Here is a 115343-nt window from a genome sequence, read left to right as displayed (position 1 = left end):
CAATCGATCTGTAAGTTGGTTTCCTTCATTCTTTTCTACAAAGTCTTCTTCAATCGTTAATATTTCATCGATCCGTTCAGAAGAAGCTCTCATTCTTGAAAATGCACTAATAATAAATGAAAAAACAGTAAATGATGAAGTAATACGAGAAATATAATTTACGATTGCAACAATATCTCCAATATTTGTTTCATGTGAATGTACTTTACTATTTCCAAACCACAATACAATCAAAACCGCAGCATTCATAAATAGAAGCATGACTGGCATCGTAATTTCCATTGTTCGTAAAGCAACTGAGGTTTTTTGTTTTAAATTTTGATTTATATGTTGAAATCGATTATTTTCATAGTCATTTCGTACGAATGCCTTAATTAATTTCATTCCAACTAAATTTTCTCTTAGCACACTATTTACAATATCCACATTATCTTGAACATTCTTAAATAGCCTTCTACCTTTTTTAACCATCCAATTTAGGAAGATAAATAAAAAAGGTAAAATTAAAAATAGAATAAATGAAAGCTTCCAATTCAAAATTAATGCCATTACGACACTACCAGTTACGATTAATGGTGCTCTCAAAATAATTCTTAAGCTCATAAATACGGCACTTTGTAATTGTGAAACGTCATTTGTCAATCTAGTAATGATTGATGAAGTTGGTAAATAACTAAACGTCGTAAATGAAAAAGTTTGTACTTTCTCAAATAATGTTTTCCTTAACGTATATGAATAGCTTTGAGCAATATGAGTTGCATAAAAAGTATTTAATACTCCTCCAATAAAAGCAACGATCGATAACACGATCATGACGATTCCCCATTTTGTAACATAAGCCATGTCTTTGTGAACTATTCCATTGTTAATGATATTAGATAAAATATATGGTTGAAATAATTCAACGACTAATTCTAATAGTAAAAAGACTATGCTTGCGAAAATTGTTATTTTATATGGTTTTAAAAATTTAAAACTATTCACTTTAGTCACTCCCCTACTAAAGAGGTAATGATTAAAAACCCCTCCGTATTTTCTTATCTCTTTTTAATAAATCTACAAAAATGTTAATAAAGGCATTTAAAACATGAAAAGAACTCGTAATTAAACGAGTCCTCCTCATAGAAAGTTATCATTCAGTGATTGATAAAAATTCTTCAACGTCTTTAAGAGATAGTTTTACTGCCTTCTCCCAAAAATCACGTTTTGTTAAATCTACACCTAAATGTTTTTGAGCTAATTCTTCAACTGTCATAGAAGCTGTATCTTTTAAAAGAGCAATATATTTCTGTTCATAGCTCTTTCCTTCTTCCAATGCTTTTGCATAAATTCCTAATGAGAATAAGTATCCAAATGTGTATGGGAAGTTATAGAACGGTACACCTGTAATATAAAAGTGTAGTTTTGATGCCCAGAAATGTGGATGATACTCTTCTAAAGCCCCACAATACGCTTCTTTTTGAGCTTCTTCCATCAGTTCATTTATTTTATTTTTACTTACAACACCATTTTTACGCTCTTCATAAAAACGCGTTTCAAACAAGAAGCGAGCATGAATATTCATATAAAATGCTACACTTCGTTGAATTTTGTCTTCTAAAAGAGCTAAACGTTCCTGATCGGAACTCGCATTTTTAACAGCTGCATCAGCTACAATCATTTCTGCAAATGTAGAAGCTGTTTCAGCAACATTCATCGCATAATATTTATTAAGTGTATGAACATCTTTCATCGCAAATGAATGGAAAGCATGACCTAATTCATGTGCTAATGTTGAAACATTCGAAGGTGTACCTGAATATGTCATGAAAATACGTGATTGGCTGCTTTCAGGAAATCCTGTACAGAAACCTCCTGGACGTTTACCTGCACGATCCTCCGCTTCAATCCAAGAATCTTCGAAAGCCATCTTTGTAAAACTAGTTAACTCTTCACCAAATTTACCAAATTGATCTAATATAAATTCTGCACCTTCAGAATATGAAACGGTAGAATCAATATCAGCCACAGGCGCATCTAAATCATACCAACTTAATTTATCTACGCCTAGTAATTTAGCTTTTCTTTCTAAATATTCAACAAATGGCGCTTTATTGTCGATTATCGCACCCCACATTGAATCAAGTGTTTCTTGACTCATACGATTGATTGATAATGGTTCTTTTAATACATTATTCCATCCACGTTGTCCATATACACTTAAACGGAAACCTGCAAGGTGGTTTAATATTTTAGCGAAATAATCTGACTCTTCTCCCCATGTTTCTTCCCATTTTTCAAAAATCTCTTTACGCACATTGCGTTCCTTAGAAGAAAATAGATTTGATGCTTGACCAACAGATAAAAGTTTATCATCATGTTCGATCTGCATTTTTCCAACAACAGTATCGTACATTTGGCCCCAACCATGATATCCGTCAACTGAAAGGGCAGTAATTAATGCCTCTTGTTCAACTGATAATAATTCACTAGCATTTTGACGACGCTCATTTAATGCGAAAGAAATTCCCTTAAACTCATCAGTTTCTAAAATATCTTTCCAAACAGAATCTTCAATTTTCGTTAGTTGACTATGGAATTTTGTTAAAGACGTAGAAAATGTTGCATATAGCTGCGTTAACTTTCCTCTTAATAAATTAGCTTTTTGATCAGCCATATTTTGAGCTTGTAAACAGCTAACAAACCCACTAGCTTGCGATAATTTCTTACCTATTACTTCAATATTACCTATGATATCAGCTAATTCCTCAACTTCATCACTACTTTTAGGAGCAGAAAACAAAGAAACTTGTTTTTCAATTCTTTCTACTAAATTGGTAATTTCTATTATGTATGATGCGAATTCAGGAGATTCACTGCCTCCTTTAAAGAAAACATCTAAATCCCATGTAAGTGAATATGTATTTGTTGACATACGACCCCACCTTTTGGTTTTTTAAGTACATTTGTTATTATACATTATTCAAAATATTTAGTCTAATCATACTACTTTTACCAATTTTAAATCCTACACAAGCTTGTTAAATTTTGCTGTAATCGTACATTTTGTCTATTTATAATAGAAAGAAATGTTTAGCACGATTCAGTTTGAGTTAGTTTTTAGTAAAATTTAGAAGTTTTTAGAACTAAAATTCAGTTTCTGTTTAGCCTTAAATTAAAAGCAAATATTACAAAACATCACTAAATGTTACATAGTTTTTAATTCTAAATTAATAAAACCCATCTCAATTGTCCTAAAAAAGTATGTTTTTCTAGACTATTTATTACCTGATTGAACAGTTTTTACTGATTAACTATCTTCCTATTCACTTTTCAATTCACCTCTTTTAGCCCTTTAAAATCAAGGATCTTTGCTCATAAATCAGGGATGAACATTCTTAAATTGGAACTATGTCGAAATGAACTGTAGTTATTATGCAGAATTTATAGAAAATTATAAAAAAAGGTAATATATTTGTAATATAAAATAAAACTACTGAAATCTTACTGTCACATTCCCATGGTAAAGTATTATACATAGAAGATGGACAGGAGCGGGAAATATGAAAAAATTAATGACATGTTTTGTTACTACTGTTATTCTAACAATGGGATTTACGACAAATACATACGCAGCAACATACAAAGTTAAATCTGGTGATACTTTATCTGCTATCGCAAAAAAACAAAAGGTAACAGTTTCTCAGATTAAATCTTGGAACCATTTAAAATCAGACCTAATTAAAGTAAATCAAGTATTACAAATTAAACCGGCAACTAAGAAAAAAACAACAACAACTAAAAAAACAACAGCTAAAGCTGCTACACCTTATAAAGTAATTAAAATGAAAGCTACAGCTTACACTGGTAGCTGTAAAGGATGTAGTGGTAAAACAGCTACTGGCATAGATTTAAAAAAGAATCCAAAAGCAAAAGTTATTTCTGTTGATCCAAAAGTAATTCCTTTAGGTTCTAAAGTATATGTAGAAGGCTATGGCTATGCAATTGCTGGAGATACTGGTGGTTCTCTAAAAGGAAATAAAATTGATGTATTTATCCCAAGTCAGAAAAATGCCCAAAAATGGGGAGTTAAAACAGTTACTGTAAAAGTTTATAAAAAATAAGAAAACGAGCCTTTAATCTAGGCTCGTTTTTCTATTTCTACTTCCATTTGGATTTAGGTCAAATAATCGCCGATCTAATTCAGTTAAGAATTCATTTCTCTTTTCAACAATAGATATAATTTCATGCATATTTGCTTTTAAAATTAACCTTTGAATACTCTTTCTTTGTGATATTTCTAGTAAATACATTTCATATGGTTTAAACCACTCTTCTTTTTTCAATATAGTAATTCTCTTTTCAATCAATTCCACATCTTTCTCATAAAACGAATAACCAAAAAATTTTTTTGGCAAATAATCAAAGAAAAATTGAGCGATTATTTCGATAACAAACCAAGATATTAAGCGAAATATGAAACCTAATAACCCAAAGAAAATCTCATGCATGGTTTTATCTCCTACTCTATTTATCTTTATAATTTTAACATATCTTACTAATTAATTTAATTGCTCTTTTAATCAATCCTTTTGGATATTTTCCATTTAACTAATAAATAATAAGATTATATAATTTTGTTTTGGAGATGAAACCAAATGAAAGATAAACGTTTTACGATAACTGGAACTGACATAAACGAAGTGAAAAGAAAAAATGCAAATTCTGGTTTGACATATAATCAAGTTAAACAATTACTTGCGGAAAAATATATGAAAGAACGAGAAAAATAAAGAATTATTGATTCCTTATTCTTATTTATTGTTTATTCCCGTGATTTTCGCTTAGTTTATTCATAATTCATGCTCCTATTTGCAGTTTTAGTGATTTTATTTGCAGTCTCGATTTTTTTAATTGCAGTTTGACAATTTTTATTTGCAGTTTTAGCTTTTTTAATTGCATCTTGACAGATTTAATTGCAGTTTCCGCTATTTTATTTGCAGCTCCACAGATTTTAATTGCAGTTTCACCTTTTTTATTTGCAGTTTCACTGATTTTATTTGCAGCTCTACCTTGTTTATTTGCACTTCAGATTTAATCTTAAAAATAAAAAAGCACTCAACTCTCCATAGTTGAGTGCCTTTCTTTTAATTCGAGTGGATTGAATGTTTTACTTTTGCACCTTTGTTTTCTATTTTTATTTCACTTACATCACAATTTGGAAATAAACGTGTAAAATAGTCAATTGCTTCAGTACAACCTTCGATCGAAACAAATGCTAGTACTGTCGGACCGGCGCCACTTAATACGAATCCATGTACATATTCAGGTAATTCGATTTGTTTTAGGGTTTCTAGCTCTTTTACAATTTTGCATCGATATGGTTCGTGAAACAGATCTCGTTTCATCATATCGCCTGCTAATGCCCAATTTTCCGTTAATAGTGCTGATACTAACAGATTACTAAAGCTGCTAGATTGTATAGCATCTTTATAAGGAATCGTTGAAGGTAATATATTTCTTGCATGAACAGTTTCTAATTCGTATTTTGGTATAATTGCTACTACTGACACTTTATTTAATGTCGAGTGTTGGATATATGCTTTTCCATCTATAAAAGTCCCAATAACTAAGCCACCATAAAGTGAAGCTCCGACATTATCCATATGACCTTCAATTGCAGTTGCGATTCTAAGCTGTTCTTCTAGAGATAATTGAAGATTACAAAGTTCATTCGCTAGTATAATGCCACCTACTATTGCTGAGGCACTACTTCCTAAACCTCTTGTTAAGGGAATATTACTTTCAAGCTTTAAATGACATGTTGGCAAAGTTTTATGATTTGCTTTTGCGACATCAATTGCTGTTTTTAAGATTAAATTTGTATGATCAAGTGGAATATCTTTTAAATATTCACTAAATCCCTCACAGCTATATTGATCGTGATCATAAACCTCAATTGTTAAGTATCGATCTAACGCGATACCGATCGAATCAAAACCAGGTCCTACATTTGCAGTGCTTGCAGGAACTGTTATTTGTAAAAGTTTTTTCATATCGAAACCACACCTTGTAAATGTTCTAATACAATTTTTTCTTCATTCGGTAACAGGATTGGCTCAATTTTACTTGATTGAATTGCGATATCTGGATCCTTTAATCCATTACCTGTTAAGATGGCTACTACTTTTGAGCCTTTTTTGATGACACCAGATTGTACTTGTTTATATACTCCAGCAATACTTGCACATGAACCTGGTTCTGCAAATACGCCTTCTTTTGATGCAATCCATTTATACGCTTGTAGGATTTCCTCATCTGATACACTATCGATTGCACCGTTTGATTGCCCAATTGCATTTACCGCGTGATCCCAGCTTGCTGGGTTACCAATTCGAATTGCTGTTGCAATTGTTTCGGGATTATCAATCTTTTTATTATTAACAATTGGTGCTGCACCTTCTGCTTGAAAACCATGCATTTTAGGTAATTGATAACCTTTTGATAAATTGTATTCATTAAATCCTTTCCAATAAGCTGTAATATTCCCTGCATTTCCAACTGGAATTGCTAATATATCTGGAGCTTCTTCCAATTGCTCACAAATTTCGAATGCAGCTGTTTTCTGGCCCTCGATTCGATATGGGTTTACAGAATTTACTAGTGTAATTGGTTCAGACTCACTAATTTTTCTTACCATTTGTAATGCGTGATCAAAATTTCCATCGATGCTAATGATATGTGCTCCATACATGACAGCTTGCGCAAGTTTACCGTATGCAATTTTGCCATTAGGAATAATAACAAAACATTTCATACCAGCTCTTGCAGCATAAGCAGCAGCGGCAGCAGATGTATTACCTGTCGATGCACAAATAATTGCTGAACTTCCTGCTTCCTTTGCCTTAGCAACTGCCATTACCATCCCACGATCTTTAAATGAACCTGTTGGGTTTAGCCCTTCTAACTTAACATATAATTCAATTCCCCACTCCTCTGATAAGTGAGGTAAAAATAGTAATGGCGTATTCCCTTCATTTAAAGTTAATTTTGGTGTTTCTTCATTTATTGGTAATAAATTTGAATATTTTTCGATTAATCCTTTATACATCAAGATCTTCACCTGCAATTCGATAATAGCTTCGTACTTCATCGACAACATCAGATGTTTCTAAATTTTCCAATACTTTTTTGTATGCTGAATATGACGCATGGTGTGTTACTAAGATGATTTCAGCAAGACCTTTATGCTTTAATGGAACTTGAATAATTTTTTCAAAGCTTATATCAGATTCTGTAAAAATTGAAGTAATTTCAGCGAACGAACCTAATTGATCTTTTACTGTAAAGCGGAAGAAAGATTTAAAATAGATTTCATGATCTTCTTTAATTTCTTTTGGATATTGTGGTAACACAGCACTTGTACCGTTTACACCAAGTCGCATATTTTTCATTACCGCAACTAAGTCTGATACGATTGCAGTTGCAGTTGGTAAACTACCCGCACCTGGTCCATAGAACATTGTTTCTCCTACAGCTTCACCATATACATAAACTGCATTAAATTCATTGCTAACAGATGCTAATGGATGATTATGCGCTATTAAAGTTGGCCCAACACTAACCTCAATTCGATTATCGTTTCTCTTTGCATAACCGATTAATTTCATTGTATAACCAAAGTATTTAGCAAAATCGATGTCTTCTGAAGATACTGAACTAATTCCACGTACTTGCACATCTTCTAGTTCAACATCCATTGAAAAACCTAATTTAGCTAAGATTGTCATTTTTCTCGCAGCATCTAATCCTTCAACATCTGATGTTGGATCTGCTTCTGCAAAGCCGAGTTCCTGTGCTTCTTTTAAGACATCCTCATATGCTTTTCCTTCATTGCTCATCTTTGTAAGTATAAAGTTTGTCGTTCCATTTACAATTCCCATTAATTTAGTTACACGGTCTGCAGCTAAACCATCTACTAGACTACGAATAATAGGGATACCACCAGCAACACTAGCTTCATAGAATAAATCGCATTTATTCTCATTTGCTACACGGAGTAATTCAGTACCATATAAAGCCATTAAATCTTTATTAGCTGTGACTACATGTTTTTTATTACGAAGGGCATGGAGTATGTACTTTCTAGCATCTTCAATTCCACCCATTACCTCTACTACAACATCTACTTCTGCATCATCTAAAATTTCATATGCATCAGTCGTTAATAAATCTTTTTGAATTGAAATTGAGCGTTCCTTTTCAAGGTCCTTAACAAGAATCTTTTTTACTTGAACAGAACAACCGATTTGATGGGCTAATCTGTCCTGATGATCTTCAACAATTTTTACAACACCACTTCCAACAGTTCCAAGTCCTAATAGGCCGATAGATATACAGTCCTTCATATGATCTCCTCCGTTAAAATTTGATAATATTACCATTATGGGAATGTTTTATGAAAATAGCAAACACTTTTTTAAATTTTCCAATTTTTTTTTTAGTAATTGACAAAATTATGAAATTGAAAATATAAAACTATAAATTGTAAGGGGTTTCTTGATAAACGTAATAATTTAACCAATTTGAGAAAAGGAGATTAGCATGACTTCTCCAACGTACAATCGGTTGTTTTTTGGGATTATCATTTCGGAAATAGTTTTTTGGAATAGCAATTCCCGCTCCTCTTTGTACATCTCTTTCATATTCTAATTTTAAAGTATTAATACAATATTCATGATGTCCAGTTGCAAAAATTTGCTTTCCATCCTCACTAGTGACAAGATGGACACCAGCATCATCTGATAGACTTAAAATCTTCAATTCCCCTATTTGATCGATGTCTTCCTTCTTAACCTCCGTGTGTCTTGAATGTGGTACATAATACTCGTCATCAAAGCCACGTACTAGTTTCACAAAGCGATCCTCTACCGAGTGTGCGAAAACACCAAACATTTTTTTATCTAATGTGTATTTAGGTACTCCAAAGTGATGATAGAGACCTGCTTGTGCACCCCAACATATATGCAATGTAGAAGTTACATTTTCTTTTGTGAAATCCATGATTTCTTTAAGTTCCGACCAATATTCAACTTCTTCAAAGTCCAATGTCTCTACTGGAGCACCGGTAATAATAAAGCCATCATATTTTGTATTTTGAATTTGTGTAATTGTTTTATAAAAGCTTGAAACATGCTCTTCTGAAACGTTTTTGGGCTTGTATGATTCAGTACCTATTAAATCGATATCTACTTGTAAAGGTGAATTTGCAATTAAACGTAATAATTGCGTCTCAGTTTCAATTTTAGTTGGCATTAAGTTTAAAATGCCTATTTGAAGCGGTCTTATATCTTGTGATTCCGCTCGCTCTTTCGTCATATAGAATACATTTTCTTTCGTTAGTATTTCCGTTGCAGGTAGATCTTTGTTGATAATTATAGGCATTTTTTCCACTCCTCTTTTTTCTTAAGAAAAAGGTAGTAGATTGATGCATGAACTATTTCTACTACCTATTTGAAATATCTAAACTAAATTTTGGTTTTATTGAATCAATTGAATAATTATTCTCAGATATTAAACTGAAAAATATCTTCCATCTTTATGCGAGAATACCATTGCAGTTACAGATGCTTCTGGTAGCATCATAAATCCTTCTGTCAAATTAATCCCAATTTCATTTGGGTTAATTAACTTAAATAGCTTTTCTTGATCCTCTAGGTTTGGACAAGCAGGGTAACCAAATGAAACCCTAATTCCTTGATATCTTGCTTTAAAACGCTCAGACATTGTGAAATCTGGACGGTCTGGGAATCCCCATTTTTCTCTCATCAGCATATGAGTTTTTTCGGCTAATCCTTCTGCTAATTCTAAAGCTAATGAGAATAAAACGTGACTCTTTAAATACTCCCCTTCTTGTTTCAATCTTTCGGCGATATTTCTTACTCGTGGACCCGATGTAACAGAGAAGAATCCAACATAATCCATCTCTTCACCAACAGGATTTAAAAAGTCGCTGATACAAAGATTTGGTTCTTTTCTTTGTCTCGGAAATTGAAAACGTTCAATCGGTTTTTTCGTTTCAGAGTCATAGATAATGACATCATTGCCATCACTTTGAGCAGGGAAAAATTGATAGATTACTTGGCAGTCAAAATATTCATTTCCATCTTTTAAGAATTCTTGCACTAACTCATATAACTCTTGGCCACGCTCTTGATTTTCCCATTTACCTTTAACACCTAAGTGATGACCTATAAGCATTTGATAATTAATAAATGGTGCCACTTGAGCTACCGGAATATTTTTTATGACTGTTTTACTTAATGATGAAGGAACTAAGCAATCTGACTTCTGTATTGCTGATCTTGTTGTATTAATTTCAGGAACAGGTAATTCAATAACATTGTCTATTTTTTTAATTGCCTTTTTCTTTTCTTCTAATGCTTTTAATTCATTAGGATTAACAATTTTATTTGCTAAGTCTAAACCAGTCATCGCGTCATTTGAGTAAACAACTAATCCATCGTAAATTGGCTGAATACGGTTTTCAGTAAATTTTCTAGTTAATGCAGCCCCACCTACTAATATTGGTGTGTCAATCCCTGCACTTTTTAAGTCCCCAGCAGTAATAACCATTTGTTGAGCTGACTTTACTAATAAGCCTGATAATCCAATAATGTCTGGTTTGTTTTCACGAATCTTTGTAATTAAATCATCTGGACGAATATTAATACCTAAATTGACAACATCAAATCCGTTATTCGTCAAGATAATATCAACTAGGTTCTTTCCGATATCATGAACATCACCTTTAACTGTAGCTAAAATAACCTTCCCTTTTCTAGAGCTTTCCGTTTTCTCCATAAATTGCTCTAAGAAGTTTACAGATGCTTTCATTACTTCTGCACTTTGTAATACTTCAGCTACGATTAGCTCATTATTATTGAAAAGTCTTCCAACTTCATCCATCCCAGTCATTAGTGGACCATTAATAATATTTAACGGTGTGTCACCACGGTCGAGACAAGCTTGAAGATCTTCTATTAATCCTTGTTTTGAACCTTCAATTACACATGCAGCTAATCTTTCTTCAATTGGAAGCTGTTCTTTCGGTTTTTCTTCTTTCTTCACTGAATTTCTAAAATGCTCAACAAATTTATCTAATGTTTCTTGAGACGTATGGAATAATAAATTCTCAGCAAGCTCACGTTCTTCTGCAGGAATTGAAGCGAATCGTTCTAGTTTCTCAGTATTTACAATCGCATAATCAAGACCAGCCTTTGTAGAATGATATAAGAAAACGGCATTTAACACTTCTCGACCAGCATTTGGTAATCCGAATGAAATATTACTTAAACCTAAAATCGTTAAACACTCTGGAAATTCATCTTTAATTAATTTAATTCCATCAACTGTCGCTTTTGCAGAACCGATATATTGCGTATCACCTGTTCCAACAGGGAAAACAAGTGGATCAAATATGATATCTGTCGCACGAATTTTATATTTTTCAGTTAATAGTTGATAACTTCTTTTTGCAATTTCCAATTTTCTTTCTGCTGATACAGCCATTCCATCTTCATCAATCGTACCAACTACAACTGCAGCACCATATTTATGAATGAAAGGTAAAATCTTCTCAAATCGCTCTTCCCCATCTTCAAGATTAATCGAATTAATAATCGCTTTACCTTGAATATAAGTTAGTGCTAATTCAATTACGTTTTCATCAGTTGAATCAATCATGATGGGTACTTTTACTTTATTAACTAATTGCTTAATGAAATTTTCCATATCTTCAACTTCATCACGATCTGGATCTGCCATACAGACGTCGATGACATGGGCACCTTTTTTCACCTGAGCTCTAGCAATCTCTGAAGCTTCTTCAAATTTTCCGTCTGCAATTAAATTTTTAAATTTACGTGATCCAATAACGTTTGTTCTTTCGCCGACGAAAAGTGGTCTCATACTATCGTCATATCGAAGTGATTCTAAACCACTAACAGCATGATCCTCTCTTTTTTTAGGTTGACGAGGAGTTATTCCATTTACCGCATCTTTCATTGCCCTAATATGTTCAGGAGTTGTTCCACAACAACCACCGATAATATTAATCCAACCTTGTTCAGCAAAATCGCGTACTTTGTGTGCTAAAGATTCTGGTGACTCATGATAATGTCCATCTTCATCTGGTAAACCAGCATTTGGATAACATGAAACAAAAGTTTCAGATAGTTCTGACAATGAACGAACATGATCTCTCATAAACTCTGGTCCTGTTGCACAGTTTAATCCAATTGAAATAGGAGAAATATGTTCAATGGCTAAATAAAAAGCATCAATTGTTTGACCTGCTAATGTTGTCCCCATTGGTTCAATCGTCCCGGAAATCATAACTGGTAATTTTTTATTTAATTCGTTAAATGCATTACTAATCCCAATACAAGCAGCTTTAACATTTCTCATATCTTGACAAGTTTCAACTAATAAAACATCTACACCACCATTTATTAATCCAGTTGCTTGTCGATTATAAGCAGTAATTAATTCATCAAAAGTCACACCACCTGTTACACTAATTGCTTTTGTCGTTGGCCCCATCGCACCTGCAACATATACATCTTTACCGGATGCCACAACAGCTTGCTTTGCAATCCTTGCTGCAATTTCATTTAGTTCAATATCTAAATGCTGTAAATTATAATCCGATAAAACAATATTTGTTGCTCCGAATGTGTTCGTTTCGATAATGTCAGAACCTGCGTTTATATACTCTTCATGGATTTCTTGTATCACATCGGGTCTAGTCACAACTAAATATTCATTACAGCCTTCGTATTCTTCCCCACCAAAGTCTTCTGCTGTTAAATCTCTTTGCTGGATCATCGTTCCCATTGCTCCATCAAGAAGTAATATTTTTTCTTTTAATGCTACGTCTAATGTTTTCATAGTTGAATCTCCTCTTTATTGCTGCTTTTAGTAAATTGAATTAAGTCCTCTGTAATTTCATACTTCAAAAATGGAGTGATAAAATAAATCCCGTTGAATTTATCCTTAACATAATCAATAAGCTCTTTTGCAATTTTTTTACCTTCATCAACTGCTCTCTCAGGTTCAACTGATGAAATTCTGTTTCTTACCTCATCGGATAATGTAATTCCTGGAACTTCATAATGGATAAAATCAGCATTTTTCTTACTAACTAGTGGCATAATCCCAATAAAAATTGGCTGTTTAATATGACGAGTTGATTCATATAACCTATCAATCGTTTCAAAATCATAAATTGGCTGAGTTAAAAAGTAATCCGCTCCCGCCTCAACCTTTTTCTCAAGCCTTTTAATTGCGGCATCAAACTTTCGAACATTCGGGTTAAAAGCAGCAGCGACAGAAAATCTCGTTCCAGTTCCTAAACTTTTACCAGAATATAACCTTCCATCGTTCATTTCCTTAATCATTCGAATAAGTTCAAGTGATGCTACATCATATACTGAAGTTGCACCTGGAAAATCGCCTACTCTTGCTGGATCACCTGTTATTGCAAGAACTTCATTTAAACCTAAAGTTGAAAGTCCCATTAAATGAGATTGAAGTCCAATCATATTACGATCTCTACAAGTTAAATGCGTCAAAACTGGTACATCCAATCTTTGAAGAAGTGATGCCATCGCCACATTCGAAATTCTAGGTGAAGCTAATGGATTATCTGCTAGCGTAATTGCATCAGCCCCTGCGCTATGTAATGCTTTCGCTCCTTCAAAAAACTTTCTTGTTTGTAATGTTTTTGGTGGATCTAGCTCTGCTATAATCGTCGTTCTCTTTTTTGCCTTTTCTGCTAATGTTTCATTCTTTTGTTCTTCTTGCTTAGGGATTGTAATTTTTATTGTTCTGTTTTTTACATCTTTTTTTGTAACAGGCTGTAAAGTATCAATCTTACTTCGTAAAGCAGCGATATGTGCTGGTGTTGTACCACAGCATCCACCGATAAGTCTTACACCTTGTTCAATAAATGGTTTTGCCATATCTTCAAAATATTCTGGATTCGATTTGTATACGTATTTTCCCTCATTGTATAGTGGTAATCCCGAATTAGGAAATGCCGATAAGTAACCATTCGTTGGTAATGAGACAGTATTTAATGACTCCAACATATGAAGTGGTCCTAGATGACAATTGATTCCAACAACATCTGCACCCAAATCGATTAAATTAGGAAGAATTTTTTCGATATATTGACCACTTTGCATGACACCAATTTCTTGTAGTGTTACTTGTGCAATGATCGGTAAATCCGTTCTTCCTCTTAATAGATTTACAGCATCATATAATTCATTTTCATCATAAAATGTTTCAAGCATGATCCCATCTACGCCTTCTTCTAGTAAAGCTGAAGCTTGCTCAAGCAACATCATTTCACGTTCTAAAGCTGTCGTAAAAGTAGAACCTACATATTTCATTCCACCTATACCGCCAATTACTAATGCTCTTCTTTTTGAAGCCGCTCTAGCATTTCTAACAGCCATTTGATTAATTTGCTTAACCAGCTTTTCTAATCCATATTGTCTCAGTTTTCCAGCATTAGCACCGTACGAATTAGTTTGAATCACTTCTGCGCCAGCATCTATATATTGTTCATGTATATGAATGATTCGATCACGCTCTGTAATATTAAGTTCTTCAAAACAGCTGTGAAGTCCGCCAGAATACAAAAGCGTTCCCATTGCACCGTCACCTAAAACAATTCCATCTTTTAACTTTTCTAATAAACCCATTCAATCACTTCCCATTTAGATAAAATAAAAAACGCCATTCCCTCAAAAAAAATGAGAGAATGACGTTTAAGTACAGATTACGCCTTATCTCTCATGTTTTAAACATGCTGGATTTAGCACTTTTTAGCTTTCGCTAAAGTTGCCGGGTTTCAAAGGGCCAGTCCCTCCACCACTCTCGATAAGGATTATTTAGTTATATTTAATATAAAAACAGTTTACTATATTTATATGATTAAGAAAAGACATTTATGGAAAGATTTCCAAAAATAAATATATTTTGTTTACATAATAGTATTATTTAACTATTTTTAAAGTGTGCTAGTGCTAATAGCGGATAAATTTCATTATAGCTATGATAGTGAATATAAAACTGACCAGGTAAACCTAATCCAGTTGGATAAGTTAATGCTTTATTAGTCAATTCACTTTGAGTAGTTAAAAATTTAATCCCTTTTCTAATTACTTCATCTTCCTTATTACGAATTGAAAGTAAAGTATCAACTGCCCATGCTGTTTGGCTAGGTGTACTATATTTTAAAGAAATATATTTATTTTTAACAGCTGAAAGACCCGATTCTCCCCAACCTCCGTCTTCATTTTGAATACTAACTAACCATTTTTCAGCTTTTTTAATCGCCTCATGATTTTTAGGAATTCCAACGGCTCTTAAGCCAGTAATCGCTGCCCAAGTTCCATAAATATAACAAATACCCCATCTACCATACCAACTACCATTTGATTTTTGGTTTTTTAAAAGCCAATTAACCGTCTTTTTCACAATCGGATCATCGTTTGAAACCGTCGTATAATTTCCAATAAATTCTAAAATACGTCCAGTTAAATCTGCAGTTGAAGGATCGATAATTGCATCTTTTGCATTTTCAATTGGTAATAATGTTAACCATTTATTTGTTACATTTTTTTCGAAAGCTCCCCAACCACCATCGTCATTTTGAAGTCCAAGTAAAAAATGAACACCCCTTAACCAACTTTCATGTAATGTGGACTGATCCAAAGCACTTCTTGTAATTGCACGTAAAGCTGCTCCAGTATCATCATTATCTGGAATAAACGAATTAACATCAGAAAAGCCCCAACCACCAGGACTTAAATTTTTAGCATGAACCTTCCAGTCACCATTCAAATTCTGTTGTTTTTTACTTAAATAACTAATTGATTTCGCAACAATCGGATCATTTATTTGGTAACCAGCTTCTTGAATTGCATATGACAATAATGCAGTATCCCAAACCTTTGATGGCGAATTTTGAATATGAAGTCCGGCTTCTGTATCGGTTGCATACGAAAGAAGTCCTTGTAGTGCATTTTGAATGACAGATGAAGCAGATTCATAGCCTAAAGCCATTAAAGCATAAATCATATAAAATGTAGAACTAGCATAGCTATAAAAAGTTCCATTTGTTTCGATACGATCCAGAATAAATCTTTCAGCCTTTTCATATCCTTTTTGGTGAAAATAGAGAGGATATGAAGCTAGATTCTTACCTTCTTCAAGTAAAAATTGATAAAAACTCCCTCGTTCTTCGTAAAACCAATCTACCTCGCTAGTTTCCAGAAGATGATCGATATTTAGATCGTCATCCAATTTCAATTTAAATCGCTTATTTATACAAAGAATCATTGGAACTAAATGAACTCTAGCATAATTACTTAAATCAAATAAACTTAACGGCATTTTATCTGGGAGCAAAAAATAACTCATTGGAAAATAAAATAATTTTGGATATTCAATCAAACCATGAGTAGCCAGAATCATTTTTAACATAAAATGTGTTTTTTTAATACCACCGTTCTCACGAATAAATTTTTCAGCTTTTTTCATACTCGAATGTTCTTTTGAATACTTTTTTGAGATTAATAAAGCTATGTAAGCTTGTACTGTTGCATTTATATTTCCATCTTTTTCATCTTCGTATAATTTCCAAGCTCCATTCGGATGCTGAAGATTAATGATTCGATCAATAATCCCATTAATTACCTTTTGATTTTTGTATTCAAGATCATTCATTAATAAAATCATAAAACTATCCGTCATTAATGAACCTTCAAAACAATATTCCCAAGAACCATCTTCATCTTGTTTCGCTCTTAGACGTTTGATCCGCTCTTCAATATTTCGTAAAACAATATTTTCGAGGTCCATTTTACCACCTCAGTTCAATTTTTTTCTGGCTGATGGTATTTTTCCATTCTTGTTGAATGCTCAATTTCAATTTCTTCAAGTTCATCAATTTCTTCTGATACTTCGACTTCTATCTTTTTACTAAAATAAACAATTGAAATAATAAATGCTAATAGACTAAAAGGTAAAACAATTATTTTAAATCCGAACCAAGTAAATGAATGTAAAATATGAAAATAGCTACCTAGTAACAAGCAATAAATAAGTAATAACAGATCGATAACAATTACACCGCAAAATGATTTCACTATTTTTATTAAAAAAGGATTCAATTAGATCACACTCCATTATTAATCTATGATTTAAATGTGAAATAATGAATTATTCTGTGTAATTAGTAACTGTTACTTGAAAAAAACAACATTTTCTAGTGGGAATTTCAGGGGAAATAAATAATTTACTTTAAACTTTTTTCTCAAAAATATTTAATATATTGACTAATCTATTAAATGTCTAATCAGAAACTATTAAAAGTGAATATAGTGAGAGTATTGATAGAAAGGAGTGTTTTACAATGGCAGCAGAATTTGAAGATTTCAAAGCTTTAAAAGAAGAAATTCAAGAGGTGCTTGCAGCAGCTAATCCAGATGGTTCAATCAATTTTAATTTTTTCAACATTGAAATTAAAGAGAATCGCATCCAGGTCGAACAAAGAGCTGAAGGCGGAGGACAAATTAATCGAAATGTTGGAATGAACGCAAATCAAGGCGGACAAAATGCTAGAGACAATAGCCAAACAGCAAATGATCGTTCACAATTTGCAGATGGAAATGGTAGAAGCGGTATTGCTGGAAGAGATAACGATGAATTAGGCGGACAGCAAGGAATTAAAATCAGAGACAGCAAAATCAAAAGAAGCAGAATCAGAACAGATTCCGAACACAACGAAGGCGCTGGAACTGAAGAAGCAAACGCTGCACAATTCCAATTGCCAAGATTAAATAGACTTAGTCAAACTGAATAAGTGACTTCCCCACTTATAGACTAATATTTTAAAAGTGTGGACAAGCTATACTAAGATTTAAATAGAAGATGCCTCATCATGATTGAGAATGTTGATATTGAACTCTATAATTTTTTGTTCACTCAATTTCATTTGACTTCTATTACAAGATTGACGACAAATGAGTAGATCGAATAAAAAACCCACGAGGAAAATTCCCTAGTGGGTTTACTTCGTTTTTTATAGGCTTTTTAGTCTTAAAACTCTGGTAAATTACTCAAATTATTCTCTGTTATACCATCCGGTTCACTTCTAATGATGTCACGACCATACTTATGGATTAAATCTACATGTGCTAAATTTCCACTTTTTGCTTCCTGCAGAGCTTGAAGATAATCTAGTTCACGATTAAAACTTGTTCTAAAACCAATTAAATCACCATCTTCATTTTTACGAACAGCAACAATATGTTCCTTGTCCTGATTTACTGATTCATCTTCCATCAATTGTTCGTCATCACTTTGATTTTTATACATTTCATATGCTTCTTCAAATCGATCTTGAGTCACTTTTACATCCTCCTTTTATCATTAGTTTTGCCACTTGATAAAGGATGTAAAACTAATTAGTCAAAGATGAAGGATAAAGTGAAATCCCCCTGATTTTCCAGTCTGTACATCTTAATTAAATTCTCTAATTTTAATAGAAGAATTGCATGCTTAGTTGGTTAGAAGCTATTTCGTTTTTTAATTTTTAATCCAAGTTAACATACGTAGGATTAGAAAAGGTTCAAACCAAGTAATCAATAAAAATATGATAAAAAACGACGATACTGCAAAAAACTTTGTGTTGCCTCTTTCTCTTTTGGAAATTGCTATAAAGCTACAGATCGCTCCGAATAATAACAATATAAAACCAATTAAAGCAATAAGTTCGTTGAAGCCTGGAACAACATAAATTATTCCAAACAATACCAATCCAATGATTAATAATATTAGTGAAATTGAACTGAAATTTTTCATTGTTTCACCTCTTCTAATAATTATTATTTTTTATGTTTGCTATTTAATATATTAACATATATTTCCATTTTTCGGTTTCTTTGTTCAGCTAAACTGTGATTATGTTTTTAAAAAAAAGAGCCACACTGGGCTACTCATGATTTTCAACGATAGCATGTTCTCTTCAATTAAATGACTTAACTAATCCATACACAACTAATGAATAAAAGTATTGAACCATATATGTAAAACTTCCTTTAGTTTTTAAAGGACGGTAATATAGAATTAGTAGATTTTAAAAATATAAGTAAAATCGTTACAAATAGAACAAACAAGGTAGTTATATAAGAACCAAGTTATTTTATGATTTCCAGCCTTCCAAATTAGAGAAAGTTTCATAATCGCAACCTGGTATATATTCAAACTCTTTCTTCATTCGCATTTCATATGCAACAGAAGCTAAGGACAGTAACATTTCAAAGGAATAATCTTTTGGCATATTGATCGGATTATTCAATGTATGGTCATAAAACTCTTTTCCTTTAGATATTACTAAGCATCTTTTGTACAAAAATAAATCTGGTGAAAAATACGATGTATCATCTTCACTGTATGAATTTTCGCCTATGTTTTTAGCGTGTTCTTTCGTATCTAGTAAATATAATTTATATGAAAGTGTTTCTTCGAATTGTTTTATATCTTTTACACTCATTTTAGTAAGCACTTCTACGGCTGGTTGAATGATTTCTTCACCATCAATTGAACTTTCTACATCCAGAAGTGAAATGATTGACCAAAATGTTTCTTCGTTCATCATTTTTTTAGGTTTTTGAGGTTTATTTAGAAATTCTTCTCTTTCTATCTTTTGACTTTCTAGAACTTCTCTTTCAAAATTTTCTCTGTCATGTAACCAGCGCCATTCATAATATACTGGATTAGCAATACTTGGATGCCACTTTCCTCCGTATGATGAACTGACTAATCTTTTTTCATAATCCGAAATAGGAGAATTCCCTATATAAATCATATCTTTGTACATCTTTCCATCTTTCCAAAGTAAAGCTTCTTCATTTTCATATAGAAATCTATTTGATCTCAAAATCTCATTTATTTCTTTGTTTTCTATGGTTGGTAAATTAATGTCAATGTACTTTGAAACAAAAATTAAATATGACTTTTCTATTCTATTTATAACTTTAATCGTTCCATATCTTCCATCTGGTAATTTACATGCATAGATATCTCCAAGTTCAATACCTTTTTTACTCATATTGTTTAGATCCTCCGTCTATTACCGTTTGTTCCTTTTAAAGCCATAATAAAATCCCCCTATAGTAGACTACCTATCCATTTTAACGGATAGGTTTTTTCGCGTGTCTACTATAAGGGGATAATATCATAATTAACAGTCTTTTTCAGTACGCAACTATCAACATTTAAGTTTAAGAGAGCCTAAAATTTCACGGTTGATTTCGTAATATAGCCGGTATACTTATTTGAATACTTTACATAAACATAATCATGTTTCAAGCCATACCCGGAGCTAATAACGTATATCTTCTTACCTTTTGGAATTGATTTTACTACCTTCCCTTTACCATCCGAAAGTGTTCTAAGAGTAGCCGCTGATTTCAAATAATAGTATTTATTAACCACTGTAGCTTTCGGTGTTATCGTAATTGTTACTTCTGGTGAGTAATGAGCATACACTGATAGTTTATCTACGTCAGACGTAGAGAATACAAAATTATAGGATTGTCCAACTACTAGATTCCCTTTATAACTATAAGTGTTTGTTCCTTTATTTAAACCAATTTCTTTTTTATTAGGTAAGATAATTCTTGTAAAACTGTAATCATGATCTACTGGTGGCGTAAATGAAACTGTAACGATCCCATTCGTTTCTTTAATTTTCACATTCGTTACAGGACCTGGTGGTAATGGATTATCCCAAATTAATGTTTTTCCTTTTGAGATGTTTCCATTATAATCTACAGTTTGAAGAATAAACTTTTGTTCCTTAAATACCGTGTCAGGTTTGTATTCATAAAAACCACCGTAATTAGGCCTTCCTGGAATGTAAATCTTTTTCCCATTAGGCAATGTTAGATAAGTTCCAACGTAATCTGCATCTGATGGGGAATCCCAAGAGAAATCCATATACTTATCGCTAGAGTCTGTTCTTGTGGCCATATTGTACATGAGATTTTTTTGTACATATTGGATCCTACCATTTTTAATTTCACCTGGAGGTCTGTTCTCATTCGTTGTTTTAACCGTTTTTTGTGAACAATCTATATATGGGACTACATTTCCTAATTTATCTTTTGGACATAATTTTAACAAATAAGTAGTATTTGCTTCTAAATTATTTGCGGTATAAACACCGCCATTTAATGCACCAGTACCCAAGTTTGTTAACAATTCTCCATTCATATAAATGTCTACAGACTCTAAATCTGGTGTGTATGTTGGGTTTCGCCATGCAAAACGAATAAAATGATTATCAATGACTGGATAATCATCAAAAATAACATTTGGTGGTGGCGTTGTATCTTTTTCAATCGTAATTGTTACAGATTTTTTATCATCAAACCCATTTGCCCAAATCGTATAAGTATATGTAATATCATCTTGCACTGAATTTGAATCTTTATATTCCCCACTACCCCAAACGTCATTATCTAAAATTTCACCGTTACGTTCAATTGTGTAACTATCACTTGCATTCCAATCCCATGTAAGTGTAACAATATGGTCTTTATGTGTAGCATTTAGGTTCGTTACGCTCCCCTTTTCACCAGTTCCCGTATCCATTGCTAATACATGTGAAGTAGTAATTAAAAATGACAAGGTGATTAGCGTGATAATGATCCTTTTTAAATCTTTCATTTCTTCCCCTCCCAAAATAAGTATACCACCTCATGTTATATGGGAATATATGTAAAATTACATTTTTGAATAGAATTGCCCTAATCCGAAAGTATGAAATCTAATGTTAAATTAAAAAAGATAATCTATCATTTAAATACATAAGGATTAAAAGTTACAAAAAAATATTAGGTTAATTATCCTTTTCTGCTGCAACTTTCCTGCCATTATGTTGAATAATAATTCTGCATAAACCATATTCAATTATCCATCTAAAAATAAAATAAAGGATGATCGATTAATGATCATCCTCCATTTGTTATCCTACTAATGCATACTTAATAATTACTTATTAGCTAGTAATGTTAATTGAACTATCAATCAATAAAACGAACTAAAAAACACCCTTTAGAGTTTTACCAAATTACCAAATAAAAGTAATTTAATCTCGACTAATGACTTAATACTATCTATTCTATGATTATGTTCTATTTCGTCATAAGACCATGAATCTCTTATAATATGAATTGCTTTCATCCCTGCATCTAAAGCAGGGACAATGTCACTTCTAAGAGAGTTACCGATCATAACTGGATTACTTAATTTTTCATTTAACTCAAGATAGGTACTTTTATCTTTTTTACTTGTTATAAATACGTTATCAAAATGATGTACTAAACCAGTATCCATTACTCGCTTTGATTGTACGTCCTTTTCACCTAAAGTCAATATAGTCATACTTGCTACATCTTTGCGATTTGATAATTCTTCTATTATAAATGTATCATTTTGCAGTGGAATATTTACTTTAAATATCGTTTTTGCTAATGATTGTAATTGATCATTGACAATACTTGAGATCTCTATATTAAAACGAGTTGCCAATAAATCTAAAGTTGATTCCCATGCATAAGGATATCGCGCTTTACTGAAACCCAATTCTTTTATTAGTTCTAGATCAATTTTATTAAAAACTTCTTTAATGTCATTTATTATTACTTTTTCATCTAGCGCTTGATGTACTAGATTCGAACACAAATCTACATTATGCCGAAATGCGGCTTGGGTTTGAATTAATGTATCGTCTAAATCAAAAACTAAATCATATTTCATAATTAATTTATCTCACTTTCCAACTGAAGCATATAGTTATAAATTTTCCAAAACGCCTATTGATTCGGCTTTACTAATTATATATGCTAATTTGCTAAGTGTCCCTAATTTCTTCTTAAAATAATATAAAAGTAAACGTAAAGTTTGTTTTGCCAATTTACTGTAAAAATTTATTTACATTCTTTTAGCTACTATTCTTTTAGCAAAAAAGAGGAAGATCCATAGATCATCCTCTTTTTTGTACCCCTATTAATGAAGTTTCAGTTACTTAAGATATCATTATCTATAAAAAAAATAATTTATTTATAAAATAAACAATGATTAACAAAGTAAAATACCTTAAAATTTCTTTAGTTTTCCATTTATCAACAAAATAAACAATGATAAAAACATAGAGAACAGACAGAATTAACATAATGAAATCGGACAAATGAAAAAAGTATTGTAAACATGAAAACACAATGACAATTAAAAATACATGAAGACCCTCGAGATCTTTTTTACATTCTTCTTTGACTTCATTACTCATAGCTTTTCACCTCATTGTAAGAGACCGGTATACTAAAAAATCAGTCATTCATACCATGCATCTCCAGTGAATTCATTCCACTCAACTTTAAAACTTTTCGCTTTAAGTTTAATGCTACAAAAATTATGTGTTTTCCAGTCAGTACCAAAAATTTCATAAATGAAATCTTTTTCAACAAGTCGCTGCTTAACCTCTAATAATTCCATTCCATCTAAATCGATCAGTTGAACTTCTTTTTCCTGTTCATCATCTAAATAGATAATTGCTTTACTTATTTTTACATTGTAAAAAGTCAGTTTACATTTATCTGTTGATTTTGCTACTTTATAAGGATTTAGAGGATGATCATTAGAGATGTAAATAAACTCAAAATATATAGTAACAATATTATTTTCTATTTTTATTTCTTCAACGATACAATCGTGAAAGTCTAAGTAATCAAAGTAATCGTTTGTTGTTTGATATTTCCATGAGTTCATGATTAATCCACCTTATCTTCTCCGCTATTTGCTTTACCTGAATAAGAACATTGTAATATAGTATATTTTACGGCTCTATAGATTAAATTTATTTTCTTATTCAACTAAATACCAAGTTAATTGAATAAAGTTTTGTAACAATTTTACCAATATTTGGGTTATAATTTAAAATATTAAGGTTTGGAGGTATAAATGAGAAAGATTATATTCACAACAATACTAATTATGTTATTTTGTTCTTTGAGTGCTTGTACTAAAATCCAAAAATCAAACAATACTATTTCTGAAGTTAAGTTGACAAAAAGAGAAAACGCAATACTTTCAACAACCTCGGATAAATCTTTTGTTTATGACTTCAATGTTGCAAGTAATTACAAGGAATTATCTGTTTGGATTGAAAAATATGAATTTGGTAAATTAGTTGGAGATAAGATCAATCATATTACTTCTGGGATTAAAGAGGACGGCACAATTATTTTTACTACTTCTAAAACACCAACTAATCAAAATCAATCTTTGTTTAATATAAGTATTAATAGTGATGGTTCAACAAGTGCAAGTAATCAGGTGGAAACGATTTTTAAAGATGGATTAGAAGGTGTTACGAGTATTTCAGGAAGTAACCAAACAGAAAACAACCCTATTCAACATAATATAGTTTTAGCTAGCATTTGTTATAAAAAAGATGGAAGTCGTATGGATTCGCTTACTGATGATTTTTATAGAGATGTTAATAAACATATCGATGAAATAAGAGACTATGATGTTGTCTACTTACTTAGAGCTGATTTTATTAAATAGGCAAAGTGTTACAATAAGCAAAGAAAAGACGGGCTAAAATTAGCTGTTCTTGTTACTACGTTTTCGAACTAACAGATTTAGAATTACATAAGCGTTTAAAGGTTGTCTTATTAGACAACCTTTTTTTAAATTCAAAAAACAACATTTTAATTTAACAGAGCCTATTTTAAAATTAGTCCCAATGATTAAATAAGACTTCACCTATTCTTTCAGGTTTCCAGTATGCTATTTGATTTAATTCTGCTTTATTCAATTCATTCTCACTTTTTAATAAGAGTGGTTCATTTAGTACCTTTGTACTCAGTACTATATAAAATGGGCTAAACTCTTCTTTTAGATGAGGAACTTCTATAAAATTAATTTCTCCAAAATTAACAGCTGAAGCAAAGGCTAAAAATGGATAATGAGCATTCAAAAGTATGGAAAAATGTTTATTGGAAATTTTCACTTCCATTGAATAAAAATTTGAAGCTATCTGTGGTTCTTGAAAGTTCAAAATAGTTCCTTTATTTTGGTTTATAATACTGAAACACAATCTTTTAAATTGTTTACCATCAGTTTTAGGAGGTTCATTTTGTTTTTCATAGAATCCAGTAATACCATTAAGAAGTATCATTATTACCCCCTTATTTAATTACATATAGCCAAATATAAATGTTGCTTTTAAACAAGGTCATTCTTCATCCAAATGATAAGTCACCTGCACAACTCCTGAAGAAAACGTTCTTGTATTCACCATGATTAAATTCTTTCTCTGTTTAATGTCAACAAACAAAGGCTTTCCTTCACCCAATATTACGGGATGAATTGATAATCTAAATTCATCTACTAGACCTAAATTTATAAATGATGTAATAAGGCTTGATCCTCCATACAACCAGATATCTTTGCCGGGATTTCCCTTCAATTTTTTTACTTCTTCAATTATATTTTCATTTATAAATGTTGCATTATTTTCATCTTTTGTTTGAGTTCTGGAAAACACATATTTTTTCTTACTATGTACTAAATCCCACATTTCTTTATCAGATTCAGCGTCATCTATATTGGGAATATAATTCCCCCACAAATCATAGCTTTTTCGACCATATAAAATCGTATCAATTTGATTTAAGAAATTTGTGAATTCCATTTCGGGATCCATTATGCACCAATCAACTTCTCCGTTTTTCCCTTCTATAAAACCATCTAAAGTAACAGCTAGATCTAAAATTATTTTTCTCTGTTTTATGTTATTTGACAAAATTGTTCCTCCTTCTTTCGTTCTTGTAGCTCACACTTATAACGAAATCGAATATTTGTTCTTATTTTAATTATAACAAGCTGGCTTGGTGCTATCAAATATGTATTTAATGGTTTAAAAGAACTAAAAACATCGTGATTTTACTATTTTAGAACGTGAATTCTAGGTTTATTTGCACTTTGATTAATTTTATTTGTATTCTTGAAATTTTTATTTGCAGCTATCACAATTTTAATTGTAGTTTTGTTATTTTTAATTGTACTTTTTCCTATTTTAATTGCAATTTCTTTATTTTTATTTGCACCTCACCATTATTTGCAGCTCGAGGGCTCTTATTTGCACTGTTACAAATTTTATTTGCAGTCACTTATCCCTTATTTGTAGTCTCACATCTTTTATTTGCACTTCGACCTTTATTTGCAGCCCGAGGGCTCTTATTTGCACTGTTACAAATTTTATTTGCAGTCACTTATCCCTTCTTATTTGTAGTCTCACATCTCTTATTTGCACTGTTACAAATTTTATTTACAGTCACTTATCCCTTATTTGCAGTCACCCATCTTTTATTTACACTTCGAGGTATATTTGCAGCCCTACCTTTATTCACACCCCTCCCCATAAAAAGCAAAAAAACTCGCAAACAACTAAGTTTACGAGTTTTACATTTTACTTATTTAATAGCTTAACCTTCTCAACAAGAAAGTTTAAGATAACATGTGCTGCGATTCTGCTTGTCATGTCACGGAAGTCAATTGTTGGGTCAAGTTCAACAATATCCATTCCACAAACTTTTGGGTGTGATGCTAGATAACAGATGCCATCTAATAGCGTTTGACTGTCCATTCCTCCAGGCCCAATCGCTGGGCAACCAGGAGCAAATGCTTGGTCTAGTACATCCATATCAAGGCTAATGTAAATTGCATCTACTTTGTCTACTAAATGGTTGATACTCTCTTTAATAATTTTTGAGATTCCTAATTCACGAACATCGCGCATTGAATAGATTGTTACTCCGTTATTAACACCGAATTCAGTGTATGGAGCACTATTTGAAAAATTTCTAATTCCAATTTGAACTAAGTGTTCACCTTTTAGAATGCCTTCATCAATTAAGCTACGGAAAGGTGTACCGTTTGAACGTCCACCATCTTCAGTGTTTCTTAGGTCATGATGAGCATCAAATTGGATTACGCCTACTGTTCCTCGTTCTTGTGCAAAAGCTGAAATGCTTGGAAAACTAATTCCGTGATCCCCACCTAAAATGATTGGCATCGTTTCTTTATATTGACCTAGCAATTCAGAGATTGTCGATCTAATACGATTTCTAGACTCTTCAAAATCAGTCACATGCATCGTAATATCGCCAAAATCAGTAACTTTGTAATCTTTTAAATCAATTTGGTCTTCAATATGATAAGTACTGTAGCTACTTAACATTTTTCGAATTGAAGCAGGTGCAAAGCTTGCGCCTGAATGACTAATTGATGTTTTAGATAATGGTACACCAATTATTGAGAAATTTGATGCTTCTGTTCCATTCCATGCAGAGATGATTTCGTTGGCTTTTGTGACTTTTGAATCAATGAAAATGGCATCTCCTGCTTTTTTAAGATGTGATAGCGACATCGTGTTCACCCCTACTTACTACTAATTTACCATTCTTAAATACTGATTCTACATGATTTACACCAAAATGGTAAGGTACATAAGTATAGTTTGGTACATTCCAAATAACGACATCTGCCCTACGACCAATTTTAAGTTTACCAGCTTGGTCCCCACGATTAATCGCGTATGATGAGTTAATCGTAACGGCATTCCAAATTTCTTCAGGCGTCATTTTTAATTTAAGCATTGCGATTGTCATGATTAATTGTAAATTTTCAGTTGGGCAGCTTCCTGGATTGAAATCAGTTGCTAATGAAACTGCTACGTTATGTTCAATCATCGCTCTTGCAGGTGCAAATTCAGGTTTATTTAAATAGAAAGTAGTTCCCGGTAAAATGACACCGATTGTATTGCTCTTACCAAGCATTTCAACGCCTTGTTCAGAAGCTCCACATAGATGATCAGCAGAAATAGCACCAATTTCAGCTGCCATTTCAGTGCCACCTAGAGGATCTATTTCATCGGCATGAATTTTAACATTAAAGCCTTGTTCTTTTGCTTTTAATAAAAATTCTCTTGATTGTTCAACTGAAAATACACCTGTTTCAGCGAATACATCTACAAATTCAGCAAGTTCTTCTTCTTTAATAACATCTAATAAAGAAAGCATTTTTTCTAAGAAAGCTTCTTCATTTCCTTTATACTCCTTTGGTACTGCATGCGCACCTAAGAAAGTTGAAACTAAATCAATATCATGCTCCGCTTGTAATTCCTTAGCAACTCGGAGTTGTTTTAATTCAGTTTCTTCATCAAGTCCATAACCACTTTTTGCTTCAACTGTTGTTACACCAAATGAAAGCATTCTGTTTAAGTGATGAATCGTTTTCTTTTTCAAATCGTCATGAGATGCTAATTTAGTTTGACTTACAGTAGAATGGATTCCGCCACCCATTTCTAATATTTCTAAATATGAAGCACCTTGTAATTTCAAACTAACTTCATGCTCACGTGATCCTCCAAAGACCACGTGAGTATGAGGGTCAACTAATCCTGGCGTGACTAGTTTTCCCTGGCAATCAATTACTTCTTTTGCATCAATTTTTTGTTCGTTCATTTGTCCGATATAAATAATTTGCCCATCTTTCCATGCGATTTCCGCATTTTCTAGAACAGGTAGATTACTCATGTCTTTTCCATGAATTGGACCATCACCATGATCCATAGTTAATAATTGACCAATATTTGTTAATAGAATATCTGCTTTCAATTCAAACACCTACTTCATCATTGGGATGTTTACGCCTTTTGCTTTCGCAGTTTCAACAGCTAAATCATAACCTGCATCAACGTGACGAACTACACCCATTCCTGGATCTGAAGTTAATACTCTTTCGATACGTTTTGCAGCTGCATCAGTACCGTCAGCAACGATTACCATACCAGCATGTAAAGAGTAACCCATACCTACTCCACCACCGTGGTGTACACTTACCCAGCTTGCGCCGTTTACACCATTAATAAGTGCATTTAGGATTGGCCAGTCAGCAACTGCATCACTACCATCTTTCATGCTTTCTGTTTCACGATTTGGAGATGCTACTGATCCACAATCTAAGTGGTCACGACCGATTACGATTGGAGCTTTTAATTCGCCATTTTTAACCATTTCGTTAATGATTTTACCGAATTTAGCACGCTCACCGTAGCCTAACCAGCAAATACGTGATGGTAAACCTTGGAATGCAACCTTTTCACGAGCCATACGAATCCAATTACATAAATGCTCGTTATCAGCAAATTCACGTAAAATTACTTCGTCTGTTTTGTAAATATCTTCTGGATCACCAGAAAGTGCTACCCAACGGAAAGGACCTTTCCCTTCACAGAATAATGGACGAATAAATGCAGGTACGAAACCAGGGAAATCAAATGCATTTTTAACGCCTTCATCTAACGCAACTTGACGAATATTATTACCGTAATCAAATGCGATTGCACCACGTTGTTGCATTGCTAAAATTGCTTCAACATGAACTGCCATACTATGTTTTGCACGTTTAATGACTTCATCTGGATTTTGGACACGAAGTTTCTTTCCTTCTTCCATTGTCATTCCGATTGGTAAATAACCATTTAATGGATCATGTGCTGAAGTTTGATCAGTAATTAAATCAGGTACAAAATTACGTTCAACTAATTGAGGTAAAATTTCAGCTGCATTGCCTACTAAGCCGATTGCTAAAGCTCTTCCTTCGTTTTTAGCTTCAGTAGCAAGTTGTAATGCTTCCTCTAAATCGTGAGTTAATACGTCACAATATCTAGTGTCGATACGACGTTGAATTCTTGTTTCATCTACATCGATACCGATTACAACTCCACCATTCATCGTTACAGCTAGCGGTTGAGCTCCACCCATACCGCCAAGACCTGCAGTAATTGTAATTGTACCTTTTAAGCTTCCACCGAAATGTTGTTTAGCAGCTTCTCCAAAAGTTTCATAAGTACCTTGTAAAATCCCTTGAGTACCGATGTAAATCCAGCTACCAGCAGTCATTTGACCGTACATCATTAAGCCTTTTTCATCTAATTCACGGAAGTGTTCCCAAGTTGCCCATTTAGGAACTAAGTTAGAGTTTGCTAATAATACTCGTGGTGCATCTTCGTGTGATTTAAAAACTGCAACTGGTTTACCTGATTGAACTAATAAAGTTTCATCGCTCTCTAATTTCTTTAGTGATTCAATAATTGCATCAAAGCTTTCCCAGTTTCTTGCAGCTTTACCGATTCCACCATATACGACTAAATCTTCTGGTCTTTCTGCTACTTCTTCGTCTAAGTTGTTTAATAACATACGAAGTGCTGCTTCTTGAATCCAACCTTTAGTGTTTAATTCAGTACCTTTTGGCGCTTTTAAAGATCCTTTTGTGATTTCCATTTTAATTCCACCTCTTCTTATATTTGTGTTTGTTTTGTATAGTTTCGTGCTAAGAAATTTTCTTTTAAATAAGTTGTTAATTTTTCAATGTCTTTTGAGAATACGCGATCTCTAGTAATTGATGGAACTGTTTTACGAGCATCTTCCATAAACTTTCTAGTTGTCTCAGACATTTTGTCAATTCCTTTATATTCAACACCTTGCATTGCACAAATACATTCGATTGCTAAAACTCTTCTAGCGTTTTGTAGAATTTGGTAAGCATGACGTGCACCGATTGTACCCATACTTACATGATCTTCTTGGTTAGCTGAAGAAGGAATTGAGTCAACACTTGCTGGATGTGCTAAAGTTTTATTTTCAGAAACTAAAGCAGCAGCCACGTATTGCATAATCATTGCACCAGATTGTAATCCTGGTTCTGGACTTAAAAATGGTGGTAAATCATTTAATTGTGGGTTAACTAAACGCTCAATACGTCTTTCAGAAATATTCGCTAACTCAGCAACACCTAATTTAAAGAAGTCCATTGCAAATGCGATTGGTTGACCATGGAAATTCCCACCAGAGAATACATCATCACCGAATAATAATGGATTATCAGTCGCAGCATTCATTTCGATTTCTAATTTCTCTTTTGCATAGTTCAGAACTTGCCAACTTGCTCCGTGAACTTGAGGGATACATCTTAATGTATAAGCGTCTTGAACTCGGATTTCACCTTGTCTAGTCGTTAATTGGCTTGTTGCTAAAATATTGCGGTAACGTTCTGCTACTTCAATTTGTTCTTTATATCCACGAGCAATATGAATTCTTTCATCAAAAACATCTGTAATACCATTTAATGCTTCAAATGTAATAGAAGAAATTAATTCACTTTGATAAGCTAATTCTTCACCTTCAAGGTAAGTAAGAATGCCCATTGCTGTCATTGCTTGCGTACCATTAATTAAAGCTAAACCTTCTTTAGCTTCTAGCGTAATTGGTAAAATTCCTTCTTTTGCTAAAGCTTCTGCTGTTTCCATACGTTTTCCTTTATAGAAAACTTCACCTTCACCAAGTAAAACTAAAGCTAAGTGAGATAAAGGAGCTAAGTCTCCGCTAGCACCTAATGATCCTTGAGATGGGATCACTGGGTGAATTTGAGCATTAATTAATGAAAGTAATTTTTCAACTACTACTAAACGCACGCCAGAGTGACCTTTTAACATTGTATTTGCACGAAGTACTAACATCGCTCTTGAAACTAATTCAGGGAACGGTTCACCAACACCACATGCATGAGAAGCGATTAAGTTATATTGAAGTGTTGAAACATTTTCTTTTTCAATTAATACATCACTAAATTTTCCGAAACCTGTTGTGATACCATATACGACTTTGCCATTATTTACGATTTCTTCTACCTTTTCTCTACAAGCTTTTACCGCAACTAAGCTCTCTTCTCCTGCTTTTACATATGCCTTATCGAATAAAATACTTTTCATTTGTTCCATTGTTAAGCTATTACCAGTTAAAGTTACCATTAAAAAACACCTCCGAATTTTGTCAAAAAAAACACAGAAAGAGGCTATGAGACGTAAATAGTAACTTACGAATCATAGCCCCCTATCATCTAATAAACTATGGGCGATTATATGTGATTAATGCCGAGTCCTGCTGATTCATGCTCCGATCCTTTAATTGGAGCACCAATCGTACCGTATAGTGCAACTGCTATCCAGTCACCCTCGTTCACGTTTTTATAAGGCTTTCCTCTAACAACAGCAAATCTAAGTCCTACTGTTCTAAGAACATCACCTAATTGAACATGACCTCTTGTTACGCCTTGAATTGCTTCAAGTGTTGCATGATATAATGAATGAACTTCTCTATATAGAGCTCCATTAATTACACCATTTTGTTTGGCAGCGGTTTCAATCGCGGCAACGACCTTTTGAGCATCCATTGTACCGACCTTACCTACACACCATACAACGTTTTCATTTTTCATTAATTCTTCTTCTTGATCGGTCAAAGCAAGCATCATAGCTGTTCGACCAATTCGTTGACTTTGCTCTGCCATATCGCTAATACCTCTTAATTACTTTCTCTAATAAACTAGTATCTGATTACATTATATGCCAACAATTAGTAAACTTCAATATATTCAGATTATTATTTTTAAAAAATATTTTTTTATTGAAACTTATGTAAATATTCAAATTATTTACCAATGATTTATTATTTAAGAAAACTTGTCTATTTGTCTACTTGTCATAATAAAAATAACTTGGTTGAATAACAAAAAAGGGATCATTCGCCGTTTGTTAAGATTTTTTTCTTAACACTAGCTGCCAAGTAACACCAAAACAATCAGTCACCCATGTAACCTTACTAAAATCATTCATTTCTACTGGCCCCATTAGTACTTTCCCATCACTCTTCAAGCCACCAAAAATTAAATCAAACTCCGCATCATCTTTGCATTCTAAATAAAAGGAAACAGCCCAAGTAAATTCAGGACAATGTTCTTTTTCCATATCCAAAACCATAAAAGACTGTCCTAAAATTTCAATGATACCATTCATAATTTTCCCTTCTACACCTCGGTCATCTTTCGTAAATCTTCGAAGAGAAACGAGTTTTGAATTCGGAAAAGTACGAACATAATAATTCATCGCTTCCTCCGCATTGCCGCTAAACGTTAGAAATGGAGTAATTCTTTGCCCTGATACAACCGGTATTACAGGCTCTTGTGTCATCTCTATAAAACCCTCCAAACAAATTTAAATTACCTAATTATAGAACTTTAAACAAACCAGTTCGAAATATCTATTTCAACTAAAGATTTAGCCCTAAAAAAATTGTGAATAGATATAGATTGTACCATATTTTTACATATCAAAAAACTTTGCAGTTAATTGAAATAAAACCGACGTTAATAAAGAATGAAAAAACTAGATTTAACGATCAACCTTTGGACTTTCTTCCATAAACAGTTTTTATGCAAGGTTTGTTAGTTCACAATTCAATAATTTCCTAATCTTAACAATTTTCTTCTTTTGTTAATTTTTTAATTATATAATTAGATTAAAAATAAATAAAAGGAGGTTTATATGAAAAAATTTTTTGGAAGATTTTTTAAAAAGAATTTAAAAAATGATAATGCATACTATAAAGATCTTTCTATTCAGTTTAATATAAACGACTTAAAGGTAAATTCTAACTTCGCTGATTTAACATTAGTTTCTAGACTAGAAAACGCATGGAAAATGGATTTCCTAGCTAATGTTAAAGAAAGAGTTATTGAAAAAGAAGGTTGGAGCAGCGAAAAGTATTCCTTTATTGAAAGGGAATTAAAGCGCTTTTTCTTAATGGCAGCAATTTTTGAAAACATTCAAATGTATAGTCAAGAAGTTGATAAAATCTGGCACGAAATGATTTTATTTACGAAAAGTTATCCTAATTTTTGCAAGACTTTTTGTGGTGAAATGATACACCATGAACCAAATGTTCATAAGGATGATGTAACGATAACCGATCGAAGCGATGCTAGGGCTGTTTTCAATTTGTTATATAATACTTTGTTTGAAACGACATCTGTAAATACCTATATGTTAGGAAATTTATTTGTTAATTATAAAAATACTAAAGTTCAAGAATATTTATCGAGCAAAACAATTCAAACAAAAAGTTTCGTTTCACATTTAAACTCACAAACTAAAAATAATTTTTTAAACGAGTTTGCTAGAATTCAAAAAAATTTAGTAGAAAAAGAAAATGAAGAAGCAAGAACTAAACACCTATCACAAAAATCGTTCCCAAGCTCGACTAATCGTTCATCTACTAGCAAAAAATCAGATGATGGTCATATTAATTCTGCATTTTTAGCTACAAATACTTTTTTTGCTTTAAATGAAAGTACAAATGATGGTTCAAACAATAGTGATAGTCAACATCATAACACGCACTCTTCATGCTCAAGTTCATCACATTCTTCATGTTCTAGTAGTTCTCATTCTTCGTGTTCTAGTTCGAGTTGCTCAAGTTCAGGTTGTTCAAGTTGATCTATGAATATTGTCATTCATGTATAATTACATTAACTCAACCTTTAGGTTGGGTTAAATTGTCTTAACTTTAGAAAATTTGACTTCTCCTATGATTAATTCAACCATTTTTCGTTTCCCCAAAAGGTAAAATGATATAACTAATTGTTAGCACTAGAATAATGATTGCTAACCAAAAATTATGTGACGATTCTCCATTATTTACAATAATAAAACGAATTGTAGCTGTAATCCCTATATATAGAAGATAGCGTATAGGAAAATGATAATTTTCTTTGAAATATTGAACAATAATTGATATAAATCCAAAATATAAGAAAAATATTAAAACTTTTCCAAAAATCTGATGAACATTTTTATTTTCCAATAAAATATCATTAAAAATATAATAAAGTTCTCTGAAAAGGAAGTAAGCAAGAATTAGGCTCAGTAATAATAATGATATATTTAATAAGGTTTGATAAAGCTTGATCAACAATTTACGATTTTTAAACCAACTCATTCCAATCATTTGTCTCCCCCAGTTTTTTATTTATGAAAAACACTTATCATTTTTGCTTCTTCTATATAATATTTCGATCGAACACAAAAACCGAAATCCCTATATTTTCTTCAACTTTCATATCTGAAAATAGATGGACTAATTTTGCGCCAACAAGTTCTTCTAAACCTTTTGGTGGGTTATTTAAATATAAATCTTGAATCATTTTTGTTCGTGCAGTATGAACCATTTCTGCCCCGTTCATTGTTCCAGAAATAAATTTTTCAGTTGGAGTCAAATTACCATATAATGTTGAAATGGCCATGTTTTCAACAAACACCGTATGAATCCGCTCTGGACCTTTTCCAAACAAATCTTTCCGAAGTTTTCTCATCAGATCATTAAATTCATGTATTTTTTTTGACATTACTTATTCGCCTCAATTTCCATTTTTTTTAAAATGTTATAGCTTATCTTTACACAGAATTCTTTAACCTATTTACTAAAGACGAGGAATATCATCTTAGTTTCTATTACATTTCTCAAAATCACTTCACTTCCCACTTTTTTCAAAAAAAAAATTCCACCAGGATGACAATTAGCCGATTCATAGGCTTACTGTCTTCTTGGTGGAATAGTTAATTAGCAAAAAAATTTACTAATATACCAATCCAATTTAAGTTAAATGAATTTAATAGATCCATAACAAATACATTATCATGTTTCCATATCATCCGGATTTATTATATCTCTATCTGTTTAAATTAACAATTATAATGTTATATTTATATATTTCTGTCTAATTCGAATTTTAACCATTTAATAACTTACATAATTAAACATTGCCTGCACTGAAGCAGTTATTTTAATTTGACCCTCTTGAATTGGCGTAGTTGGACCGCTGAATGCTGCTGCAGTCATTGTTAATGAAGACATCGGACGTACAACTTGAATTCCTTCTTCAGCCAACCAAATCGGTATGTTATTAATCGATAACCCTAGGGATTTCGCGATGTTTTCTGCATTCATTTTTGCATTTAAAGTGGCCTTTTGTAGTGCTTCTCCATAATATGGTTCGGGATTTGATACTTCGAATGTAAGATTTCGAACTTCATTTGCTCCATTTTCAACTGCAACGTCAATCACTTTCCCAACATTTGCAAGATCCTTCACGATTACTTTGAACATATGACTCACCCGATACCCCTTAAAAATTTGCTGTGAATCTTGGTAATCAACGATTCGATCAATTGTATATGAATTCGTTTCAATTTCGTCTTGTTTAATTCCTATTCCTTTTAATGCTTCTATTATTTTATTCGAAATGATTGCATTCTCTGTTTGAGCCGTTTGTACTTTCATATTTTCTACTACTGATCCTAATAGTACAAACGACTGGTCGGGCTTTACTGATACTTCACCTTTTCCTGTTGCTTTAATCGTATAATTAGTATTCAAATTGCCTGATCGGATAGCACTTTGATATTGAGGGGTTGAATAATCATATCGCATGCCTGCTAAGTTATAATGATTTAATGGATAAATCTTCCTCACATCCTTTTAAGATGAAATATTGTATTTGTGCCCATTTATTTTATGTATGGAAGGCTTTTTCTGTGATTAGTTCGACTTATTGTTATGAGGATCTAATCAAAAAAGCTTGTAAACAACGGGAAAATCCCACTGTCTACAAGCTTTTGCAATTTAAATTTACTCAATAATAAACGTTGATGCTTTCTCATCATTTATTATTGATTCATCTTCAACCAAGATATCTTCATCGTCTTTTTGTTTCCCAATCTCTATTGGTACTTCATATTCTGGTACACTGCCATTGTAATATGTAGAATTGTTTTCCATTTGAATTCCCCTTTTTAAATGATAGATTGGAAGCGTCTTAATTATGTGAAAATCAATCCACATTTTAATTAAACAAGATAATACCTTTCAATACTATTGGGGGAATTTTAACAATTTCATCTTAAAAAGAATGTTAAAAATACCAATTATTTGTTAATTACAGGTTGGAATACCTTCTAAATCCAGTAATTTAAATATTAATTGTATTGGGGGAAATTTAACATTTTTATTGAAAATTATTTATACATAAAAAAAGGAATGGATTTCTCCATCCCTTTTTAAGTTTATTAGAAACTAAACATCGGTTTAAAATCACCTTTATAAGGTTCATGCTCAACAAATACTGTTATATCCTTACCATCTTTGTCTTTGCCTGTTCTTTTGTAAGTAAATTTATTTTTATTAAGCTCAGTCAATTCAAGAACAGCACCATACTTATTTGCTCCAATTGAAACATGTGCTCTAATTTTATTTTCGTGGGCAATATCGAAATATCCATAGTCACCACGACTTTTACCTGTTTCAAGATTGAAAAACTCATATTTATTAGTGTATCCATCAAATTTTGCAAGGCTAATAAAATTCGTATTATATTTCGTTACATCATTCCCTTGTTCATCTAGAACTTTTGTACCATTCCAAAGTGTTCTACCTAAAATTTTATCACCATCAACGTTTTTTACAATCTCGCCTGTTTTAGAATCTAATTTTTTATCAGGATCTGTAAAAGAAAGCTGTTTTTCTTTATAAGGAACATGTTCAACATATACTTCTACATCATTCCCGTTTGCATCTTTCCCCATTCTTTTATAAGTAAATACGTTTTTATTTAGTTTTGTCATATCGACTACAGCTTGGTAATTCATTGATTCAGAAATTAAAATTCGTTTTTTACCATCATTTGTAATAAAGAATGTACCTTTATCCCCACGAGTTTGACCCGTTTTTGCATCAAAAAATTCGTATCTGCCCGTTTTTGCATCATATTTAGCAAGTCCAATAAAATTTGCGTTCTCTTTTGTTAAATCATGATGATTTTTATCATACACTCTTGTACCTTGCCAGTTTGTGCTACTTAAAATATTAGCCATGACCTGGCCTTTTGTTAATTTGTTCTTTACTTTTTTGGGAGCTTTGTATACTCTTTCTTGCTTTTGTTTACCTTGCTCTACTTGTGCGTCAGCAGCTGTATTGCAACCTGTTACTACTAATGTTAATCCGAGTAATATAGATGAAATTGTTTTTGTTTTATTATTCAATTTTAATTGTCTCCTCAATGTTCATTTTATCGTTTTATATATGTTCTCCATTTATTCAAAAACTTACCTTATTTAGCACCTGTTACTTGCAAAATCTCTTCGATTTCTTTAAAACCTCTTTCACGCGCATGCTGTATGGGGCTAACATTTTCACGATCAGACAAATTAACATCTGCTCCGTTCACAATAAGTAATTGTACTGTTTGCTGTTGTTTTTCACTTCCATCGTTCAAAATAATTGCTTCTAAAAGGGCCGTCCATCCTAAATTATTAACATGATTAATATCAATCTCGGTATTCGTAAGAAGTTCATTGACCACATCTACATATCCATGTTCTGAGGCGGGAATCAATGCTGTTCCACCATACCGGTTCGTAATGGCTGGATCAGCACCAGCTTTTATTGTAAGCTTTAGAATATCAATAAAGCCTTCAGCACCAGCATATAAAAAAGGATTGTTTTTCATGTGATCTCGAATATTGACATCTGCGCCTGCATCAATCAGTACTTTTGCAGTTTTGAAATCATTTTGATAAGTTGCAATCATCGTGGCAGTTTGTCCATTAGAATTCTGTGCATTAATATTTGCACCATTCTCAATCAACTTTTTAACGATATCAGTTTCTCCTCGTTTAGCTGCTTGAAATAATTGTTCGTTCACTTTTTCTTCCCCCTTAGCAAATGAGGCACATCCATTTAGCAAAAGTATGCAGCTGGTTATTACTGCAAGTAACTTCCACATAAAATATAACGTCCTCCTTTTCCATTACTAATCACTATGAAAATATCACTTTATTCCTGGGAAATTTCCCTCCAATCTTTCTAATAAGTTAGACCATTGTAGGTATGAAATCTATGTTAATCCTTAAATGAAAACTCCTTCTAAACAAATTATTAAAAAAGTATAAAATTTTTAATAATATTTCTTTATAAATTGGCCATGTTTTTTGAACTAAAAAAAGACTGCCTAATTAGACAGTCATAAGTATTAGCTATTTTCTATTGTTTTGTAAGTTCCTTCAAATGAAATTTGTGATAATTAATCACTTTATTTTTCGTATTTCATATAGTTTATCTCAAAATAAACTATAAGCATTTTATTTTTTTATGTACGCCCATTTGTAGGAGTTTTTCACCCCATACGGATGATTGTAAACATTTTTCACATACGATTTCTCTAAATAAGCCACGCCATTCTGATACATAGGTGAAATAGCTGCATCCTTTCCAAGCAATTGCTCTTCAGCATCTGCTAAAGCCTTCCATCGTTCTTTCGGATCTTGAAGGAGTGTCGTTTTTGCTTTTGTGATCAATTCATCATACTTTGGATTCGAGTACGCTATATTATTATTCGTCACCCATTTATCCAAAAATGTCATCGGATCAGGATAATCCGGTCCCCATCCTGCAAGAGAAATATCGTACTGGAGCTTATCTTCCATCGCAAATTTAGTCTGTGCAGGCTGCATTTTGATGTTCACTGTTAAACCAGGTAGATTTTTTTCAAGTTCATATTTCATATACTGGGAAATTTTCTTATTATTATCGTCCTCTGCAATTAGAAACTCTAAAGCTACACTTTGTTTTCCAAGCTCCTGCTTGGCTTTTTCCCAATATTCCTTTGCCATCGCAATATTTGTTTTATTGAAGTCCCCTGTAGTATCGTTGAAATCCTTTCCATCCGGACCATACGCCAAATGTCTGGCTACAAAATAGTAAGCTGGTGTAGACCCATTATTTAAGAGTACGTCCGTAATCCCTTTTTTGTCGTAGCCCATATCGATCGCTTTACGCGCATTCACATTTTTTAAAATAGGATTTTGGTTATTTAGCTTTAAGTAAATAAGCCTTCCTTCTTGTGCTGTTTTAAATTCTTTATCGTCTTTATACTTGTCCACATATTCGGCTGTAAGACTGACCCTATCAATTGCTCCCGTATCATATAGATTAATAGCTGTGGAGTTATCCTTCGCAATATTAAACTTGATTTCATCCAGCTTTACTTTCTTTTTATCCCAATATTCCGTGTTTTTCTCAAGCTTAAAGCTTTGTTCGTGCTTCCATTCACTCATTTTAAACGGACCGTCATAAACAACTGTGTTCGCTTCCAAACCATATTTCTTGCCCTGCTCCTTTACAACCTTTTCATTAATAGGCATGAAAGGGGCAAGTGTGGTCAAGCTTAGAAAATACGGCACTGGATTATCGAGCTGTACTTCTAACGTATGATCATCGATAGCCTTTATTCCCAATTGATCAACAGGTAGTTGCTTTTCATTTATCTTCTTTGCGTTTTTAACATCATACATTATGTAGGCATATTCTGAAGCTGTTGTCGGATCCAAAGTGCGTTTCCAAGCATATTCAAAATCATGTGCCGTCACTGGATCCCCATTAGACCATTTTGCATCACGCAGTTTAAAAAGATAAGTCTTTCTATCTTTACTCACTGTATAGGATTTTGCAATTCCAGGTACTGGCTGGCTATCTTTTCCTTGTCTGTATAGCCCCTCCATAACATTATTTAGTACACTGAGTGTTGTAGAGTCTTCTACAAGGGATGAGTCCATTGAAGAAAGCTCAGATGTTTCAACTAAACGCAGCACTTGTTTTGTGTGTTGTTTTCCCAAGCCCGCAGCTGTTGATGCCTTTTCTTTTTGGGGGGCACATCCTGGAAGTGTAATGCCCATGATTAGTAGTAAAGCGGTTAAACGTTTAGATCGTTTATTCAATGAAATCCTCCTCAATATTTAACATATATAATAGTTATAATATTCTGTATATTCATCGAATTACCTCTTTAAATGTTCAATTTATCGAACAGAAAAATAATATTAGTAGTTTTTATTCCTTACTTAAAAGATTACATGCTGCATTCAGAAACATGTTAACTCCAATAACAAGGGATTCTTCATCGATTGTAAACCTTGGATGATGGTGTGGAAACGTACTTTCACTATCCACTGATCCTGAACCAATTTTAAAAAAGCAACCGTCCGTTTTTTGTAAAAAAGCAGAAAAGTCTTCCCCTCCCATAGATGGTTTGATATACGAAATAGATTCATTGCCATATTCTTCAATTGCTGTTTGTTCTACTACTTTTGTGACATCATCATGATTAATAACTGGTCTGTACCCATAACGGTAATGACAAGAATAGCTTGCTCCATGGGCCTCGCAAATTCCTTTTACAATTTGTTCTATTCGCACCTCAGCATCATATCGCAATTTTTCGTCAAAGCAACGGACGGTTCCAACAATTTCAGCAATTTCGGGAATGATATTATCAGCCGTTCCTGCGTGAAATTGGGTAACAGACAGAACCCTTTGCGCAAATGCATCAGTTTTCCGCGAAACAATATGCTGTAAATTCGTTATAATTTGCGCCCCAATTGCAATACTGTCCACAGTATCTTCTGGATGCGCGGCATGTCCGCCTTTGCCTTTTATTGTAATATGGAATGCATCAGGGGCTGCCATCATAGGTCCGTAAACGATACCGATTTTGCCTACTTCCAAACCGGACATGAGATGCAAGCCAATCACATAGTCTACTCCATTCATAACTCCCGCTTGCACCATTTCCTCCGCTCCACCCGGATATTGTTCCTCGGCGTGCTGGAACAGGAAACGGATTTCTCCACTAATCTCATTTTTATGCTTTGCCAAGATTTCAGCCGCTCCAAGTAAAATGGCCGTATGCCCGTCATGGCCGCAAGCATGCATCACACCCGGGACTGTTGAAGCGAATTCAAATCTGTTTTCTTCAACAATCGGCAGGGCATCCATATCGGCGCGAATAGCCAGCGTTTTACCAGGCTTTCCACCAACTAGTCTTGCCATCACACTATATTTCGTCGGACGTGAGAGCTCCAGATTTCCAAATGATTGCAATGTATCAAATACAAATTGAGAAGTTTTTTCCTCTTGAAATGAAAGCTCTGGATATTTGTGTAGATGTCTTCTCCACTGCACTAGCTTTTCTTTTGAAATCTCTGCTTTAAATTCTACATTTTCTAAGGATTTCACTTAAACCACTCCCTTGCTAGTATTCAATTGTTAATTTCTCTTTCGTACAAATAATCCCTTCCTAATTTAAGTAAATATATTTTTTAAAAATACAGCCTAAGATGAGGAATTTCCTGCTAGATATAGAATATATAAAGTAAGATATTTTCAAGTGGGAGGGATCATTATGCAAAAACCGAATGCGTTAAAAACAGGAGATTCAGTGATGATAATTGCACCATCAAGTCCACCAAACATTGAAAATGTAATGAAGATGAAGCTAAAAATTGAACAAGCCGGCCTCAATGTCCTTATAGGAAAAGGTGTAACTGAAAAACGAGGCTACCTTGCAGGAAGTGATGCAAATAGAGTATCGGACTTACATGATGCCTTCTCTGACTCTGAAGTAAAGGCGGTACTGTGTGCAACCGGAGGATATGGAAGCGGAAGATTGCTACAAGACATAGACTTCGAGCTCATCAAAAACAATCCGAAAATCTTTTGGGGATACAGTGACATTACTGCTCTGCATATTGCTTTGCAACAAAAAGCAAATCTAGTAACGTTCCATGGGCCTATGATGCAAGAGTGTGGTGTAGATACTGTCCCACCAAAGACATTAGCGTCTTTCAAGCAATTATTAGAACCGCTCAGTCTGACCTTCACCGCTTCTGAAGTAGATACATACCCTGCATTTTCACATTCTGTCACTGCCCCGATGACCGGTGGCAATCTAACAGTTTTAACAAGCACTATCGGTACACCATATGAAGTGGATACAAAAGGAAAGATTTTATTTATTGAAGATATTCAAGAAGAACCCTACCGTATTGATCGCATGATTAATCAATTACGATTAGCAAATAAGCTTCAAGAATGTAAAGGGATTATCTTGGGAAATTTCAATGATTGCGGACCGAAAAAACGCCAAAACTCCCTAACTATAGCGGACATTGTAAATGATCTTATCGTCCCGCTTGGATTGCCTGTTTTAAGCGGATTTCTTATCGGTCATTGTTCACCAAATTATGGTGTTCCCTTTGGAGTCCCTGTCACGATGAACGGTGCCGATCAATCGATTTCATTTGAACCCGGAATTCAAATGAAAGAGTGTCGACCACAAAAGTGAACATTTAATATTCATGTGTTGTACTATTTTTATAGATTGTAAATCCCACCTGCTCACCCAGGTGGGATAACAAAAACAAGCTGAACGATAGGAAAGCACCAGATATCATAATTTACAAAGGACCATCTGAAACTATTTCTAACTACCCATATTAACTAGAATACTTTAAACTTCAAATACTGCTCCTATCGTAAGTATTAACAAGTGTGATAGTTTAAAAATTTCGTTATACATTAAATCGATACCCCGCACCCCAAACTGTTTCCAAAAACTTAGGGTTCGTAGGATCTCTTTCTATCTTTTCACGTAGTCTACTAATATGGACGGTTACAGTTGAAACGTCTGCAGCTGATTCGAGGCCCCAAACTTTTTCATAGAGCTGTTCTTTACTTAAAACTTGGTTTGGGTTCATTACAAAAAATACCATTAAATCAAATTCTTTAGTCGTAAATGGTACTTCTACTTCGTTAATAAAAACTTTACGAGCTGAACGATCGATTGATATTCCATGAACAAAAATTGTTTTTGAAACGGTATTGTTCCCTGCCAGCCTTTCATATCGGGATAAATGTGCCTTTACTCTTGCAACTAGTTCACTTGGGCTAAATGGCTTTGTAATGTAATCGTCCGCACCTAAACCAAGGCCTCTAATTTTATCAATATCCTCTTTTTTAGCAGATACAAATAAAATAGGAATATTTTTTACTGCACGTATTTCTTTACAGATTTCAAAACCATTTTTTCCTGGCAGCATAATATCCAATATAATTAAATCGTAATTACCTTTTAGTGCATGTCGAAGGCCCTCATCGCCATTATGTTGAATATCTACACGAAAATCATTTATTTCTAAATAATCTCTTTGTAATTCTGCAATGCTTATATCATCTTCAATCAGTAATATTTCTTTCAATTTCTCTCACCTTTCTTTAAGGAAAAGAAAATACTTGTCCCTTTATCTATCTCGCTAGCTGCCCAGATTTTCCCTCCATGCTCTTCAACAATTTGTTTTGCAATTGCTAGTCCTAAACCACTACCTCCAGTTTGCGAATTTCTTGATTGTTCTGCACGGTAAAATCGTTCAAAAATAAATGGTAAAGCTGTAGAATCAATACCTTGACCATTATCTGTTACTTCAACAATTACTTCATTTAACTGTTCATTTAATGAAAATGAAATTTTCTTTTCTTCTTTGTTCATATATTTCACACAATTGCTTACTAAGTTTGACAACACTCTTTTTAATTTTTCTCGATCCGCTGTAACATTGATTGATTCATTTGCCTGACTAAATTCTATTTTGATGCCTTGCTGCAGTAAATCCAAATAAATTTCATCTATATAGCTTCCTATATATTTATTCATTTCGATATTTTCAAAGTGAAATGGTTCCTTCTTTAAATCCAATTTAGAAAATAAGAACAATTCATCGATTAATGAATCCATATCCTTTGCTTTAGAGTAAACTGTTGATAAATATTTTTCCATTTTCTCAGGAGTATTAGCTACCCCATCTTTTATCCCTTCCACATATCCAATTATTGAAGTAATCGGTGTTTTCAAATCATGCGAAATATTGGACAATAGCTCTTTACGATTTTCCTCATATTGTATTTGGAGATTGATCGATTCTTTTAATTTGATTCTCATTTCCTCAAAAGCTTTATTTAATACACCGATTTCATCATTTGAACTTGTATCAATTTCAAAATTCAAATCTCCAACTTTAATTTTTTCTGCACCATTTTTAAGTTTTGAGATTGGCTTAATAATACTTCGGGAAACTAAATAGTTTAGCATTCCGATGATTATGATAAATAAAAAAAGCAATAAACCTAGTAAAATTGGAAAAAGATTACGAATAACCTCGGCATATGAACTTGCCTTCTTTAAGACAAAAATACTCCCTTGGCTTTGATTTGGAAAATAAAAATCAAATTTCACATACGTAAAAAACAAATCATTAATTTTAATCGTATCGCGTGTATTAATATTCGTTTCCTCAAACCCAGGTAGCGCTTTTCCCAACACTTTTTTATCTAATGACGGGGAAGCGTACTCAATATGTTTTCCATTTCGAACTACAATAAAAATATTCTTATGCTCTATACTTTTAAGTTCCTTCTTATTAAGTAACTGCTGAGGATTATGTTTAGCAAGTAGCTTCAAATCAAGAAACACACTTTCCTCTACTGTAGTCAAAGGTTTTTGTACATAAGTCTTTTTGTAAAGATTTTCTACTGACTTTACATCTCCTGTTATTGCAAAAATTATTAAAAAACCTGCTGCTAATAATAATGTGATTGAAAAAAGAATCACCCCAATATAAGACAACAGAAACCTCATTTTAATTGACATTTCTTTCACTCGCTCGGTAATAAAATTTTATTTAAATATCTTTATTCTTAGCATGCAATCTACTTTCGTAAACTACACTTCTAAAAATAAAAGATTGTTTTCAATTGAAATTAAGTGAACTATATCATATAAATCTTAAAAAAGTGTAAAATTTGTGTGAAATAAGTCTAAACAACAAATAATTCATAAAATAGTTAGAAAATCATCAAATTATTAGTTTCATTTGTATGTAAGATAGATTGAAAGGAGGTGGATTATGAAAAATCAAAAAGAACGATATGAATCAAATGATCTAAGGATTTATCAAAGATTAAATGATAGGAGCAGGCTTTCTGATGAAGATTTAGCATACTTTTCTTATCTAGAAAAAGGTTTCAAGGGTGAAAAAAAATTTGATGAATGGACTTCAAAACTATCAGATAACTGGCTTTTCCTTAACGATTTATTGTTAGAATGTAACAAATCCGAATTTCAAATTGATTCGATTGGTATAAACGGAGAAACAATCTATTTATTTGAAGTAAAAAATTTTGAAGGAGATTATTATATAGAAGGGGATCAATGGTATAAAACATCAAAAACCGAAATAAAAAATCCTTACGAACAACTTAATAGAACCGAATCCATGTTACGAAAATTACTTAATGAACACAAGATCAATTTCAAAATAAAACCTCATTTAGTTTTTGTAAACTACGATTTTTTTTTATACAATGCCCCTATGAACCTACCCATTATTTTTCCATCACAATTAAATCGCTTAATAAACGAATTAAACCTGCAACGTTTCAAATTAAATGTTAATCATTTTCATCTCGCCGAAGTATTTTTATCACTTCATAAATCAGAGTCTAAGTACAAACAATTTCCAAATTATCAATATGAACAGCTATTAAAAGGCATTATTTGTATTAACTGTAATACGTATATTACTGAAGTTAAAAAAGGGAAACTTGTATGCCAAGCCTGTGGCTATATAGAAGACCTGTCTAATGGAATATTAAGAAGTGTTGAAGAACTTAAATTTCTCTTTCCAAATAGAAAAATAACAACTAATGCGGTTTATGAGTGGTGTGGAATTTATAAATCAAAAAAAGGGATTTGGAAAGTACTTCGTGAAAATTTCACTAAGAATGGACATGGAAAATATAGTTATTTTGATTAGTGACTTTAGCTTGTACTCATTTTTATGAGTGCATTTTTTTATTTTAGCTACTTTTTATCCCTTGATGGGTGGATATTTCTTTATTTTTGTTTAATTTACTAACTCATAGCCCTTTATGAGTTAGTATCTTTGTATTTTTTGCTATTTTACTTACTCTTGAACCCCTTATGAATAACCAAATTTCAACTTTTTGCTATTTTACTTACTCATGAACTCCTTATGAGTAACCACATTTCATCTTTTTGCGTTTTTACTTACTCATGAACTCCTTATGGGTAACCATTTTTCTTATTTTTGCTATTTTACTTACTCATGAACTCCTTATGAGTAACCATTTTTCATTTTTTTGCGTTTTTACTTACTCATGAACTCCTTATGAGTAACCATTTTTCTTATTTTTGCTATTTTACTTTCTTATGAACGCCTTATGAGTAAGCATATTTCTTATTTTTGCTATTTTACTTACTCATGAACTCCTTATGAGTAACCAGATTTCATCTTTTTGCTATTTTATTTACTCATGAACTCCTTATGAGTAACCATTTTTCATCTTTTTGCTATTTTACTTACTCATGAACTCCTTATGAGTAACCACATTTCATCTTTTTGCGTTTTTACTTACTCATGAACTCCTTATGAGTAACCATTTTTCTTATTTTTGCTATTTTACTTACTCATGAACTCCTTATGAGTAACCATTTTTCATTTTTTTGCGTTTTTACTTACTCATGAGCTCCTTATGAGTAATCATTTTTCATCTTTTTGCTATTTTACTTACTCATGTACTCCTTATGAGTACAAAAAAAACCACCAGCATAAAAGCTAGTGGCCAAAATCTACAAAACTTACCCTAATGGTTTAATATAATCATCAATCGTTTTCCCTTTGTATTTTGTAACTGGTTTTATTTTTCCAGATACGTCAGGGTTTTGTATTAGATAGTTTCTCTTAACATAATCAAGATCTTTCGCATCAACTTTTCCATCAAAATTGATATCTGCATTTCGATCATTTGTATTTAGTTTGCTGGTGATATAGACTGCATCTAGTATATCAATGACGTTATCATTGTTGACATCTCCAGCTCTCATCGTAGCATAGTAGAAATACTTTAATTTTCCAGCATCCATTGCATCATATGAATCTACCATTTCATTAACATTTACATGTCTTTCGAAATGACCTGGTATTTTGATAACAATTTCGTAAGATTGATCTAGTAATGGTAGATTAGGTACTGAGAATCTAGCAGCACTGTTGATGGTTGCATCATAACGTTTCCCATCAGTTCCACCAATTACATACACTTCTGCTCCTACTTTTGAATAATCCTTTTTAGGATCTAACCAAATCGAATTACTAGGTACAAATCCATCTGGTAGGAATCCGCCTTCAAGAATTGAATAAGATGGAATGATATTAACTCCTTGTCCAAATTTATTGTTTATTGTCATTTGTGGTTGACCTAAAATATTCGCTTTAGCAGTTTGGAATCCTAATTGTTGAACCCATTTTGTATATACGCTTGGTTTATCTTTAACTTTTAACGTAATCGTAGCTACTGGCATATTTGCATTGATTCCAGTTGTAGGAGTAGGTCCATCTAAACTTGTCGTTAATTTTATCCAATTGTTTGATGTATCTGTTTTTTGATCTTGAGCTGTAAGGTTTGCAGTTAACCCTAAAGCTTTTGCTGCATTAACATATTCGCTACTTATTTCTGTGCTTTGGTATTCAAATACATCTTTTGGATAAGTAAGTGTAAACTCACCACCCATTAGATTTTTAAGATTATGTTCACTTAAAGTTACTTTAATAGTATCACCGTATTTCGCGTCAAACTTATCAGTTGTTAATTTAATGTAAGGTTGTCCCTTTTTAACCAAAGTGTATGTCTGACTAGGGTGATTTTGAATTCCGTTTGTTGCAATGTCTTGTCCTAATAATGTCATTGTTGAGAAATTTTTCTCTGCTTGGATTTTTCTTGTGTATTCAAAGTTTCCATTACGATCAACGACTAATGGTACATTACCAATAGGATTTTGTGCACCCGTTACTTTAACTGTATTTTTTGATTGGTCAATATTATCACCATTTTTGTTTATTTGATCAATACTTGAATCTGAAATATTACCTGTAATTTTTAGACCTGTATCATCTACTTCATAAACTCCACCTGGAATATTCATTTTCATCGTTGGTAGCGTATTATCAATGACAATTTGCTGAGATTTTTTAAATATTTTCCCTTCTTCGTTTGTTCCAACAATTTCAATCTCATATCTTCCTGGAGAAGCAAGTGCCTTTGTAATATGAACTGGTTGGTCAGGATTTCCTGTAAACGGGAAGTAAAGACCATTAAATCCAGCATCTAAACCATATGTCATACCTTCATTATATCCACCATCAAATGAGTCAATGATTCCCAATTGCTCGCCAGTGTCGGCATTCTTTAATATTACATCAACTGTCTCCATACGACTGTTTAGAGAGAATGCAATTCCAGTAGATCCTGAGATAGGGAATGGTAAATCTCTTCTTGTATTAAAAGCTTTTGTTGTTAAAAGAACGTCTTTTATCCCTTGTTCCATCTTATGTAGGGCGAATGGAATTTGATAAACTTCATTGCTATCTTCTTTATTTGTAAACGTAATGTATCCCTCATAAATTCCTAATTCAGCTGTTTTTGGAACAGTAAGATTTGGTTTGATTTTTGACATGCCGTGTACTTTAGCTCTAACTTCAGATGGCACGTCTAAAGAAATGCCATTTTTTACTGCGTCCTTATCATAACTTTCAACATTATTAAATTGAACTTTTACATCAAACACTTTTTCTTCATCTGAATTGTTTGTCAGTTCAATTGTCTTTTTGTCTGTATAATCCTCATCTGTCGATACAATGGCACCATAGCTTAGGTCCCCAGCTGTTTCTGGGATCATCATCTTATTGCCATTTTCATCAAGTGTTGGTGCATCATCCTTCACACCAATTTGAATTGATGAATGTACAGCCTCATCTGCATCAATTCCTCCCGATCCTTCTTCAAAAACACTATAGTTTCCGTTTAACGCATCTGCTGAATTCATTAAGGCTAACTTAACTTGCTCTGGGGTATAGTCAGGATGAGCTTGTAAAATTAAAGCAGCAGAACCAGTAACATGTGGCGCAGCCATAGAAGTACCATCAAATCTCGCATATGCATGTTCGTAGTCATCTTTATGAGCTACTCCGTTGTAATAAGCAGGGATTGAAGAAAATACTGCAACACCAGGTGCAGTGACCTCTGGCTTAATGTCATAATACCTTCTTGCTGGTCCTTTTGAACTAAAGTCAGCTAATTTATCACCATCAGTATCAAAAGATCCAAAATCATTCATCGTTACGTTAACATTACCTTTAGATAACATATTGACAAGTTTTGTACCTTGATCATTTGGAATACTAAAGGTTGGAATAAAGTCAAAATTATTTCCGAAATAATAAGGAATATACGTCTCTCCATCAATATTATTGAATATGATTACTGCCTTGGCACCATTTGCCTTTGCATTCTTAATTTTTACATTCAAAGTTAAATCGCCACGCTCAATCAGTACAATCTTGTCCTTCACGTTTTTACCATTGTAATCTGCAACTTGACCTTTACCTACGAAAACAATTGGAAGATTTGATCCCTTCAACGTATTTAGATTAGTATAATCTGAACCCATCATTCTCATATTGTCTAATTTAGCGGTTTCAGTTGCTGAAGTTGCGACTGCATTACTAGTTTGGATTGTAATAGGCGAGCTACTTGCGCCAACTGTAATACCAAGCGCAGATGAAGCTGGACTACCAATCGTATACTGGTTAGGTCCAGCATTACCAGCTGCAAGAACACAAACCGTACCTGCTAATGTAGCATTATTGATCGCAACCGCCAATGGATCAAGTGGGTTAGCAACAGGTGCCCCTAACGATAAGTTAATGACATCCATCTTATCCTCTACAGCTTTTTCAATTCCTGCAAGTATTGTATTCGATGATCCAGTACCATATGGCCCAAGAACTTTATAGCCATAAAGCTCTACTTCTGGTGCTACACCTGTTATGGCAAAATCGGATTTATTTTTACCCGTTCCCGCAATAATACCTGATACATGTGTTCCATGTGCCGTATACCAAGGTTCACCTGAAGTTGGATTTAATTCGGGTTGTCCAGATTTTTTCCAATCATCATAAGTTGACTCCATAGGATCCGAATCGTTATTTACTAAATCATATCCGCCTTTATACACATCTTTTATATCAGGATGAGTATAATCAATACCTGTATCAATGACACCTACTTTAATCCCTTTACCAGTAATACCTTCTTTATGTAGCTTTTCAGCACCGATTTGTTCCATATTATTTAATTTAATCGAAGCGTTGTTTGTTGGCTCACCATTTTGTTCTACGAAAGGTTCCACCGTAATTTCTCGATCTTCATAAACAGCATTTACTGTATCTAATGTTAAAAGTTCTTTTACCTCATTAGCAGGTAGCGTCATTGCAACACCATTGAAGATACTCTTGTATTCTCTTTTAATACCAATCGATTTTAATTTTTCATTTTCATTTAATTGTTTTTTAAATTTTTTATGAGATTCCACTACCCTATCTATTGAATCCTGCTTAGAAGCATTAAGGCCGCTCTTTTGATTGATTTTAAAATCAATTTCTGATGGAGCTTGTTTAAACTGAACAATTACATTTAAAGGAGTATCTACATTTAAATCTACGTCAGGTGAGATTTTTAGACCTTCAGCATTATTATTTTCCTGCATGCTGTGAATCATTTCTCGATCTGCATTGGAAATATTTTTGATATAACTATCAATATCCTTAATACTAGTATTTGAGCCAGAAGAGTTTGTCACTGCGAATGTTTTATGACCAGAAATTAAACTAGCTGAAAACAAGCTAGAAGTGATTACTCCAGCAGTCATTACCTTTACGATTTTTTTGTTTTTATGCTTATTCATCTGCATTCTCCTTTTTGCACTTTTCCGAAAAATCTTACAATTAATATTATAATCAGACAAATTCATAAAGTGTATTGGGGGAATTTAAGATAAAATTCACATTTATTTTTCTACAAAAATTACAAATATTCCCAATAAATCTTGTTATTTTTCTAGTGTTCATATCTATAATTTAGTAAATGAAAAACATTTACATTTTATACTTATCTATTAAGTAAAATCAGATTATTCTTTTAAATTTTTAACCTAGTTTTTATTATTTTCATTTTTAATGCTTTTTGGAAATAAAAAGGGAAAAAAATCACAAAAAGATAGTTTTTGTTGTTTTTTGTAAGGTTTTTTCGACTAAAAATTGTGGGATTTGTAGGAATTCATTTCAAAATACAGGAAATTATATTAAAACATAAAAAAAAGTTATACTCCTTGTTGAAGTATAGCTTCATAAATTTGCTCTCAATCTCTCTAAAATCTGTTTAATGCACTTTTAATTTCTTCTATTGTTGTTTCATTCGGATTTTGTTTAGACGTTTTTTCAGTTTTTTCAGTTGGACTTTTTACCTAATAGAGAGATGCGTTACATTGCATTATCATTTATTAATGAAAGAGGATTCGATCATATTTGATTTCCTTTACTAAGTGTTTCCCCATCTTTTTCAATAGGAATATAGCATATTACCATACCACCTATCGTTTTTTCATTTGGAATATTAAAATGAATCATCGTTTTTGCACTTTTCCAAACATCAATTGTTGTTGGTAATGCAACAAGATCATCCTGCCGATCGTAATTTCCTGCTATTATTCCGCTGTTTTCATTCTTTATACCATCAAACGTACACAACTCTACTCCAGTATAATCTGTTTTGAATGTTACATTGTAATAAGTATTTTTTTTATCTTTCCATCTCTCTATTCTCAAAATCATGATTTTTTGTATTCGTTAACAACATCATCCATGTGTTCAATAGTTGATTCTTTTTTTGCAATTGCTTCATTATTAATTTTGAATTTATATTCACAGATGCTTTATAACCATCCATTTCGACAATATAAATACCGCTTCTTTGTATTTTAAATGAACCTTGATATTTTGCTTTCTTTTTATTTGATGTTGTGAAAACAATATCTCTCGTTTTTTTATTATAGACAATTAAATCTACATAGCCTTTTTTGACAACAAAAGAATAATCAATATAGTACACTTCTCCTTTATGTGCACTAAATGAAGTTAATTTATCATAATCATCCAATTCAAAATAGTTGCCATTAGATGATGGAATTGCACAACTTGACAATAATACACACATTAAACTTATACACACAATAAACATCTTCATTCTCATTTTCGATCCCCTTTGTTAAATGACTAACTTAATAGTCACATAAGCACAAAGAGTTGAAAAGCATAATTCTACTAATTTAATTCCCTCACGTTTCTTCCACTAATTCAGTTACATCATCATTAATTTCTTTTTCAATTTTTATCTCCTCTTCAATTACCTTTTTTTCATCAAGACTATCTGCTTTTTTTAACATTTCAGCAAAATCATCAGATGGTCTTATATATTCTTGACTGTTTTTATCGTATTCAAATTTTGATTGATATACGGCTATAAATTCGTAAAAATCAAAGCCAGTATTAAAATAAGACTCGCTTGATAAAAAGGCAACAAATTCATCACCTTTTACCGATGGTCTATGACCGTCTGGTATTACCAAAAAAGTTTCGTCCAAATCCTTTTCAGTTAAATTTGGAAATTTATCTTTCATTCCAAGCTGTTTTGCAGAAATATATCCACCTTGCTCTAAAATTGTTATTTTCTTACCCTCTAAAGATGAATCTCCCTTTAATACATGATTAACTTTAAACGATAATTTCGTTAATGGATTACCAATATCAGTAGCTTTATCTATGTTTACATAATTCTCAGTAGACAACACTACACCCTCAACGGCCAATTCTGAGTCTTTCATTAATTGGTTAACATCATTGTACGTAACTGCAAAAGCAAGTTCAGAATTTACAACTTTTACTTTGTCCACAAATTCTTGATTGTTCTCATTAATAAGTTCATTTTCTATTGAATTATCAGTCTTAATGTCTTTTGATATTGAAGTAGTAGGTTCTTTTTTCTTACTTTGAGTTTGATTATTACATGCTGTTAAGAAGGAAATTGATAATATAATAAAAAATAATGATTTCATCTTCTTATTCATTTTTAATCCTCCGTTATTTATAAAGATAGTTGATCCCATTGAATTCATCTTTTCTAGGAAATTCGATTCCAATAGAATAAGCTAAGTCTGCACCAGGATCCATTAACTGCTTTGCAGCATGACTTAACCCAAATGCATGTCCAATTTCATGACTAATTGTTACTTGTTGATATTGAGGAAATTTTGACAATAAACTTTCGGATAATTCGATTTTTGACCAATACCAATTTTGTACAGACGGATTAACTTTTGTTTGATTTACAAAAAACATAGTTTGTCCTACAATACCTGTTCCAATTGATTTGACCTTATAAATATCAACCGTACTGGCACTTTTACTAGTTGTCTTCCTATATGAAATTGGTGTTGTAATTCCAGCATATTTTGTTGAATATATCCATCGATCAAATGAATTTGCTATTTTAGTAGAATACGTATTTGCCGATGAGTCCACCCAATAAAATTTTGTACTATTTCCGTAGTTTCCAATTCCAAAAGACATCTTGTGACCATTAAATGTGGTATAAGCTTTTGCGTTAATTGGAGTCATAAAAACAAACGTTATTCCTAATAATAAGGCTTTTTTTACAAATCTTTTCATAATACCCTCCACAAATAAATTTTTTTAACTTATTTTCCCTAGGACATCCTTTGAAATAGAGAACAGCAAAATGATTTCTATTCCTCTTAAATCTTACCAAAATTTAGCATTTATTTGTTTGGTGTATTGTGTCAAATTTACGAAATTCAGACTAGTTAAATCACTCTTTATATAGTGCTAATTACTAGTTTCTTCGGACATGAAATTATCAAAAAACTACAAAATACCTATAAAAACAAACCAATATAACGGTTTAACATGATAAAAAACCAGTTTACTAAATTATAAGAGAAAAACTTTATAGTGTTCTGAGATCTAATACCAATAAAAAAAGAAGAATTATATTTTCACTAACGATTTAAAAATTTGAAGAAAGATTAGTTAAAGAATAGAGAGCATGGATTTATTTTGAATATCTACAAAAACGCAAAAAAACCAATCAAATTGATTGGTCTCCAAAATTATCTAAGATTTCTTTTTAAAATTTTCCCGGTACTATTTTTAGGTAGTTCTTTTACAAAATAAATTTCCTTAGGAACTTTATAATAAACAAGTGCTTCTTTACAAAAATCAATGATCTCATTTTCAGAAATTGAATCATTTGAAACGACTAGATAAGCAGACACACTTTCACCTATTAATTGATTAGGTTTTCCGACTACCGCTGCTTCCAGAACATTAGGATGTTGATAAAGTCTCTCTTCTATTTCTCGAGGGTAAACATTAAATCCGTTCGTTATAATTACATCTTTTTTTCGATCTAATAAAAATAAATATCCATCTTTATCTTTTTTACCGAGATCACCGGTTTTAAACCAACCGTTAAAAAATGCTTTTTCAGTTTCTTCTATATTATTTAAATAACCACTCATCACATTCGGTCCAATCGCAACAACTTCTCCAACTTCGCCAGTTGGAACTTCTTCGCCATTTTCATTTACTATTCTTGTCTCAACACTAGGTAGATCAAGTCCAACTGATCCTGGTTTACAAATTCCACGATATGGATTAAAAGTAAGAACTGGAGCTGTTTCAGATAATCCATAGCCTTCTACAATTAGGACATTGTATTTTTCTTGAATTGACTGTAATAATTCGATTGGTATAGATGCCCCGCCAGAAATACATGCTCTTAAACTACTAAAATCGTTTGCTGTCGCACTTTTTAATTGATATAAATAATTATAAATCGTCGGTACCGCCGCAATTAAAGTAGCTTTTTCTTTTTTGATTACCTCAACCAATTCAGTTGGATTAAATTTCGGAATGATGATTGTTGATGCCCCATTTAACAAAATCATATTTACACATAATGTTAAGCAAAATGAATGAAACATTGGAAGGACGGCGATCATCTGATCATTTTCTCTTAATTCGATTAACTTGGAAAAATCATTTGCATTTTCAATTAAATTGAAATGAGACAACATTGCACCTTTCGGGTTACCAGTTGTTCCTGAAGTATATAAAATAACAGCCGTATCATCTTGTAGGATTTCAATTTCTTCTAATTGATTTTTTATTGTCACTGTCGGTTGTATTTCATCTATTAAAATAATATTTAATAATGTAGGGCACTGTTTTTTAACAATTTTAAGCTTTTTCTCCTGCTCACTAGTTGAAATTACAAGTTTAGTAGAAGAGTCTTTTAAAATATAGCTGAGTTCACTTTCCGTAAAAGCTGGATTTAATGGAATGACGATCGCACCTAGTCTTAAGATTGCTAAATAGGTTTGAACAAATTCAGGAGAATTTCCTAATAAAATCGCTATTTTATCTCCCTTTTCAATCTTATTTTCAACTAATAGTTGTGCTATGTTCTCACACGATGAAATGAGTTCTTCATAATTCGTTCTGCTTCCATCGTATCGATAAGCTATGTTTTTACCTTTATGATCCGCTACTTCTTTAATCATCCCAAATATATTCATTACTTTATCAATCCTTAGTTAATTTCATTGTGAGTATTTCATATAATTCTAGAAAAATGCAAAAGTTAGAAAGATAACTATCTAACATTTACTTAAACTCATCTATTTTGTTATATTCATCTTTAATTTTTTCTTTTTAATTCAGTAAAAGGACAGACTTTAGTCCCATTTCTTTATTATTCTATCAAACAAATAATCTTTAATGATATAATTTTTATACTACATAATCATATCATAATTAGCGAGAAGGTGAAAATGAATGGCACAACCAATGATCAATAATAAAACGAAAAAATCGTTAACAAGAATCGGTATTGTAATCGCACTAATCGGTACTAAGTTAAAGCTACTTTTACCGCTCTTAAAAGCTGCAAAATTTTTATCTTTTTTAAGCATGATATTGTATTTATTTGTATACGGATTTACTTTTGGATGGTATTTTGCTTTCGCTCTTGTTTACTTATTAATTTGTCATGAAGGCGGGCATTTAATTGCTGCGAAACAAAAGGGTCTACCAACTTCACCAGCATTTTTTATTCCATTTGTCGGAGCAGTGATTTCACTTAAAGAAATGCCAAAAGATGCTGTAACTGAATCTTATGTAGCGTTTGGTGGTCCGTTTTTAGGCTTAATTTCAGTTCTACCAGCAATTCCTCTCTATCATTACACACATAATGAATTTTTCGGATTAGTCATTGCTTTAGGCTGTATACTTAATTTGTTTAATTTAATTCCAATTTCTCCTCTAGATGGAGGGAGAATATTAAGTGTATTACCTCCAATATTTTGGTTTATCGGTATTATGATGATGCTAGTATTTTTATTTTATCAACCTAGTTTTCTCGCATTTTATATTATTATTTTAGGTATTACAACCTTCATTAAACGAATTCGAGAAGCTTACCAGTTAAAGGTAATTAAGGAAAAAATAAAACTATACGAACATACTATTAAACAATTTCAATTTGGGATCTTTAATGTCTATTCTGATCGAACGATTGTAAAACGTTTCTTTTTCCCGTTTTTTGAGGATAATAAGAAATTAGAATTAGAAATTCATAAGGAACGCCTTGAAATAAACTATCTAATTCGTTCCGTTCGTGCACGTTTACATGAACCAGACTTAGACTGGAGAATTTATATTGATGAAAAGATTCAAGAAATTAAGCATAAGAGGATTTCACCTTTACTAAAACAACAAGAAACGTTAGAAACTTACTATGTTTCTAGCAATCGTAAAAAATGGCAAATTTTTATTGCCTATATCATTTTAGCAAGTAGTTTAGCTTTACTTGGATTTTGGAGCTATGGGTTAATTGAACATGTTTTAGGTAGATAATAGAATAAAGAACCTATTTTGAAGTTAATTATTCAAGATAGGTTCTTTTATTTTAAATGCTCCCTTGATATTCGTGACTTTTTCCCATTTCCTTCGGGATTTGAAGTATTGTCTAGGGCATATAATATGCCGTTGTTATAGCTAAATGATAGTTTAGTTTTAAAAAGGAAAAGGAATTTAGTGGAAAAAAATGGAATATCTATAAAGATAGAACGATAACGAGCTTTTTAATACACATACATTTTGTGTAAATTTGAGTTTTGTCTAAATAACAATTAATAATGACAGGAGGTATGCGACTTTGTTTGGATATATAATTTTGGGATTTGTTATTTTTATGATTGCATTTGGTTTTTTTATGGAAAAGAAGTTTGGAACCGGCGCTCCAACTAAAAGTGATAATCAAACACTTAATGAAGAAATTGGGAGAAATACAACTAATCCTACTAGTCCAAATAATATTAATGGACCAAATTAAAAAGTTCTTCGCTAATAAGGAGGATACATGTTAAGGAGCAAATTAATTTCTGATTTGGTAAATAAAATTTTGTGCTTAAAAACAGATCATCCAATTCGAGTGGGAGTTAGTGGAATCACGGCATCTGGTAAGACAACAATTGCTAATGAAATCGCTGAGGAACTTAAAAACAGGAAAAAAAACGTGATTAGAACAAGTATAGATCATTTTCATAACCCGAGAGAAATTCGTTACAAACGAGGGAAGGAATCTGCTTTAGGATATTATGAGGATGCCCATGATTACGAGTCTTTTAAGCAAAAGCTTTTAAAACCTTTAGGTCCAAATGGCAACTTGCATTATCAAACAATTTCCTTTGACTTGCTCATGGATGAATATGTTAATTCAGATTTAAAAGTTGCAACAAATGATATGATTTTTATTATAGATGGAACCTTTTTATTTAAGAAGGAATTATGTAACCTGTACGATTTTAAAATATTCGTAGATACCGAATTTGATATTGCAAGAAAAAGAGGAGCTATCCGTGAAGAACAGGCATTTGGAAGCTATGATAAAGCCGAAGAAATGTTTATTAAAAGGTATCATGCAGCTTCGAAACTCTATTTGGAGCATCACTCACCTCAACTTAATGCCGATGTAATTATTAAAAATAATGATTTAAATAACCCGAGTTTTGTATATAAAAAATAAATTTTACTATGCGTTAACTAATAGAGCATTAGGAGGAGTTTTAATTGCAAATGTTTTTTAGCTATAATTGGTCGGTAAGAGAAGATTGGTATAGGTGGTGTGAAGAGTTAAGTGAAGAAGAACTACTGTTGACTCGTTCTGGTGGAATGGGAAGTATTTTACATACACTATTTCATATAGTTGATGTAGAGTGGAGCTGGATTCGTGTCTTACAAGGCAAATCTGATTTTCAGGAGAGTTTTAATGATTATAAAAGCTTAGATAAAATTCGAGAATTGGACGCGAAATTTCATATTGAAGTGAAAAATTTTGTAGACAGCTGGGATAATGAAATGGAAAATCGTTTATTTTACGATACCTTACCAGATGGAAGAACGGTGACGGATACTTGGGGGGAAATCATTAGACATACAATCGCTCATGAAATTCACCATATAGGTCAATTATCAATTTGGGCAAGGGAAATCGGGAAACAACCTGTTTCTGCAAATCTAATTGGACGGGGTCTCGTCAATTATTCGAATAAATAATTAACAAAGAATATAGTTTTAGAGTTTTAGTTTTATATATATGTTCTAGCTACCAGTGACGGTAGCTTTTTTTATAAGTTAAGTCATTCGGATTAAGTAGGACTTATTCTAACACATTGCAATAGTTGAATATCACTCAAGTGCAGATGAAATATGGCTATATAAAAATATCAAATTATCACCCCTTGAGGTATTGAACTATCATTTCAACAAGTGTTAAATCTTTGTTCGAGCAGTCTTTTCCAAGAAAAGTGGTCAGGTTCTAAAGAGAAAATCAAAAATCCAACTACCGGAATAAAAATGTTTATTAAAATCAAATTCTTCATTTTTTTCACCCACAAGAGTTACTGATACTATTAAGACAACTGAGAGGAATAAGTCCTTAGAAATTCTTATTGAACTAATCTGCCATTTTGTTGAATAAAAAACGCTACCTAAATTGGTAGCGTTTTTTATTTAACTCTAGCATGCGTTAGCTGAACAAGAAAGTACGGTACTAATTAATAAACATGAAATACATCATCAAATATTTCACCAGTTTCATATTCAAAAACCATTCTATATTCCCCTACTATTTCTTCATCATATTCAAAGCTAAGACGAATAATCACGTGATTATAATCGTCATCTGGCCAGTTAGTAAATGTAAATGAAACTGATTTAATATATGTTGAAAGTTTTTCTAGTTCAAATCCATCTTCAAAAGTTTCTTTAAATTCTTCAGGGTATTCTTCCTTCCAACTATTAAAGTTCTCCCAAAATCCTTTTATAGTTTCATCTTCTAAATCTTTCTCAGTTACCCACTTTTTGAATTTCTCGATATTAATAAAATTAGACATTAATATTCTCCTATTTGAAATAATTCATTAATTATTAAATTAAATGATTGTATTATTCATTAGCTCTCTCCAATTATTGAACTAATGCATTGTGTTAGTTGAACAAGAACTCACATTTCCAATTGGGAAATTCCTGATTATGTTCTAGAAGATACTCTTTCATAATATTCGAATCTTCAGGGAATCTTCTCTCCAATTCTGACCACCCAACAAACCTGATTTTATTTGGTAACTCAACGACACCAGAAATGATCTCCCAAAACGAGTCCCAGTCCTCATTATAATAATCTGGAAATTTCAGTTTTTTTTTCAAAAGTGAGTGCAATTCTTTGGTAGTTCGTACGGTTGATACATTAATGTACAACGTGGGTGATTCAGTTTTTTTCTTTTCAATTTTGGATAGAAATACAATAAAATAAGGCAAGACAAATAAAAAAAATAATAAAATAGAACCCAGTACAAAAATTGTCATCCTATTACCCCTTACATCTCAAAAAGTGCTTGGACAAAATTATTTTAATTAAATTAATAACAATATTTTACCATGTTTTATTCAACTAAATTGCCAGTTAGCACAAAAAAAAATCGACTTTTTAGCCGATTTTGTTGATTTTTAGTTATTATTTTTCTAGTTTACTATCTATCTCATTTAGTTTTTGAAGGATTTTATCTAGTAATAATAGTACATGTATCGGAAATCCAATAGCGATACCCACTAATGGAGCATAAGTACCCGCAAAAAAGTATGATACAAGTATTGAAGTTATATAAATAATTACAATTAATGTGCCATATAAACATCCTTTTTTGTAAATTATACTAGATCGTGATCTTCAACTAACGCACTGTATTAGTTCTAAATAGTTTTACAACGAACTAAAAGGAACTAAAATGAAAAATACACCTAAAAAGAAAATTAAACTTTTAGCGATGTACCATGGTAATAATAAAAAGAGTTCTACTGAAAAGTATGTACTCCCTCTCTTTCTTGCTTTATCATGACGGTCTTTTGTATGAAAATATGCAATTCCTATTATTCCAATACCAATCACTTGCACAAACCAAGCCCCTGATGAAATGTAACTATTCAATTTGATTCTCCCTACCAAAGCAGATTAAAGGTTGTTCAACTATTGCATGCGATAGTTGCATTATGTTATGAATTTTTAATATAGCCCATCCTTATTTAAGTTAAAATGAGCAACTCAATCTATTTCAATATTAATTTAGCAACAGTTTCCTGAGGAATAGTATCAGGGCGAAAACAGTTTCCAATGCCCTTCGGAAACAACTTCAACCTCTCCGTCGATTACTTTGATGGCGGTATGATCGTCAATCGCATACGCCGGCCCCGGCATCCCTGCTGCCCATCTCTCTGCGGCAGCACTGGTGTTTCCTGGCAGCATCTCGTGATTTAGGTGCGGAAAGATTGAAAAATCAACCAGTCCCAGTGTTTCATCATCACCGTTTGGCGGAGTCCAGCCAACGAAGTATTCCCCTATGTTAGGTCCCATCACCATGCTCCCAGCACTCATTCCCACATAGACTGAGTTCAGTGACAGTACAAGATCTGCCAGCCCAGATTGACGCATCCAGTGGTTCAGGTATAGGGCGTCACCGCCTGACACCAGCAATACATCTGTCTCCTGAAGCAGTGGTTTCCAGCGGTTTTCGTCGATGCTTGGCAGCGCTGTGAGCTCCAACACGCCGACTGATTTCCAGCCGAGGCTGACCATGGGATTTTCTTCTTTCCCACTGATGAACTCCCAAGCTTTGACGCCAGGACCAACCCAAGGGTGTCCATACATCGCAGTGGGGATGCACAGGGCGTTGGAGTCAGCAATTGGCTTGCCTAGCATATCTACCAACGCGTCGAGTATGCTTTTGTTATTGATGCCTCCAGATGTAAGCAGAAATTTCATAACTTCACTCCTTGTCCTAGTTTGGTAATTTCAATTTTGTTCATTCTTCTATAATAGCAACCCTAGCTTTATGACTGATTAGAACACTTCAATTTAATCAATGGGCGAATCGGAAAATTATTCATGTAACTTCTTTATTCAACAAACGCACTGCGTAAGTTACATTAGAATGTTACTCTATTACTTAAAAGCATCTGCTACTATATTACTGAATTCTTTTAAATAATAAAGATAATGATCTCCACCATAGTTATATCTTTTGTTATACATTTTAGCAACAACAACATTATATTTAGGTATTACTAGAATAGTTGGACCTGTTATTCCTAATATTTGATAAGATCCTTGTGGTACTCTATCACCAATCTCACTCTTTTTCCTCGGAATATCTTGAACATACCAAAACAAGCCATTTTGTGGTAAATCTTTATTTTTATTATTAAAATTTTGAACTTGAGTTGCTATTTCAATAACTTCATTGGGGACTATCTGTTTTCCATTTAGATTTCCTTTATTCAAATGAAGATTACCCCAGTATGCAAATTCTCTTGTTGAGACATGAAGGTTAGACTCGGAACCATCATTTGAATATCCTAATTTAAATGATGCTTTTTTGTCAGGATTATCAATTACTTTAACTAAACTCTCATTTTCTTTTGTTTCCCAGCTAGTTTCTTTAAATCCTAATGGTCTAAAGACCCTTTCTTTTAGAAGATATGGAAAGCTTTTGTTATACAGTTTTTTTATGAGATTTGTCATCATTAATATGTTAATCCCTCTATATGCCCATCCTTGACCTGGTTCAAATTCTCTAAAAACTGATCCATTATCTGTCTCATTCAAGCCATGTGAATGTGTAACTAAATGTCTTATTGTTGTTTTTCCAAGTATTTTTTCATCTAGTTCATCAAAATATTCGATTGCATAATCATCAAGGCTTTTAATTTTCCCTTCATATAGTGCAAACGCAACTGCTAATTCTAAATAACATTTCCTTGCTGAAGCAACATTGAACTTAGATGTTAATGTTACAGGTATAGAATTATCAGAATTACTATGAAAACCATTATAATTTTCTAGCACTATATTATTATCTTTCATGATTATTAAAGCTGAAGCAGAACTTCGATTTCGAACATTTATATTCTCTACCCAGTTTACTATTTCTTTGAATTTATCACTCATATACTTTATCCACCTATTACTTCTTTTAATTTTATAAATTCAACATTTAATTTGAATTTCCTTGTTCAACTAACCTTCCATTTTTGTTGAATTAGAAAATGCGATCTTCTATTGAAGTATCGCATTCCATTAGTTTAAGGAGTGTATGAGCAGTCACTTTTATTTTTGGCAAAATAGTTAGTGGCATCCTGCTTTTTCTGAGAAAAATAATAGGTCATATAAACAAAAGAAATTTAGCTGCATCGGAAGTGATTAAAATATAATAAGATTACTATTTAAATCATAAAAAATGACTATATCATATTCAATTAAATATTAAAAAAGACAGCAAGTAATAAATGCGGTCTTTCAGCTTGTTTTTATTTAGAAATAAATGCCTTTTTCTTTTGCAATAATCAACATTTTTAAAATTTAATAAAAGTTATTCAATATTCTTTTAAATGGTTATTACTGAAAAAATAAACCCATGATTCATATTTTTCTTTAAGTATTCTTTCGTTAGTATTTCCAATTTCCACCATTCGCTCTGTCAGATTGCTAATTTGATTAGTCGGGTTTATTACCACCTTAGACGAATTACTAATTAGAACTGGACGATTTACATCTATAGAACTCTTGGGTTTTCTAATTCTTCCCCATTTTATTTCTGAATTACTTCTTATTAATACCTCGGCAGTATAAATTGCAATATCCATCGCAAGAATTTGTGTTCCAACACTTAATTCTTGCGTCTCTATTTCAATTATGTTTCGAAGTTGTTCAGGAATATTCAATTTCTCGATCATGATTTCTTCTTGTGTCTTTTCCTTAATTTCAATTTGGTCTAAGAACCAACGCCACAATGGTATCAATGATAAGGGACTAAAATCTAGAAATTCAGTTGAATCATCGGTCGTATGTTTTATTGCTTTTTGTAATAAATCTAGACGTACAGGTATTTGACTCTCAAACCAATTTAAAAGTGCCTTCGATTCTTTAGCACTTAATTCCCTAAAAGATTTTATTTCAAATGGTGGTTCCATTATTGGATATTCCATAAATTATTTACCTCACTTATTGTTTAACTATGATGAAACTCAAGGTACTCAAGGATATTTTTTGAAGCTCCAACTTTGGATACAGGATCCTAATACAACTACCTTGGGAGTACGAAATAAACTACCATTCACTGTTGTGAATCTGAGGATTCATGGATGGCTAACGCAGTGCGTTAGTTGAGTAAGAAATAGTTCATTTACTCTTTAGAAAACTTCAATTTAAATTACACTTAATATATTTTCTATATCTACTAGATAAATATCTTTATCCTTTGTTAAGAATAATTTATTATCTCTACCTTTAGCATAATCATAGTTTAGAGATTTACCCTCTTGATCCAGAGTATAAAATAGATTCTTACTCCTATTTTGTAACGAATATAAATATACCTCACCTTTTCTACCATAATCATGACTAAACAAAGCAAAATCATTCTTGATAGCAAATGCATGGCTGCCTCGAATGGGAATATTTTTAAATATTTCATAAGTATCTTTATCTTTTTCAATTTTAACTAAAGGAAATTTCGAGTAATAGTAAATAAAAACTGTTTCATTTGAAGTAACATTTAAAGCATAGCAATCAGCAATAAAAGGAACTTCATTATTTGATTGTTTAACAAAATCTATATAATTAAAGGTTTGTGATCCTTGAGTATCAAAGCATCTTAATCCATAATCCATATTTTCATCAAAATAACTCACCCAAATATCTGAGTTTTTAGTAGTTTGCACATCTTCAATGGCATCGCCAAATGAGAAAGTTTCCAAAGCGTTGCCTTGAACGTCATAAATAGTTGCATTGTTAATTAGACATTCGTCATCGTCAGTTCGTGAACTAACCAGTAACCAATTTTCCTCAATTGGTTGTGCAAATTCAAAAGAGTAAGAAACAGAAGGGATTTCAATTATTCTTATTTCTCCATTTATAAAATGAAAAATTTTATATAGATATTTTCCCTTCTCTTGCTTTACTGTTAGCAAAACCAGATTCCCATTATAATCTATGCTAATCTTAAAAAAATCGTTTTCACCTGCGATTTCATCAACATTTTTGTAAAACGTTGGCTTAAAATTCTTCATAAATGTTATCCCCCAAGATGTTCATATAATGATAAGATATCATAAAGATTACTGTTCTTCTTATTCAACTAATCTGCCATTTATTTTAATAAAAAAGAACAGCCTTTGGCTGCTCTTAATCTTTAACTATTGCATACGTTAGTTGAATAAGATTTAGTTTTATTTTGAATTTTAAATTCCTATATGATAAATTTTATGACTATGCTTTTCGACTTCAACAATTAGTGCGATTAAAGCATCCAATTGTTGAAGAACTTCATCTTGATTAAAAGTAATTTTCTCGTACTCTCCATCTTCTTCATGATCACCTTCAACGTACATACCTGTTAAGATTAATACTTTCGGAGCACTAGCAAATATCATTCTCCACCCAAGTAGAACGTCTTTTAAAATAGTTGTTGAGTTTTCATCGAAAATCGTAATTCCGTAATAATCTAGACCCATTTCATTAAATCCCTTTGTAAAAGGTGTTCTTTTTGATGGTACCCAACTTATCGTATCATTCATATACAGAATAAGTTCATCCTGTATTTTAACGTGAGCTACTCCAAATTCTATTATAGAATCCATGTAACCAATTATATCATTTTTTAATGTTACATCCTTTGGTACTAAATAAAAATCATGGATTAATGGCATTAAATATTAATCTCCTAATTAATTTATAATAATTTTAAATTTATTTTATCATTTACACTTGAACTAAACTTCCTCTTAATATAATAAATTAAGAACTGCCGAAACAGATCTTGATCTACAACTATCGCACTGCTTTAGTTGTATAGCTTCAAACTCTTGGTTTTAAATTTAAAGGAATTAAAATTACTGCACTTTTGTCACTGATTTATTGATAGCTATAACGTGAAATATAAACCTAATAAATAATTGACCTAGAAAATATAATATAAAATAGAAAATTGGAGAAAAATTTCTTTCAATTATTTTATATGGACCATCTTCTGGTATAAAAATTTTCACTAAAATAATAGATAATAAAAGCACGAGTGCATTTACTATGAAAAAGCGACTCATTCTTAATCGAACTAGCAGTAACGCCAGAATAAGAGTTGCAAATAATAAAAAATAAGATGTATACGGAACTCTGTTCAAGTCAAACCATGTAGTAAAAAAAGGAATCGGTAAAAAATAAATTAAATAAAAAGCTTTTTTCACTAAAACTACCTCTCTCGAACTTTTAAATTAGAACATTAATTACTTCATAATAGTAACATATTTTATTATTCCTTATTCAGCTAAACTGCCATTTTGTAGAATAAAAAAAGCTAACTGAATTGATAGCTGATATTCACCTCAAGCATGCTTTAGTTCAATAAGGATTTAGATTGAAGAATTGCGCTCCAAGTCAAAAATATTGATTTGTTTCTCTTCGAATAAAGTTTCTAAAGCTTCTATTCCATATTCTTCTGCATAATTTTTTTCTTCTTTTGAAATAGGAGCAATCATTAACCAAGTAACTTTCTTTTTCTCGAAATTTAATGTTTCTAATTTATTTTCCCATAAATAAGGATTAACAAATAAAATATGCTTCATGTCACTATGAGGCAAATACATACTAACTACATTCTCAAATATTGCTCCTGGGAAACATTTATAATTAGAATTGATAATGTAAAACGCACAGGAACTCAGTAGATTTGGGAAACATTCAAATTCACTTGCTCCCACTAATTCAACTCTTAGCGGCAATTCATAATTTTCATAACCAATAGAAAAATCGGAAAGACCAAGAGTAGCAAAAGCAAATACATTATCGTCAAATTGAGTATCTTTAGAAAACAGTATGTCAATTGAACTTGCTTTATTGTCATCCCAATATTTATTAACTTTAGGCTTACCTCCAAATACTTTTAGTGCAAATTTAGCAATCTGTTTGTTTTCTGTTGATACGCTCATTTTTAATTCCCCACTCAAAGATGTTTTATTTAAAATCATTGGTACTAATAACGTAATTATATCATTCCTTATGTAACTAACCTGCCATTTTGTTAAATAAAAAAACGAGCTGCTAGCAACTCGTTTTCTTCAACTAAACCATGCGTTCGTTGAATAGGGATTTTTATGAGACTTTACTCTTGATATCGGCTATAAGTGAAGACTTCAACCCAGAAATTTTTCCAACCACTTCGCTAGAAATCCCTTCCATTAAAGCCTTCTCTGCTATTTCTATTGAATTATTGGTTGTTTCAACGAGAATTTTTATAAACCTGTTATCATCGAAATTAAGAATATCATCTTCAGATTCTCCATCCAGTGTATAAACAGATTTATATGAACCTATATTTTCGTCATTATAATAAATCCATAGAAGGACATAAATAAAATCATTATAATTAAATATATGAGTAAACTGGATTTTTTTAACCTCTAATTCAATTAATCTTTTATCCAAATCTCCAAATTCAAATTCAAAATCGGAATCCTCGTTCCTCCAGTTATCAAGGTATGTCCAAAATCCATTAATCGTTCTGTCTTCTATATTGTGTTTTTTATACCATTGTATTAACATTTCTGAATTCATAGCTTCCCCCTTTGTGTCACTTTCCTGTTATATATAAATAAAGTGCAACAAAATAGATACTTATGAGTAAAACGGAATAAATTTTGAACAACATACTTAAACAACCTTTGTCTTTCCAACAAAAAATAAGATATCCTAAACCAATTAATGAAACAATAATATATAATGGTGCAACTGCAAGATGTGAAAAGTTCATATTATTCTCCTAAATTATCTTTACCAGTCAATTCTACCAAAGCAACCGAAAGTAGTTTTAATATACCGCTCACAATAAAAACAATACCTTTTTGAACTAAATCATTGTTTTAGTAGAATAAGAAACTTATTTATATTTATAATAGTTTTCTGCCGAAAATATAGACCAATTCCAGTAATCATCACCTTGTGCCGCAATGATACGATCTAACCATAACTCAAAATTAGTATGCAACGGTATTACATCTTCTTCAGACCCGTCATCAATAAACCAATGTATATAATTCCCATCTCGATTAGGAGTTGGTTTACAAAGATCTGCGTCAATTAGTAAATATCCATCTTTACACGTTCCAATTGCAAATAAATTACGTTCAAATGCTGAGTGTTCTTTCCAGCTTTCATACAGTTCCAACGTGTATTCTATTGAAAATAATTCAATACCATCACCATATTCAGATGTATATAACAGACTTGAACCATTATGTAGTTTTAAAAAATCCTTATAATCTTGTGGTAGCGTATAGCCTGTTTGATCCTCAAATAATTTTAAAGCTTTTTCAGATGCTGATGCTTTGAAATCACAAGTAACTTCGTAAACGATTCCTTCAGTATGTTGGATATAAATTGTGTTAGCTTTTTCAAGTCTTTTTTTCAGTCCATTTAGAGTTCTATTTAATAGCTCCATTTACTTCCTCCTAAAAGGTAATGTTTAACTATATTGTACTTGATAAAAAACATTATTTGTTTCTTTTTTTAGCCTATCCATATTTCACTAATCTGCCATTTACTTTAATAAAAAAGAACAGCCTTTGGCTGTTCTTGATCTTCAACTAATGCATTGTGTTGGTTACATAAGATTGTAAATATTTATTAATATTGAATAAGATTTAAAATTCAATTCCAGTTTATTTAACAATTTCAATCTGTTGTAACGTTGCTTTTCCTTCACTGAATATAGGAGTATACATTTTACTTGATTTATAGTTTACTACCATAAAATATTCTCGTTTATTTTCAATCAAATTCCAGACATTTTCATCATTTACAATTACTTTTCCTGTTCGATCATTGTTATTAACATCTACTACCTCAATGATATATTTATCTTTTGATTGTATTTTATCTATTACTTTAGCAGAGAAAGTTGTACTATTATTTACTGGTTTGTATGTAGAAGAAAAAACTCTATATCCTGTAAATAATAAAGTCAAAGCAATTATAGTTAAAAGAATACCTCGCAATTTCATGATCGATTTACTCCTATTTTATTTGTAAGAGAAGATTCTCATTAAAATTCTTCCTATTATCTTGTTTCTATAAATCTTCTTTAAATACCTTGTTTCTTATTGAACTAGACTGCCATTTTGTTGAATAAAAATAGAGCTGCCGAGGCAACTCATTTTGATCAACTTAATTACAACAATCATAACTTATAAAATTACTAATATTAAGTAACACATACATGCTATGAATATTGAACCGCAAAAAAGCAAAATGACTACTTTCATTAAATACCATGGCAATAAATTTATCAATGATTCAAATATTGCACCTATAATTTCAGGACTATGCCCACTGAAAGTCTCATTATAATAAAACTCCTTACCTTTAAATGATAAACTTATTTGTCCTGTAAACGTTAATAATGCGGTGATGATCACGAATATAGTCATGTACTTCTCCTCTATGACTTCTATATATCATATCGTTTCTTATTTAATTAAAATGCAATTTAGTTGCAGAACCTAAAGGTTTAGATAAAGCAGCTAATAAAAAACTAATAAAATTTTTTATGTAAATCTTTAAAAACATTTATAGCCTGAAAAAAATATTCATTATACGTTCCTTCATCTTCTAAACTCCAACATGTTGATAATACAGCATGCGAAAATCCCCATAGGAGTACTCTTTCTTTATTTAGATTCAATTCTTTTACTAGTAAATCAATTCGATTTTCTAGAGTCGTAAAAATATCTTTCCCCTCTATGTTGTTCAAAAGAAACTGGATGATGTCATATTCTCTTTCGCCTATTAATCCTTTTGGATCAATCACTTTCCATGAGTTTTCTCCGGCATTTAATATATTATAATGATGTAAGTCGCCGTGAAGTAAGTATTTTGTAGATTGTGTATGATTCATTTCTTTGAAAATATCAAATGCATCTAATAGCATTTCTTTTGATATAGGGCCTAAGCCATTAGGAAATTTTTCAACGATTCTTCTTAAGCTATTTTCTCTACTTAAAATGGAAGGTATTTTAGTGTATTTAGGTGCAGCTTTCCATAAATTTTTCATCACTTTGACGGCAATACCCATTGCCTCTTGTTCATTTTCGATCGTAGCAAGAGTGTCACCAGGTAATAGTTGTTCTAAAATTAGGATTCCTTCATTAAGATCGGAATCAATAACTTTAACGAATTCATTATCTTTAAACTCTCTTAATGCTTCAACCTCACTATTAAATTCCTCATTAGGGACTGATAGTTTAATTACTGCGTTTTTTTGACCATCAATTAAAATTGGTGCTACAAAATTATATGATAATTCAAATGGTGATAATATTTTCATATTCCATCGAATTTCACATCTATTACATAAGTCTTCAAAATTCTCCAGCCAAATTTCTCCTTTTTCTTTATGGATATCTTTAATCGTTTTTATAAACTGTTCTGGAAGAGTTATCATTTAATCACCTTTTTTTATATAGAATAAATGTAAAGTTCGACTGAAGTACTCTTACTCTGGAAAAATAGAAAAGTTGAGTCCTACATTTTTTTTAAAATCACATGGAGAACTCAACTTCCATTAAATGAAAGATAGAGAGAATAATCAAGTTAATTGTTCTTTTAATTTGTACTCTTCAATTAATCGATTATTTTGATACTTACCTTTTGCATATTGAATAATTTGATCTTTAATATTTGGATATAAGATGATATTGTCTAATTCATTAATTGGTATCCACATTACGCCAGTTTGATTTGGATCTGGGTTTGGTGGCATCGTTGGAATTGAGTTTTCTTTAATATGACAGCGGAACATTAAACTTAATCCATGTATTTTATGACCGGTCATTTGGGGTGCATTTTCTGAAACAAATACTAGTTCCCCAACCTCAACTTCTACACCTGCTTCTTCATATGCTTCTCTTTTTACAGCTTCAATAATTGTTTCACCAGGTTCGGTACCACCAGCTGGTAAATTATAGTGAATTCCGTCCTCATCTTTAAATTGAATTAATAAAACTGAATCATTTTCAACAATTAAAGCACATGCTCTTACACGAATATGATACATAGCCTATCTCCTCCCCCACCAAAAGTGATTATTCCATTATCTAAAAAATAAATTCAACTTTCAATCTATTTTTATGAATCAAGAAGAAAGACCTAAATAATAAAAAGGCATCATGGTATAGGTCCATGAATGCCTTCTAGTCAAAAAATACTATCCATTATTTAACTTGATTATTTAAAAAATAAGAAGAAAGAACTTGTTTCATAATTTGGATTGCTTCATCTATTTCTTCGTATGATAGATTGATTGGCGGTAATAATCTTAATACATTAGGGCCAGCAGTACCAACGATTAAACCATTCTTTAAAAATTGTTCCACTAGTTGATCCACAGACAGATGTAGCTCGATACCGACCATTAATCCTTTACCGCGGATTTCTATTATTTGTGGAAACTCTTCTTTTATCTCAGCTAATTTTTCAAATAAATACTGTCCTTTATCTTTTACACTATTTAAAAATTGCAAATCATTAATAATATTGACTGTTTCAAATGCAGCAGCCATTGCTAAATAATTCCCACCAAAAGTTGAACCATGTGCACCAAACGAGAATGTATTAGCTAGATTGTTCTTACCAAGCATTGCTCCAACTGGAAAACCATTGCCTAAACCTTTTGCTAGCGTAATAATATCTGGATTTAGTGGAGTTTGTTCATAGGCAAACATTGTTCCTGTTCTGCCCACTCCGGTTTGTACTTCATCAACAATGAGTAATAATTCATGTTTTTTACAAAGAGCTTGAACCCCTTCAAAAAAATCATTATTACCAACTATGACACCACCTTCACCTTGGATTACCTCCAAAATAATTGCTCCAGTATTTTCATTAATTTCATTTTGTAAAGCATTCAAATCATTATATGGTACATATGTAAAACCACTTAACATTTCACCGTATCCTTCATGAATTTTAGACTGACCTGTAGCAGCCATTGATCCAAAAGTACGTCCATGAAAACTTTGTTTAAAACTGATAATATGAGATTTACCTGAATGTTTTCTTGCTAATTTTATAGCTGCCTCATTCGCTTCTGTACCACTATTACAGAAAAATACTAAACCATCCTTAAAGCTTTTTACTAAATTTTTAGCTAACTCTTCTTGTTTTTTTATTGTAAATAAATTTGATACATGCCAAATCGATTCAACTTGATCTTTTAGTGCATTTACAACTTTTGGATGACAATGACCTAAGTTACAAACAGCAATTCCACTTAAAAAATCTAGGTACTTGTTATTTTCGTCATCATATAGGTAAGTACCTTTTCCATTTTGAAAATTAATTGGTTTTTTATTATAAGTTGGGAATAAATTACTCACTTAACACAACTCCTTTTGTAAATACTGTACCGTTAATCGTTCCATTTTCATTTAAGAAATTCTCACCAACAATTGCCACTGAATTTACTACATTTAATGCATTTAAGGCACTCGTAACTTTAGGAATCATTCCACCATAAATTGTTTTTTCATTGATTAATTTATCAACTTCACTTGGCGTAATTTTTTCAATCAATTTTTGTTCAAGATCTAAAACACCATTTGTATTTGTGATAAAGCAGAGTAGCTCTGCATTCATTGCCTTGGCAATACTTTTTGCCGCTTCGTCAGCATTAATATTATATTTTTGGCCAATTTTATCCACCCCGACAGGTGAAATAACTGGTACATAATCATTGTTAAGTAGTAAATCTAATAGATTCGTATTGACATCTTCAATTTCTCCAACCCAACCTAATTTTCCCTTATTATAAAGTGAGGCTTCCAGTAATAGATTGTCACATCCTGATAGTCCAATCGCTTTAATATTATATTGATTACAAATTATCGTTAAATCTTTATTGATTTTTCCGTTTAGTACATATTCTACAATTTCTAAAACCTCGGATGAAGTCTTACGAATGCCGTCTTCCATTTCTACTGGAATTGAAAACTTTAATAATAAGTTATTTATAAGTGGTCCGCCTCCATGAACAAGGATGACTTTTTTACCACTCATTTTTAATTGATTGATATTTTCAAAGAATGTATTTGATAAGTTATGGATTAAACTACCACCAAGTTTAATAACGACTGTTTCCAATGTTTATTTCCCCCTTATGTGCGATAGCTTGCATTTATTTTCACATAATCATAAGTTAAATCGCAGCCCCATGCAGTACCAAGTGCATCTCCTTCGTGCAAATGGACATCAATATAAATAATCTCATTTTTCAAAGCATTTTTAGCCTCTTCTTCATTAAAATCAACTGGTTTACTTCCAAATAATACCGTTACACCATTAATGGAAATATCGATTTGATTAAAATTACCTTCAACCCCACTATATCCAATGGCACCAATAATTCTTCCCCAGTTAGCATCTTCACCATAAACAGCTGTTTTTACTAAATTTGATCCGACGATTGTTTTAGCAATTTGATTTGCATTTTTTTGGCTAGAAGCTCCATTTACATTTACTTCAATTAACTTAGTTGCCCCTTCACCATCTCTAGCAATCTTTTTAGCCAAATCTTCACAAACTAATTGAAATGCAGCTACAAAATCCGCCCAATCTGGATGACTTTCAGTTAATTCCTCATGTTCAACAGCTCCATTTGCCATAACTAAAACCATATCATTTGTTGAAGTATCTCCATCAACTGTAATTTGGTTAAATGTCTGATCTGTCACTTCTTTTAATAAGGTTTGCAACTGACCAGAACTAATCGTAGCATCAGTTGTCACAAAACCAAGCATAGTTGCCATATTTGGATGAATCATTCCAGAACCCTTAGCAGATCCAGCAATCGTTACAATTTTCCCGTCAATCAATACTTCATAACAAGTCGTTTTTATAACAGTATCTGTCGTTAATATTGCGTGACCAAAATCTTCTCCATCCTCCAACTTATTACCGATCGTTAACTTGTCGATGCCGCTTTTTAATCGATCCATTTTTAAATATTCACCGATTACACCTGTCGAAGCGATCGCGACTAAATGTTCTGGTAGATTAAGATGCTCAGCACACCATGCTCTCATTAAATAAGCATCATCCTCTCCTTTTTTACCTGTACATGCATTTGCACAACCACTATTTACTAAAACCGCTTGAAGCTTATTACTATATGCAATACTCTTTTTTGTAATCGCAATTGGTGCAGCTGGAAATAAATTTAATGTATAAACTGCCGCAACTGATGCTGGCTTCTCAGAATAAATTAATCCTAAATCTTTACGTTTATAACGTAGTCCAGCATGAACTCCACTCGCATAAAAACCATTTGGTGATGTAATTGTTCCATTTATTTTTTTTATATTCTTTTCTTTTGTTATCAACTTTTATCTCTCCTTATGGAAATATTGGTGTAAATTGTAAACCTGTTTCATCTGGTAAACCTAACATTAAATTCATATTTTGAATTGCCTGCCCTGCCGCTCCCTTAACAAGGTTATCAATGACCGAAACGATCGTGATTCGATTTGTACGTTTGTCGTAAGTAGCATATAAATCACAAAAGTTTGAACCATAAACATCTTTTGTACAAGGTACTCCGTCTCTTACTCTCACAAAATAGGAATCATCATAACTTTGGTTATACATTTCTTTTAATTCTTCGTTACTAATTTCACGTGTTGAAGTAGCATAAATTGTTGACAAAATCCCTCTTGTCATTGGAACTAAATGTGGTGTAAATGTTATAAAATCCTGGCTTGAATCAATTGTTCCAATAAATTGTTCAATTTCAGGTATATGTTGATGTTCAGTAATTTTATAGGCTGTTAAATTTTCATTTCGATTCATAAATTGAGTCGTTTGATTAGCCGTTTTTCCAGCTCCAGAAATTCCTGATTTAGCATCTACTATAATTGAATTTTTTTGGACAATTCCTGCCTTTAATAAAGGCGCGACTCCGAGAAGCGTTGCTGTTGGATAACATCCCGGATTAGCTATATTATTGGATTGTTTGATCGCTTCTCGATTAAGTTCAGATAGTCCGTATGTAAATTGGTTAGTTTTTGAAAAGCAAGGATGTGACTGTTTATACCATTTTTGGTATGTTTCTTCTTTTTTTAATCGAAAATCTCCTGATAGATCAATCAATTTTGTTTTCGAAAAATCGATTTCTCCCATTAACTCACTGCTAACTCCATGTGGTGTAGCAAAAAACAAAATATCATTTTCGGAAACCGACTTATTTTTATTCCACTTTTTTATTGCACCACTAGTACTAGTAGACAAATGTGGATAATAAGTAGTCAAATCTTCTGTATAATCTGATGTTGAATAAAAATTCATAACGCTTATTTCCGGATGCATTGATAGTAATCTTACGAGTTCAAGACCACCATATCCAGTTGCCCCAATAATACCGACTTTCATTTTAATTTCCCCTTTTATAAAATTATATTCTTCATTATAGTTATGAATAATTATAAAATCAATTGTATTTTTATAAATATTTAAAAATAAAAAAAGATTAACCATTTTTCTTGATTAATCTTTCATTATTTTTTATTGTATTCTTTAAATAAAAATAAAGTATAACTAGTTTTTTACCTTATAAATAATACTCAAATACTTTCGCAATTTTTTCTTTTACTTTTTCTTTAAACGGTAAATTTTTAATATAAGTAGGCGTAATTTCAAAAGCATGATTAAATACATCGTCTAATTCTGGTTCTACCTGTTTGATAAATTGTTGATCGTAAATATAACAATTTAATTCATCCGTTAAATGAAATGACCTCGAATCAAAATTTGTAGTGCCAATCATTAGTACTTTATCATCAATGTTCATTACTTTACCGTGAAAAATGCCTTTTTTAAACCCATAGACTTTTATGTTATTTTTCCATGCTTGTTTTATATATGGAAATGCTGCTTGTTGTACTAGAAGTGCATCTGACTTATGAGAATATAGTATTTTTACTTCGATTCCTCTATTTGCTGCATCTAATAATGAATCCCATATCACTTTATTATTCGGTATAAAATATGGAGAATAAATTGTTATAGACTGTTTTGCTTGTTTAAACAATTTACTATATTCTTGCTCAATTCCTATTTTAGTATAAGAAACAAATTGATGCTGGCTTCTTCCAATTTTTTTACTGATCTCCATTTGAGTAATTTTCTGGTCTGAATTTTTTCTCCAATCATGTACAAATTGTTTTTCTAAACCTTCAACACCGCTGCCAACTAATCTAAGCTGAACATCTTCCCACGGTTTTAACCCTTTTTTTTCATCTATATACTTTTTTCCAATATTAAACCCACCAATATAGCCAATTTCTCCATCAATAATCGTCATTCGACGATGATTTCTGTGATTTATCGATGCAAAAAAATAGGATAATTGCGGTTTATTAAAATAGGTAAAATGTACTCCATGATCAATTAAAGATTTTCTTTCTTTCCGTTCTAATAAAATCCCACCAAGACGATCAACAGCATAATAAACTGGAATTCCTTCATCACTTTTCTTTTTTAAGACATCTAAAAATTCATGTGAAACACGATCATTAGAAACTGAAAAAAAGTAAATATGCACTTCCTTTTTTGCATTCCTAATATCATGAAATAATTGGTTATTTAACTCCCTTCCGTTCGTATAAATAGACAAATCACTATGTCCCATTGGATAAGTTATTGGCTTTTCAGCAAAAATATTCTTTTTTTGAGCTTTCTCCATTTCAATCTCATTTAAAGCAAATAAGATGACCAATAGTGAAAATAGGAGTACTAAAGTTTTAAATATGAATTTTACTATTTTTTTCATAGATTCCTCTTACATAGTTTGGCATAAGAGTATTTTTTGAATAAAATGACTTAAATATCCATATTTATTTTAAATAATTTAAGGACTGTTAAATTTAAAAAGTTAATTTTTTGAACAAAATAAAAGGCTGTCTAATGAGACAACCTTTAACTACTCTTATTACTGAGAATTTTTATTTCAATCACCAAATTCCAATTAAGCCTTTAACATTTTCATCAAAAAATCAGTAGTAGGTAAACCGAATTTATTATCAACCAGATCTTGAATAGTTAAACTATTTATCACATTAAAATACCATACTAAAATTTTTCGTGGATCTTCCTTTAAGAATTCACCACTTTCTTGTCCTTTTATAAAAATTGGTATTAGTAAATCAATTAAATAATCAGGTGAATATTTTGATAATAATTCAGTCACTTTTTCTGGTACCTCGGTGTTTTTCCTCGCTTGTTGGATAATCATAAATGCATATTTATGATTTTCGTCTAACATTTTTTCAGTTAATAATTCTAATAGTTCGTAAGGAGTTCCTTGGAAAAACTGCAATGAACTTAACTCATTTTGAGACTCAATCATTAAACCTTCAATAATTTGAAAAAACAACTCTGCCTTTGATTGAAAATGGCGAAAAATTAAACCTTCACTAACATTTGCTTCAGTTGCAATGACACTTGTTTTCGTATTTTTATAACCATTCAAAGCAAAAATTTTCAATGCTGATTGTTTTATAAGCACTTTTCGATCAGTTTGTTGAATATTATCTTTTGGTAACAACTTACTCACTCCAATTTTTATACATTCTTCCTTAATTACATTGCTAATGGTTTCACTCTATTTATCAATTCATTTAAAAACTGCTCGGGTCTTGCAAAGCAAGCTAAATGTCCAGCATTATTTATATAAATAAACTCTTTTAAAGGCGCTTCGATTTCTTGCAAAAATCGTTCTGCATTTTTCGTAGGGGTAATAATATCATTGTCTCCTTGAAAAATAAAGAAAGGAATTGAAAATACTGTTCCTAACCTTCCATAATTAAAATTCATTAGTTCGTTAAATAATTGCTCCCCCGAAAATTTCATCCCTTTAAAAATATCGAATAGATCGTTCATATTATGTTGTGGTGATGAAAGCATTGAAGGTAAGATAAGGTCCATGATCATATTAGGAACATTTTTTATAGATTTTACTAAAATCTGATTTCTTTTATCATAATCTTTTTGTGTCCATTTTGTTTGATCTGGGCCTAGTTCTTTAAATTTCTTCAGTCCACTCGTATTCCCTGTATCAGACAAGGCATCAATGGCCAATTGATATGCAATATTTTCATAATCATAACAGTTTTGATCAGTCCCTACATACGCATAAAAGAGATTTGGCCTTTTCTTTATCATTAATGTAGCAATTAGACTACCGACGGAACTTCCAACCAAAATAATTTTATCTTTCTTAAGTTCCTCACAAATTAGACTACTTAATTCAATTCCATCTTCTGCCAACTGGTTTAATGTAATTTTACCACAGCCTTCTTTCCCATTCCTTTTAAACGTTTTTCCTGCACCTCGCTGATCCCATTGAACAATCGTAAAATGCCTTTCCCAAGGACGGATTAAAGAACTAAAAATAGTATAAGTTGAAGCAGGACCGCCATGAATTAATAATAGAACAGGGTTTCTTCTTTCTCCACGGATTGTAATCCATTGATCAATCCCCCCAATAGTTACATACTTTTCTTCATTAATCATATATTCAGTATTAATTTCTAACTTCTTTTCATTTTTTCTTTGATTAAATTTACGAAAAAAGATATCGGGTAAAATATTGGATTTTGTCATTTAGAGTTTTTCCTTTCTAATATCTTTTAGTGAGTGAGTTACTCACTCATAATATATTATGCATCTTGGTCTGTCAATTCTACTTAGGGGATATAACAATGTCGGAAAACATCAATTTTCCATATAATCCCATATTTACTTTAAGATATTTATTAGTTAGTCCAATTATGTTTGTTTATTTTTCTTAACTGAAATTTCGTTCCAAAAATTTTTAATAAAAAGTCGGTCGAGTTGTACAACTAAGTAATTCCTTAGTTCAATAAGAATTTTTAAATAGTATCTATTGATGTATGAGTAAAGTACTAAAAAAACTAATCATCTTATATTTCCAAATTTTTATTAGCTTTTTTTTCTAAAAAATAACACAAAATAGATATTATCAATTACTAAAAATCGGAGTTGATTTATAGCTGTGAAAAAAGTTTTTTTTATTGTAATCTTGTCCCTTTCATTAATTTGCTTTGCAGATTTTACTTACGCTAAGACAAACGAACCTGTATACACTCCAATTAGCTTTCAAATAGAAATTCAGGATTGGGAAGCTGTTAACAAAATAATCCCAAAATACTCGTTGTTCACTGTAATAGATGTGGAAACTGGTAAGAGCTTTAATGTACAAAGAAGAGCTGGTAGTAGGCATGCAGATGTTCAGCCATTAACAAGAGAAGATACAAGGATCATGAAGGAAATATATGATGGGAACTGGAGTTGGAAAAGAAGGGCTGTATTAATTTTAGCTGATGAAAACCTAATCCCTGCGTCCATGCACGGAATGCCACATGGTGCAGGTTCTCTTCCAAACGGTTTCTGTGGTCATTTTTGCATTCATTTTATGGGAAGCACGACACATCGGACAGGTAAAGCAGACTTATCTCATCATGTGATGATCCTTAAAGCTGCTGGAAAGATTAATGAATATATGAACAACTTACCACCTTCTCAACTGCTAAATGTATTGTTCGTTTCTATTAAAAACCAAGATAAAGGCTTGGTTAAAAAAATTGCCATAAGTAATCAAAAAAATATTAAAAAGGATCTTAAGAAAATAAAAAAAATAGAAGCAATACAGTGGACTTTGCCTCAAATAAAGAAATCAGGGGCATTTTCATTAGAAACTGAAATCCCAGTTGAGGTTAATCTTTTTATAAAAAATAGGGGTCGAATTAGGACTAAACTTTCGTTTACATTGGTGAGAACTTCACCTATTTCTCCTTGGAAAGTGAATATGGATCCTTTGTTTTCTAGCATTAACTAGTACTGTCTTTTAACATTTAATAGGGCTACCATAGTAGTAGCCCTTCTAATCGACTGAATGCATATCAAATCCTTACTCAGTACTTTTATACATTTACTATAATATTGAAAACTGATCTAAATATAGAAATATCTCAACAAATAATCCCATATTGGATATACCATCTAAAAAACTTCACTATTTATTGTTTAACCACGTTTTTCCCTATTTTTACTTACTAATTACAAATTTTCTGTACTTCGATTTTACCAACTCTTTTTAAATATTCTTACCTTCAACTACGATATCTTCAGCTACAATCTTAAATTCGATAAACGGAATGTCGAATAGGACATGAAATTCAAAACCTGGATTTGATGGATAAACTTCATCGTAAAGCCAAAAACCACCTTTAATATTCTCAGGCATACTTATTTCTTTAACTCCATTAAAAGTGAGAGTGATTTCAGAAAAATCATTAAATCCACCTTCACAATCTAAGTTGATTACAAATGTCTCTTTAGTAGGTTTTTCAAAAGATTTTACATTTGAATCATGTAATGAAATCTCATTTAATTTTACAATGTTTAATGGAAGTAAATCTTTACTCGAGTTATAGTTTATTAGATATTCTTTATCCAGATCCTCCATATTCTTGATGTATTCGTCCTTCCAACGATTAATCATTTTTCTAAGTTTTTCTGATGGAAACATTGATATCAATGTTCCATCATTAATATATGAATGGAGGGACTCAGGGAGAAATTTAAGTAAATCTTTTTTTATAATTTCTAATTCTTCTTTACGGCTTTGAATATAATCGCTTCCATTCGCTTTAAAACGCTTAATAGATTTATCCCATTCTACTTTTGTTTCTGGAAAGGACAACAAGAAACCATAAACTTGCATTTTGTGATACCAGTCTTTTGAATAATACTTCATTTGTTTGAACTCCATTTCGCTGAGAAGCCTCATGAAAATTCTACTTTCTAAATTTATTAAATTCATCAATATATAATTCGACATAGCCACAATTTGGACAAACAGCTGCTTTATGGCTTACAGAAATATTGTTCAAAGATCTTTTCCCTTTTTGATAAATCTTAATTTCATGACCATACATACTTTCAACTTTTATATTACAATTTTCTATCATTTCAGATTTACAGTGAATACAAATCCTTGTCATTCAGACACTCCTAATAAAATAATCATTATAATTTCTAAGTTTATTTTATCTAATATTCCTAGCTTTGTAATTTGGGGGATTTTTGCTTTTTTACATATCATTTAAGATACTTATATCCAACTAATCTTTTGGTTAAAACTTTCTATTTTTGGTGTAAATATTAGCTTTATAAATCAAAAAAAAGAGAATGATTCAAAATCATCATTCTCTGTAGATTCTTATAGGTTTGTTTGTTCCGCATATTTTTTAAAATTATCTAGAATTGCTTGCCATCCTTGTTGTTGAAAATCAACTGGATTAGCTGTTTCAGGATCGAATGTTTCAATGACTTCCGTTTCGTTTTCTTTACTACTAAATGTGATATTAACCTTTCTTCCATCACCTAGAGTATATGCAATAACCTCGTATTTTTTTACTTCATCATAAATCCCACCAAAGTCGAATCCAAAACTGCCATCTTTTGCTTCCATTCTTGAACAGAATTCTCCACCAACACGTAAGTCATTTACTGCAATTGGTGTATGCCAGTCGTCTGAAGGACTATTCCATTTTTTAATATGTTCGGGTTCTGTCCAAAATTCCCATACTTTTTCAATCGACACTTTAATAGTTGCTTTTACTGTTACCTTATTAGATGTTTCCATTCATTACCGCCTCTCTTGATTCCAATTTATTTTGAAGTAATCAATATTTGTGGCTACCATTTTTATACGATTTCAAAAAATTATTCTATCTATTCATTTGTTTAGTTTCTCTTGAATGTTTATTACACTGCCAAAACAGGTTTAATTTATTTAATAAGATATATAATTTAATGGGTAATATATAAAAGATTTATCAGGAAAAAGAAAGGATGGATGAAGATGGATCATCAAAAAAACAAATCCCCCAAATCAAGCATAAATTGTCCAAATTGTAATTCAAGTGTTTCCAGTAATGATGAAAATTCAAATATTAGTAGTGAAATTCAAGAACATTATTTATATGAGTGTCCAAATTGTGGGAAACCAGACCTTTTTTATAATAAAAAGTAAATTTAAAAACGACTCTTATGAGTCGTTTTTCCAAAATAAAAGTAAAATAGAATATCGCATTGCTTTAGTAGAAAACCAATGGTAATATGGTAATTTTTTGGGGTTTGTAGGGATAAATGCAGTAATGAGTGTCATCACCATACTTAATAAAAGGGTTATATTTTTATTCATTTTTTTCGACCTTCAAATATTTTAAGATAATTATATCAACCTATAATTTGGGGGAATTCAGTATATTTGGTGCAAAAAAGCAGATTATGATCTTCAACTTAAGCATGTTTTAGTTGTATAAGTTAACTCACTAATGAAAATCGATAATATTCTAAAATTAAAAACCATTTAAAACAAAATAAACGCACACCAAAATCCATGGAATAACAGGATGCATCCATTTTGAAATTTTCACGTTAAATCTACCCATGATTCTCGTAATTAAGTTATCAGATAATAGATATAAATTTATAAATAAAAAACAGAATAACATAAACCAAAAAGAAGAATACCTGTGATAAATTAATTCTATTCCAGCGATAATCGCTGGTACAAAAATTATCCCTAGCAGTAATTCAGCTAAATCATGTCGTCTAGGATTTTTTTTAGAAATCCATTTTCCATACTTCTTAAATAAAGACATTTTCTCAACACCTCAAATGTTACTATTCGATGTTTACTTATTAAACTACAAATCCAAGTAAAGTTATCCATAAGTTCAATAAGTGTAAACGTAAAAAAATACTCATATGAAATTACACTGTTCATATTTTCAAAAATACATAAAAATTAATTAAGGCAAAAAATAATGCTATTACAAATAAAATAATTCTTTTCCAAACAATATTAAACTTTTGAAATATAGGAATAAGTATTTGTGATCCATAGGGAGTATATGATTCAATTTTGAATCTTGATGCGAATAGTGAAATAAACATTAAATAAATTCCTAACCCCATCAATGAAATAGAAAGTAATTTATAAAAAAGCATGAAACTCTCCCCCATTAATTAACATTTTAAGATTTATTAACACTTTCCTTTTGCCATTAAACTGCTATTTGCTGGAATAGAAAAAAGCTACCGAAGCAGCTTTAGGTTGTTCAACTAATACACTGTGTAAGTTTTATAAGAAAATTATTTAGATATTATGAAAGTTAGTATCAATTTCTTTCATTTTTTTCATTTTCTTCTGTATTAAATAAATCAGTTAAAGGAAGTTGAATTGAATTGAAATAGGTTGAAAACATATTAAGAATTCCTACAACGAATAAGATCCAACCAAAGCCTCTCAGTATAACAGGTCCAACAAAATTATTAAAATAAGTTAGCGTTACAATTAATAGACCAAATATTATGTACATAGCACTGACTGGATTTTTCATGTTTATTTCTCCTATATGTATATGTAATTTTAATTTTATCATAAAGTAAAAAAATGGTAATCAATCAAAAGACTCATGAAAAATTCACTTCCTAATGCATCTTATCTGCCAGTTTCTTAAAATAAAAAAGCCGCTTTTAGTAGTTTTTGATTTTCACAAGTGTTAGTTCAATTAAATACTTATTGTTCCTTCACTCCACCATACTAAGAATTCCTCAAAATAAGGAGCAATCCATGTACGACTATCGTCCTCATGATTCCAAACGAATATATTATTACTTTGAATGTCTCCATTTAAATAGAGAAACCGAATAAGTCACCATTACCTGCATCACCAAAAAATAATAAACAGTCGAAAGGCATATACGTATCCTTAAAGATCTCGTCAGTTCTTCGATCAACATTTTCTTCAATTATTTCTTTTGCAGACCATATTCTTACCCCTGCAACATCAATACCATTAGTTTCTTTTAGAAAATTTATTAGTTCGTTTGGTAGTTGAATATTGAATTTCGCTTGAATTTCTTCTATTTGATTTTGAGTAGCTGGCTCATTAAATTCAGCCTCTTCAGATATATTTTTTAATAATTCTTTCCACATATATTACATACCTCCTATACAATTTAATCCTTTATATATCATTGCTAATTCTCTGAATTTTCCTTTTAAAATAATAAAAAAAGCTATAAATATTTAACTGTATATGATATTGAACTAATGATCTTTTAATACAACTACATCCATTTACAAAAAAAGCAGGAGAACAAGTTAACTTGCTCTTCCTGCCTCTCATATACCTCTTATTTTGGTTGCATACGAATTGCACCGTCTAAACGGATCACTTCACCATTTAACATTGGATTTTCAACAATGCTTTTCGCTAAGTGTGCGTATTCTGATGGCTTACCAAGACGTGATGGGAATGGAACCATATTTCCTAATGATTCTCTAGCTTTTTCTGGTAATACATCAAACATTGGCGTTTCAAATATTCCAGGAGCAATGCTCATCACTCTGATGCCGTATCTTGATAAGTCCCTAGCGATTGGTAATGTCATTCCAGCTACTGCACTTTTTGATGCACCGTAAGCTGCTTGCCCCATTTGGCCATCAAATGCTGCTACTGAAGCGGTGTTAATAATAACACCTCTTTCACCAAATTCATTAGGTTCATTATTAATCATTTGCTCAGCTGCTAAACGAATAACGTTAAATGTACCAACTAAGTTTACATTAATGATTTTTTGGAAAGATTCTAATGAATGAATTCCGTCTCTTTTAATTACTTTTTCAGCTAATACAATACCTGCGCAGTTTACTACTGTATTAAATGAACCATATTTAGTTAATACATTACTAATTGAATTTTTTACGCTCTCCTCTGAAGAAACATCTGTTTTTTCAAAACAAACATTTTCTTCACCTAATTCAGAAATTAGGCTAGCAGCTCTTTCTTCATTTAAATCGAAAATAGCAGCTTTCCCACCATTTTCTACGATCATTCTAACTGTACCTGCACCTAGTCCTGAAGCTCCACCTGTTACGATTGCTATACTATCACGAATATTCATTTTTTAAATCCCCCAGTTTGTTGTTGGTTATTAATTTAATCTCTCAATAATCGTTGCATTTGCCATACCATGGCCTTCACAGATGGCTTGTAATCCAAAACGTGAGCCTGTTTTCTCTAAAGCATTACATAATGTAACCATCACCCTTGCACCACTAGCACCAAGTGGGTGACCTAATGCGATCGCTCCACCGAATATATTTAGTTTTTCAAATGGTACATTTAATTCTTTTTGCCATGCTAAAGGAACTGCAGCAAATGCTTCATTTATTTCAAACAAATCGATTTGATCGATTGTTAAACCACATTTATGTAAAACTTTTTGAGTTGCTTGAATTGGCCCTGTTAACATTAATTGAGGGTCAGATCCTACTACCGTTCTCCCAATAATTCGAAACTTTGGCTTAAATCCTAATTGTTGAGCTTTTTCTTTGCTCATTAAAAGTAGACCTGCAGCACCATCACTAATTTGGCTTGCATTTCCAGCAGTAACGGAACCTGCTTCAGTAAATGCTGGCTTTAAAGAAGATAATTTCTCAATAGAAGAGTTTTCTCTCGGTCCTTCATCTTTTGTAACTTTAACAAGCTCACCTTCTTGATTCGTAACAGAAACTGCAACAATTTCGTCTTCAAAATAGCCTTGTTTCATTGCTTTTAATGCTTTTTGATGGCTATTATAAGCAAATTCATCTTGCTCACTTCGACTGATATTCCACTTTTCATTAATACGTTCTGCTGAGATCCCTTGGTTAAATTCACCAAACATATTCGTTAGTTTTTCATTCCATTTTGATCCTTTTAAGTTCGAAAACATTGGTACACGTGTCATACTTTCAACACCAGCTGCAATGACAATGTCCATATCTCCACTTAAAATGGCTTGTGATGCAAAATGGACAGATTGTTGACTTGATCCACATTGACGGTCAATTGTAACACCAGGCACTTCAATTGGTAGACCTGCTAATAAAGCAGCAACTCTACCAATATCACCAGCCTGTTCACCAATCTGAGTAACACAGCCCATAATCACATCATCTATTTCTTTAGGATCAAATTCATTTCGACTTACTAATTCCTTTAGTACAATTGCAGCTAAGTCATCAGGTCTTGTTTCGCTAAAGCTGCCGCCTCTTTTACCTATTGGTGTTCTTAAAGCATCAACAATAACTACTTCTCTCATAAATTTGATCCTCCAATTTTAAGTCTGGATTAATTTAATCCCATTTGTTTTGCAATAATTGTCTTCATGATTTCATTTGTACCTGCGTAAATTGACATGATTTGAATATCTCTGAAACGTCTAGCAATCTCGTATTCTTCCATATATCCATAACCACCATGCAATTGAAGACACTCTGAAGCTACTTTTTTACCTAAATCTGTAATCCACCATTTTGCCATCGATACTTGCTTAACAACATTTATGCCTTCCATATGCTTATAAATTAAGTCCTCAATGAAAGTACGGCCAATTTCAATTTCAGTTGCCAATTCTACAAGTTTAAATTGAGTATTTTGGAATCCAGCAATTGATTTTCCAAATGCTTTTCTACTTTTTACATATTCAGTTGTCACTTTCAGCATTTCTTCAGCTGAAACTAATGCTTCTAAAGCAACTACTAATCTTTCTTGCTGTAATTTTTCCATTAAGTAATAGAAGCCTTTTCCTTCTTCTCCTAATAAATTCTTTACAGGCACTTTAGCATCTTGGAAAATTAATTCAGCTGTATCTTGGCTATGAAGTCCTACTTTATTTAATTTTTTTCCTCTAGAAAACCCAACTGTATCTTTTTCGACAACTAGTAAGCTTATTCCTTTATGAGCAGGTCGAATTGTCGTATCAGTTTTAACTGCAATGATGATAAGGTCTGAAAGAATACCATTCGTGATAAACGTTTTCTCACCATTAACAATATAGTAATCCCCTTCTTTTACTGCAGTTGTTTTAATATTTGCTAAATCTGATCCAGCACCTGGTTCAGTCATCGCAACTGCGCTAATATATTCACCTGAAATACATTTAGGTAACCATTCCATTTTTTGCTCTTCATTTGCATAAGCAGTCAAATAAGGTACAACTATATCATTGTGTAATGCTACACCAACTAAACTTGAACCAACTTTCTCAAGTTCCTCTATAATTATGACTGAATAGCCAAAATCTACACCTAACCCACCATATTTTTCGTCAACATAAGGACACAAAAATCCTTCATTTCCTAATTTATCCCAGAATTCTCTAGGTATTATTCTGTTTTGCTCCCACTCTTCATAAAATGGTACAGCTTCTTTTTGTAAGAACTTTCTAAGAGCCGTGCGGAAGATTTCATGTTCTCTAGTTAAGTAAGAATGTTTCATAATAAGCCCCCCAAAATAATTAATCACTTTAATAAAACGCTTACAATACTCAAAATACTAAATTTTTTAAATATTACATTTGTAATAATCATATGATGTTAATTGTAATTTATCAAGGAGCAAAAAAAAAGAACTGAATAATTCAGTTCTTTTGATTGAAGACAAACTTGTAAAAAACAATTCAAATTAACCAATTTTAACGGTAATTTTACCAAAATTATTTCCTTCACCCATTCGTTGTAATGCACTAATGACATCCGTAAATTCAAAAGATTGATCAATGATTGGTTTAATTTTATGTTCTTCAAAAAATGCCAACATTTGTTCAAACTCTCTTGGACTTCCCATGGTAGTCCCTCTAATATCCATATTTTTAAAGAATACTTTTGGCAAGACTGTTTGAGGAACTGGTCCATTTGTCGCACCGAATGATACGATTCTTCCACCTTGAGCAGTCAAATCAATTAATCGATTAAATGATTCACCACCAACTCCATCGATCGTAAGGTTTACAAATCCAAATTCTTTACGAAGTTTTTTATACCAATCATTTTCTCGGTAATTAAAACCAGCAGTCGCACCCATTTCAATTGCCTTTTCAATTTTTTCATTGCTACTCGATGTAACTAGTACTTTTGAACCGAATGCAACAGCCATTTGTAATGCATATAATGCTACTCCACTACCTATACCTGGAATCAATACTGTATCATTCTTTTGTAATTGACCACGTGTAATTAATGCTCTATATGCAGTAAGTGCAGCTAAGGGTATTGCTGCAGCCTCTTCCCATGACAAGTACGAAGGTTTTTTATAAACATTTTCAACTGATAGTTTAATAAATTCAGCAAATGTACCATTAGAAGGCATTCCAAGTACAGTGAATTCATCAGAATTGATATCATCACGATCCCCCCAGTTTAAGCTCGGGTTCATGATTACTTCATCACCTACAGAAAATCCTGTTACTTCTTCACCGATAGCTTCAATAACTCCAGCACCATCAGATCCTAAAATCCCGTCCAATTTCATCCCAGGATACATACCGTGCGTTATAAAAAAGTCACGTCTGTTTAACGATGCTGCCTTTAACTTAATCACAACTTCATTCGGATGAACAGCACCAATCTCAACATTTTCAAATTTTAGTGACTCTGGCCCTTTAGTGTCTCTTAAAATATAAGCTTTCAATTACCTCACTCCTATTCTTGAACGAATTTAAATATGTAAAAAAGACGGTTAATAAATACTACTCAATTTTTATTTTACCAAAAAAGTTAAATACGGTTTAGTAAAATGATTAGCAAGGAATGATTGTGGGGGATAGTATGAAGTGAATTATGAGATTTAGGTGTTTTAGTTTATGAGTTTTTAGGGTAGGGTTCTATATTTTAATAGATTTTTGTTTCTGTTTTTCTTTATCTAATAGTTATGTATTTTTATTCAATTCAATTCAATTCGGTACGTGAAATTCCTATTAAATGCCTTTGTTAGAGTGAGGAAACTTAATAGATCGATATTCATTAAAAACTGCACTTTATTTCCAAAGTAATTCTTTTTTTGTATTAATTGAAAGCTTTTTATAGAAGATTCGCTAGATTTTAAGCATATTTTGAACGTTGCATATAGATTGGAGTATCTTAATTGCAGTTTCAGATAATTTGTTTGCAGTTTTAACAATTTTAATTGCAGATTAGGTGATTTTGTTTGCACTTTTGATGTTTTTATTTGCAGTTGTTAAAAACGACCATCCACCAATAGTCCTTAATTACAGAATGTGATTACCTTAGTTTTTCATACATTCTTTCTATTGAAATAGTAGTAACTTAAACTTCTATCCTACTAAAATTAATTTCCACAGGAATAATCTACTGTATTCAAAATAGCAGTGATTTTCTATTTAAAAATGACAGGTTTTCTAATATTTTTACAAATCACTTTGTCAAAACTTGTTTTATCATCAATAAACATGTCTCTTTATAAACAATAGGAATGTGTTATTATTTCCTATTAAACTTTTTTTGTTATATCCATATATTTTAAATTTGAAAGTTTTACGAAACAAAAAAACTCTCACCACTTGAGAGTCGAAACGAATTTCTTAATTAGCAAGAAAAAAGATTCCTATTGCACTAGGACCCGTGTGAACGCCGACTGCTGAACCAACTGAGTTTTCTATAATCTGTTCACTACCAATTAGATCCTTTAATTGTTTAATAAATTGTTCGGTGGAATCATCTTTTACCCCATATACAACTCCAACATTTTTACTAAGTTCATCTTTCCGTGTCTTCATTAGTTCAAGCATACGATTTAATGCTTTTTTTCGACCTCGTACTTTTTCAAGTGGTTTAAACTTCCCTTCGCTTACTTCCATAATCGGATTTATATTAAGCATGCCACCTAAAAATCCGGCAAACTTACCAACACGACCGCCACGTATTAAATATTGGAGATCTTCTATCGTAAAAATATGTTGGATCTTACTTATATTTTGATTTAATTGTTTCATTAGATTTTCAAAAGATTCATTATTATTTAAGCCTTCTATCAGCTCCATAACTAATACGCAAATTCCAAGTGATACAGATCTAGTATCGATAATATGAATAGAGGCATTTGGATTGTTTTCTAAAATATCTAGTTTTACTAATTGTGCAAAATTATACGTACCAGATAAGTCACCAGAACAAGTAAGATAGACACAATTTTGCTCTTTACTACATGAGGCTAAAGTTTGATAAATTGCATCATAAGAAGGTAAAGATGAAGTAAAGTTCTCCCCATTTTTCATTCTTTGCATTAACTCATGTGATTGTAGATTTACTCCGTCAAGATACTCTTTTTCTAATTGGTCATAGACTCTTAATGGAATGACTGAAATATCGTATTTAATCAATAGTTCAGATGGAAGATCAGAAGAGCTATCTACAATTATTTTTAGGTTCAATTTAATCACCTCTCTCTAGATTAATAATGTATTTTTAATCTTATTAAACAATAATCTAAATATTCAAACAACTATTTTGCATTTAAGTTAATTTTATCGACAAAATTAAAATTAATTTTACGAAAAGTACATTGAAAATTCACTTGTTCTACAACATGGTAGTTTAATTGAATAAGTATGTCTGAATTTCTATGAATAAAAAGCGAATTCAAATAAAATAATTTAAAAAACTGATTAGCATTTCTAAAATTATGAATTATTTCACTTTTAATTTTATGGTAAAATGGAATTATATGGAATTTTTGGAGGTATCTAGTGGAATTAAATGCAGAAGGAAAATTAGAGAAAGTACCGATTAAGCTTGATTACAAGTTTTATGGCTTAGAAAAGGAAATGTACTCAATCAATAGCCATTTGTTTAATAATCAAAAATTATGTGCAAAAGGGATTCTTTACATTGCGTTTACTGTACTTATATTATCTTTATTAATTTTTACTTTCGTTTGGATAAACGAAGAACAAAAATCACAAGAACTATCGATTATTTCTACTCAAATAGCTGATGAATTAACAAACAAGGAATTAATGACACCAGAATTGATCAAAAATATAAAAAGTATAATAGTAAGTACCGATTATATTTCTGAAATAAGCATATTCAGTTCGATGAAAATTAAGAATGAAGGAATAAATTTGAATTCTTATAATACTGAAAACATGGAGCCAGAATTTCATTATAAAAGAATTGTATGGTCCCCAAAATGGTTAGTTCCTGACTTTTTCTCAAGCGGGAATGGAGATAGTGATTGGTATATCGAAATGAAACATAGGACTTTTAGTACATTTGCAGGATTTGTTTTATTAGTAGGCTTATCAATCTATTTAACCTTATTCACTATATGGACAACGATAAATACCTACCGAGATAAAAGATTAAATACTGGATGGATCATCCTATTTGCTTTATTTAATGTGTTAGGATATTTAGTTTATCGATATCGATTTGTCATTAGAAATTTTTTTACTGATTTTCTAAAAGAATTTAACAGATCAGAAGAAAAAAGTATAACGATTGATGTATCGTTAATCAACAACAGTCATGAATTGCATCAAGTATTAAAAGAAAAACTATCATTTCCAGATACTTATAGTGAAGATTGGGACAACTTTTGGGATATAATTACATGTCATGTTGAGTTACCTAAGAAACTTCAATTTATTGGTTGGTCAGAATTAGAGCGAAAACTACCAGATGATTCAAAAATTATGATCGAGTACCTTCTTGAACATAACCAGGAATTCCCCGATTGGCATTGTAATTTTATATGCAACTAACACGTTTTTAGAAGTAAAGTCAAATTAGACAGAGCTCTTTCAATATTCTTAACTAACCATCCTATTTATTCCCTTGTTTTCACACGAATTCAGATAAAAAAGAAGTGCCTAATAAGTTTGCAGGCTTATAAGACACTTCCTTTTTTAGTTATACATGTAATTTTTCATATTTTGCAATGTCATTTTCATATTTCATCGTAATCGCAATATCATCTAAGCCATTTAGTAATTTTTCTTTCCAAACAGGATCGATTGAAAATTCAAAGTTACCAAATACTGTTTTAACGACTTGTTTTTCTAAATCGACTTCAATTTCTTGATTCCCACTTAATGAAGATAATTGTGAGCGAATCTCATCATTTAAGACAATCGGCAGCATACCATTTTTTATACAGTTATTGTAGAAAATATCTGCGAAGCTACCAGCAATAATAATTGTAAATCCATAATCATTTAATGCCCAAGGTGCGTGTTCTCTAGATGATCCGCAACCAAAATTATTTCCACTTATTAAGATTGAAGCATTTTTCCGTTCCTCATTATTTAATGAAAAAGATTGATTTGGTGAGCGATCATCATGATATCGCCATTCATCGAATAAAAATTCTCCAAAGCCAGTTCGTTCAATTCGCTTTAAATATTGTTTTGGAATAATTTGGTCTGTGTCGATATTATCTAACATAATTGATACAGTTGTGCCTTTATGCGTACGTAACGGTTTCATTTGCTTGCTCCTTTCGAATATCAATAAAATGACCATGTACCGCAGCAGCCGCTGCCATTACTGGACTGACTAAATGTGTTCTTGCTCCTTTACCTTGTCTTCCTTCAAAATTTCGGTTTGAAGTAGATGCACAATGTTCTCCAGCTGGTACTTGGTCTGGATTCATTGCTAGACACATCGAACAACCAGCTTCCCTCCATTCAAATCCTGCTTCTATAAAGACTTTATGTAGTCCTTTTGCCATTGCTGCATTACGAACCTTTTTTGATCCTGGAACAACTAATGCACGGACATCAGATTTTACTTTCTTTCCTTTAAGATAATTTGCAGCTTCCTCTAAATCTGACAATCTAGAATTTGTACATGAACCAATGAATACGTGTTGAACTGGAATCTCATTCGGTGTGATTTCTGGTTTTAATCCCATATATTCATAAGCTCGTTCGTAGTTCTCATCCTTGGCTTTTGGAAGGGCTTCATCAATTCTTACGCCCATTCCAGGATTTGTTCCCCAAGTTACGTAAGGTGCAAGGGTTGCTACATCCACTTCAATTGTTTTATCAAATGTTGCTCCCTCTTCTGTATATAATTTCTTCCATTCTACTAATTTTTCATCATATGAATTTACTGTATATTTTCGACCTTTTAAATAATCGAAAGTTTTTTGATCTGGAGCAACTAATCCTGCTTTTGCTCCTCCCTCAATCGCCATATTACATAAAGTCATACGCTCTTCCATTGACATATTTGAAATTGCTTCACCATAAAACTCAATAACAAATCCAGTTCCCATTGATACACCATAAGTTGCTAGTAAATGAAGAATGATATCTTTCGCATATACACCTTTTGGAAGCTTACCATCAAGTTTCACACCCATTGACTTCGGCTTAACTTGCCATAAAGTTTGTGTTGCTAAAACATGTTCAACTTCACTTGTTCCAATTCCAAAAGCTAAAGCACCAAATGCGCCGTGTGTTGATGTATGACTATCTCCACAGACAATTGTTTTTCCCGGCTGAGTTAACCCTAGTTCAGGTCCGATTACGTGGACAATCCCTTGGTCCTCATCCGTAATATCTGCTAAAGGAATATTGAACTCTTGACAATTATTCCTTAACGTATCCATTTGTTGTTTAGCAATTAAGTCAGTGATGACTAATTGATTTTGTGTTGGTACATTATGATCCATCGTCGCAAATGTTAATTCTGGTCTTCTTACTTTTCGATTGGATAATCTCAATCCTTCAAAAGCTTGCGGAGAAGTTACCTCATGGACTAAGTGTAAATCGATATACAAAAGCTGTGGTTTACCTACTTCACCAGTTACAACATGATTTTGCCAAAGTTTATCAAACAATGTTTGTTTCATCGAATAGTACCTCCAACTGTTTGAAATTGTAATTCCTTTACTACTTGTTCTGTAAATTCAATCGTTGAACTGTTACCACCTAGGTCACCAGTTAAATAGCCATTATTGATTGAATTGACAATCGCGTTTTCAATCGAGTTTGCCTCATCAACTAAGTTAAAATCACGAAGCATCATCGCCACTGACCTTAATATTGCTATAGGGTTAGCCTTATTTTGTCCAGCGATATCTGGTGCTGAACCGTGAATTGGTTCATATAATGAAGGACCTTTGCCTGATTTACTTGCAGAAGGTAGCATTCCTAATGAACCAGTAATCATCGAAGCTTCATCGCTTAAAATATCCCCAAATAAATTTTCAGTAACGATTACATCAAATCTTCTTGGGTTTCGAATTAACTCCATCGCTGCTGCATCAACAAGAATATGCTCAACCTCAACTTCTGGATAGTTTGAACTTAATTCATTTACAATTTTTCGCCAAAGTTTACTAGATTCTAATACATTTGCTTTATCAACTGATGTAAGTTTACCTTTTCTAGTTTTTGCTAACTCAAATCCATACGTTACAATTCGTTCAATTTCTTCTCTAGTATAGGAAAGAGTATCCGTTGCTTCATTTTCATTATGGAATCGAGGTTCGGAAAAATAAATTCCGCCTGTTAATTCTCGAACGACGACAAAGCTTACATTTCTGACTTGTTCAGATTTTAACGGAGAATGATTTACAAGTTCATCGTAAACATCGACTGGTCGAATATTTGCATATAAATTAAGTGATTTTCTTAATCTTAATAAGCCACTTTCTGGTCGTTCAACACCTTGATCCCATTTTGGTCCACCTACTGCTGCCAATAATACGGCATCCGAATTTAAACAATTATCTAATGTTTCTTTCGGTAATGAAGTACCTGTTTCATCGATCGCGTGACCTCCGAATAAATTTGTTGAAAAAGTAAAGTCATGTTGATAAGATTTTGCAATCTGTTCTAATACCTGTACTGCTGAACTCATAATTTCTGGTCCGATTCCGTCTCCTGGAAGACATGCGATTTTTAATTTCATTTTAGAACCTCCTTTTTGCTCCACTTACTAATAATGTTTAATAAATCTGCATCTGTAATTTCTTTTTTCGAATCTGTCAAAGCTTTAAATTGAATAAACGCTTTGTTTATAATTTCTGTTGGAAAGTTGAATCCAAGTTCTTTTAATTTGTCAGTAAAAGCATGACGTCCTGAATGTTTCCCTAATACTAATGAATTAGTAGATAGTCCAATTAATGAAGGGGGTATAATTTCATATGTTGTCGGTTCTTTTAGGACGCCATCTTGATGAATACCTGATTCATGAGCAAATGCATTTGTACCAACAATTGCTTTATTCTTCTGGACAACCATACCTGTTAGACGACTAACAAGTTCACTTGTCTTCGTAATTTCATGTAATCGTAAATTAGAATTTTTCCGGTAAACATCTTCCCTAATATGTAGTGCAACGGCTATTTCTTCTAGTGCAGCATTTCCTGCTCTTTCCCCAATTCCATTTACGGTGCATTCTACTTGGGTTGCTCCAGCCTGTATAGCAGCTAAAGAATTCGCTACTGCCATTCCTAGATCATCATGACAGTGACAAGAAAAAACGGCTTTATGATATGACGGTACATTTTCTTGTAAATATTTAAATAGGTCGTAGTACTCTGAAGGACTTGTGTAACCGACAGTATCTGGAATATTTATTACATCAGCCCCTGCTTTAATGGCAGTTTCTGCGAATTCGGCAAGAAATGCTCGATCAGTACGACAGGCATCTTCAGCTGAAATTTGGACTTTTGGAAAAAAGGATTTTGCAAGCTGCACACAATGTTTAGCCGTTTCCAAAACTTCTAATCTCGTCATGTTTAATTTATATTTCATATGAATGTCACTTGTTGCTAGAAAAATATGAAGTCTCGGTTCTGCAGCATTTTTTAACGCATCCCATGCTGTTTTAATATCTGAATCTTTTGCTCGAGAAAGGCTTGAGACGGAGACAGAACGAATCTGTCTCGCAATCTCTTGAATACCTAAAAAGTCACCTTCTGAGGAAGCGGCAAAACCAGCCTCAATGATATCAACACCTAAAGCTTCTAGTTGTCTTGCAATTTCGAGCTTTTCAAATCGATTTAAATTAACCCCAGGAGATTGTTCGCCATCACGTAATGTTGTATCAAGAAACTGAATTTTACTCATTTTTTATTTCACCTCGACCTTTTCTTTTCTTTGGATAAATGGCATCATTGCACGAAGTTTTTCTCCAACCTCTTCTAACTGATGTTTCTTTTCACTTTCATTAATTTCGTTGTATACTGGACGACCATTTTTATTTTCGTTAATCCAACCCTTAGCAAACGTACCATCTTGGATTTCTGCTAAAATATCTTTCATTGCTAATTTTGACTCATTCGCTACTACTCTAGGACCAGATACGAAATCTCCCCACTGTGCAGTATCAGAAATTGAGTATCTCATATAGCTCATTCCGCCTTCGTACATTAAATCAACGATTAGTTTCAACTCATGTAAACACTCAAAGTATGCAACTTCTGGCTGATAACCTGCTTCTACTAATGTTTCAAATCCTGATTTAACTAAAGAAGTTACACCACCACATAGTACCGCTTGTTCTCCGAATAGATCTGTTTCAGTTTCCTCTTTAAATGTTGTTTCAAGAACACCTGCTCTAGTAGAGCCAATTCCATCAGCATAAGAAAGTGCTACATTTTTTGCTTCCCCTGTTACATCTTGGTAAACAGCAAATAATGCTGGAACCGCTGCACCATCGACAAATGTACGTCGAACAAGATGTCCTGGACCTTTTGGAGCTACTAAAAATACATCAACATTTGCAGGAGGAACAATTTGATCAAAGTGAACATTAAATCCGTGTGCAAACGCAAGCGCATTACCATTTTCTAGATACGGTTCAATTTCATTTTTATAAACAGTTGGTTGATGCTCATCTGGTAATAAAATCATTACTACGTCTGCTGCTTTTGAAGCCTCTGCAACTGTAGTTACATGTAGTCCGTCATTTGCTGCAGCGTCCCATGATTTTCCAGGGCGACAACCAACAACTACTTTATGACCATTCTCATGTAAATTTAAAGCATGTGCGTGACCTTGAGATCCATAACCAATTACTGCAATCGTTTTCCCTACTAATACATTTTCCTTTACGTCTGTACCATAATATACTTTAGCCATTTTCAAATTCCTCCAATTATTTTAGTTTTATTTTTTTATTTAATAAGAGAGTAGCTTTTGAGCATGCTCCTTATGTTTAGCGGATCTAGTAAATGCGGTTACACCTGTTCGAGCTATTTCTTTTAGTTCGAAAGGTCTTAATAACTCAATCAAAGCCTCTACCTTATCAGAAGTACCAGTTACTTGAACGACAATCTGATCACGGCTTACATCAATAACTGAGGCTCTAAATGGTTCAATTAGACTATATATTTCATTTCTTGTAGCTGCATTTGTACTTACCTTTATTAAGGCTAGTTCTCTAGCAATAACTGATTCTTCTGTTATATCTGCTACTTTTATCACATCAATTTGCTTGTGAAGCTGTTTAATCAGTTGTTCAACCTGTTGTAAATCCTCTACATGAACGACAAACGTAATTCTTGAAATATGATCTTGTTCTGTATGTCCTACAGAAATACTTTCGATATTAAAGCGTCTTCTCGAGATCACTCCTGTAATTCGGTTAAGTACGCCACTGTTATTTAATACAGTCGATGTAATGACTCGTTTCATTATTTCACCCCTTCCATTTCATGGATTCCTTTACCAGGTGGTACCATTGGTGTAACGATTTCAGCTTGATGAACTCGACAATCAATTAAAACTGGGCCATCAAACTCAATTGCTTCTCTTAATTGACTTTCAACTAAATTTGGATCTGAGATTGTCATCCCTTTAATACCGTAAGCTTCAGCAAGTTTTGTGAAACTAGGCTGGCAGTCTAATAGAGAACTAGAGAAGCGGTCATTATAAAAGGCTGATTGCCACTGTCTTACCATTCCTAAAGCTGCGTTATTTAATATTAAAATTTTAACTTGTAGATTATGTTCCTTGATCATGCTCAATTCTTGCAATGTCATTTGGAAACCGGCATCACCTACAATCGCTACAACTAATTCATCAGGCTTTGCAAATTGTGCTCCGATTGCAGCTGGTAAACCAAATCCCATCGTTCCGAGTCCACCTGAAGTAATCCATTTATGTGGATCGTTAAAAGGATAATACTGAGCCGCCCACATTTGATGTTGACCTACATCTGTGGAAATCGTTGCTTTCCCATTTGTAATCGAATGAAGTAAAGTTAAGACAGTTTGTGGTTTAATGACTTCTCTACTTTGTTCATACTGTAAAGGAAAAGCTTCTTTACGACTTTTAAGTAGTTCTAACCATTCACTATGATTTTGTTTATCTATTTTTTGTTTTAATAGCACTTTCAGAACTTCCTTAGCACATCCAACGATTGGAATATTTGTCGGAATAACTTTGTTTATTTCGGCAGGATCGATATCGATATGTGCTACAACCGCATTTTTAGCAAAGTGTGCTAAATTACCCGTTAACCTATCATCAAATCTTGCTCCGATGTTAATTAGTAAATCACTTTCATACATTGCCATATTTGCGGTATAAGTTCCGTGCATGCCCCCCATTCCTAGGAATAACTCCTCATTTGCTGGAAATCCACCTAGACCTAAAAGCGTATTTACAACTGGGATATTGAACTTTTTGATAAATTCAGTAAACTCATCTGCTGCTTTTGCATGTAATATTCCTGCTCCAGCTAATACGACTGGTTTTTTAGCTTTTTCAATTGCTCCTATTAACTTTGTAATTTGAAGATAATTTGGTTCATAAGTCGGTTGATAACCTGGTAATTGAACTTCTACTTCTTCCTTTTTCACTCCTTTTTCAACCATCATATTTTTTGGTAGATCGATGACGACTGGACCTGGACGGCCTGTTGAAGCAATATGGAATGCTTCTTTTACGATTTGTGGAACATCTTCAACATTACGCACTTGGTAGTTATGCTTTGTAACTGGCATTGTAATTCCGATAACATCTGCTTCTTGAAAGGCATCCGTTCCGATTACATTTGTAGCAACCTGACCAGTAAAAACAACTAGTGGTAATGAGTCCATCATTGCATCTGCTAAACCAGTAACGACGTTTGTAGCACCTGGACCACTTGTTGCGATGACAACTCCTGGTCGGCCAGTTACTCGTGCATATCCTTCTGCAGCGTGGATGGCCCCTTGTTCATGCCTTGCTAGAATGTGAGGAATATCAGCATCATAAAGTGCATCATATAATGGTAATACTGCCCCTCCAGGGTAACCAAAAATCATTTCAACATTTTCATTTTTCAAAGCATCAATTAGTAAATTTGCACCTGACAATTCTTTTGACAGAGTTCTCATCGAATGATGACTCATTTCTACTTTTCCCTCCATTTTCGGATAAAATTTACCCATTTATTCGCAATAAAAAAAGCCATAACTCCACACTTCAGCAGATGCTGAAGGGGCGAAAGACTTTTCGCGGTACCACCCTTCTTCTTAGGTTAATAACCTAACTTTGGGATTTTGGCTAACCAAAATCTGGCTATAACGTGACCAACGTTCAGACTTACATTACAAATTAATTCAGCCTGACACTCAAGAGTGAGTTTCATTAATCAAGGTCATCGGTTCACACCAGCCACCGACTCTCTGAAGATCCTTTTCATAACTACTTTTCTCTTTCAATGCTTTTTCATATTTTTAATATTCCACCTGTATTAGCAGAAGTAACTAACTTTGCATATCTTGCTAAATAACCCGTTTTAACTTTTGGTTCATGTAATTTATATGATGATTTACGAGATTCTAACGTTTCGTTTGAAACTGATAATGTGATACTTCTTGATAAAAGATCGATTATGATTTCATCGCCATCTTCAATACATCCAATTGGTCCACCTTCAGCCGCTTCTGGAGAAATATGCCCGATTGCAATACCCCTTGTAGCACCTGAAAAACGACCATCTGTAATTAACGCAACTTTTGTTCCTAAACCTCTTCCGACAATTGATGAAGTTGGTGCAAGCATTTCAGGCATTCCAGGTCCACCTTTTGGACCCTCATATCGAATGACAACGACATGACCCTCTTTAACGAGACCATTGTCAATCGCTTCAACTGCTTCATCGTGTGAATTAAAACAAATTGCTTCACCAATAAAGGTTTGGATTGAAGGGTCAACACCTCCAACTTTAATAACTGCACCGTCTGGGGCTAGATTCCCATGTAAGATCGATAATCCGCCTGTTTGTGAATAAGGATTTTCTTTTTTACGAATCACTTCACTATTGGTGATTGTAGCCTCTTGCACATTCTCGAATAACGTTTTGCCAGTAATTGTAATGCGGTCACTATTGATTGCTCCAGGAATGGTAGTAAGTTCTTTAATAATTGCTGGAACACCACCTGCTAAATGAACATCATGCATTGAATAGTGCGAAGCTGGACTAATTTTAGATAAATAAGGTACTCTTCTAGCTACTTCATTTATATCCTTTAAGTCGTAATCAACACCTGCTTCATTTGCGATGGCCATTAAGTGTAAAACAGTATTTGTCGATCCACCCATTGCCATATCTAGTGCAAATGCATCATCAATTGCCTCTTTTGTAATAATATCTCTTGGTTTTATATCGTTTTCAATGCAATCCATTAGATGAACAGCTGCATCACGGATTAATTGATGTCTGTCTTTACTAGTTGCAAGTATTGTTCCGTTATATGGTAGTGCTACACCAAGCATCTCCATAATGCAATTCATTGAATTTGCTGTAAACATTCCAGAACATGATCCACATGTAGGACATGCTGACTTTTCAATATCGAGTAATTCTTCTACACTCATTTTTCCTGATTTAAAAGCACCTACACCTTCAAATACTGAAGCAAGAGATAGAGCCTTTCCATCTTTAGATAATCCTCCTGCCATTGGTCCACCTGATACAAAAACTGCTGGTACATTTGTACGAACAGCTGCCATTAGCATTCCTGGTGTGATTTTATCGCAGTTTGGCATATAAAATACGCCATCAAACCAATGTGCATTAATAACAGTTTCGGCTGCATCGGCAATGATTTCCCTACTTGGTAAAGAATACCTCATTCCGATATGACCCATTGCAATTCCATCATCGACACCAATCGTATTAAACTCAAATGGAACGCCACCAGCATCTCGAATCGCTTGTTTTACAACATCAGCCATTTCTCTTAAATGAATATGACCTGGAACAATATCAATATATGAATTACAAATCGCTATAAATGGTTTATTAAAATCTTCCTCTTTTACACCTGCCGCAAGTAATAAGCTACGATGAGGCGCGCGGTCGATTCCTTTTTTGATCATGTCACTTCGCACAATTTATCACCCTTGTTTTACGTAAATTTTTTCTCCATCTTCTACTACTAATTGACGAAATGCTTTTAATAATCTTTGTGTATTTGGTCCTGGTTTTCCATCACCAATCACTCGTCCATCTACCTTAGATACGCCAATTACTTCAGCCGCTGTTCCAGTTAAGAAAACCTCATCGGCAATATAAACATCATGTCTAGTGAACAATTTTTCCTCAACTTCGTAACCTAATGTGTCACCTAATTCCATAATTGCATTTCGAGTAATTCCTTCTAATGCACCAGCTGAACTCGGTGGAGTAATTAGCTTATTGCCTTTTACTAAAAAGACATTATCTCCTGAACCTTCAGCTACAAAGCCTTGATCGTTTAGCATTAGTGCTTCTTGAACACCAGCTAGTTTCGCTTCAATTTTTACTAATATGTTATTTAAGTAATTTAAAGATTTAATTTGTGGATTTAATACATCACTTCGATTTCTTCTCGTTGCTACTGTTACAATTTCCATACCATTTTCGTATAGTTCTTGTGGAAACAGTGCTAGTTGTTCAGCAATGACAACTACATTTGCTCTTGGACAAGAAGTTGGATCTAATCCAAGATTCCCTTCTCCTCTTGAGACGACGAGTCGAATATAACCACTATGTAAATTATTTCGATTTACTGTATCAACAACAATTTGTGTTAACTCTTCTAATGAATAAGGAATTGTTAATAAAATTGATTTTGCTGATTCATATAATCGAATGAGATGTTCTTTTAAGCGAAATACATTGCCATCATATACGCGAATCCCTTCGAATACTCCATCTCCATATAGATATCCATGATCATATACAGAAACTTTTGCATCTTGTTTTTGAACGAATTCACCATTTAAAAAAATCTGTTGCTCTGTCACGGTTAATCCTCCTCAAGAGTTAAAATATTTGTACTTACTTTATTCCAATCTACGAAATTAATCAACAAGTTTTTAGAAAATTTTAAATTCATAATTTATTCAAATGTCGTATAAATATTGGTATATCAACAATGAAAACCTTTACATTTTTTCAAAATAATTTTTCGACAAAATTTTACTCTTGAAAAATGTTTTTAAAAGGATTATCATATGGTTACTTTAAACAGAATTTTCTGTAAATTAAAATCGGAGGCGAGTAAAAATGGCTACTTTACAAATTAATGGGACTGTTAACGAAATCAATGAAGTGTTGAAAGTAATGAGTAATCATTTTGACATTCAGATTAAAGACGAAAAATCCGATCAGGAGTATTCAGTAGATTTCTCTTATGAAGAATGGGAAAACGATTCTTTTGTAAGTGAGGTGTTAACTGGAGCCTATAATGATTAAACATTGAAATTCTTATCGTATGATAACAAAAAGAGGGTAGCCCATTATTTAGGCAACCCTCTTTTTCTTTGTTGGTCTGAAGTAGTGCAAGTAAAGGATCCATCTGTGCTTATAAGGGCTGAATAGCTGCAAGTAAACGGCCGACTGCAAATAAATCTTAGAGTAGTGCAAGTAAAGGATCCATTTGAGCTAATAAGAGCTGAATAGCTGCAAATAAACGGCCGACTGCAAATAAATCTTAGGGTAGTTCAAGTAAATGATCCATCTGAGCTAATAAGAGCTGAATAGCTGAAAATAAACGGCCGACTGCAAATAAATGGCGAACTGCAAATAAAATTAGAGAATGTGCAATTAAATCTAGTGAATCTGCAATTAAATTGTTAAAACCGCAATTAAAATTATCAAATCTGCAATTAAATCTTGAGAAAGTGCAATTAAAATACAAAATTACCCATACCAGTTAGGGTATTCACCTCAAAAACTGTTAATAAATTCATATTCTTTAAAAGAAAACTAGCAATTTCCCGCTAATTCTATCTTTATCGAATAAAAAGTCGCTACAAATCTGCTTAAAAATCTTATTTTGATAGATAAGCGCTTTAAGTTCATGTGTATTACAATAAAAAAAGGACCGCTTTGATCAGTTCCCTGACCAATAAGACAGTCCAATACGTTTATTTTAGTAAACCCTCTTCTTTCAAAAACTCTCTAGCAACACTTTCGGCTGATTTTCCACCGACATTTACTTTGTAATTCATTTCTCGCATTTCATCATCTGTTATTTTATTTTTTAATTTATTTAATATATTTTTGACTTCTGGATATTTTTTAAGTGTTTCTTTCCTCAAAAGTGGTGCGCATTGATATGGTGGGAATAAATTTTTATCATCGACTAACACTTTCATGTGATAACTTTGGAGCTCACTATCGGTTGAATAAGCATCGATTATTGAGAGATCGCCCGATTGAATTGCGTCATATCTCAATTTAGGTTCCATCGTTTTTAAATTTTGGAACTTTATTCCATATAATTTTTGTAATCCTAAATAACCGTCTTCACGATCTGAAAATTCTAAAGTGAAACCTGCTTTTAATTGATTTGCTACTTTGGTTGCATCTGAAATTGTTTCGATTCCAAATTGTTTGGAAATGTGATCTGGAACAGCTAATGCATATGTGTCATTAAATTTCATAGGTTCCAAATAACTCAAATTATACTTTTTTGCTAAACCTTCAGCAGCTTGTTTATATACTTCATTTGCATCATTACTAATAGCTTTTTCTTTCAAAAAAGTAGATATGACCGTACCTGTATATTCTGGATAAATATCAATATCACCTTTTTTTAATGCATTAAACACAAATGTTGTTTTACCAAAATTGGGCTTAACTTCAACGTTTAGATTTGTTTCATCCTCAATCATTAATTTATACATATTCATTATTATTTCTGGCTCAGCACCTAATTTTCCAGCGATGACTAGGTCCGTTTTATTCCAAGATTTAATTGTTAATGGAGAAAATAATAATGCTAATAAAATAAAAGAAGCAGTAATTATTCTTAATGAAAAACTCTTAAAACTCCTCTTCTCTATTAATCTTAAAATAAAATCAAATATAATAGCTAAAAGTGCTGACGGTATTGCCCCTATAATGATTAAATTCATATCGTTTCGGTCGATGCCTAATAATATTAAACTACCTAAACCACCAGCTCCTATTAAAGCGGCGATTGTTGCAGTTCCAACAATGATGACCATCGCAGTGCGGATTCCCGCCATCATAACTGGTAGTGCTAATGGTAATTCAACCTTAAATAGTCTTTGTCTACCATTCATTCCTAACCCAGTTGCTGCCTCTAATAGAATTGGATCAATCTCCTTAATTCCAGTATATGTATTTCGCAAGATCGGCAATAATGCATAAACACTTAGCGCAATTACCGCTGGAATCTTTCCAATACCAACTAATGGTATTAAAATCCCTAACAGCGCCAATGAAGGTATAGTTTGAATAACTGCTGTCGTTCCAATTACAAATTCTGAGAGAACTTTCTTCCTCGTTAAGTAAATTCCAATCGGGACAGCTATTATTATTGCAATAATTAGTGCAAAAACTGAAATTTGTATATGCTCTAACAAAGCCGTTAATAATTGCTCTTTTCTATTTGCAAGAGTTGTTGTAAATGAAATGAGAATCATCTTATATTCCCTCCTTTACAACAACTTTACTACGATAATTGTCTATAAATTGTTCAACAAAAGGATTGACTGGATTATTTAGAATTTCATCCTTCGTACCAACTTGAACTAGTTCTCCATCGTGCATGATCCCGATTCGGTTTCCTAAATAAAATGCCTCGTCTAAATCATGAGTAACAAAAAGGATCGTTTTATTAATCTTAGTTTTTAATTGCTTCAGGTCCTTTTGTAATTGTAATCTAGTAATCGGATCCAATGCACTAAACGGTTCGTCCATTAATAATAGATTTGGATCCCCTGCTAAAGCCCTCGCTACACCTACCCGCTGTTGTTGACCCCCAGATAATTCTGAAACTGATCTTTTACTAAATTCCAAAGGATTTAATTTTACTAATTCTAATAATTCATGAGTGCGCTCTTTTATTTGAGCTTTGTTCCATTTTTTTAATTCTGGTACAATTGAAATATTTTCTTCAACATTCAAATGCGGAAATAGTGCAATTTGTTGAAGTACATATCCAAACTCTCTCCTCAGCTTATGTTCATCATATTCTTTAATATTTTTATCATTATAAAAAATTTCTCCGTCAGTTGGTTTAATTAATCTATTTATTAATTTAATTGTTGTTGTTTTTCCACAGCCACTTGGGCCAATTAAAACAAAACATTCACCTGTCTCAATTGAAAAAGATAAATCCTGAACTGCACATTTACCATTTGAAAACCTAAAAGAGATATCTTGAAATTGAATCATTCTAGTCCTCCCTTATAAATTGCCTATAAGTATATATATTTAGAGGACAAGTTTTCTTATGCTTTAACTGATGAAAATTAGGACAAAAGAAACTTTTTTCTTACTTTATGAAAATTATAAGAATTTTAAAGGTTTTTGTAGTAAATAGAGTTATTCTTTGATAAAATGAGAAAATCATTTTTAAATAGCAACTATGTTTTTGAGGTGAATTATTTGAATACTTTAACAAAAAAAGAAATACTGTTTATTGGATTTATGTTATTTTCTATGTTATTTGGTGCTGGTAATTTAATTTTCCCAGCATACATAGGACAAGCAGCCGGAGAGAATGTATGGGAAGCAATTATTGGATTTATTATTTCGGATGCAGGCATTGCAATTTTAGCATTTATTGCAATAGCAAAATCCGGTAATTTTGATACGCTTGTAAAAAGGGTACATCCCATATTTGCACTTCTCTTCCCAATGGCAATCTACTTGTCGATCGGACCTGGACTTGCCATTCCTCGAGCTAGTAGTCTGGCATATGAAATGGGTGTTAAACCATTTTTGTCCGAAAGTTTGTCTATTTCTCCGATAGGACTCTTAATTTATACGATTGTGTTTTTTAGTATCGTTTATTGGTTTGCTAAATCACCTTCAAAATTAGTTGACAGATTCGGTAAAATTTTAACTCCAGCTTTACTAATCTTAATTTTAATTGTTTTTATTAAAGCAATGTTTACAGACTTATCTAGTTTTAAGGATGCATCCTTAACATACAAATCTAACCCTGTCTCACAAGGAATTTTAGATGGCTATCAAACAATGGATGGCATTTGCGCATTAATCTACGGGATTGTTTTTATCAATATTTTTCAAAGATTAAATGTTACAAATAAAAAGTTACAAATTAAGTATTTAATTATTTTCGGTTTAATTTGTGCATTATTATTATCGATGACTTATTTTATAATTGGCTACTTAGGTGCTTCAGCAACGATTACTGGACAAATTGACAATGGAGCAATCGTTTTAACGACAGTCATGAATCAACTATTTGGCAATGGTGGAACAATTGTTTTAGGACTTATTTTTACACTTGCATGCTTAAGTGTTTGTATTGGTTTAATCACATCATGTTCTCAATATTTTAATAGTATTTTCCCTAAATTATCTTATAAGCAATGGGCAATCTTATTATGTTTTATAAGTGGTTTCGTAGCAAATTTAGGACTTACACAAATATTAAAAGTATCCGTTCCAATATTAGGTCTTTTATATCCAATGGCAATTGCACTAATTGTTCTAGCGCTTTTACACGATCAATTACCATTTAAAGGTAGACCTGTTTATTTATTAACAATTTTGTTCGTTGGAATTTATAGCTTAATCGAGATAATCAATTCATCATTTTTACATAACGGACTAAATGAATTATTATCGATTGTTCCAATGCAAAGTAACGGATTCGGTTGGGTAATACCTGGTTTAATCGGTTTTGTAATTGGGTGTATTTTGGAGAAGTTTATCGTCAAAGAATATACCGAAGTAAAAAACGCAGCATAATTCTTTTTAAAATATAAAGAGCGACTCATTAGTCTAAGCACTTATTGAGATTGCTCTTTTTAATTTTTAAAAATGCTTACTAAGGTTTTCTTTCACTAGCAATGATGGCTTTAATTCACTGATACTTTTTTGTCCGGATAAAGCCATCGTTAAATCAAAATCAGCTAACATATTTTTCATGACTTGAACTACTCCATTTTTACCAGCAAGTGCTAGGCCATACATATACGGTCGTCCAATTAATACTGCATCAGCACCGATTGCTAAAGCTTTATATACATCTGATCCTCTTCTAATGCCACTATCCATTAAAATTGGTAATTTACCTTTTAATTCACTACAAATACTCTCTAATGCATCTAGAGTACTAATTGTTCCATCAACTTGTCTTCCACCATGATTCGAAACGATAATACCATCCATGCCATATTCAAGTGCAAGCATCGCATCGTCCTTATGTAAAATTCCCTTTAATAAAATAGGTAATTTAGTTTGATTTCGCAAAAATGCTAAATCTTCCCATGTTAATGCAGGATTGCCAAAGAGTCTTGTCCATAATAGAATTGCTGACTGTGGATCCTCTTCGGGTGATTTATTCAATCTTGAGCGAAATACGGGATCCTCTAAATAGTTACCAATTCCTTGCCCCTGTAAAAACGGCAAATATGCATTTTCAATATCTTTTTCTCTCCAGCCCATAATCGAGGTATCAAGTGTAATAACAATCGCTTCGTAACCATTTGCTTCAGCTCGTTTAATCATACTCGCTGCAATTTCCATATCACTACTACAATATAACTGATACCATTTAGGAGAATTTCCTAAAACAGTTGAAACCTTTTCTAAAGAGTAAGTTGATGCAGTACTAGTAATGTATGGAATATTCAATTCAGCTGCTGCTCTTGCAGCTTCAAGTTCACCTTCTGGATGTGCAATTGACTGCACACCGATTGGAGCAAATAAAATTGGTGAATGATATGTTTTGCCAAATAAATTTATACTAATATCACGCTCAGCCACATTTCGTAACATTCGCGGTACAATTTTCCACTTATCAAAAGCTAATCGATTTTCATTCATCGAGCGCTCACTACCAGCGCCCCCTGCTATATAATAAAAAGGCCCTTCCTCTAATTGATCATGTGCTAGCTTTTCTAAATCTTCAAATCTAACAGGAATCTCACTTTTTTTCCCAGCACTATAAACTTGCAATTGAATAGAATTTCCGAAATTCCTCATTCGAAACACATCCTTCAAAAAAAGTTGTAACCGTTTACATATTCTAATACCTATCAGCTAACTCCTTTAAATTTCTTAATAAATCATTCGACATTTTGAATATTTATAAGATTCCCTATCTCGTTAAGCATTTAATTTTATAGTAAATATTTTTGTTTGAATAATATTAATCTTTTATTATTGTTAAAAAAAAAACGAAATATGTTCTTAAATATCGTTATAGAGTGTACAAATAAGTAAGATACCCTTTTAAATTTTATTGGCTGATTTAAAGAATTTTAAATCGTTTAACTAATTTGATTGACTACTTATTTATATTAATTTATGAGATTAGATAAATGTAAATACATTTCGCCCTTATTACTATAAAGGTGGTGTTAGTTTGAATCACTCTGATTGGATTAAATTAAGTGTAAGACTTGCTTACGAAAACTTATTAAATAAGAATGGTGGGCCATTTGGAGCAGTTATTGTCCAAGATGGAAAAGTAATTGGTGCAGGCGTAAATGGTGTCACAACTTTAAATGATCCAACTGCACATGCAGAGGTCCAAGCAATTCGAAACGCATGTCAAAATTTAGGTACATATTTATTAAAGGATGCTGTCTTATATACTAGTTGTGAACCATGCCCAATGTGTCTAAGTGCCGTCTATTGGTCTAGAATTTCAAAAATATATTATTTTTTCACAAAAGATGATGCAGCAAAAATTGGATTTGATGATGCACATATTTATAATGAACTTTCATTGCCATATGAAGATCGAACCATCCCAAGTGAACAAATTATGATTAAAGTCAAAGATATTGAAAACCCTTTCATTGTTTGGTCAAAAGATGAAAGTCATGTACATTATTAATCTGTATAAGAAAAGGTTGCTCATTAATAAATAATGGGCAACCTTATTTTAATTTTGATTTATAAATTTTATTCTTTTAGCTCATGATCTTTTTCTGACTCTTCAATTTCCACTAAATTTAATGAATCATCTTTTTCGTTATTATTTTCTTTCCAAATTTTATACTTTTCAATATCTTTGTTTATTTGTTTAAATGTATACGCTAAAATCGTTGCATCATCTAAAAAGCCTAAGCCGACGATAAAATCTGGTATTGCGTCAATTGGGCTGACAAAATAAATTAATGCCCCGATCACTGTCAAAATTGATTTTGTGGAGATATCTCTATAACTGCCATTAATATATGATTTAAATAAATCTATAAATAAATTTACTTTTTCCCAAGCTTCACCTAATGCACCTTTTTTATCTGGTGCCAGCTTAGCTGCTTTTTTCAATAAATTCGTAGATTTTTCTTTATTTCCTAAATAGGAAGAAGCTTTCTTTAAATACTTTTTAAAAAACTTATTTTCATTTAACTCAGACATTATTTCTCCTCCCTTTTTTATAGTTTAACAAATATGAAAACAAGATGAAAGTAAGAAAAACCACTAATCAATTGATTAGTGGTTTCACGCCTTTCTGCTTTTAATGTGAAAGGCTTGTGTAGTTGGAATTACTTATTATATAACTCTTCTACTTGCTTTTGTAAATCTTTGTTCTCTAAGAACTCATCATAAGTACATTCTTTGTCAACTAAACCGTTTGGTGTCACTTCAATGATACGGTTTGCAATTGTTTGAATGAACTGATGGTCATGAGATGTAAATAATGCAGTACCTTTGAAAGCAATTAGACCATTATTTAATGCCGTAATTGACTCTAAGTCTAAGTGGTTAGTAGGATCATCTAATACTAATACGTTTGCTCCACTTAACATCATTTTTGAAAGCATACAACGAACTTTTTCTCCCCCAGAAAGAACAGAAGCTTTTTTCATTACTTCCTCTCCAGAGAATAGCATACGTCCTAAGAAACCACGTAGGAAGCTTTCAGACTCATCTTGTGGAGAGAACTGACGTAACCATTCGATTAAGTTCATATCACTTTTTTCAAAGAAATCAGAGTTATCTTTAGGGAAAAATGCTTGAGAAGTTGTTACACCCCATTTAAATGAACCAGTATCTGGCTCCATTTCACCCATTAAAATTTTAAATAAAGTTGAAATTGCAACGTCATTTTTACCAACAAACGCAATTTTATCACCTTTGTTTACAGTAAAACGCACGTTATCTAATACTTTTTCACCATCGATTGTTTTTGAAATTCCATCTACAGTTAATAAATCATTTCCAACTTCTCTCTCTGGCGTAAATCCAACGAATGGATAACGACGAGAAGATGGTCTAATATCATCAAGTGTAATTTTATCTAAAAGTTTTTTACGTGAAGTAGCTTGTTTTGCTTTTGAAGCATTTGAGCTAAATCGAGCAATAAATCCTTGTAGTTCTTTAATTTTCTCTTCTTTTTTCTTATTAGCATCAGACATTAATCTTTGAGCTAATTGACTTGATTCATACCAGAAATCATAGTTACCAACATAAAGTTGAATCTTACCAAAATCTAAATCAGCCATATGCGTACATACTTGATTTAAGAAGTGACGGTCATGTGATACAACGATAACTGTGTTTTCAAAGTTAATTAAGAAGTTTTCTAACCATTGAACAGCTTTAAGATCTAAGTTATTCGTTGGCTCATCTAGTAAAAGAATATCTGGTTGACCAAATAATGCTTGAGCAAGTAAAATTTTTACCTTCTCACCAGCTTGTAATTCAGCCATTTTTTTATAATGTAAGTCTTCTGTAATGCCAAGACCTTTTAATAAAATCGCAGCTTCTGATTCTGCTTCCCAACCATTTAACTCTGCAAATTCACCTTCAAGTTCTGCAGCTTTCATGCCATCTTCTTCAGTGAAATCTTCTTTACTGTAGATTGCATCTTTTTCTTTCATTACTTCATAAAGACGAGTATGACCCATAATTACTGTTTGAAGAACTTCAAACTCTTCATATTCAAACTGGTTTTGTTTTAATACTGCAAGACGCTCACCTGGCGTTACAATAACATCACCTGTTGACGGCTCGATCTCACCAGATAAAATTTTAATAAAAGTAGATTTACCCGCACCATTAGCACCAATTAAACCGTAACAGTTACCTGGTGTAAACTTTATATTAACATCATCAAATAATTTTCTGTCCGCAAAACGCAAACTAACATTAGAAACTGTAATCATTTTAATTATATTCCTCCAACTCTTTTGCTCTACTCTTTACAATACCATATTTTAAAAGGAAATTAAATTTTTTCTAAAAGAAATTCATAAACAAACACCAAATTTTGTAAAAAAATAGCTTAATTTAGTTTTTCATTTCCTTTTTAAAGGCAATATATGAGTATATAGTTGTGAACCCAACTAAAAATATAATCAATGGAATGACAATAATTCCTTTATTACTCACTGGTATAAAATAAAGCAATAAGAAACATAAACCAACGATCATAAATAATCTACCGCTCACACGATGTGTTTTTTTCCAAACATTTTCATTACTTAATGTCCATGGTGTACGGACGCCAATAAAATAATTCGAACGAACATGAGGCATATAATTTCCAAGAAACATAAACAAAAGGCCAATAAAGAGAAAACTCATTGAGCCGATATGAACGTTATAACCTAATCCGTAGAATAAAACACTCATATTAATTAAAAAGAAAATAAATAAAATCCCTGTTGCCATAAAGTACAAGCTTCTTTGGAATAACTTATAATTTTCTTTTCTTGGATCGATCTTTGGAGTTACAATTGGTAATAAATAAACGAAAAGCATGATCGCATGGAGCTCGATAAATGTTTGCATTTTTGAATCGTAATTATTAATTTGACCTGAAAAATCCCAGTGAACTGGTAGTTGACTTGGTAAATTATGAAAGTTAATAATCCATAATACTAGTGAACAAATAAATAGTAAAATTGCAATGATGTGCTTTTTCAAAATAGGTCACCTCTCAATTATTTTCTTTAAAACTATATGCCCAACTAATAATTTCTTGGAAAACTGTCATATTTAAAGAATAAATAATAAATTGCCCCTTCTTCTCATCTTGAATTAACTGAGCTGACTTTAATATTTTAAGATGCTGCGAAATACTAGGTTTTGACATATCAAATTGTTCTGAGATTTCTCCCGCAGTTAAATCCTTCTCTTTTAATAAATCTAAAATTTTTCTTCGAGTTGGATCCGATAATGCTTTAAATAATTCGTTCACATTTTACACCTCTAAGATTTAGTATTTAGTTAATTAACTAAATACTAAAATCTATTTGTCAAATTGTCAATTATGCTAAAATTAAAATAGATTATTTTAAGTTTTTATTTCACTTCTATATAATTTAAATTAAACAACAAATTTAGGAAATTAAAAGATTAGAGGTATGATCATGGCAAATAAATTATATTTTGAACACCCTTCATTAAAAAAATGGTTTACTAAAATTACAGAAATTAAAGAAGTTGATTCTTTGTTTCATATCAAACTTGAGGATTCTGCATTTTATCCTGAAGGTGGTGGGCAGCCATCTGATTTCGGTACAATTAATGGAATTGAAATTGTTGATTTAATAGAAGAAAATGAAGAAGTCATCCATGTCCTAAATGCAAGACCGGATACAATAGAAGCAACATGTGAAATAAATTGGGATCGAAGAATTGATCATATGCAGCATCATAGTGGCCAACATTTACTTTCAGCAACAATTATTGAACTATTTGATGTACCTACTGTAAGTTTTCATTTAGGAAAAGAGACAGTTACGATTGATTTAGATACACCTTCTCTTTCTGCTGAACAATTAAATCAAATTGAAAGAGCTGTATATGAAAAGATACTTGCAAATATTGAAATTAATACATATTTCGTAAATAAAGAAGAACTAAATGCACTTCAACTACGCAAATTACCAAAAGTTGAAGACAACATACGAATTGTTGAGATTTTACATACAGATTTATCCGCATGTTGTGGTACTCATGTAAAACAAACGGGTGAAATCGGATTAATTAAATTAATTAAAACTGAAAAAGTAAGACAAACTACTAGACTTCATTTTAAATGTGGCTATAGAGCACTAGAAGAAGTTCAAAAGACTAGTAAAACTTTATCAAATATTAATCAATTATTTAATACACATACTGACCAAGTTAAGGATAAAGTCGAAACGACGATGAATGAATTAAAAGAAGCACAAAAAGAAATCGACAAAATGAAAGAAACGATCTATAACTCAATCTCAAATGAGTTACTATCAAAAGCTACGAATGATATCATTATTAAAACATTTGAAGAAGAATCAGTAAAAGACTTACAGTTACTTGCAAAATCAATCCAATCAAAAAAACCTTCATTACTTGTTTTTTCAAGTGTAAAAGAGCAAAAATTATTGCTTATTAATCAACTGAAAAATGATATACATTGTGGAGAATTAATTAAAAATTTACTAAAACGAGTTGATGGAAAAGGAGGCGGCGGTGCCGGGCAAGCACAAGTCACATTTGAAACTTCAATCCAATTACACGAAGCTGAAAATATTCTAAAAAGTATTCTTCTTAGTCAGGTAAATTGTTAATTCTTTAAAAAACTATTTTCAAAAAAAAAAGATTGTTAAATTAGACAATCATTCTAAAAAGAACAACGGCGGACTGCTCAAGTCCACAGTTGTTCTTTTCTTGTTATGTATTCATTTCGATCTATTCAACCGAATACTTATAGAATATTTTATCGACCTTCATTACTGGAAATTTTTCAGGTAAATCTGTCACTTCTACACTTTTAAAACCATTTTTCTCATAAAATCTATGAGCTGCTAAAAATTGGGGAGTTGTTCCAAGATAAATTGCTTTTATTGACTTTTCTTTCGCCCATTTAATAGCATTATTTAATAAAAGACTTGCAGTTTTATATTTTGCACCTCTGTATTCTTTGTCTACAAACATCTTTCTTAACGCAACTTCTTGATTCCCTATGTCTAAAAGACTAATTGTACCAACTACTTTATCCCCATAAAGAGCCACCCAAAAGTTGCCGTTTCCGTTTTGGTAAAATTCTTCAATTGTAAACAAATCAGGCTGGTCATCTTTGGTGATTTTAATATTATATTCTTGCTGCTGAATAGCAAGAATTAAATCTACTACTTCAGCTTGGTATTCATTAGAGTATTCTTTCAAAATAGGACTGTTGTTCATGTTTTTACACCGCCTTTTAGATATTAAGACATTACTATTTTTAATTTAACCACTGCTCTATACTATAACTCTTTATTCAATATAGAGATTGGGATGTCCTTTTTTCATATTTAACTAAATTGATAAATTGTTCAAATTAAAAAAGCCGCAATTATGCAACTTGTGATGTTTAACTATCGTATACTGTAGTT

The 115343-nt window shown here is 32.1% G+C and carries 108 protein-coding genes, 2 pseudogenes, 1 riboswitch and 1 other annotated feature (1 of these 112 only partly in view); of the genes and pseudogenes, 17 read left to right on the top strand and 93 right to left on the bottom strand.

From position 1 onward, the window contains the following. Positions 1-984 carry the 5' portion of an ABC transporter ATP-binding protein gene (locus tag BED47_RS04230; RefSeq protein WP_069032557.1) on the bottom strand. 756 nt of this gene lie to the left of the window's left edge, so 984 of the gene's 1740 nt are visible here — the first part of the coding sequence; it begins with the start codon at positions 982-984; its stop codon lies off the left edge, out of view. A gap of 148 nt (positions 985-1132) precedes the next feature. Beyond that, positions 1133-2914 carry a M3 family oligoendopeptidase gene (locus BED47_RS04225; protein ID WP_069032556.1) on the bottom strand — a complete coding sequence of 594 codons (1782 nt, stop codon included), beginning with the start codon at positions 2912-2914 and terminating at the stop codon, positions 1133-1135. 628 nt (positions 2915-3542) lie between these two features. Here BED47_RS04225 and BED47_RS04220 point away from each other — a divergent pair. Continuing rightward, positions 3543-4103 (top strand): 3D domain-containing protein, encoded by a 561-nt coding sequence (locus BED47_RS04220; protein WP_025671360.1) that lies wholly within the window; start codon positions 3543-3545, stop codon positions 4101-4103. A gap of 12 nt (positions 4104-4115) precedes the next feature. On the opposite strand, the gene BED47_RS04215 is transcribed toward BED47_RS04220, so the two are convergent. Beyond that, positions 4116-4490, bottom strand: a complete 375-nt coding sequence (locus tag BED47_RS04215) for a hypothetical protein (RefSeq protein WP_069032555.1) — start codon at positions 4488-4490, stop codon at positions 4116-4118. A 147-nt stretch (positions 4491-4637) separates the two neighbouring features. On the opposite strand from BED47_RS04215, the gene BED47_RS24320 reads away from it, so the two are divergent. Continuing rightward, a complete protein-coding gene (locus BED47_RS24320; RefSeq protein WP_091021372.1) occupies positions 4638-4772 on the top strand; it encodes a hypothetical protein in 135 nt (44 codons plus the stop codon). A 354-nt stretch (positions 4773-5126) separates the two neighbouring features. Here the strand turns inward: BED47_RS24320 and thrB are convergent, their stop codons facing one another. The 8 genes from thrB to BED47_RS04175 form a co-directional block, all read right to left on the bottom strand. Continuing rightward, entirely contained in the window at positions 5127-6035 is a 909-nt protein-coding gene (thrB, locus tag BED47_RS04210; protein WP_069032554.1) for a homoserine kinase, read from the bottom strand. Beyond that, a complete protein-coding gene (gene thrC / locus BED47_RS04205) occupies positions 6032-7090 on the bottom strand; it encodes a threonine synthase (RefSeq protein WP_217492988.1) in 1059 nt (352 codons plus the stop codon). The genes thrB and thrC overlap by 4 nt, the downstream gene beginning before the upstream one ends. Further along, positions 7083-8387, bottom strand: a complete 1305-nt coding sequence (locus BED47_RS04200) for a homoserine dehydrogenase (RefSeq protein ID WP_069032552.1) — start codon at positions 8385-8387, stop codon at positions 7083-7085. Before BED47_RS04200 ends, thrC begins: the two co-directional genes overlap by 8 nt. 130 nt (positions 8388-8517) lie before the next feature. Beyond that, the gene (metA, locus tag BED47_RS04195; RefSeq protein WP_069032551.1) at positions 8518-9423 is read right to left on the bottom strand and encodes a homoserine O-acetyltransferase MetA; all 906 of its coding nucleotides are present in this window, start codon (positions 9421-9423) and stop codon (positions 8518-8520) included. A 129-nt stretch (positions 9424-9552) separates the two neighbouring features. Then, positions 9553-12930: a methionine synthase gene (metH, locus tag BED47_RS04190; RefSeq protein ID WP_069032550.1), complete on the bottom strand. Its 3378-nt coding sequence runs from the start codon at positions 12928-12930 to the stop codon at positions 9553-9555. Beyond that, entirely contained in the window at positions 12927-14753 is a 1827-nt protein-coding gene (locus tag BED47_RS04185) for a bifunctional homocysteine S-methyltransferase/methylenetetrahydrofolate reductase (RefSeq protein WP_069032549.1), read from the bottom strand. Before BED47_RS04185 ends, metH begins: the two co-directional genes overlap by 4 nt. An 81-nt stretch (positions 14754-14834) precedes the next feature. After that, a riboswitch (SAM riboswitch) is annotated at positions 14835-14938 on the bottom strand. A gap of 113 nt (positions 14939-15051) precedes the next feature. Continuing rightward, positions 15052-16917: a terpene cyclase/mutase family protein gene (locus BED47_RS04180; RefSeq protein ID WP_069032548.1), complete on the bottom strand. Its 1866-nt coding sequence runs from the start codon at positions 16915-16917 to the stop codon at positions 15052-15054. A 14-nt stretch (positions 16918-16931) separates the two neighbouring features. After that, entirely contained in the window at positions 16932-17228 is a 297-nt protein-coding gene (locus tag BED47_RS04175) for a hypothetical protein (protein ID WP_069032547.1), read from the bottom strand. Between the two features lie 242 nt (positions 17229-17470). Here BED47_RS04175 and BED47_RS23985 point away from each other — a divergent pair, with 242 nt between their 5' ends. Continuing rightward, complete coding sequence (locus BED47_RS23985; protein WP_254664542.1) at positions 17471-17920, top strand: hypothetical protein; 450 nt, start codon at positions 17471-17473, stop codon at positions 17918-17920. 236 nt (positions 17921-18156) lie between these two features. Here the strand turns inward: BED47_RS23985 and BED47_RS04165 are convergent, their stop codons facing one another. The 6 genes from BED47_RS04165 to BED47_RS04135 all read right to left on the bottom strand — a co-directional run bounded on the left by BED47_RS04165 (position 18157) and on the right by BED47_RS04135 (position 23892). Further along, on the bottom strand, positions 18157-18435 hold the full coding sequence (locus BED47_RS04165; protein ID WP_175403451.1) for a DUF3892 domain-containing protein: 279 nt from the start codon (positions 18433-18435) through the stop codon (positions 18157-18159). A 210-nt stretch (positions 18436-18645) separates the two neighbouring features. After that, positions 18646-18921 (bottom strand): hypothetical protein, encoded by a 276-nt coding sequence (locus tag BED47_RS04160; protein WP_069032545.1) that lies wholly within the window; start codon positions 18919-18921, stop codon positions 18646-18648. Between the two features lie 340 nt (positions 18922-19261). Next, positions 19262-20170 carry a DUF4240 domain-containing protein gene (locus tag BED47_RS23105; protein WP_084006759.1) on the bottom strand — a complete coding sequence of 303 codons (909 nt, stop codon included), beginning with the start codon at positions 20168-20170 and terminating at the stop codon, positions 19262-19264. Positions 20171-20352: 182 nt separating this feature from the next. Beyond that, positions 20353-21792 (bottom strand): hypothetical protein, encoded by a 1440-nt coding sequence (locus BED47_RS04150; protein ID WP_139116336.1) that lies wholly within the window; start codon positions 21790-21792, stop codon positions 20353-20355. Between the two features lie 387 nt (positions 21793-22179). Beyond that, positions 22180-22884 carry an HAD family hydrolase gene (locus tag BED47_RS04145; protein WP_069032543.1) on the bottom strand — a complete coding sequence of 235 codons (705 nt, stop codon included), beginning with the start codon at positions 22882-22884 and terminating at the stop codon, positions 22180-22182. Positions 22885-23457: 573 nt separating this feature from the next. Then, the gene (locus BED47_RS04135) at positions 23458-23892 is read right to left on the bottom strand and encodes a hypothetical protein (RefSeq protein ID WP_069032541.1); all 435 of its coding nucleotides are present in this window, start codon (positions 23890-23892) and stop codon (positions 23458-23460) included. A gap of 192 nt (positions 23893-24084) precedes the next feature. Here BED47_RS04135 and BED47_RS04130 point away from each other — a divergent pair, with 192 nt between their 5' ends. Beyond that, positions 24085-24693, top strand: a complete 609-nt coding sequence (locus BED47_RS04130) for a hypothetical protein (RefSeq protein ID WP_069032540.1) — start codon at positions 24085-24087, stop codon at positions 24691-24693. 172 nt (positions 24694-24865) lie between these two features. Here BED47_RS04130 and BED47_RS04125 read toward each other — a convergent pair whose 3' ends face one another. The 8 genes from BED47_RS04125 to BED47_RS04090 all read right to left on the bottom strand — a co-directional run bounded on the left by BED47_RS04125 (position 24866) and on the right by BED47_RS04090 (position 33223). Next, positions 24866-25309 carry a hypothetical protein gene (locus BED47_RS04125; RefSeq protein WP_069032539.1) on the bottom strand — a complete coding sequence of 148 codons (444 nt, stop codon included), beginning with the start codon at positions 25307-25309 and terminating at the stop codon, positions 24866-24868. 57 nt (positions 25310-25366) lie between these two features. Beyond that, on the bottom strand, positions 25367-25936 hold the full coding sequence (locus tag BED47_RS04120) for a dihydrofolate reductase family protein (RefSeq protein WP_069032538.1): 570 nt from the start codon (positions 25934-25936) through the stop codon (positions 25367-25369). A 666-nt stretch (positions 25937-26602) separates the two neighbouring features. Beyond that, positions 26603-27562, bottom strand: coding sequence for a formimidoylglutamase (gene hutG, locus BED47_RS04115; RefSeq protein WP_069032537.1), 960 nt, complete (start codon positions 27560-27562; stop codon positions 26603-26605). Continuing rightward, entirely contained in the window at positions 27543-28766 is a 1224-nt protein-coding gene (gene hutI, locus BED47_RS04110; protein WP_069032635.1) for an imidazolonepropionase, read from the bottom strand. Before hutI ends, hutG begins: the two co-directional genes overlap by 20 nt. 54 nt (positions 28767-28820) lie before the next feature. Continuing rightward, positions 28821-30479: a urocanate hydratase gene (hutU, locus tag BED47_RS04105; RefSeq protein ID WP_069032536.1), complete on the bottom strand. Its 1659-nt coding sequence runs from the start codon at positions 30477-30479 to the stop codon at positions 28821-28823. Positions 30480-30496: 17 nt separating this feature from the next. Next, the gene (gene hutH, locus BED47_RS04100) at positions 30497-32005 is read right to left on the bottom strand and encodes a histidine ammonia-lyase (protein WP_069032535.1); all 1509 of its coding nucleotides are present in this window, start codon (positions 32003-32005) and stop codon (positions 30497-30499) included. Between the two features lie 107 nt (positions 32006-32112). Continuing rightward, the gene (hutP, locus tag BED47_RS04095) at positions 32113-32544 is read right to left on the bottom strand and encodes a hut operon transcriptional regulator HutP (RefSeq protein WP_025671549.1); all 432 of its coding nucleotides are present in this window, start codon (positions 32542-32544) and stop codon (positions 32113-32115) included. 244 nt (positions 32545-32788) lie between these two features. Continuing rightward, a complete protein-coding gene (locus tag BED47_RS04090) occupies positions 32789-33223 on the bottom strand; it encodes a VOC family protein (RefSeq protein ID WP_069032534.1) in 435 nt (144 codons plus the stop codon). A 354-nt stretch (positions 33224-33577) separates the two neighbouring features. On the opposite strand from BED47_RS04090, the gene BED47_RS04085 reads away from it, so the two are divergent. Further along, positions 33578-34528, top strand: a complete 951-nt coding sequence (locus BED47_RS04085; RefSeq protein ID WP_069032533.1) for a hypothetical protein — start codon at positions 33578-33580, stop codon at positions 34526-34528. 100 nt (positions 34529-34628) lie between these two features. Here the strand turns inward: BED47_RS04085 and BED47_RS04080 are convergent, their stop codons facing one another. The 8 genes from BED47_RS04080 to BED47_RS04050 all read right to left on the bottom strand — a co-directional run bounded on the left by BED47_RS04080 (position 34629) and on the right by BED47_RS04050 (position 42158). Continuing rightward, positions 34629-35039: a phosphate-starvation-inducible protein PsiE gene (locus BED47_RS04080; protein ID WP_084006757.1), complete on the bottom strand. Its 411-nt coding sequence runs from the start codon at positions 35037-35039 to the stop codon at positions 34629-34631. A 52-nt stretch (positions 35040-35091) separates the two neighbouring features. Beyond that, a complete protein-coding gene (locus tag BED47_RS04075; protein WP_069032532.1) occupies positions 35092-35436 on the bottom strand; it encodes a DUF2294 domain-containing protein in 345 nt (114 codons plus the stop codon). Positions 35437-35828: 392 nt separating this feature from the next. Continuing rightward, entirely contained in the window at positions 35829-36563 is a 735-nt protein-coding gene (locus tag BED47_RS04070; protein WP_139116335.1) for an SIMPL domain-containing protein, read from the bottom strand. Positions 36564-36719: 156 nt separating this feature from the next. Continuing rightward, positions 36720-36869, bottom strand: a complete 150-nt coding sequence (locus tag BED47_RS23610; RefSeq protein ID WP_175403446.1) for a hypothetical protein — start codon at positions 36867-36869, stop codon at positions 36720-36722. A gap of 287 nt (positions 36870-37156) precedes the next feature. Further along, complete coding sequence (locus BED47_RS04065; RefSeq protein WP_069032531.1) at positions 37157-38128, bottom strand: DUF4822 domain-containing protein; 972 nt, start codon at positions 38126-38128, stop codon at positions 37157-37159. 68 nt (positions 38129-38196) lie between these two features. After that, complete coding sequence (locus BED47_RS04060; RefSeq protein ID WP_069032530.1) at positions 38197-38871, bottom strand: ankyrin repeat domain-containing protein; 675 nt, start codon at positions 38869-38871, stop codon at positions 38197-38199. Positions 38872-39226: 355 nt separating this feature from the next. Next, the gene (locus BED47_RS04055; protein WP_254664541.1) at positions 39227-40861 is read right to left on the bottom strand and encodes a peptide ABC transporter substrate-binding protein; all 1635 of its coding nucleotides are present in this window, start codon (positions 40859-40861) and stop codon (positions 39227-39229) included. Between the two features lie 112 nt (positions 40862-40973). Further along, positions 40974-42158, bottom strand: a complete 1185-nt coding sequence (locus BED47_RS04050; protein ID WP_069032529.1) for an amidohydrolase — start codon at positions 42156-42158, stop codon at positions 40974-40976. A 166-nt stretch (positions 42159-42324) separates the two neighbouring features. Between BED47_RS04050 and BED47_RS04045 the strand changes: the two genes are divergently transcribed. Then, complete coding sequence (locus BED47_RS04045) at positions 42325-43266, top strand: S66 peptidase family protein (RefSeq protein WP_069032528.1); 942 nt, start codon at positions 42325-42327, stop codon at positions 43264-43266. A 226-nt stretch (positions 43267-43492) separates the two neighbouring features. Here the strand turns inward: BED47_RS04045 and BED47_RS04040 are convergent, their stop codons facing one another. Together BED47_RS04040 and BED47_RS04035 are read right to left on the bottom strand one after the other, a co-directional pair. Beyond that, positions 43493-44179 carry a response regulator transcription factor gene (locus BED47_RS04040; RefSeq protein WP_069032527.1) on the bottom strand — a complete coding sequence of 229 codons (687 nt, stop codon included), beginning with the start codon at positions 44177-44179 and terminating at the stop codon, positions 43493-43495. After that, complete coding sequence (locus BED47_RS04035) at positions 44176-45624, bottom strand: sensor histidine kinase (protein ID WP_069032526.1); 1449 nt, start codon at positions 45622-45624, stop codon at positions 44176-44178. Before BED47_RS04035 ends, BED47_RS04040 begins: the two co-directional genes overlap by 4 nt. A 256-nt stretch (positions 45625-45880) precedes the next feature. On the opposite strand from BED47_RS04035, the gene BED47_RS04030 reads away from it, so the two are divergent. After that, on the top strand, positions 45881-46789 hold the full coding sequence (locus BED47_RS04030; RefSeq protein ID WP_069032525.1) for a nuclease-related domain-containing protein: 909 nt from the start codon (positions 45881-45883) through the stop codon (positions 46787-46789). 845 nt (positions 46790-47634) lie between these two features. Here the strand turns inward: BED47_RS04030 and BED47_RS24315 are convergent. The 6 genes from BED47_RS24315 to BED47_RS04000 all read right to left on the bottom strand — a co-directional run bounded on the left by BED47_RS24315 (position 47635) and on the right by BED47_RS04000 (position 56547). Further along, the gene (locus tag BED47_RS24315; RefSeq protein ID WP_069032524.1) at positions 47635-51798 is read right to left on the bottom strand and encodes a S8 family serine peptidase; all 4164 of its coding nucleotides are present in this window, start codon (positions 51796-51798) and stop codon (positions 47635-47637) included. A 613-nt stretch (positions 51799-52411) separates the two neighbouring features. Continuing rightward, positions 52412-52639: a hypothetical protein gene (locus BED47_RS04020; RefSeq protein ID WP_139116334.1), complete on the bottom strand. Its 228-nt coding sequence runs from the start codon at positions 52637-52639 to the stop codon at positions 52412-52414. A 52-nt stretch (positions 52640-52691) separates the two neighbouring features. Then, positions 52692-53141, bottom strand: coding sequence for a hypothetical protein (locus BED47_RS04015; RefSeq protein ID WP_069032522.1), 450 nt, complete (start codon positions 53139-53141; stop codon positions 52692-52694). Positions 53142-53226: 85 nt separating this feature from the next. Continuing rightward, positions 53227-54015: a hypothetical protein gene (locus BED47_RS04010; RefSeq protein ID WP_139116333.1), complete on the bottom strand. Its 789-nt coding sequence runs from the start codon at positions 54013-54015 to the stop codon at positions 53227-53229. A gap of 13 nt (positions 54016-54028) precedes the next feature. Continuing rightward, complete coding sequence (locus BED47_RS04005; RefSeq protein WP_069032521.1) at positions 54029-54616, bottom strand: hypothetical protein; 588 nt, start codon at positions 54614-54616, stop codon at positions 54029-54031. Between the two features lie 461 nt (positions 54617-55077). Continuing rightward, positions 55078-56547 carry a long-chain-fatty-acid--CoA ligase gene (locus tag BED47_RS04000; protein ID WP_025568466.1) on the bottom strand — a complete coding sequence of 490 codons (1470 nt, stop codon included), beginning with the start codon at positions 56545-56547 and terminating at the stop codon, positions 55078-55080. 259 nt (positions 56548-56806) lie between these two features. Here BED47_RS04000 and BED47_RS03995 point away from each other — a divergent pair, with 259 nt between their 5' ends. The 4 genes from BED47_RS03995 (at position 56807) to BED47_RS03985 (ending at position 59587) form a co-directional block, all read left to right on the top strand. Beyond that, complete coding sequence (locus BED47_RS03995) at positions 56807-57886, top strand: site-2 protease family protein (RefSeq protein ID WP_049813524.1); 1080 nt, start codon at positions 56807-56809, stop codon at positions 57884-57886. A gap of 301 nt (positions 57887-58187) precedes the next feature. After that, a complete protein-coding gene (locus BED47_RS23605) occupies positions 58188-58364 on the top strand; it encodes a hypothetical protein (protein ID WP_175403445.1) in 177 nt (58 codons plus the stop codon). Between the two features lie 27 nt (positions 58365-58391). Further along, a complete protein-coding gene (locus tag BED47_RS03990) occupies positions 58392-59057 on the top strand; it encodes a zeta toxin family protein (RefSeq protein WP_069032520.1) in 666 nt (221 codons plus the stop codon). Positions 59058-59101: 44 nt separating this feature from the next. Then, positions 59102-59587 carry a DinB family protein gene (locus BED47_RS03985; protein ID WP_069032519.1) on the top strand — a complete coding sequence of 162 codons (486 nt, stop codon included), beginning with the start codon at positions 59102-59104 and terminating at the stop codon, positions 59585-59587. A 500-nt stretch (positions 59588-60087) separates the two neighbouring features. On the opposite strand, the gene BED47_RS03980 is transcribed toward BED47_RS03985, so the two are convergent. The 24 genes from BED47_RS03980 to BED47_RS03865 all read right to left on the bottom strand — a co-directional run bounded on the left by BED47_RS03980 (position 60088) and on the right by BED47_RS03865 (position 79286). Further along, positions 60088-60426, bottom strand: coding sequence for a hypothetical protein (locus tag BED47_RS03980; protein WP_084006754.1), 339 nt, complete (start codon positions 60424-60426; stop codon positions 60088-60090). Positions 60427-60520: 94 nt separating this feature from the next. Further along, positions 60521-60898, bottom strand: a complete 378-nt coding sequence (locus tag BED47_RS03975; RefSeq protein WP_084006753.1) for a barstar family protein — start codon at positions 60896-60898, stop codon at positions 60521-60523. A gap of 394 nt (positions 60899-61292) precedes the next feature. Beyond that, a complete protein-coding gene (locus BED47_RS03970) occupies positions 61293-61517 on the bottom strand; it encodes a hypothetical protein (RefSeq protein ID WP_025568784.1) in 225 nt (74 codons plus the stop codon). A 162-nt stretch (positions 61518-61679) separates the two neighbouring features. Next, a complete protein-coding gene (locus BED47_RS03965) occupies positions 61680-62348 on the bottom strand; it encodes a Type 1 glutamine amidotransferase-like domain-containing protein (RefSeq protein WP_069032518.1) in 669 nt (222 codons plus the stop codon). A 180-nt stretch (positions 62349-62528) separates the two neighbouring features. Further along, entirely contained in the window at positions 62529-63533 is a 1005-nt protein-coding gene (locus tag BED47_RS03960; RefSeq protein ID WP_069032517.1) for a serine hydrolase domain-containing protein, read from the bottom strand. 425 nt (positions 63534-63958) lie between these two features. Next, on the bottom strand, positions 63959-64570 hold the full coding sequence (locus BED47_RS03955; protein WP_069032516.1) for a hypothetical protein: 612 nt from the start codon (positions 64568-64570) through the stop codon (positions 63959-63961). 219 nt (positions 64571-64789) lie between these two features. Next, positions 64790-65653, bottom strand: a complete 864-nt coding sequence (locus BED47_RS03950) for a hypothetical protein (protein ID WP_069032515.1) — start codon at positions 65651-65653, stop codon at positions 64790-64792. Between the two features lie 171 nt (positions 65654-65824). Then, positions 65825-66292 carry a hypothetical protein gene (locus BED47_RS03945; RefSeq protein WP_069032514.1) on the bottom strand — a complete coding sequence of 156 codons (468 nt, stop codon included), beginning with the start codon at positions 66290-66292 and terminating at the stop codon, positions 65825-65827. Positions 66293-66475: 183 nt separating this feature from the next. Then, positions 66476-66826, bottom strand: a complete 351-nt coding sequence (locus BED47_RS03940) for a hypothetical protein (RefSeq protein ID WP_069032513.1) — start codon at positions 66824-66826, stop codon at positions 66476-66478. A 165-nt stretch (positions 66827-66991) separates the two neighbouring features. Beyond that, positions 66992-67567 (bottom strand): suppressor of fused domain protein, encoded by a 576-nt coding sequence (locus BED47_RS03935; RefSeq protein ID WP_069032512.1) that lies wholly within the window; start codon positions 67565-67567, stop codon positions 66992-66994. A 163-nt stretch (positions 67568-67730) separates the two neighbouring features. Further along, a complete protein-coding gene (locus BED47_RS03930) occupies positions 67731-68192 on the bottom strand; it encodes a hypothetical protein (protein ID WP_069032511.1) in 462 nt (153 codons plus the stop codon). Positions 68193-68208: 16 nt separating this feature from the next. After that, complete coding sequence (locus tag BED47_RS03925) at positions 68209-68388, bottom strand: hypothetical protein (protein WP_069032510.1); 180 nt, start codon at positions 68386-68388, stop codon at positions 68209-68211. 126 nt (positions 68389-68514) lie between these two features. Further along, entirely contained in the window at positions 68515-69075 is a 561-nt protein-coding gene (locus tag BED47_RS03920; RefSeq protein ID WP_069032509.1) for an SMI1/KNR4 family protein, read from the bottom strand. Between the two features lie 220 nt (positions 69076-69295). After that, positions 69296-69637 (bottom strand): hypothetical protein, encoded by a 342-nt coding sequence (locus BED47_RS03915; RefSeq protein ID WP_069032508.1) that lies wholly within the window; start codon positions 69635-69637, stop codon positions 69296-69298. A 183-nt stretch (positions 69638-69820) separates the two neighbouring features. After that, entirely contained in the window at positions 69821-70063 is a 243-nt protein-coding gene (locus tag BED47_RS03910; RefSeq protein WP_069032507.1) for a hypothetical protein, read from the bottom strand. Between the two features lie 104 nt (positions 70064-70167). Continuing rightward, entirely contained in the window at positions 70168-71076 is a 909-nt protein-coding gene (locus tag BED47_RS03905; RefSeq protein WP_069032506.1) for an aminoglycoside phosphotransferase family protein, read from the bottom strand. Between the two features lie 144 nt (positions 71077-71220). Then, complete coding sequence (locus tag BED47_RS03900; protein ID WP_069032505.1) at positions 71221-71688, bottom strand: NUDIX domain-containing protein; 468 nt, start codon at positions 71686-71688, stop codon at positions 71221-71223. A 157-nt stretch (positions 71689-71845) separates the two neighbouring features. After that, positions 71846-73009, bottom strand: a complete 1164-nt coding sequence (locus tag BED47_RS03895; protein WP_069032504.1) for an acetylornithine transaminase — start codon at positions 73007-73009, stop codon at positions 71846-71848. Then, positions 73002-73772: an acetylglutamate kinase gene (argB, locus tag BED47_RS03890; protein ID WP_025568799.1), complete on the bottom strand. Its 771-nt coding sequence runs from the start codon at positions 73770-73772 to the stop codon at positions 73002-73004. Before argB ends, BED47_RS03895 begins: the two co-directional genes overlap by 8 nt. Before the next feature lie 14 nt (positions 73773-73786). Then, complete coding sequence (argJ, locus tag BED47_RS03885) at positions 73787-75010, bottom strand: bifunctional ornithine acetyltransferase/N-acetylglutamate synthase (RefSeq protein WP_069032503.1); 1224 nt, start codon at positions 75008-75010, stop codon at positions 73787-73789. A gap of 13 nt (positions 75011-75023) precedes the next feature. Next, positions 75024-76055 carry an N-acetyl-gamma-glutamyl-phosphate reductase gene (argC, locus tag BED47_RS03880; RefSeq protein WP_029715327.1) on the bottom strand — a complete coding sequence of 344 codons (1032 nt, stop codon included), beginning with the start codon at positions 76053-76055 and terminating at the stop codon, positions 75024-75026. A 178-nt stretch (positions 76056-76233) separates the two neighbouring features. Further along, the gene (locus tag BED47_RS03875; RefSeq protein WP_025568803.1) at positions 76234-77454 is read right to left on the bottom strand and encodes a phospholipase D-like domain-containing protein; all 1221 of its coding nucleotides are present in this window, start codon (positions 77452-77454) and stop codon (positions 76234-76236) included. A gap of 195 nt (positions 77455-77649) precedes the next feature. Then, the gene (locus BED47_RS03870) at positions 77650-78228 is read right to left on the bottom strand and encodes a TetR/AcrR family transcriptional regulator (protein ID WP_254664540.1); all 579 of its coding nucleotides are present in this window, start codon (positions 78226-78228) and stop codon (positions 77650-77652) included. A 35-nt stretch (positions 78229-78263) separates the two neighbouring features. Next, entirely contained in the window at positions 78264-79286 is a 1023-nt protein-coding gene (locus BED47_RS03865) for an alpha/beta fold hydrolase (RefSeq protein WP_069032501.1), read from the bottom strand. Between the two features lie 412 nt (positions 79287-79698). Here BED47_RS03865 and BED47_RS03860 point away from each other — a divergent pair, with 412 nt between their 5' ends. Further along, positions 79699-80541, top strand: a complete 843-nt coding sequence (locus tag BED47_RS03860; RefSeq protein WP_069032500.1) for a hypothetical protein — start codon at positions 79699-79701, stop codon at positions 80539-80541. A gap of 258 nt (positions 80542-80799) precedes the next feature. Here BED47_RS03860 and BED47_RS03855 read toward each other — a convergent pair whose 3' ends face one another. From BED47_RS03855 to BED47_RS03795, 11 genes and pseudogenes are all read right to left on the bottom strand, one after another. Beyond that, complete coding sequence (locus BED47_RS03855; RefSeq protein ID WP_025568452.1) at positions 80800-81462, bottom strand: DUF4085 family protein; 663 nt, start codon at positions 81460-81462, stop codon at positions 80800-80802. A gap of 40 nt (positions 81463-81502) precedes the next feature. Further along, a complete protein-coding gene (locus BED47_RS03850; protein WP_069032499.1) occupies positions 81503-81709 on the bottom strand; it encodes a hypothetical protein in 207 nt (68 codons plus the stop codon). 218 nt (positions 81710-81927) lie between these two features. Beyond that, entirely contained in the window at positions 81928-82353 is a 426-nt protein-coding gene (locus tag BED47_RS03845) for an SRPBCC family protein (RefSeq protein WP_069032498.1), read from the bottom strand. 718 nt (positions 82354-83071) lie between these two features. After that, on the bottom strand, positions 83072-83377 hold the full coding sequence (locus BED47_RS03835; RefSeq protein WP_069032497.1) for a hypothetical protein: 306 nt from the start codon (positions 83375-83377) through the stop codon (positions 83072-83074). A 519-nt stretch (positions 83378-83896) separates the two neighbouring features. After that, a complete protein-coding gene (locus BED47_RS03825; protein ID WP_025568446.1) occupies positions 83897-84118 on the bottom strand; it encodes a hypothetical protein in 222 nt (73 codons plus the stop codon). 171 nt (positions 84119-84289) lie between these two features. Beyond that, a pseudogene (locus tag BED47_RS03820) lies at positions 84290-84717 on the bottom strand (SMI1/KNR4 family protein). A gap of 200 nt (positions 84718-84917) precedes the next feature. Continuing rightward, a complete protein-coding gene (locus tag BED47_RS03815; protein ID WP_025568444.1) occupies positions 84918-85688 on the bottom strand; it encodes a 3-hydroxyacyl-CoA dehydrogenase in 771 nt (256 codons plus the stop codon). A gap of 30 nt (positions 85689-85718) precedes the next feature. Continuing rightward, positions 85719-86870 carry a thiolase family protein gene (locus tag BED47_RS03810; protein ID WP_025568443.1) on the bottom strand — a complete coding sequence of 384 codons (1152 nt, stop codon included), beginning with the start codon at positions 86868-86870 and terminating at the stop codon, positions 85719-85721. A gap of 29 nt (positions 86871-86899) precedes the next feature. Continuing rightward, on the bottom strand, positions 86900-88048 hold the full coding sequence (locus BED47_RS03805) for an acyl-CoA dehydrogenase family protein (RefSeq protein ID WP_025568442.1): 1149 nt from the start codon (positions 88046-88048) through the stop codon (positions 86900-86902). 186 nt (positions 88049-88234) lie between these two features. Further along, entirely contained in the window at positions 88235-89239 is a 1005-nt protein-coding gene (locus tag BED47_RS03800) for a zinc-dependent alcohol dehydrogenase family protein (RefSeq protein ID WP_069032496.1), read from the bottom strand. Between the two features lie 910 nt (positions 89240-90149). Beyond that, positions 90150-90998, bottom strand: a complete 849-nt coding sequence (locus BED47_RS03795; RefSeq protein WP_069032495.1) for a DegV family protein — start codon at positions 90996-90998, stop codon at positions 90150-90152. Between the two features lie 315 nt (positions 90999-91313). Here BED47_RS03795 and BED47_RS23965 point away from each other — a divergent pair, with 315 nt between their 5' ends. After that, positions 91314-92333: a barstar family protein gene (locus tag BED47_RS23965; RefSeq protein WP_254664539.1), complete on the top strand. Its 1020-nt coding sequence runs from the start codon at positions 91314-91316 to the stop codon at positions 92331-92333. Between the two features lie 148 nt (positions 92334-92481). On the opposite strand, the gene leuD is transcribed toward BED47_RS23965, so the two are convergent. From leuD to ilvE, 9 genes and pseudogenes are all read right to left on the bottom strand, one after another. After that, the gene (gene leuD, locus BED47_RS03785) at positions 92482-93057 is read right to left on the bottom strand and encodes a 3-isopropylmalate dehydratase small subunit (protein WP_069032494.1); all 576 of its coding nucleotides are present in this window, start codon (positions 93055-93057) and stop codon (positions 92482-92484) included. Next, positions 93035-94429 (bottom strand): 3-isopropylmalate dehydratase large subunit, encoded by a 1395-nt coding sequence (gene leuC / locus BED47_RS03780; protein WP_069032493.1) that lies wholly within the window; start codon positions 94427-94429, stop codon positions 93035-93037. The genes leuD and leuC overlap by 23 nt, the downstream gene beginning before the upstream one ends. Then, positions 94426-95493, bottom strand: coding sequence for a 3-isopropylmalate dehydrogenase (gene leuB / locus BED47_RS03775; protein WP_069032492.1), 1068 nt, complete (start codon positions 95491-95493; stop codon positions 94426-94428). Before leuB ends, leuC begins: the two co-directional genes overlap by 4 nt. 41 nt (positions 95494-95534) lie before the next feature. Next, positions 95535-96656, bottom strand: a pseudogene (locus BED47_RS03770) (2-isopropylmalate synthase); the annotation flags it as partial. A gap of 3 nt (positions 96657-96659) precedes the next feature. Further along, on the bottom strand, positions 96660-97670 hold the full coding sequence (gene ilvC / locus BED47_RS03765; protein ID WP_069032491.1) for a ketol-acid reductoisomerase: 1011 nt from the start codon (positions 97668-97670) through the stop codon (positions 96660-96662). A 39-nt stretch (positions 97671-97709) separates the two neighbouring features. Continuing rightward, positions 97710-98225 carry an acetolactate synthase small subunit gene (gene ilvN, locus BED47_RS03760; RefSeq protein ID WP_025671139.1) on the bottom strand — a complete coding sequence of 172 codons (516 nt, stop codon included), beginning with the start codon at positions 98223-98225 and terminating at the stop codon, positions 97710-97712. Continuing rightward, positions 98225-99913, bottom strand: coding sequence for an acetolactate synthase large subunit (gene ilvB, locus BED47_RS03755; RefSeq protein ID WP_254664547.1), 1689 nt, complete (start codon positions 99911-99913; stop codon positions 98225-98227). The genes ilvN and ilvB overlap by 1 nt, the downstream gene beginning before the upstream one ends. A 99-nt stretch (positions 99914-100012) precedes the next feature. Continuing rightward, positions 100013-100249: a binding site (T-box leader), on the bottom strand. Next, positions 100248-101915, bottom strand: a complete 1668-nt coding sequence (gene ilvD / locus BED47_RS03750) for a dihydroxy-acid dehydratase (protein ID WP_069032490.1) — start codon at positions 101913-101915, stop codon at positions 100248-100250. Its footprint overlaps the feature before it by 2 nt. A 6-nt stretch (positions 101916-101921) precedes the next feature. Beyond that, positions 101922-102812 carry a branched-chain-amino-acid transaminase gene (gene ilvE / locus BED47_RS03745; protein WP_069032489.1) on the bottom strand — a complete coding sequence of 297 codons (891 nt, stop codon included), beginning with the start codon at positions 102810-102812 and terminating at the stop codon, positions 101922-101924. Between the two features lie 262 nt (positions 102813-103074). Here ilvE and BED47_RS03740 point away from each other — a divergent pair, with 262 nt between their 5' ends. After that, positions 103075-103263 carry a hypothetical protein gene (locus tag BED47_RS03740; protein ID WP_069032488.1) on the top strand — a complete coding sequence of 63 codons (189 nt, stop codon included), beginning with the start codon at positions 103075-103077 and terminating at the stop codon, positions 103261-103263. A 674-nt stretch (positions 103264-103937) separates the two neighbouring features. On the opposite strand, the gene BED47_RS03735 is transcribed toward BED47_RS03740, so the two are convergent. Together BED47_RS03735 and BED47_RS03730 are read right to left on the bottom strand one after the other, a co-directional pair. Then, on the bottom strand, positions 103938-105464 hold the full coding sequence (locus BED47_RS03735; protein ID WP_069032487.1) for an ABC transporter permease/substrate-binding protein: 1527 nt from the start codon (positions 105462-105464) through the stop codon (positions 103938-103940). A 1-nt stretch (position 105465) separates the two neighbouring features. After that, positions 105466-106218: an ABC transporter ATP-binding protein gene (locus tag BED47_RS03730; protein ID WP_069032486.1), complete on the bottom strand. Its 753-nt coding sequence runs from the start codon at positions 106216-106218 to the stop codon at positions 105466-105468. A gap of 213 nt (positions 106219-106431) precedes the next feature. Here BED47_RS03730 and brnQ point away from each other — a divergent pair, with 213 nt between their 5' ends. Further along, positions 106432-107766, top strand: a complete 1335-nt coding sequence (gene brnQ, locus BED47_RS03725; protein ID WP_069032485.1) for a branched-chain amino acid transport system II carrier protein — start codon at positions 106432-106434, stop codon at positions 107764-107766. 66 nt (positions 107767-107832) lie between these two features. Here the strand turns inward: brnQ and BED47_RS03720 are convergent, their stop codons facing one another. Next, entirely contained in the window at positions 107833-109005 is a 1173-nt protein-coding gene (locus BED47_RS03720; protein ID WP_069032484.1) for an alpha-hydroxy-acid oxidizing protein, read from the bottom strand. A 382-nt stretch (positions 109006-109387) separates the two neighbouring features. Here BED47_RS03720 and BED47_RS03715 point away from each other — a divergent pair, with 382 nt between their 5' ends. After that, positions 109388-109864: a nucleoside deaminase gene (locus BED47_RS03715; RefSeq protein WP_069032483.1), complete on the top strand. Its 477-nt coding sequence runs from the start codon at positions 109388-109390 to the stop codon at positions 109862-109864. A gap of 68 nt (positions 109865-109932) precedes the next feature. Here BED47_RS03715 and BED47_RS03710 read toward each other — a convergent pair whose 3' ends face one another. From BED47_RS03710 to BED47_RS03695, 4 genes are all read right to left on the bottom strand, one after another. After that, a complete protein-coding gene (locus BED47_RS03710; protein ID WP_069032482.1) occupies positions 109933-110391 on the bottom strand; it encodes a YkvA family protein in 459 nt (152 codons plus the stop codon). A 128-nt stretch (positions 110392-110519) separates the two neighbouring features. Continuing rightward, positions 110520-112142 carry an ABC-F family ATP-binding cassette domain-containing protein gene (locus tag BED47_RS03705; RefSeq protein WP_069032481.1) on the bottom strand — a complete coding sequence of 541 codons (1623 nt, stop codon included), beginning with the start codon at positions 112140-112142 and terminating at the stop codon, positions 110520-110522. A 124-nt stretch (positions 112143-112266) separates the two neighbouring features. Continuing rightward, on the bottom strand, positions 112267-112905 hold the full coding sequence (locus BED47_RS03700) for an SdpI family protein (protein WP_069032480.1): 639 nt from the start codon (positions 112903-112905) through the stop codon (positions 112267-112269). Positions 112906-112918: 13 nt separating this feature from the next. Further along, on the bottom strand, positions 112919-113179 hold the full coding sequence (locus BED47_RS03695) for an autorepressor SdpR family transcription factor (protein WP_069032479.1): 261 nt from the start codon (positions 113177-113179) through the stop codon (positions 112919-112921). A 172-nt stretch (positions 113180-113351) separates the two neighbouring features. Here BED47_RS03695 and BED47_RS03690 point away from each other — a divergent pair, with 172 nt between their 5' ends. After that, positions 113352-114536, top strand: coding sequence for an alanyl-tRNA editing protein (locus tag BED47_RS03690; protein ID WP_069032478.1), 1185 nt, complete (start codon positions 113352-113354; stop codon positions 114534-114536). A gap of 121 nt (positions 114537-114657) precedes the next feature. On the opposite strand, the gene BED47_RS03685 is transcribed toward BED47_RS03690, so the two are convergent. Then, complete coding sequence (locus BED47_RS03685; RefSeq protein WP_069032477.1) at positions 114658-115152, bottom strand: GNAT family N-acetyltransferase; 495 nt, start codon at positions 115150-115152, stop codon at positions 114658-114660. Positions 115153-115343 lie beyond the last annotated feature (191 nt).

Source organism: Gottfriedia luciferensis (assembly GCF_001712755.1).
Taxonomy (GTDB): Bacteria; Bacillota; Bacilli; order Bacillales; family Bacillaceae_G; genus Gottfriedia; species Gottfriedia luciferensis_B.
This window is presented reverse-complemented; position numbering and strand designations above follow the sequence as displayed.

Excerpts from the sequence above, each read along its gene's own strand:
- BED47_RS04225 (WP_069032556.1), bottom strand. The coding sequence starts at position 2,914 with ATGTCAACAAATACATATTCACTTACATGGGATTTAGATGTTTTCTTT.
- BED47_RS04220 (WP_025671360.1), top strand. The coding sequence starts at position 3,543 with ATGAAAAAATTAATGACATGTTTTGTTACTACTGTTATTCTAACAATG.
- BED47_RS04215 (WP_069032555.1), bottom strand. The coding sequence starts at position 4,490 with ATGCATGAGATTTTCTTTGGGTTATTAGGTTTCATATTTCGCTTAATA.
- BED47_RS24320 (WP_091021372.1), top strand. The coding sequence starts at position 4,638 with ATGAAAGATAAACGTTTTACGATAACTGGAACTGACATAAACGAAGTG.
- thrB (WP_069032554.1), bottom strand. The coding sequence starts at position 6,035 with ATGAAAAAACTTTTACAAATAACAGTTCCTGCAAGCACTGCAAATGTA.
- thrC (WP_217492988.1), bottom strand. The coding sequence starts at position 7,090 with ATGTATAAAGGATTAATCGAAAAATATTCAAATTTATTACCAATAAAT.
- BED47_RS04200 (WP_069032552.1), bottom strand. The coding sequence starts at position 8,387 with ATGAAGGACTGTATATCTATCGGCCTATTAGGACTTGGAACTGTTGGA.
- metA (WP_069032551.1), bottom strand. The coding sequence starts at position 9,423 with ATGCCTATAATTATCAACAAAGATCTACCTGCAACGGAAATACTAACG.
- metH (WP_069032550.1), bottom strand. The coding sequence starts at position 12,930 with ATGAAAACATTAGACGTAGCATTAAAAGAAAAAATATTACTTCTTGAT.
- BED47_RS04185 (WP_069032549.1), bottom strand. The coding sequence starts at position 14,753 with ATGGGTTTATTAGAAAAGTTAAAAGATGGAATTGTTTTAGGTGACGGT.
- BED47_RS04180 (WP_069032548.1), bottom strand. The coding sequence starts at position 16,917 with ATGGACCTCGAAAATATTGTTTTACGAAATATTGAAGAGCGGATCAAA.
- BED47_RS23985 (WP_254664542.1), top strand. The coding sequence starts at position 17,471 with ATGGCAGCAGAATTTGAAGATTTCAAAGCTTTAAAAGAAGAAATTCAA.
- BED47_RS04165 (WP_175403451.1), bottom strand. The coding sequence starts at position 18,435 with ATGTATAAAAATCAAAGTGATGACGAACAATTGATGGAAGATGAATCA.
- BED47_RS04160 (WP_069032545.1), bottom strand. The coding sequence starts at position 18,921 with ATGAAAAATTTCAGTTCAATTTCACTAATATTATTAATCATTGGATTG.
- BED47_RS23105 (WP_084006759.1), bottom strand. The coding sequence starts at position 20,170 with ATGAGTAAAAAAGGTATTGAACTTGGAGATATCTATGCATGTAAATTA.
- BED47_RS04150 (WP_139116336.1), bottom strand. The coding sequence starts at position 21,792 with ATGAAAGATTTAAAAAGGATCATTATCACGCTAATCACCTTGTCATTT.
- BED47_RS04145 (WP_069032543.1), bottom strand. The coding sequence starts at position 22,884 with ATGAAATATGATTTAGTTTTTGATTTAGACGATACATTAATTCAAACC.
- BED47_RS04135 (WP_069032541.1), bottom strand. The coding sequence starts at position 23,892 with ATGAACTCATGGAAATATCAAACAACAAACGATTACTTTGATTACTTA.
- BED47_RS04130 (WP_069032540.1), top strand. The coding sequence starts at position 24,085 with ATGAGAAAGATTATATTCACAACAATACTAATTATGTTATTTTGTTCT.
- BED47_RS04125 (WP_069032539.1), bottom strand. The coding sequence starts at position 25,309 with ATGATACTTCTTAATGGTATTACTGGATTCTATGAAAAACAAAATGAA.
- hutG (WP_069032537.1), bottom strand. The coding sequence starts at position 27,562 with ATGTCGCTATCACATCTTAAAAAAGCAGGAGATGCCATTTTCATTGAT.
- hutI (WP_069032635.1), bottom strand. The coding sequence starts at position 28,766 with ATGGATCATGGTGATGGTCCAATTCATGGAAAAGACATGAGTAATCTA.
- hutU (WP_069032536.1), bottom strand. The coding sequence starts at position 30,479 with ATGGAAATCACAAAAGGATCTTTAAAAGCGCCAAAAGGTACTGAATTA.
- hutH (WP_069032535.1), bottom strand. The coding sequence starts at position 32,005 with ATGGTAACTTTAACTGGTAATAGCTTAACAATGGAACAAATGAAAAGT.
- hutP (WP_025671549.1), bottom strand. The coding sequence starts at position 32,544 with ATGGCAGAGCAAAGTCAACGAATTGGTCGAACAGCTATGATGCTTGCT.
- BED47_RS04090 (WP_069032534.1), bottom strand. The coding sequence starts at position 33,223 with ATGACACAAGAGCCTGTAATACCGGTTGTATCAGGGCAAAGAATTACT.
- BED47_RS04085 (WP_069032533.1), top strand. The coding sequence starts at position 33,578 with ATGAAAAAATTTTTTGGAAGATTTTTTAAAAAGAATTTAAAAAATGAT.
- BED47_RS04080 (WP_084006757.1), bottom strand. The coding sequence starts at position 35,039 with ATGATTGGAATGAGTTGGTTTAAAAATCGTAAATTGTTGATCAAGCTT.
- BED47_RS04075 (WP_069032532.1), bottom strand. The coding sequence starts at position 35,436 with ATGTCAAAAAAAATACATGAATTTAATGATCTGATGAGAAAACTTCGG.
- BED47_RS23610 (WP_175403446.1), bottom strand. The coding sequence starts at position 36,869 with ATGGAAAACAATTCTACATATTACAATGGCAGTGTACCAGAATATGAA.
- BED47_RS04060 (WP_069032530.1), bottom strand. The coding sequence starts at position 38,871 with ATGTGGAAGTTACTTGCAGTAATAACCAGCTGCATACTTTTGCTAAAT.
- BED47_RS04045 (WP_069032528.1), top strand. The coding sequence starts at position 42,325 with ATGCAAAAACCGAATGCGTTAAAAACAGGAGATTCAGTGATGATAATT.
- BED47_RS04035 (WP_069032526.1), bottom strand. The coding sequence starts at position 45,624 with ATGTCAATTAAAATGAGGTTTCTGTTGTCTTATATTGGGGTGATTCTT.
- BED47_RS04030 (WP_069032525.1), top strand. The coding sequence starts at position 45,881 with ATGAAAAATCAAAAAGAACGATATGAATCAAATGATCTAAGGATTTAT.
- BED47_RS24315 (WP_069032524.1), bottom strand. The coding sequence starts at position 51,798 with ATGAATAAGCATAAAAACAAAAAAATCGTAAAGGTAATGACTGCTGGA.
- BED47_RS04015 (WP_069032522.1), bottom strand. The coding sequence starts at position 53,141 with ATGAGAATGAAGATGTTTATTGTGTGTATAAGTTTAATGTGTGTATTA.
- BED47_RS04010 (WP_139116333.1), bottom strand. The coding sequence starts at position 54,015 with ATGAATAAGAAGATGAAATCATTATTTTTTATTATATTATCAATTTCC.
- BED47_RS04005 (WP_069032521.1), bottom strand. The coding sequence starts at position 54,616 with ATGAAAAGATTTGTAAAAAAAGCCTTATTATTAGGAATAACGTTTGTT.
- BED47_RS04000 (WP_025568466.1), bottom strand. The coding sequence starts at position 56,547 with ATGAATATATTTGGGATGATTAAAGAAGTAGCGGATCATAAAGGTAAA.
- BED47_RS03995 (WP_049813524.1), top strand. The coding sequence starts at position 56,807 with ATGGCACAACCAATGATCAATAATAAAACGAAAAAATCGTTAACAAGA.
- BED47_RS03990 (WP_069032520.1), top strand. The coding sequence starts at position 58,392 with ATGTTAAGGAGCAAATTAATTTCTGATTTGGTAAATAAAATTTTGTGC.
- BED47_RS03980 (WP_084006754.1), bottom strand. The coding sequence starts at position 60,426 with ATGTCTAATTTTATTAATATCGAGAAATTCAAAAAGTGGGTAACTGAG.
- BED47_RS03975 (WP_084006753.1), bottom strand. The coding sequence starts at position 60,898 with ATGACAATTTTTGTACTGGGTTCTATTTTATTATTTTTTTTATTTGTC.
- BED47_RS03965 (WP_069032518.1), bottom strand. The coding sequence starts at position 62,348 with ATGAAATTTCTGCTTACATCTGGAGGCATCAATAACAAAAGCATACTC.
- BED47_RS03960 (WP_069032517.1), bottom strand. The coding sequence starts at position 63,533 with ATGAGTGATAAATTCAAAGAAATAGTAAACTGGGTAGAGAATATAAAT.
- BED47_RS03955 (WP_069032516.1), bottom strand. The coding sequence starts at position 64,570 with ATGGAATATCCAATAATGGAACCACCATTTGAAATAAAATCTTTTAGG.
- BED47_RS03950 (WP_069032515.1), bottom strand. The coding sequence starts at position 65,653 with ATGAAGAATTTTAAGCCAACGTTTTACAAAAATGTTGATGAAATCGCA.
- BED47_RS03945 (WP_069032514.1), bottom strand. The coding sequence starts at position 66,292 with ATGCCATTAATCCATGATTTTTATTTAGTACCAAAGGATGTAACATTA.
- BED47_RS03935 (WP_069032512.1), bottom strand. The coding sequence starts at position 67,567 with ATGAGCGTATCAACAGAAAACAAACAGATTGCTAAATTTGCACTAAAA.
- BED47_RS03930 (WP_069032511.1), bottom strand. The coding sequence starts at position 68,192 with ATGAATTCAGAAATGTTAATACAATGGTATAAAAAACACAATATAGAA.
- BED47_RS03925 (WP_069032510.1), bottom strand. The coding sequence starts at position 68,388 with ATGAACTTTTCACATCTTGCAGTTGCACCATTATATATTATTGTTTCA.
- BED47_RS03920 (WP_069032509.1), bottom strand. The coding sequence starts at position 69,075 with ATGGAGCTATTAAATAGAACTCTAAATGGACTGAAAAAAAGACTTGAA.
- BED47_RS03915 (WP_069032508.1), bottom strand. The coding sequence starts at position 69,637 with ATGAAATTGCGAGGTATTCTTTTAACTATAATTGCTTTGACTTTATTA.
- BED47_RS03910 (WP_069032507.1), bottom strand. The coding sequence starts at position 70,063 with ATGACTATATTCGTGATCATCACCGCATTATTAACGTTTACAGGACAA.
- BED47_RS03905 (WP_069032506.1), bottom strand. The coding sequence starts at position 71,076 with ATGATAACTCTTCCAGAACAGTTTATAAAAACGATTAAAGATATCCAT.
- BED47_RS03900 (WP_069032505.1), bottom strand. The coding sequence starts at position 71,688 with ATGTATCATATTCGTGTAAGAGCATGTGCTTTAATTGTTGAAAATGAT.
- argC (WP_029715327.1), bottom strand. The coding sequence starts at position 76,055 with ATGAAAGTCGGTATTATTGGGGCAACTGGATATGGTGGTCTTGAACTC.
- BED47_RS03875 (WP_025568803.1), bottom strand. The coding sequence starts at position 77,454 with ATGAAAAAAATAGTAAAATTCATATTTAAAACTTTAGTACTCCTATTT.
- BED47_RS03865 (WP_069032501.1), bottom strand. The coding sequence starts at position 79,286 with ATGACAAAATCCAATATTTTACCCGATATCTTTTTTCGTAAATTTAAT.
- BED47_RS03855 (WP_025568452.1), bottom strand. The coding sequence starts at position 81,462 with ATGAAGTATTATTCAAAAGACTGGTATCACAAAATGCAAGTTTATGGT.
- BED47_RS03850 (WP_069032499.1), bottom strand. The coding sequence starts at position 81,709 with ATGACAAGGATTTGTATTCACTGTAAATCTGAAATGATAGAAAATTGT.
- BED47_RS03845 (WP_069032498.1), bottom strand. The coding sequence starts at position 82,353 with ATGGAAACATCTAATAAGGTAACAGTAAAAGCAACTATTAAAGTGTCG.
- BED47_RS03835 (WP_069032497.1), bottom strand. The coding sequence starts at position 83,377 with ATGTCTTTATTTAAGAAGTATGGAAAATGGATTTCTAAAAAAAATCCT.
- BED47_RS03825 (WP_025568446.1), bottom strand. The coding sequence starts at position 84,118 with ATGAAAAATCCAGTCAGTGCTATGTACATAATATTTGGTCTATTAATT.
- BED47_RS03815 (WP_025568444.1), bottom strand. The coding sequence starts at position 85,688 with ATGAATATTCGTGATAGTATAGCAATCGTAACAGGTGGAGCTTCAGGA.
- BED47_RS03810 (WP_025568443.1), bottom strand. The coding sequence starts at position 86,870 with ATGAGAGAAGTAGTTATTGTTGATGCTTTAAGAACACCAATAGGTAAA.
- BED47_RS03805 (WP_025568442.1), bottom strand. The coding sequence starts at position 88,048 with ATGAAACATTCTTACTTAACTAGAGAACATGAAATCTTCCGCACGGCT.
- leuD (WP_069032494.1), bottom strand. The coding sequence starts at position 93,057 with ATGAAACCGTTACGTACGCATAAAGGCACAACTGTATCAATTATGTTA.
- leuC (WP_069032493.1), bottom strand. The coding sequence starts at position 94,429 with ATGAAACAAACATTGTTTGATAAACTTTGGCAAAATCATGTTGTAACT.
- leuB (WP_069032492.1), bottom strand. The coding sequence starts at position 95,493 with ATGAAATTAAAAATCGCATGTCTTCCAGGAGACGGAATCGGACCAGAA.
- ilvC (WP_069032491.1), bottom strand. The coding sequence starts at position 97,670 with ATGGCTAAAGTATATTATGGTACAGACGTAAAGGAAAATGTATTAGTA.
- ilvN (WP_025671139.1), bottom strand. The coding sequence starts at position 98,225 with ATGAAACGAGTCATTACATCGACTGTATTAAATAACAGTGGCGTACTT.
- ilvB (WP_254664547.1), bottom strand. The coding sequence starts at position 99,913 with ATGAGAACTCTGTCAAAAGAATTGTCAGGTGCAAATTTACTAATTGAT.
- BED47_RS03740 (WP_069032488.1), top strand. The coding sequence starts at position 103,075 with ATGGCTACTTTACAAATTAATGGGACTGTTAACGAAATCAATGAAGTG.
- BED47_RS03735 (WP_069032487.1), bottom strand. The coding sequence starts at position 105,464 with ATGATTCTCATTTCATTTACAACAACTCTTGCAAATAGAAAAGAGCAA.
- BED47_RS03730 (WP_069032486.1), bottom strand. The coding sequence starts at position 106,218 with ATGATTCAATTTCAAGATATCTCTTTTAGGTTTTCAAATGGTAAATGT.
- BED47_RS03720 (WP_069032484.1), bottom strand. The coding sequence starts at position 109,005 with ATGAGGAATTTCGGAAATTCTATTCAATTGCAAGTTTATAGTGCTGGG.
- BED47_RS03710 (WP_069032482.1), bottom strand. The coding sequence starts at position 110,391 with ATGTCTGAGTTAAATGAAAATAAGTTTTTTAAAAAGTATTTAAAGAAA.
- BED47_RS03705 (WP_069032481.1), bottom strand. The coding sequence starts at position 112,142 with ATGATTACAGTTTCTAATGTTAGTTTGCGTTTTGCGGACAGAAAATTA.
- BED47_RS03690 (WP_069032478.1), top strand. The coding sequence starts at position 113,352 with ATGGCAAATAAATTATATTTTGAACACCCTTCATTAAAAAAATGGTTT.
- BED47_RS03685 (WP_069032477.1), bottom strand. The coding sequence starts at position 115,152 with ATGAACAACAGTCCTATTTTGAAAGAATACTCTAATGAATACCAAGCT.